The sequence below is a fragment of the Streptomyces sp. NPDC001450 genome (assembly GCF_053597295.1).
On record NZ_JBSFHY010000027.1, the window covers coordinates 1 to 112,170 of the forward strand.

104 protein-coding genes, 1 tRNA gene and 1 pseudogene (1 of these 106 only partly in view) are annotated in these 112,170 nt (G+C 71.7%); 69 read left to right on the forward strand and 37 right to left on the reverse strand.

The genetic code is table 11. From position 1 onward, the window contains the following. Positions 1-227, reverse strand: a 227-nt coding sequence (locus tag ACWC5O_RS27075) for an acetyl-coenzyme A synthetase N-terminal domain-containing protein (protein WP_450781091.1), incomplete at its 3' end; no start/stop codon positions are given. Positions 228-300: 73 nt separating this feature from the next. Then, complete coding sequence (locus ACWC5O_RS27080; protein ID WP_450589672.1) at positions 301-2,616, reverse strand: bifunctional SulP family inorganic anion transporter/carbonic anhydrase; 2,316 nt, start codon at positions 2,614-2,616, stop codon at positions 301-303. A 335-nt stretch (positions 2,617-2,951) separates the two neighbouring features. Between ACWC5O_RS27080 and ACWC5O_RS27085 the strand changes: the two genes are divergently transcribed. Continuing rightward, entirely contained in the window at positions 2,952-4,214 is a 1,263-nt protein-coding gene (locus ACWC5O_RS27085; protein WP_450589673.1) for a hypothetical protein, read from the forward strand. A 3-nt stretch (positions 4,215-4,217) separates the two neighbouring features. On the opposite strand, the gene ACWC5O_RS27090 is transcribed toward ACWC5O_RS27085, so the two are convergent. Beyond that, positions 4,218-5,198, reverse strand: coding sequence for an ATP-binding protein (locus tag ACWC5O_RS27090; protein WP_450589674.1), 981 nt, complete (start codon positions 5,196-5,198; stop codon positions 4,218-4,220). 100 nt (positions 5,199-5,298) lie between these two features. Between ACWC5O_RS27090 and ACWC5O_RS27095 the strand changes: the two genes are divergently transcribed. Further along, complete coding sequence (locus ACWC5O_RS27095) at positions 5,299-6,123, forward strand: oxidoreductase (protein ID WP_450589675.1); 825 nt, start codon at positions 5,299-5,301, stop codon at positions 6,121-6,123. A gap of 331 nt (positions 6,124-6,454) precedes the next feature. Here the strand turns inward: ACWC5O_RS27095 and ACWC5O_RS27100 are convergent, their stop codons facing one another. Then, on the reverse strand, positions 6,455-7,288 hold the full coding sequence (locus tag ACWC5O_RS27100) for an HAD family hydrolase (protein ID WP_450589676.1): 834 nt from the start codon (positions 7,286-7,288) through the stop codon (positions 6,455-6,457). Between the two features lie 581 nt (positions 7,289-7,869). Here ACWC5O_RS27100 and ssd point away from each other — a divergent pair. The 7 genes from ssd to ACWC5O_RS27135 all read left to right on the forward strand — a co-directional run bounded on the left by ssd (position 7,870) and on the right by ACWC5O_RS27135 (position 12,983). After that, positions 7,870-8,973: a septum site-determining protein Ssd gene (gene ssd / locus ACWC5O_RS27105; protein ID WP_450589677.1), complete on the forward strand. Its 1,104-nt coding sequence runs from the start codon at positions 7,870-7,872 to the stop codon at positions 8,971-8,973. Continuing rightward, positions 8,970-10,175: a TadA family conjugal transfer-associated ATPase gene (locus ACWC5O_RS27110; RefSeq protein ID WP_450589678.1), complete on the forward strand. Its 1,206-nt coding sequence runs from the start codon at positions 8,970-8,972 to the stop codon at positions 10,173-10,175. Before ssd ends, ACWC5O_RS27110 begins: the two co-directional genes overlap by 4 nt. A 7-nt stretch (positions 10,176-10,182) precedes the next feature. Beyond that, positions 10,183-11,028, forward strand: a complete 846-nt coding sequence (locus ACWC5O_RS27115; RefSeq protein WP_450589778.1) for a type II secretion system F family protein — start codon at positions 10,183-10,185, stop codon at positions 11,026-11,028. Then, positions 11,025-11,810: a type II secretion system F family protein gene (locus ACWC5O_RS27120; RefSeq protein ID WP_450589679.1), complete on the forward strand. Its 786-nt coding sequence runs from the start codon at positions 11,025-11,027 to the stop codon at positions 11,808-11,810. Before ACWC5O_RS27115 ends, ACWC5O_RS27120 begins: the two co-directional genes overlap by 4 nt. A gap of 69 nt (positions 11,811-11,879) precedes the next feature. Further along, entirely contained in the window at positions 11,880-12,092 is a 213-nt protein-coding gene (locus ACWC5O_RS27125; RefSeq protein ID WP_450589779.1) for a DUF4244 domain-containing protein, read from the forward strand. Beyond that, positions 12,079-12,477, forward strand: coding sequence for a TadE family type IV pilus minor pilin (locus ACWC5O_RS27130; protein ID WP_450589680.1), 399 nt, complete (start codon positions 12,079-12,081; stop codon positions 12,475-12,477). Before ACWC5O_RS27125 ends, ACWC5O_RS27130 begins: the two co-directional genes overlap by 14 nt. A gap of 122 nt (positions 12,478-12,599) precedes the next feature. Then, positions 12,600-12,983: an Rv3654c family TadE-like protein gene (locus tag ACWC5O_RS27135; protein WP_450589780.1), complete on the forward strand. Its 384-nt coding sequence runs from the start codon at positions 12,600-12,602 to the stop codon at positions 12,981-12,983. Here the strand turns inward: ACWC5O_RS27135 and ACWC5O_RS27140 are convergent. Beyond that, positions 12,934-15,321 (reverse strand): DEAD/DEAH box helicase, encoded by a 2,388-nt coding sequence (locus ACWC5O_RS27140; RefSeq protein WP_450589681.1) that lies wholly within the window; start codon positions 15,319-15,321, stop codon positions 12,934-12,936. The two genes, ACWC5O_RS27135 and ACWC5O_RS27140, sit on opposite strands and share 50 nt — an antisense overlap. A 161-nt stretch (positions 15,322-15,482) precedes the next feature. Here ACWC5O_RS27140 and bldG point away from each other — a divergent pair, with 161 nt between their 5' ends. The 13 genes from bldG to ACWC5O_RS27205 all read left to right on the forward strand — a co-directional run bounded on the left by bldG (position 15,483) and on the right by ACWC5O_RS27205 (position 35,788). After that, entirely contained in the window at positions 15,483-15,824 is a 342-nt protein-coding gene (gene bldG, locus ACWC5O_RS27145) for an anti-sigma factor antagonist BldG (protein ID WP_010986038.1), read from the forward strand. Positions 15,825-15,980: 156 nt separating this feature from the next. Further along, positions 15,981-16,418 carry an ATP-binding protein gene (locus ACWC5O_RS27150; protein WP_450589682.1) on the forward strand — a complete coding sequence of 146 codons (438 nt, stop codon included), beginning with the start codon at positions 15,981-15,983 and terminating at the stop codon, positions 16,416-16,418. A 308-nt stretch (positions 16,419-16,726) separates the two neighbouring features. Further along, positions 16,727-19,132, forward strand: coding sequence for a sodium-translocating pyrophosphatase (locus ACWC5O_RS27155; protein ID WP_450589683.1), 2,406 nt, complete (start codon positions 16,727-16,729; stop codon positions 19,130-19,132). A gap of 211 nt (positions 19,133-19,343) precedes the next feature. Beyond that, positions 19,344-19,949: a small secreted protein gene (locus ACWC5O_RS27160; RefSeq protein WP_450589684.1), complete on the forward strand. Its 606-nt coding sequence runs from the start codon at positions 19,344-19,346 to the stop codon at positions 19,947-19,949. Between the two features lie 53 nt (positions 19,950-20,002). After that, entirely contained in the window at positions 20,003-21,544 is a 1,542-nt protein-coding gene (locus ACWC5O_RS27165; protein WP_450589685.1) for a DUF7059 domain-containing protein, read from the forward strand. Between the two features lie 281 nt (positions 21,545-21,825). After that, positions 21,826-22,023, forward strand: coding sequence for a hypothetical protein (locus tag ACWC5O_RS27170; protein WP_450589686.1), 198 nt, complete (start codon positions 21,826-21,828; stop codon positions 22,021-22,023). Positions 22,024-22,279: 256 nt separating this feature from the next. Next, a complete protein-coding gene (topA, locus tag ACWC5O_RS27175) occupies positions 22,280-25,141 on the forward strand; it encodes a type I DNA topoisomerase (protein WP_450589687.1) in 2,862 nt (953 codons plus the stop codon). Positions 25,142-25,248: 107 nt separating this feature from the next. Next, complete coding sequence (tmk, locus tag ACWC5O_RS27180) at positions 25,249-28,575, forward strand: dTMP kinase (RefSeq protein WP_450589688.1); 3,327 nt, start codon at positions 25,249-25,251, stop codon at positions 28,573-28,575. Between the two features lie 125 nt (positions 28,576-28,700). After that, a complete protein-coding gene (locus tag ACWC5O_RS27185; protein WP_450589689.1) occupies positions 28,701-29,906 on the forward strand; it encodes a DNA polymerase III subunit delta' in 1,206 nt (401 codons plus the stop codon). Between the two features lie 96 nt (positions 29,907-30,002). Beyond that, positions 30,003-31,622, forward strand: a complete 1,620-nt coding sequence (locus ACWC5O_RS27190; RefSeq protein ID WP_450589690.1) for an alpha/beta hydrolase — start codon at positions 30,003-30,005, stop codon at positions 31,620-31,622. 109 nt (positions 31,623-31,731) lie between these two features. Next, positions 31,732-31,808, forward strand: a tRNA-Thr gene (locus tag ACWC5O_RS27195). 272 nt (positions 31,809-32,080) lie between these two features. Next, positions 32,081-32,509: a VOC family protein gene (locus tag ACWC5O_RS27200; RefSeq protein ID WP_450589691.1), complete on the forward strand. Its 429-nt coding sequence runs from the start codon at positions 32,081-32,083 to the stop codon at positions 32,507-32,509. Positions 32,510-32,641: 132 nt separating this feature from the next. Further along, on the forward strand, positions 32,642-35,788 hold the full coding sequence (locus ACWC5O_RS27205) for an ATP-binding protein (protein ID WP_450589692.1): 3,147 nt from the start codon (positions 32,642-32,644) through the stop codon (positions 35,786-35,788). Here ACWC5O_RS27205 and ACWC5O_RS27210 read toward each other — a convergent pair. Together ACWC5O_RS27210 and ACWC5O_RS27215 are read right to left on the reverse strand one after the other, a co-directional pair. Next, the gene (locus tag ACWC5O_RS27210) at positions 35,766-36,560 is read right to left on the reverse strand and encodes an ABC transporter permease (protein WP_450589693.1); all 795 of its coding nucleotides are present in this window, start codon (positions 36,558-36,560) and stop codon (positions 35,766-35,768) included. The genes ACWC5O_RS27205 and ACWC5O_RS27210 overlap by 23 nt on opposite strands. After that, positions 36,557-37,534 (reverse strand): ATP-binding cassette domain-containing protein, encoded by a 978-nt coding sequence (locus ACWC5O_RS27215; protein WP_450589694.1) that lies wholly within the window; start codon positions 37,532-37,534, stop codon positions 36,557-36,559. The genes ACWC5O_RS27210 and ACWC5O_RS27215 overlap by 4 nt, the downstream gene beginning before the upstream one ends. A gap of 383 nt (positions 37,535-37,917) precedes the next feature. Here ACWC5O_RS27215 and ACWC5O_RS27220 point away from each other — a divergent pair, with 383 nt between their 5' ends. The 3 genes from ACWC5O_RS27220 to ACWC5O_RS27230 all read left to right on the forward strand — a co-directional run bounded on the left by ACWC5O_RS27220 (position 37,918) and on the right by ACWC5O_RS27230 (position 43,838). Beyond that, the gene (locus tag ACWC5O_RS27220; RefSeq protein ID WP_450589695.1) at positions 37,918-39,135 is read left to right on the forward strand and encodes a cation:proton antiporter; all 1,218 of its coding nucleotides are present in this window, start codon (positions 37,918-37,920) and stop codon (positions 39,133-39,135) included. Between the two features lie 195 nt (positions 39,136-39,330). After that, positions 39,331-40,224, forward strand: coding sequence for a glycosyltransferase family 2 protein (locus ACWC5O_RS27225; RefSeq protein ID WP_450589696.1), 894 nt, complete (start codon positions 39,331-39,333; stop codon positions 40,222-40,224). A gap of 437 nt (positions 40,225-40,661) precedes the next feature. Next, positions 40,662-43,838, forward strand: coding sequence for a BTAD domain-containing putative transcriptional regulator (locus ACWC5O_RS27230; RefSeq protein ID WP_450589697.1), 3,177 nt, complete (start codon positions 40,662-40,664; stop codon positions 43,836-43,838). Positions 43,839-43,845: 7 nt separating this feature from the next. Here ACWC5O_RS27230 and ACWC5O_RS27235 read toward each other — a convergent pair whose 3' ends face one another. Both ACWC5O_RS27235 and ACWC5O_RS27240 read right to left on the reverse strand, forming a co-directional pair. Next, positions 43,846-45,531, reverse strand: coding sequence for a bifunctional 3'-5' exonuclease/DNA polymerase (locus ACWC5O_RS27235; protein WP_450589698.1), 1,686 nt, complete (start codon positions 45,529-45,531; stop codon positions 43,846-43,848). A 95-nt stretch (positions 45,532-45,626) separates the two neighbouring features. Then, on the reverse strand, positions 45,627-46,397 hold the full coding sequence (locus ACWC5O_RS27240; protein WP_450589699.1) for a Clp protease N-terminal domain-containing protein: 771 nt from the start codon (positions 46,395-46,397) through the stop codon (positions 45,627-45,629). Between the two features lie 157 nt (positions 46,398-46,554). Here ACWC5O_RS27240 and ACWC5O_RS27245 point away from each other — a divergent pair, with 157 nt between their 5' ends. Then, complete coding sequence (locus tag ACWC5O_RS27245; RefSeq protein WP_450589700.1) at positions 46,555-47,661, forward strand: DUF2786 domain-containing protein; 1,107 nt, start codon at positions 46,555-46,557, stop codon at positions 47,659-47,661. A 3-nt stretch (positions 47,662-47,664) separates the two neighbouring features. Here ACWC5O_RS27245 and ACWC5O_RS27250 read toward each other — a convergent pair whose 3' ends face one another. The 4 genes from ACWC5O_RS27250 to rpmB form a co-directional block, all read right to left on the reverse strand. After that, complete coding sequence (locus ACWC5O_RS27250; protein ID WP_450589701.1) at positions 47,665-48,180, reverse strand: DUF4232 domain-containing protein; 516 nt, start codon at positions 48,178-48,180, stop codon at positions 47,665-47,667. A gap of 102 nt (positions 48,181-48,282) precedes the next feature. Next, positions 48,283-48,762: a hypothetical protein gene (locus ACWC5O_RS27255; protein WP_450589702.1), complete on the reverse strand. Its 480-nt coding sequence runs from the start codon at positions 48,760-48,762 to the stop codon at positions 48,283-48,285. A 104-nt stretch (positions 48,763-48,866) separates the two neighbouring features. Continuing rightward, positions 48,867-49,169, reverse strand: a complete 303-nt coding sequence (rpsN, locus tag ACWC5O_RS27260; RefSeq protein WP_450589703.1) for a 30S ribosomal protein S14 — start codon at positions 49,167-49,169, stop codon at positions 48,867-48,869. Further along, on the reverse strand, positions 49,169-49,405 hold the full coding sequence (gene rpmB, locus ACWC5O_RS27265; protein WP_450589704.1) for a 50S ribosomal protein L28: 237 nt from the start codon (positions 49,403-49,405) through the stop codon (positions 49,169-49,171). Before rpmB ends, rpsN begins: the two co-directional genes overlap by 1 nt. A 61-nt stretch (positions 49,406-49,466) precedes the next feature. On the opposite strand from rpmB, the gene rpmG reads away from it, so the two are divergent. The 7 genes and pseudogenes from rpmG to ACWC5O_RS27300 all read left to right on the forward strand — a co-directional run bounded on the left by rpmG (position 49,467) and on the right by ACWC5O_RS27300 (position 52,790). Then, positions 49,467-49,631, forward strand: coding sequence for a 50S ribosomal protein L33 (gene rpmG, locus ACWC5O_RS27270; RefSeq protein ID WP_450589705.1), 165 nt, complete (start codon positions 49,467-49,469; stop codon positions 49,629-49,631). Positions 49,632-49,640: 9 nt separating this feature from the next. Beyond that, entirely contained in the window at positions 49,641-49,895 is a 255-nt protein-coding gene (locus ACWC5O_RS27275) for a type B 50S ribosomal protein L31 (RefSeq protein ID WP_450589706.1), read from the forward strand. Next, positions 49,892-51,067 (forward strand): annotated as a pseudogene (locus ACWC5O_RS27280) (CobW family GTP-binding protein). The gene ACWC5O_RS27275 and the pseudogene ACWC5O_RS27280 overlap by 4 nt, the downstream one beginning before the upstream one ends. A gap of 88 nt (positions 51,068-51,155) precedes the next feature. Then, positions 51,156-51,527 (forward strand): VOC family protein, encoded by a 372-nt coding sequence (locus ACWC5O_RS27285; protein ID WP_450589707.1) that lies wholly within the window; start codon positions 51,156-51,158, stop codon positions 51,525-51,527. Between the two features lie 11 nt (positions 51,528-51,538). Further along, positions 51,539-51,892: an ArsR/SmtB family transcription factor gene (locus ACWC5O_RS27290; RefSeq protein WP_450589708.1), complete on the forward strand. Its 354-nt coding sequence runs from the start codon at positions 51,539-51,541 to the stop codon at positions 51,890-51,892. Next, positions 51,889-52,359 (forward strand): SRPBCC family protein, encoded by a 471-nt coding sequence (locus ACWC5O_RS27295; RefSeq protein ID WP_450589709.1) that lies wholly within the window; start codon positions 51,889-51,891, stop codon positions 52,357-52,359. Before ACWC5O_RS27290 ends, ACWC5O_RS27295 begins: the two co-directional genes overlap by 4 nt. A 146-nt stretch (positions 52,360-52,505) precedes the next feature. Beyond that, positions 52,506-52,790 (forward strand): DUF397 domain-containing protein, encoded by a 285-nt coding sequence (locus tag ACWC5O_RS27300; RefSeq protein ID WP_450589710.1) that lies wholly within the window; start codon positions 52,506-52,508, stop codon positions 52,788-52,790. Positions 52,791-52,900: 110 nt separating this feature from the next. On the opposite strand, the gene ACWC5O_RS27305 is transcribed toward ACWC5O_RS27300, so the two are convergent. Further along, a complete protein-coding gene (locus ACWC5O_RS27305) occupies positions 52,901-53,374 on the reverse strand; it encodes an ATP-binding protein (RefSeq protein WP_450589711.1) in 474 nt (157 codons plus the stop codon). A 354-nt stretch (positions 53,375-53,728) separates the two neighbouring features. Between ACWC5O_RS27305 and ACWC5O_RS27310 the strand changes: the two genes are divergently transcribed. The 6 genes from ACWC5O_RS27310 (at position 53,729) to ACWC5O_RS27335 (ending at position 59,260) form a co-directional block, all read left to right on the forward strand. Then, positions 53,729-54,553 (forward strand): helix-turn-helix domain-containing protein, encoded by an 825-nt coding sequence (locus ACWC5O_RS27310; protein ID WP_386579630.1) that lies wholly within the window; start codon positions 53,729-53,731, stop codon positions 54,551-54,553. Positions 54,554-54,645: 92 nt separating this feature from the next. After that, complete coding sequence (locus ACWC5O_RS27315) at positions 54,646-56,106, forward strand: aldehyde dehydrogenase family protein (RefSeq protein WP_450589712.1); 1,461 nt, start codon at positions 54,646-54,648, stop codon at positions 56,104-56,106. A gap of 134 nt (positions 56,107-56,240) precedes the next feature. Next, positions 56,241-56,780: a DinB family protein gene (locus tag ACWC5O_RS27320; protein WP_450589713.1), complete on the forward strand. Its 540-nt coding sequence runs from the start codon at positions 56,241-56,243 to the stop codon at positions 56,778-56,780. A gap of 24 nt (positions 56,781-56,804) precedes the next feature. Beyond that, positions 56,805-57,446 (forward strand): PadR family transcriptional regulator, encoded by a 642-nt coding sequence (locus ACWC5O_RS27325; protein WP_450589714.1) that lies wholly within the window; start codon positions 56,805-56,807, stop codon positions 57,444-57,446. A gap of 72 nt (positions 57,447-57,518) precedes the next feature. Continuing rightward, the gene (locus ACWC5O_RS27330) at positions 57,519-58,484 is read left to right on the forward strand and encodes an ATP-binding cassette domain-containing protein (protein ID WP_450589715.1); all 966 of its coding nucleotides are present in this window, start codon (positions 57,519-57,521) and stop codon (positions 58,482-58,484) included. After that, the gene (locus ACWC5O_RS27335; RefSeq protein WP_450589716.1) at positions 58,484-59,260 is read left to right on the forward strand and encodes an ABC transporter permease; all 777 of its coding nucleotides are present in this window, start codon (positions 58,484-58,486) and stop codon (positions 59,258-59,260) included. Before ACWC5O_RS27330 ends, ACWC5O_RS27335 begins: the two co-directional genes overlap by 1 nt. Here the strand turns inward: ACWC5O_RS27335 and ACWC5O_RS27340 are convergent. Continuing rightward, entirely contained in the window at positions 59,257-60,663 is a 1,407-nt protein-coding gene (locus ACWC5O_RS27340; protein WP_450589717.1) for a glutamate decarboxylase, read from the reverse strand. The two genes, ACWC5O_RS27335 and ACWC5O_RS27340, sit on opposite strands and share 4 nt — an antisense overlap. Positions 60,664-60,692: 29 nt before the next feature. Beyond that, on the reverse strand, positions 60,693-61,979 hold the full coding sequence (locus ACWC5O_RS27345) for an ion channel protein (protein WP_450589718.1): 1,287 nt from the start codon (positions 61,977-61,979) through the stop codon (positions 60,693-60,695). 114 nt (positions 61,980-62,093) lie between these two features. Between ACWC5O_RS27345 and ACWC5O_RS27350 the strand changes: the two genes are divergently transcribed. Beyond that, entirely contained in the window at positions 62,094-62,855 is a 762-nt protein-coding gene (locus tag ACWC5O_RS27350; RefSeq protein WP_450589719.1) for a MerR family transcriptional regulator, read from the forward strand. 17 nt (positions 62,856-62,872) lie between these two features. On the opposite strand, the gene ACWC5O_RS27355 is transcribed toward ACWC5O_RS27350, so the two are convergent. Continuing rightward, entirely contained in the window at positions 62,873-63,238 is a 366-nt protein-coding gene (locus ACWC5O_RS27355) for a YbjQ family protein (protein ID WP_404061080.1), read from the reverse strand. A gap of 150 nt (positions 63,239-63,388) precedes the next feature. Between ACWC5O_RS27355 and ACWC5O_RS27360 the strand changes: the two genes are divergently transcribed. Continuing rightward, positions 63,389-64,309: a DedA family protein gene (locus ACWC5O_RS27360; RefSeq protein ID WP_450589720.1), complete on the forward strand. Its 921-nt coding sequence runs from the start codon at positions 63,389-63,391 to the stop codon at positions 64,307-64,309. Positions 64,310-64,314: 5 nt separating this feature from the next. Here ACWC5O_RS27360 and ACWC5O_RS27365 read toward each other — a convergent pair whose 3' ends face one another. Beyond that, positions 64,315-65,970: a threonine/serine ThrE exporter family protein gene (locus ACWC5O_RS27365; protein WP_450589721.1), complete on the reverse strand. Its 1,656-nt coding sequence runs from the start codon at positions 65,968-65,970 to the stop codon at positions 64,315-64,317. 188 nt (positions 65,971-66,158) lie between these two features. After that, complete coding sequence (locus ACWC5O_RS27370) at positions 66,159-66,650, reverse strand: inorganic diphosphatase (protein ID WP_100830653.1); 492 nt, start codon at positions 66,648-66,650, stop codon at positions 66,159-66,161. Between the two features lie 124 nt (positions 66,651-66,774). Here ACWC5O_RS27370 and dacB point away from each other — a divergent pair, with 124 nt between their 5' ends. The 6 genes from dacB to folE all read left to right on the forward strand — a co-directional run bounded on the left by dacB (position 66,775) and on the right by folE (position 74,437). Beyond that, positions 66,775-68,331 (forward strand): D-alanyl-D-alanine carboxypeptidase/D-alanyl-D-alanine endopeptidase, encoded by a 1,557-nt coding sequence (gene dacB, locus ACWC5O_RS27375; protein WP_450589781.1) that lies wholly within the window; start codon positions 66,775-66,777, stop codon positions 68,329-68,331. Positions 68,332-68,425: 94 nt separating this feature from the next. After that, a complete protein-coding gene (locus tag ACWC5O_RS27380; protein WP_450589722.1) occupies positions 68,426-69,559 on the forward strand; it encodes a zinc-dependent metalloprotease in 1,134 nt (377 codons plus the stop codon). 193 nt (positions 69,560-69,752) lie between these two features. Further along, positions 69,753-70,823 (forward strand): tRNA lysidine(34) synthetase TilS, encoded by a 1,071-nt coding sequence (tilS, locus tag ACWC5O_RS27385; protein WP_450589723.1) that lies wholly within the window; start codon positions 69,753-69,755, stop codon positions 70,821-70,823. Positions 70,824-70,906: 83 nt separating this feature from the next. Further along, positions 70,907-71,467, forward strand: a complete 561-nt coding sequence (hpt, locus tag ACWC5O_RS27390; RefSeq protein WP_003999117.1) for a hypoxanthine phosphoribosyltransferase — start codon at positions 70,907-70,909, stop codon at positions 71,465-71,467. A 195-nt stretch (positions 71,468-71,662) separates the two neighbouring features. Further along, a complete protein-coding gene (gene ftsH / locus ACWC5O_RS27395; protein ID WP_450589782.1) occupies positions 71,663-73,702 on the forward strand; it encodes an ATP-dependent zinc metalloprotease FtsH in 2,040 nt (679 codons plus the stop codon). A gap of 129 nt (positions 73,703-73,831) precedes the next feature. Continuing rightward, positions 73,832-74,437, forward strand: coding sequence for a GTP cyclohydrolase I FolE (folE, locus tag ACWC5O_RS27400; protein ID WP_094218329.1), 606 nt, complete (start codon positions 73,832-73,834; stop codon positions 74,435-74,437). A gap of 66 nt (positions 74,438-74,503) precedes the next feature. Here the strand turns inward: folE and ACWC5O_RS27405 are convergent, their stop codons facing one another. From ACWC5O_RS27405 to ACWC5O_RS27430, 6 genes are all read right to left on the reverse strand, one after another. Further along, positions 74,504-74,992 (reverse strand): DUF3180 domain-containing protein, encoded by a 489-nt coding sequence (locus tag ACWC5O_RS27405; RefSeq protein WP_450589724.1) that lies wholly within the window; start codon positions 74,990-74,992, stop codon positions 74,504-74,506. A gap of 58 nt (positions 74,993-75,050) precedes the next feature. Beyond that, a complete protein-coding gene (gene folK, locus ACWC5O_RS27410) occupies positions 75,051-75,662 on the reverse strand; it encodes a 2-amino-4-hydroxy-6-hydroxymethyldihydropteridine diphosphokinase (RefSeq protein WP_450589725.1) in 612 nt (203 codons plus the stop codon). Then, positions 75,659-76,018, reverse strand: coding sequence for a dihydroneopterin aldolase (gene folB, locus ACWC5O_RS27415; protein WP_094218326.1), 360 nt, complete (start codon positions 76,016-76,018; stop codon positions 75,659-75,661). The genes folK and folB overlap by 4 nt, the downstream gene beginning before the upstream one ends. Before the next feature lie 249 nt (positions 76,019-76,267). Next, positions 76,268-76,807: a nuclear transport factor 2 family protein gene (locus tag ACWC5O_RS27420; RefSeq protein WP_450589726.1), complete on the reverse strand. Its 540-nt coding sequence runs from the start codon at positions 76,805-76,807 to the stop codon at positions 76,268-76,270. Then, entirely contained in the window at positions 76,804-77,664 is an 861-nt protein-coding gene (gene folP, locus ACWC5O_RS27425; RefSeq protein ID WP_450589727.1) for a dihydropteroate synthase, read from the reverse strand. Before folP ends, ACWC5O_RS27420 begins: the two co-directional genes overlap by 4 nt. Positions 77,665-77,797: 133 nt before the next feature. Then, on the reverse strand, positions 77,798-79,612 hold the full coding sequence (locus ACWC5O_RS27430) for a phosphatidylglycerol lysyltransferase domain-containing protein (RefSeq protein WP_450589728.1): 1,815 nt from the start codon (positions 79,610-79,612) through the stop codon (positions 77,798-77,800). A 226-nt stretch (positions 79,613-79,838) separates the two neighbouring features. Between ACWC5O_RS27430 and ACWC5O_RS27435 the strand changes: the two genes are divergently transcribed. Next, the gene (locus tag ACWC5O_RS27435; protein ID WP_450589729.1) at positions 79,839-80,966 is read left to right on the forward strand and encodes an alpha/beta hydrolase; all 1,128 of its coding nucleotides are present in this window, start codon (positions 79,839-79,841) and stop codon (positions 80,964-80,966) included. Positions 80,967-81,063: 97 nt separating this feature from the next. Further along, positions 81,064-82,422: a hypothetical protein gene (locus ACWC5O_RS27440; RefSeq protein WP_450589730.1), complete on the forward strand. Its 1,359-nt coding sequence runs from the start codon at positions 81,064-81,066 to the stop codon at positions 82,420-82,422. Between the two features lie 60 nt (positions 82,423-82,482). On the opposite strand, the gene ACWC5O_RS27445 is transcribed toward ACWC5O_RS27440, so the two are convergent. Together ACWC5O_RS27445 and ACWC5O_RS27450 are read right to left on the reverse strand one after the other, a co-directional pair. Beyond that, on the reverse strand, positions 82,483-83,808 hold the full coding sequence (locus ACWC5O_RS27445) for a PH domain-containing protein (RefSeq protein ID WP_450589731.1): 1,326 nt from the start codon (positions 83,806-83,808) through the stop codon (positions 82,483-82,485). Beyond that, the gene (locus ACWC5O_RS27450) at positions 83,805-84,308 is read right to left on the reverse strand and encodes a PH domain-containing protein (protein ID WP_450589732.1); all 504 of its coding nucleotides are present in this window, start codon (positions 84,306-84,308) and stop codon (positions 83,805-83,807) included. The genes ACWC5O_RS27445 and ACWC5O_RS27450 overlap by 4 nt, the downstream gene beginning before the upstream one ends. A gap of 31 nt (positions 84,309-84,339) precedes the next feature. On the opposite strand from ACWC5O_RS27450, the gene ACWC5O_RS27455 reads away from it, so the two are divergent. Further along, positions 84,340-85,488: an NADH-quinone oxidoreductase subunit D gene (locus tag ACWC5O_RS27455; protein WP_450589733.1), complete on the forward strand. Its 1,149-nt coding sequence runs from the start codon at positions 84,340-84,342 to the stop codon at positions 85,486-85,488. Between the two features lie 10 nt (positions 85,489-85,498). On the opposite strand, the gene ACWC5O_RS27460 is transcribed toward ACWC5O_RS27455, so the two are convergent. Further along, the gene (locus ACWC5O_RS27460) at positions 85,499-86,566 is read right to left on the reverse strand and encodes an SAM-dependent methyltransferase (protein WP_450589734.1); all 1,068 of its coding nucleotides are present in this window, start codon (positions 86,564-86,566) and stop codon (positions 85,499-85,501) included. A 118-nt stretch (positions 86,567-86,684) separates the two neighbouring features. Here ACWC5O_RS27460 and ACWC5O_RS27465 point away from each other — a divergent pair, with 118 nt between their 5' ends. Together ACWC5O_RS27465 and ACWC5O_RS27470 are read left to right on the forward strand one after the other, a co-directional pair. After that, the gene (locus ACWC5O_RS27465; RefSeq protein WP_450589735.1) at positions 86,685-87,890 is read left to right on the forward strand and encodes a sensor histidine kinase; all 1,206 of its coding nucleotides are present in this window, start codon (positions 86,685-86,687) and stop codon (positions 87,888-87,890) included. 83 nt (positions 87,891-87,973) lie between these two features. Beyond that, positions 87,974-88,645 (forward strand): response regulator, encoded by a 672-nt coding sequence (locus ACWC5O_RS27470; protein WP_450589736.1) that lies wholly within the window; start codon positions 87,974-87,976, stop codon positions 88,643-88,645. 27 nt (positions 88,646-88,672) lie between these two features. Here ACWC5O_RS27470 and ACWC5O_RS27475 read toward each other — a convergent pair whose 3' ends face one another. Next, positions 88,673-89,815 (reverse strand): DUF5937 family protein, encoded by a 1,143-nt coding sequence (locus ACWC5O_RS27475; RefSeq protein WP_450589737.1) that lies wholly within the window; start codon positions 89,813-89,815, stop codon positions 88,673-88,675. A gap of 160 nt (positions 89,816-89,975) precedes the next feature. On the opposite strand from ACWC5O_RS27475, the gene ACWC5O_RS27480 reads away from it, so the two are divergent. Further along, positions 89,976-90,182 (forward strand): hypothetical protein, encoded by a 207-nt coding sequence (locus ACWC5O_RS27480; protein WP_450589738.1) that lies wholly within the window; start codon positions 89,976-89,978, stop codon positions 90,180-90,182. On the opposite strand, the gene ACWC5O_RS27485 is transcribed toward ACWC5O_RS27480, so the two are convergent. Further along, positions 90,183-91,355 carry a threonine aldolase family protein gene (locus tag ACWC5O_RS27485; RefSeq protein WP_450589739.1) on the reverse strand — a complete coding sequence of 391 codons (1,173 nt, stop codon included), beginning with the start codon at positions 91,353-91,355 and terminating at the stop codon, positions 90,183-90,185. It abuts the gene before it with no gap. A gap of 172 nt (positions 91,356-91,527) precedes the next feature. On the opposite strand from ACWC5O_RS27485, the gene ACWC5O_RS27490 reads away from it, so the two are divergent. From ACWC5O_RS27490 to ACWC5O_RS27535, 10 genes are all read left to right on the forward strand, one after another. Next, positions 91,528-92,472 carry a Rossmann-like and DUF2520 domain-containing protein gene (locus tag ACWC5O_RS27490; protein WP_450589740.1) on the forward strand — a complete coding sequence of 315 codons (945 nt, stop codon included), beginning with the start codon at positions 91,528-91,530 and terminating at the stop codon, positions 92,470-92,472. Continuing rightward, on the forward strand, positions 92,472-93,473 hold the full coding sequence (gene panC / locus ACWC5O_RS27495; RefSeq protein WP_450589741.1) for a pantoate--beta-alanine ligase: 1,002 nt from the start codon (positions 92,472-92,474) through the stop codon (positions 93,471-93,473). The genes ACWC5O_RS27490 and panC overlap by 1 nt, the downstream gene beginning before the upstream one ends. Then, positions 93,470-95,197: an L-aspartate oxidase gene (locus tag ACWC5O_RS27500; protein WP_450589742.1), complete on the forward strand. Its 1,728-nt coding sequence runs from the start codon at positions 93,470-93,472 to the stop codon at positions 95,195-95,197. Before panC ends, ACWC5O_RS27500 begins: the two co-directional genes overlap by 4 nt. Then, the gene (nadC, locus tag ACWC5O_RS27505) at positions 95,194-96,171 is read left to right on the forward strand and encodes a carboxylating nicotinate-nucleotide diphosphorylase (protein WP_450589743.1); all 978 of its coding nucleotides are present in this window, start codon (positions 95,194-95,196) and stop codon (positions 96,169-96,171) included. Before ACWC5O_RS27500 ends, nadC begins: the two co-directional genes overlap by 4 nt. A gap of 5 nt (positions 96,172-96,176) precedes the next feature. Beyond that, positions 96,177-96,974: a type III pantothenate kinase gene (locus ACWC5O_RS27510; protein ID WP_450589744.1), complete on the forward strand. Its 798-nt coding sequence runs from the start codon at positions 96,177-96,179 to the stop codon at positions 96,972-96,974. Positions 96,975-97,168: 194 nt separating this feature from the next. Continuing rightward, on the forward strand, positions 97,169-97,840 hold the full coding sequence (locus ACWC5O_RS27515) for a hypothetical protein (RefSeq protein ID WP_450589783.1): 672 nt from the start codon (positions 97,169-97,171) through the stop codon (positions 97,838-97,840). A gap of 59 nt (positions 97,841-97,899) precedes the next feature. Continuing rightward, the gene (locus tag ACWC5O_RS27520; RefSeq protein ID WP_450589745.1) at positions 97,900-98,079 is read left to right on the forward strand and encodes a hypothetical protein; all 180 of its coding nucleotides are present in this window, start codon (positions 97,900-97,902) and stop codon (positions 98,077-98,079) included. A 145-nt stretch (positions 98,080-98,224) separates the two neighbouring features. Beyond that, positions 98,225-98,644, forward strand: coding sequence for a BlaI/MecI/CopY family transcriptional regulator (locus tag ACWC5O_RS27525; RefSeq protein ID WP_450589746.1), 420 nt, complete (start codon positions 98,225-98,227; stop codon positions 98,642-98,644). A gap of 9 nt (positions 98,645-98,653) precedes the next feature. Then, complete coding sequence (locus ACWC5O_RS27530) at positions 98,654-99,187, forward strand: amino-acid N-acetyltransferase (RefSeq protein ID WP_450589747.1); 534 nt, start codon at positions 98,654-98,656, stop codon at positions 99,185-99,187. A gap of 202 nt (positions 99,188-99,389) precedes the next feature. Then, positions 99,390-99,725 (forward strand): histone-like nucleoid-structuring protein Lsr2, encoded by a 336-nt coding sequence (locus ACWC5O_RS27535; protein WP_145885753.1) that lies wholly within the window; start codon positions 99,390-99,392, stop codon positions 99,723-99,725. Here the strand turns inward: ACWC5O_RS27535 and ACWC5O_RS27540 are convergent. Further along, the gene (locus ACWC5O_RS27540) at positions 99,704-100,354 is read right to left on the reverse strand and encodes an SCO3374 family protein (RefSeq protein ID WP_450589748.1); all 651 of its coding nucleotides are present in this window, start codon (positions 100,352-100,354) and stop codon (positions 99,704-99,706) included. The two genes, ACWC5O_RS27535 and ACWC5O_RS27540, sit on opposite strands and share 22 nt — an antisense overlap. Positions 100,355-100,802: 448 nt before the next feature. Here ACWC5O_RS27540 and ACWC5O_RS27545 point away from each other — a divergent pair, with 448 nt between their 5' ends. Next, positions 100,803-103,328, forward strand: coding sequence for an ATP-dependent Clp protease ATP-binding subunit (locus ACWC5O_RS27545; RefSeq protein ID WP_450589749.1), 2,526 nt, complete (start codon positions 100,803-100,805; stop codon positions 103,326-103,328). Positions 103,329-103,391: 63 nt separating this feature from the next. Here ACWC5O_RS27545 and ACWC5O_RS27550 read toward each other — a convergent pair whose 3' ends face one another. Further along, on the reverse strand, positions 103,392-104,015 hold the full coding sequence (locus ACWC5O_RS27550) for an HAD family acid phosphatase (protein WP_450589750.1): 624 nt from the start codon (positions 104,013-104,015) through the stop codon (positions 103,392-103,394). Positions 104,016-104,470: 455 nt separating this feature from the next. Here ACWC5O_RS27550 and ACWC5O_RS27555 point away from each other — a divergent pair, with 455 nt between their 5' ends. Then, positions 104,471-105,022, forward strand: a complete 552-nt coding sequence (locus tag ACWC5O_RS27555) for a M23 family metallopeptidase (protein WP_450589751.1) — start codon at positions 104,471-104,473, stop codon at positions 105,020-105,022. Between the two features lie 22 nt (positions 105,023-105,044). On the opposite strand, the gene ACWC5O_RS27560 is transcribed toward ACWC5O_RS27555, so the two are convergent. Further along, on the reverse strand, positions 105,045-105,644 hold the full coding sequence (locus tag ACWC5O_RS27560) for a TetR/AcrR family transcriptional regulator (RefSeq protein ID WP_450589752.1): 600 nt from the start codon (positions 105,642-105,644) through the stop codon (positions 105,045-105,047). Positions 105,645-105,767: 123 nt separating this feature from the next. On the opposite strand from ACWC5O_RS27560, the gene ACWC5O_RS27565 reads away from it, so the two are divergent. From ACWC5O_RS27565 to ACWC5O_RS27580, 4 genes are all read left to right on the forward strand, one after another. Continuing rightward, complete coding sequence (locus tag ACWC5O_RS27565) at positions 105,768-107,327, forward strand: MDR family MFS transporter (protein ID WP_450589753.1); 1,560 nt, start codon at positions 105,768-105,770, stop codon at positions 107,325-107,327. Between the two features lie 139 nt (positions 107,328-107,466). After that, positions 107,467-107,934, forward strand: coding sequence for a helix-turn-helix transcriptional regulator (locus tag ACWC5O_RS27570; RefSeq protein ID WP_450589784.1), 468 nt, complete (start codon positions 107,467-107,469; stop codon positions 107,932-107,934). Then, the gene (locus ACWC5O_RS27575) at positions 107,931-108,365 is read left to right on the forward strand and encodes a VOC family protein (protein WP_450589754.1); all 435 of its coding nucleotides are present in this window, start codon (positions 107,931-107,933) and stop codon (positions 108,363-108,365) included. The genes ACWC5O_RS27570 and ACWC5O_RS27575 overlap by 4 nt, the downstream gene beginning before the upstream one ends. A gap of 23 nt (positions 108,366-108,388) precedes the next feature. Next, the gene (locus tag ACWC5O_RS27580) at positions 108,389-109,237 is read left to right on the forward strand and encodes a class I SAM-dependent methyltransferase (protein WP_450589755.1); all 849 of its coding nucleotides are present in this window, start codon (positions 108,389-108,391) and stop codon (positions 109,235-109,237) included. Positions 109,238-109,322: 85 nt separating this feature from the next. On the opposite strand, the gene cseC is transcribed toward ACWC5O_RS27580, so the two are convergent. The 4 genes in view from cseC to ACWC5O_RS27600 are tightly spaced (at most 41 nt apart) and all read right to left on the reverse strand, a layout consistent with a single transcriptional unit that may run on beyond the window. After that, entirely contained in the window at positions 109,323-110,681 is a 1,359-nt protein-coding gene (gene cseC, locus ACWC5O_RS27585; RefSeq protein ID WP_450589756.1) for a two-component system sensor histidine kinase CseC, read from the reverse strand. An 11-nt stretch (positions 110,682-110,692) separates the two neighbouring features. Then, positions 110,693-111,394 (reverse strand): two-component system response regulator CseB, encoded by a 702-nt coding sequence (gene cseB, locus ACWC5O_RS27590; RefSeq protein ID WP_450589757.1) that lies wholly within the window; start codon positions 111,392-111,394, stop codon positions 110,693-110,695. Positions 111,395-111,434: 40 nt separating this feature from the next. Beyond that, entirely contained in the window at positions 111,435-112,031 is a 597-nt protein-coding gene (locus ACWC5O_RS27595; protein ID WP_450589758.1) for a hypothetical protein, read from the reverse strand. A 41-nt stretch (positions 112,032-112,072) separates the two neighbouring features. Then, positions 112,073-112,170, reverse strand: partial view of a SigE family RNA polymerase sigma factor gene (locus ACWC5O_RS27600; protein ID WP_450589759.1) — the final stretch only. The gene runs 442 nt beyond the window's last position; 98 of the gene's 540 nt are visible here — the last part of the coding sequence; its start codon lies off the right edge, out of view; the stop codon is at positions 112,073-112,075.

The window sequence follows — 112,170 nt, forward strand, 5'->3', positions numbered from 1 at the left end:
TCCAGCGTCTCGGTCGGCTCCTTGGCCCAGGTCAGCCGACGGGCCTGCTCGGCCCAGAAGCCGAGCCTGTCAGCCTTGGCCTGCTCGTACGCCTCTGCCGTGACGTTGGCGTGCGCGGCCAGGTCAGCCGGCGGCGCGAAGCGTCGCTCCTCCTTCAAGAGGTTGGCCAGGCTTTCGTTGCTCACGACATCTCCCTTTCCCAGGGTGTCCGTTGTGTCCCAGGCCACAGCTCATCAGACGCGGGGGGCCGATGACAAGGGTCGACGGCAAAATTGGTTTAGACCTGTTGAGGGTGACCGGTCACACCGGACTGCGCAGCTCCTCCACTGCGCTCCCGTCGTCTCTCACGTCCTCGAACACCTTCCCGGTCCGGCCGAGCAGATACGCCTGCGCCTCGCCCACGTGGAAGTACATCCCGTGCAGCTCCAGCGCACCGGCCGCCAGGGCTCGCGCGACCGAGTCGTGCGCCCGCAGATGCTCCAACTGCTGAACAACGTTGGTCAGGCACAGCTGCTCCACCGCGTCGGCGGTCGCCCGCCCGGCCAGCCGGGGCCGGGCGCGGCGGTCGCAGGCCATCCGCGCCAGGCTCGGCAGCCCGTGCCTGAGCCACCGCTTCAGCGGGGTCTGCGGCTCCCCGGGCTCGGCGCTCAGCAGCGCCTGCATCGCCCCGCACCCGGAGTGCCCGCACACCGTGATGGACCGCACCCCGAGCACCTCCACCGCGTACTCGATCGCGGCCGCCACCGAGTCGTCCCCGTGCTCCTCGCCCGGCGGCGGCACCAGGTTGCCCACGTTGCGGACGACGAACAGGTCGCCGGGACCACTGGAGGTGATCATCGACGTGACGAGCCGGGAGTCGGCACAGGTGAGGAAGAGCTGCGCGGGCCGCTGCCCCTCCCGCGCCAGCCGCGCCAGCTCCGCCCGCACCAGCGGGGCGGTGTTGCGCTGGAACGAGCTGATGCCACGGGCCAGTTCCTGGGCCGCCGGGGCGGCGGAGGCCGAGGGGGTCCCGGCGAAGCAGGTCTGGTGGTTGCGCCAGGGCGTCCAGGGCCGGCACCGGCACACCGCGGACGGGGCCGGGTCGGCGGTCCGGACTCCGCTGCGCCGGCCCGCCAGCTCGGCGGAACCGCCCCGCGCGGTGTGGGCGCTCTGCCAGTCCTGCAGTGACTCGTACGCCGCGTGGTCCATGAACGACCCGTCCAACTCCACGACGGCGTGGGCGCCTTGGGGTACGAGATGCAGGGCTCTGCTGAGCCGGGGCACCGCGAGGAACGTCAGCTGGCCTCGTACATGTACGTGATGGACTCCTTCCTTCTCCTCATGCGTGATACGGGTGCGGGCGAGGCGGTGCAGGGCGAGGGCGACCGCCACGGCGACCCCGAGGGCCACGCCCTCCAGGACCCCGAGGAACACCACGCCGAGTGTGGTGGCGGCGTACACCAGCACTTCGCGGTGGCGGGTCACCGTGCGGATGTGGTGCAGGGACACCATCTGGATGCCGACGGCCATCACCAGGGCGGCGAGCGAGGCGAGCGGGATCTGCTCCAGGAACGGGACCATCAGCAGCGCGGCGACTACTACGAAAACGCCGTGCAGCATCGTGGAGTTCCGGCTCACGGCACCAGATTTCACATTCGCCGAACTCCGCACGGCCACCCCCGCGACGGGCAGTCCGCCGAGCGCCCCGGAGACGATGTTGGCGGTGCCCTGGCCGAGCAGCTCGCGGTCGAGGTCCGAGCGCCCGACGTGGGCCTGGGGTCCGGGCCGGGCGGCGACCAGCTTGTCCACGGCGACCGCGCCGAGCAGTGACTGCACGCTGCACACCAGGGTGGTGGTGAGCACGGCCGCGGCGATGCCGAGCACCGGGCCCTCGGGCAGCCCGGCCAGGGCGTGGCTGCTCCAGGACGGCAGGCCGACCCGGGGCAGGGTCAGCCCGGTCAGCGCGGCGGTGGCGGTGGCCCCGGCCACGGCGACCAGGGCGGCCGGGACCCTGCGCAGCAAGCGGCCGGCGCGGCCGGGGACGCGCGGCCAGGTCAGCAGCAGGGTCAGGGTCAGCGCGCTCATCGAGACGGCGGCCGGGTGCAGGTCGGCCAACTGGGCGGGCAGGGCCCGCAGGTTGGCGAGGACGGAACTGTCGGGGCTGCCGCCGAGGACGATGTGCAGCTGGGCCACGGCGATGGTGACGCCGATGCCGGCGAGCATGCCGTGCACCACGGCGGGACTGACGGCGAGTGCGCCGCGGGCCACACGCAGACAGCCGAGGCCCAGTTGGGCGAGCCCGGCGAGGACGGTGATACCGCAGGTGGCCTGCCAGCCGTAGCGGTGGATCAGGTCGGCGGTGACCACCGTGAGGCCGGCAGCGGGGCCGCTGACCTGCAGCGGGCTGCCGCCGAGCCGGCCGGCGACGAGTCCGCCGACGGCGGCGGCGACCAGGCCGGCCTGGAGCGGGGCACCGGTGGCGAGGGCGATGCCGAGGGACAGGGGCAGGGCGATCAGGAAGACCGCGACGGACGCGGACAGATCGGCGCCCTCGACGAGGAAGCGGCGGCGCGGGGTGGGTGGGGGGCTGTGCGGCGGGTGGGGGTGGTGGGTGCGAGGGGGCGCGCAGGCTGACATGGTCCCGTCTCCTCCGGGTGGCGCGGTCGCGGACTGGGGGGTGCCCCGCGGGGCGGGGGCTCGGTCGCGGCCATGGGGTCACGGCGTGCAGCGGCGGGATGAAATCAACGCTTAGTAAATGAATCGTAATGCTGAGTAAAGGGCGCGCATAGCTTTTCGGGGCAAATGGCGCATTAGGTCACTCCAGCGAGTGAAGCGAGCATTTCATCGGCTTGTCGTACTAATTCCTTCTCGGCCTCGTGCGACCTTGGCGGCGCTGTCGGCACAACCCGGCACATCACCGCAAAACGCGCTCGCCAGCGTTTGTCCGAGAGAAGGAAGAAGGTGGGCGGAACATGGCCGCCAACCAGAGGATCGCCGCCGGCGCCATGGTCGCCGCGGCGTGTGCCGCCTCGCTCGCGGGTTGCGCGAGTTCCAGCGGCTCGAAGGAAGGCTCGTCCGGCCCGCAGAAGGGAGCGCCGGCGCCCAACAGTGTGCTCCGTCTGATCGGCGACGGGTCCACCGCGTTCACCGGTGCGCAACCGCACCTGCCCAGCCCCGAGCGGCTGAAGCCCGGTCAAAAGCCCCCGCAGTTCGTGGTGTTCTCGTGGGACGGCGCGGGTGAGGACAGCCAGAAGCTGTTCTCCCACTTCCGCAAGGTCGCCAAGGAGAACCACGCGACGATGACGTACTTCCTCAGCGGCGTGTACATGCTGCCGGAGGAGAAGCGCGACCTCTACCGGCCTCCGCAGCACTCGCCGGGCAGCTCGGAGATCGGCTTCAACGACGAGCAGGGCATCGCCGACACCCTCAAGCAGGTGCGGCTCGCCTGGCTGGAGGGCAACGAGATCGGCACCCACTTCAACGGCCACTTCTGCGGCCCCGACGGCGGGGTCGGGGAGTGGTCGGTGAAGGAGTGGAAGAGCGAGATCGCCCAGGCCAAGGAGTTCGTGAAGACCTGGAAGACCAACACCGCCATGAAGAATGTGGCCCCGCTGCCCTTCGACTACGACAAGGAGCTGATCGGCGCCCGCACCCCCTGTCTGGAAGGGCAGAAGAACTTCATGAAGGCGGCCCGCCAGTTGGGCTTCCGCTACGACTCCAGCGGAGTCGACGACCAGGTCTGGCCCAAGAAGAAGGAGGGCCTGTGGGACGTGTCGATGCAGCTCGTCCCCTTCCCCGGGCACACCTATGAGCAACTGACCATGGACTACAACTTCATGGTCAACCAGTCCGGCACGCAGACCCAGGGCGACCCCGACATGTACGACTACTGGGGCGACCAGATGCGTGACGGCCTGCTCAAGGGCTTCTACCGGGCCTACGACGGCAACCGCGCGCCCCTGATCATCGGCAACCACTTCGAGTCCTGGAACGGCGGCACCTACATGCGGGCCGTCGACGAGGTGGTGAAGGAGGTGTGCAACAAGGCCGAGGTGCGCTGTGTCTCCTTCCGTCAGCTCGTCGACTGGCTGGACGCCCAGGATCCGCAGACGCTGGCGAAGCTGCGCACCCTGGAGGTGGGTCAGGCGCCCCGGCAGGGCTGGGCGTCCTTCCTCTCCGGGCATCCGGCCCCGGCGCCGAAGGGCGTCCCCGGGGCGCCGGCGGTCAAGCAGTAGGCGTCAGGCGGGAGTTGCCACGCTCTCGCCGAGCACGAACCCGGGGTCGACCTGCGCCGCCAGGTCGACCCCGGTCCGCTCGTTGCCCCACGCCTCGGCGTTCCTCAGGTGGAAGTGCACCATCTGGCGCGTGTAGCGCTCCCAGTCGCGCCGCTCGTACGTGGCGTCGGCGGCGGCCCGGAGGGCCTGCAGGGCGCGGGAGTTGGCCTCCTCCAGGAGGTCGAACCGGGGCGGACGGCCCTTCTCCATGGCGCGCACCCAGTCGGAGTGCCCGACCGTGACGAGCAGGTCGTCGCCGACCTCCGCGCGCAGGAAGTCGATGTCGTCCGGTGCCTGGACCTTGTTGCCCACGACCTTCAACGCGACGCCGAAGTCACGGGCGTACTCCTTGTACTGGCGGTAGACGGAGACCCCCTTCCGGGTCGGCTCGGCGACGAGGAACGTCATGTCGAAGCGGGTGAACATGCCCGAGGCGAAGGAGTCCGAACCCGCCGTCATGTCGACCACGACGTACTCGTCGGGGCCGTCGACGAGGTGGTTCAGGAAGAGCTCCACCGCTCCCGTCTTGGAGTGGTAGCAGGCGACCCCCAGGTCGGCGTCCGTGAAGGGGCCGGTGACCATCAAACGGGCGGCGCCGCCGTCGAGTTCCACCGGGCGCGCGCAGGCGTCGTACACCGGGTTGGGCTCCCGCACCCGGACCAGCCGTGAGCCCTCGCCGGGCGGGGTCGTCTTGATCATCGTCGCGGTGGAGGCGATGCGCGGGTTGGAGCCGCGCAGGTGGTCCTTGATCAGCGGCAGCCGTTCGCCCATGGCGGGCAGCGCGGCCGCCTCCGCCTCCTCGAGGCCGAGCGCGGGGCCGAGGTGCTGGTTGATGTCCGCGTCGATGGCGACCACCGGGGCGCCGGCGGCCACGAGGTGGCGGATGAAGAGGGAGGAGAGCGTGGTCTTGCCGCTGCCGCCCTTCCCGACGAAAGCAATTTTCATGTTCACCAAGAGTAGTCAGGCGATAGCTGTATGTGTCAGTCGGAGTGAAGAAGACCACTCCTTCGTGGGGCGGGGGGCCGGGGTGCGTAGTGTCGTACTCATGAGTACGACAGGCGCGACCGCCGATCCGCTCGCGGCCCTGGGCTCGCTGCCCGGTGTGGCCGAGTCCGTGGAGTCCGTGCGCAAAGCCGTGGACCGGGTCTACGGGCACCGGGTCATGCGGCGCCGCAGCAACGAGATCACCTCCGAGGCCGCGCTGCGCGGCGCCCGCGGATCGGCGGCGCTGTCCGGCGCCGACTGGGCCCTGGAGGAGGTGCGGCGGCGCACCGACTTCAGTGCCGACGCCGAGGCGCGCGTCGTGGGCGCGGCGCTGCGGCTGACGGCCGAGGCGGGCCAGCTGCTGTCCATCTGGCGGCAGTCGCCCCTCAGGGTGCTGGCCCGGCTGCATCTGGTGGCTGCCGCGGACAAGGGTGACGAGGTCGGACGGCCGCGCCAGGCGGGCGAGCCGGTCGACGAGCCGCTGATGGAGCTGCCGCTGCCGGACGCCCAGGAGGTGTCCGGGCGGCTGGAGGGCCTGGCGGACCTGATCATCGCGGGGACCTCCGCGCCCGCGCTGGTGACGGCCGCCGTGGTGCACGGCGAACTGCTCGCGCTGCGGCCTTTCACCTCGCACAACGGCCTGGTCGCGCGCGCGGCCGAGCGGATCGTCCTGATCGGCAGCGGTCTCGACCCGAAGGCGGTCTGTCCGGCCGAGGTGGGCCACGCCGAACTGGGCCGCGCCTCCTACCTCGCCGCGCTGGACGGGTACGTCTCCGGCACCCCCGAGGGCATGGCGGCCTGGGTCGCCCACTGCGGCCGGGCGGTCGAGCTGGGCGTACGCGAGTCCACCGCGGTGTGCGAGGCGCTGCAGCGCGGGGCGGCCTGAGAAAACCTCCCGGACACGGGTTGCGGCGGTACGAGTTCTCGTACCGCCGCTGGCATGTTCACCGGGTTACCAAGCGTCCTCGATATGTCGCCCATCAGGTCGGGAACTTTGCCCGTCACCTGGTGCGGCTGGCCCGTAATCGACGGGTCGACGTCGCGTGGGTGCCCAATGTTCATACGCGGTCCGTGGGGCCAAGTGCGTAGCGGTAGGTGATCCTCTCGGATGTCCTTTGGTCACGCGGGCCGTTGAGTCCTTTGTACTGCGCCCCCGGAGCAAGCGGAACCCCCGCCCGCACTTCTTTACTTTAGGGTTCAAACGGGGTGGGGATCGGTCAGGATGCGACGCCGCGGCGCCGGCTGGCGTACCAGACGAGGCCGGCGGTGGCGGCCGCCGCTCCTATGGCCGCCGCCGCGACCAGGGCCGGGCGCGGCGGTACGGAGAACGTGGGCAGCCGCTGCTTGAGCCGGACCGGCCGGCGGAACTCCAGGACCGGCCATCCACGCGCGACGGCCTCGCGGCGCAGCGCACGGTCCGGGTTCACGGCGTGCGCGTGCCCGACCGCCCGGAGCATCGGCAGATCGGTCACGGAGTCGCTGTAGGCGTAGCAGCGGTCGAGGTCGTACCCCTCGGACGCGGCCAGCTCCCTGATCGCCTCGGCCTTGGTCGGGCCGTAGGCGTAGTACTCCACCTCGCCGGTGAAGCAGCCGTCCTCGCCGACGACCATGCGCGTGGCCACCACCCGGTCGGCGCCGAGCAACTCGCCGATCGGCTCGACCACCTCGGCGCCCGAGGTGGACACGATGACGACATCGCGGCCGGCCGTGTGGTGCTCCTCGATGAGGGAGGCGGCCTCGTCATAGATGATCGGGTCGATCAGGTCGTGCAGGGTCTCGGCGACGATCTCCTTCACCTGCTGGACGTTCCAGCCGCGGCACAGTGCGGACAGATGCTCGCGCATGCGCTCCATCTGGTCGTGGTCGAGGCCGCCGACCAGGAAGACGAACTGGGCGTACGCGGTACGCAGTGCGGCCCTGCGGTTGATCAGACCGCCCTGGTAGAACGACTTGCTGAAGGTGAGCACGCTCGACTTCGCAATGACCGTCTTGTCCAGGTCAAAGAAGGCTGCTGCGCGGGGCAAGGAGTGGTTTTCCACGTCCCTGAGCATAGGCGCCCACCATTCGGCGTAAGGTGGGGCGCGTGGGTTTGCCTGAGAGGGCTCTCGGGTACACCATGGAAGTCACGGATCGTTCGCGACCGTGCTAACCCGGTCCGACTCCTCCCCCCCCGAGTCGGCCGTGGGGACGACCCCCGCTCTCCCCCCCGGCGGGGGTCGTCGCATGTCCGGGCGGGTTTTCTTTTTCCTTCAACGGTCGCGAGGCCGGTAGTGGGCGGCGCGGGCCGCCCCTTTGTCATACCCGCGTTCCGTTACTCACGGTAATCGCATTGCTGCTCTGTGGAAGTCGTACGGGGGCCAGTACAGGGGTCACCGGTGTGGGTGACGGCGATATTCACAACCGCTGAGTTGTCCACGGTTTTCGACCAAGATCCACACGATTTCCCGGTTCGTTGCACCGTGATTCCCACGCGCTCCGACGGCGGCGAGTTCATGGCCGGTTCTGATTGCCGGGGCGCGTATGGCCGGTTCCTATCGGCCGTTCATATGGAGGCCGGTTGCCGGTTCTTCACATCTTTGGGAATCGCGGGGCGCAGAGGCTGCGCGCAAGACACAGCGAAGGGGGACCACACGTGACCGGAACCGTCACCCACGACCCGCCCGCCACCGGAGGCCGGCCGGGACGGCCGCTCATCGTCACCGAGGACGCCGAACTGCTCGACGATCTGCTGCGCCTGTGCGCGGCCGCGGGCGCCACACCGGAGGTCCACCCGGGCGTGCCGGACCACGGCGGTGGCTGGGAAGCGGCACCGCTCGTCCTGGTCGGCGACGACGCCGCCCGCCGGGTGAGCGGGGCCGCCCGCCGGCGCGGCGTGGTGCTGGTCGGCCGCGACCAGGACGACTCCGGGGTGTGGAGAAGGGCCGTCCAGATCGGCGCCGACCACGTCCTGATGCTGCCCGACGGCGAGCAGTGGCTGGTCGACCGGATCGCCGACGTGGCCGAGGGCGTCGGCCGCCCGGCCCTCACCGTCGGGGTCATCGGCGGCCGGGGCGGGGCAGGCGCCTCCACGCTCGCCTGCGCGCTCGCCGTCACCTCCGCGCGCGAGGGACTGCGCACCCTCCTCGTGGACGCCGATCCGCTGGGTGGAGGACTCGACGTACTCCTCGGCGGCGAGAGCGCCGAGGGACTGCGCTGGCCCGCCTTCGCCGCCTCGCGCGGCCGGGTCGGTGGCGGCGCCCTGGAGGAGTCGCTGCCCGAACTGCACTCCCTGAGGGTGCTCAGCTGGGACCGCGGCGACTGCGTCGCGATCCCGCCCCAGGCCGTGCGTGCGGTGCTCGCCGCCGCCCGGCGGCGCGGCGGCACGGTCGTGGTCGACCTCCCGCGCCGCCTGGACGACGGGGTCGCCGAGGCCCTCGCCCAGCTCGACCTGGCCCTGCTCGTCGTCCCGGCCGAACTGCGCGCGGTCGCGGCCGCGGGCCAGGTGTCCTCCGCGGTCGGCATGGTCGTACGGGACCTGCGCCTGGCGGTCCGCGGGCCGTACGCGCCAGGCCTGGACGACCGCGAGGTGGCCCGGCTGCTCGGCCTGCCCCTGGCCGGCGAGGTACCCGTCGAACCGGCACTGCTGCGCCCCCAGGGCACCGCGAAACCACCCGGCGCGACCGGACGTGGCCCCCTGGCCCGCTTCTGCACCACCTTCTGGGAGCAGGCGCTGGTCGAGGCGGGAGGAGCGCGATGACGCTCCCCGGGCTGGACCGGGCCGACGGCGCGGCCCTGCTCGACGGAGTCCGCCGCCGGCTGGCCGAGAGCGGCGCCGAACCCACCCCCGCGCGCGTGGCCCAGGCGCTGCGCGAACAGGGCCGGGTGCTGGGCGACGCCGAAGTCCTCGGCGCGGCCGCGCAGTTACGGTCCGAACTCGTCGGCACCGGCCCATTGGAGCCGCTGCTCGCCGACCCGAGCGTCACCGACGTCCTGGTGTCCGCCCCGGACCGGGTGTGGGTGGACCGCGGCGGCGGCCTGGAGCGGGCCCCGGTGACCTTCCCCGACGCGGCGGCCGTACGACGCCTCGCGCAGCGGCTGGCCGCCGTGGCCGGACGCCGGCTGGACGACGCGCGGCCCTGGGCGGACGCCCGGCTGCCCGACGGGACCCGGCTCCACGCGGTGCTGCCCCCGGTGGCCGTCGGCTGCACGTGCCTGTCCCTGCGGGTGGTACGACCCCGGGCCTTCACCCTCGAGGAACTGGTCGAGGCGGGCACCGTGCCGCCCGGCGGGGACCGGATCCTGCGGGCGCTGCTGGCGGCCCGGCTGTCCTTCCTCGTCAGTGGGGGCACCGGCAGTGGCAAGACGACCCTGCTGAGCGCCCTGCTCGGCCTCGTCGGGCCTGGTGAACGGATCGTGCTCGCCGAGGACTCGGCCGAGCTGAGACCGGACCACCCGCACGTCGTAAGGCTGGAGACCCGGCCGGCGAACCAGGAGGGCGCCGGCCTGGTCACCCTGGAAGACCTCGTCCGGCAGGCGCTGCGGATGCGGCCCGACCGACTGGTCGTGGGCGAGGTGCGCGGCCCCGAGGTGGTCCACCTGCTGGCCGCGCTCAACACCGGCCACGAGGGCGGCTGCGGCACCGTGCACGCCAACACGGCCGCCGACGTACCGGCCCGCCTGGAGGCGCTCGGGACGGCGGCCGGGCTCGACCGGGCCGCGCTGCACAGCCAGTTGGCGGCCGCGCTGTCGGTGGTGCTCCACCTCGTACGGGACCGGTCCGGGCGGCGCCGGATCGCCGAGGTGCATGTGCTGGAGCGGGACGCCTCGGGACTGGTGCGGACGGTGCCGGCACTGCGGTGGGGCGCGCGGGCCTTCGCCCGGGAGTGCGGCTGGGAGCGGCTGAGGGAGCTGCTGCGCGGTGAGTTCGGGAGCGAGAGGAGCGACGGAAGTGAGCACTGAGACGGCCATGAGCGCGGCGGCGGCCTGCGTCGGGGCGGTGGCCTGGCTGTTGGGCGGGTGGCACTACGGGGTGCGGCGGGCGCGGCTGCTGCTGGCCGGCGGCGGAGTGGTGGCGACCGGGCCGCCCGCCTGGGAGCAAGCGGTGGCCGAACTGCGGCGGTTGCACGGGAGGCTGGGTGCCGAGTGGTGGTCGCTCGTGGCCGGTCTGCTGCTCGCGCTGCTGGGTTCCTCGGTGATTCCGGCCGTCGCGGGGGCGGCCGGGGTGCCGGTGCTGCGCCGGACGCGGCTGGCCCGGCAGGCCGGGCGGGCCCGGGAGGGCCGCGCGGCCGCGGTGATCGGCCTGTGCGGGGCGCTCGCCGGGGAGGTGCGTGCGGGACGGCAACCCGCTGAGGCACTGCTGCGGGCCGCGCGAGACTCCGGCGGGCTGGGGGACGCGCAGGCGGCCGTGGTCGCGGCGGCGCGGTTCGGCGGGGACGTGCCGGGCGCACTGGCCGTCGCGGCCCGCCGGCCGGGCGCCGAGGGGCTGCTGGGGCTCGCCGCCTGCTGGCGGGTGGCCGTGGACCAGGGCGCAGGACTCGCCGCCGGCCTCGACCGGCTGGACGCGGCCCTGCGCGCCGAACGGGACCAGCGGGCCGACCTGCGCGCCCAGTTGGCGGGCGCCCGGGCGACGGCACTGCTGCTCGCCGCTCTGCCCGCCCTCGGGCTGCTGCTCGGCTCGGCCATGGGCGCCGACCCGCTGCGGGTGCTGCTGCACACCGGGGCCGGGCTGGGCTGCCTGGTGGCCGGGGCGGTGTTCGAGGGGGCCGGGATCTGGTGGGCGGCGCGGATCGTACGGGGAGCTGAGGCGGTATGAGCGGGGAAGTCGTCCACAGGCTGGGGACGGCCACGGCCGCCCTGCTGGCCCTCGGCTGGGTGGTCCGGCGGCTGGGCATGACCCGGCGCCGGCGCCGGGCGCGGCGCCGGGTGGCCGAACTGCTGGCCCTGGAGACGGCCGAGTCCGGGCCGTCCTTCGAGGTCGGCGCGGTGGTTCGGCGGTGGCTGCCCGTGGCCGGAGCGGTGTGCGGTGCGTGGGTGCTGGTCGGCGGGGTCGCCGGTGCGGTCATGGGGCTCGGTGCCGCCGGGGCACTGTGGCGATGGCGGCGCCGGCAGACGCAGACGGGCCCGGCGGAGGAGATCGACACAGGCCTGGCCGCTCGCCAACTCCCCCTCGCCGCCGATCTGCTGGCGGCCTGCATCGCGGCCTGCGCCGGTCCGGTGATCGCCGCGCAGGCGGTGGGGGAGGCCCTCGGTGGACCCGTCGGGGACGCGCTGGCGCGCGGCGCGGCGGAGGTGCGGCTCGGTGGCGAACCGGCCGACGCCTGGCGGCGGTTGGCCGTGCTGCCGGGCGCCGGGGCTCTGGCCCGGCTGCTGGAGCGGGCCGACGAGTCGGGACTGCCCGCGGCGGCACCCGTCGCCCGCCTCGCCTCGGACGCGCGCGGGGAGTGGGCCCGCGACGCCACGGCCCGGGCGCGCCGGGCGGCCGTCATGGTCTCCGCGCCCGTGGGGCTGTGCTTCCTGCCCGCGTTCATCGCGATCGGCGTGCTGCCCGTGGTGATCGGACTGGCGGGCGGAGTGGTGGGAGGAGGTGGGGGCTGACGGGGCGGCACAGGGCGCAGGTGAGTCGGACATCGGACAACAGAGCTGGAACGAGGGGAGTTTGAGGTGCTGAACGTCAAGGTGCGGGACAAGGCCGTGCAGCTGTGGGCGCGCCTGCGGGAGCGGTGCCGTGGGGATGCGGGAATGGTGACCTCCGAGTACGCGATGGGGATCGTCGCCGCGGTCGGGTTCGCGTTGCTGCTCTACGAGGTCGTCACCAGCGGTCAGGTCAAGGCGGAGTTGCAGGCGATCGTGAAGCGAGCCCTCAGTGCGCGGATGTGAGCGAGGGGCGGACCGGGGGTTCGTGACCGCGGAGTCGGCCATGGTGCTGTCCGTGCTGGTGGCGTTCACCATGGCGCTGGTCTGGGCGTTGCTCGTGGTTGCGGCGCAGATCCAGTGCGTGGACGCCGCCCGCACGGGCGCCCGGGCCGCCGCCCGGCAGGACCCGGCCGACGCGGTCGTGGAGGTGACCCAGGAGGCGGCCCCGCGCGGGGCACGGGTGACCGTCGGCCGGGAGGGCGACCAGATCCACGTGACGGTGGTGGCCGAGCCACCGCTGCTGACCGGGTTGCCGTTCGAGGTACGGGAGGAGGCCGTGGCGGCGGCGGAGGACGCGGTCGGAGCGGGCCCGGGTACGGCTTCGGGGACCGGGGAGGTGCGGCCGTGAAGGGCCGGCCCGGACATGGGGACCTCGCAGGCGGGGGCGTGCAGCGCCGTCCGCGGGGCCTCCGGGGCTCGGACCGGGGGTCCGCCACCATCTGGAGCCTCGGGGCGACTGCCGTGCTCTGCGTGGTCTTCGGTGCCGTGCTGGCCCTCGGACAGGCCGTTGTCGTGCGGCATCGGGCGGCCGGCGGTGCGGATCTGGCGGCGCTCGCAGCGGCGGACCACTGGGCCGAGGGCGGTGCGCAGGCCTGTGCCCGGGCGGAGCGGGTGGCGGCCGAGCAGGGGGTCCGGTTGGTGCGGTGCGCGATCGTGGGCGAGACCTCGGACGTGACGGCGGCGTCGGGACGGGGGCCGTTCGCGGCGGAGGTCAGGGCCAGAGCGGGGCCTGCGAGGCCGGTACCGCAGGGGCCGGTGCCGTCCGCCGTGCCGGGTGAGGCAGCTGCCCCGGACGCAGCACCCCTCAGCCCTCGTCCGGCTTCTCCTCCGGCGCCCCCCGCAACAGCACCGTGAGGAGCCGTACGGCCCCCCTCTTGTGCAGCGGATCGTTGCCGTTGCCGCACTTGGGGGACTGGATGCAGGACGGGCAGCCGGAGTCGCACTCGCACGAGGCGATGGCTTCCCGGGTGGCGGTGAGCCAGGCGCGGGCGGTGTGGAAGGCGCGCTCGGCGAAGCCCGCTCCGCCGGGGTGGCCGTCGTAGACGAAGACCGTGGGCAGGAGCGTGTCGGGGTGGAGCGGCACCGACACGCCGCCGATGTCCCAGCGGTCGCAGGTCGCGAAGAGGGGCAGCAGGCCGATCGAGGCGTGCTCGGCGGCGTGCAGGGAGCCGCCGAGGATCTCCGGGCCGATCCGGGCCTCGTCCAGCTGGTCCTCGGTGACCGTCCACCACACCGCGCGCGTGCGCAGCGTACGAGGAGGGAGGTCGAGTTTCGTCTCGCCCAGCACTTCGCCCGTGATGAGTCGTCTGCGGAGGAAGGAGACCACCTGGTTGGTGACTTCGACGGAGCCGTAGCAGAGGCGGCCGGCGCCCCAGGGCACCTCGATGTCCGTCTCCAGGACGGAGATGGACGTGGTGTCGCGGGCGACCGTCGAGTAAGGCGGATCGGCCTGCTCGACCAGGGCGACCGAGTCTTCCAGGTCGAGGGAGCGGACGAGGTAGGTGCGGCCCTGGTGCAGGTGCACGGCGCCCTCGTGGACCGTGGAGTGGGCGGCGCCCGCGTCCACCGTGCCGAGCAGGCGTCCCGTGCCCTCCTCGACGACCTGCACGGGGCGTCCGCCCGCGCCCCTGATGTCGGTCAGGTCGGCGGCCCGCTCGCGGCGCGTCCAGTGCCAGGCCTTCGTCCGGCGGCGCAGCAGCTTCGCGGCCTCCAGCTGCGGCAGCAGTTCTTCGCACGCGGGGCCGAAGAGGTCCAGGTCCTCCTCGGTCAGCGGGATCTCCGCGGCGGCGGCGCACAGGTGCGGGGCGAGGACGTAGGGGTTGTCGGGGTCGAGGACGGTCGATTCCACCGGCTGGTCGAACAGGGCCTCCGGATGGTGGACGAGGAAGGTGTCCAGCGGGTCGTCGCGGGCCACCAGCACCGCCAGGGCGCCCTGCCCGGAGCGGCCCGCGCGGCCCGCCTGCTGCCACAGGGAGGCGCGCGTGCCCGGGTACCCGGCGATCACCACCGCGTCCAGGCCCGAGACGTCCACGCCCAGCTCCAGGGCCGTCGTGGCGGCGAGGCCGAGGAGTTCGCCGGAGTGCAGGGCGCGTTCCAGGGCGCGGCGCTCCTCGGGGAGGTAGCCGCCGCGGTAGGCCGCGACACGCCGGACCAGGGAGCGATCCACCTCGGCGAGCCGCTCCTGGGCGATCACCGAGATCAGCTCGGCGCCGCGCCGGGAGCGCACGAAGGCCACCGAGCGCACGCCCTGCACGGTGAGGTCGGTCAGCAGGTCGGCGGTCTCGGCGGTGGCGGTACGCCGGACGGGCGCACCCTTCTCACCGTGCAAGTCGGTGAGCGGGGGCTCCCAGAGGGCGAAGACGAGTTCCCCGCGCGGGGAGGCGTCGTCGGCGACCTCGACCACCGGCAGGCCGGTCAGCCGGCGGGCGGCGACGGCGGGCTCGGCGGCGGTCGCGGAGGCCAGCAGGAAGACGGGCGAGGCGCCGTAGCGGGCGCACAGGCGGCGCAGCCGGCGCAGCACCTGGGCGACGTGCGAGCCGAAGACGCCCCGATAGGTGTGGCACTCGTCGATGACGACGTACTCGAGCGACTTCAGGAAGGAGGACCAGCGGGGGTGGGACGGCAATATGCCCCGGTGCAGCATGTCGGGGTTGGTCAGGACGTAGTTGGCGTACTGGCGGACCCACTCGCGTTCCTCGAACGGCGTGTCGCCGTCGTACACGGCCGGGCGTACCGCCGTGCCCAGCGGTTGTGAAAGTTCCTTCACCGACCGGCACTGGTCCGCCGCGAGCGCCTTGGTGGGCGCGAGGTAGAGGGCGGTGGCACCACGGCCGTTGGGGGCCTCGGAGCCGTCCAGGAGGGCGGACAGGACGGGCATGAGGTAGGCGAGGGACTTGCCCGAGGCGGTGCCGGTGGCGACGACCACCGAGTCGCCGTCCAGGGCGTGCTCGGCGGCCAGCGCCTGGTGGGCCCAGGGGTGCTCGATGCCGCACGCCTGCACGGCCGCGATCACTTCCGGGCGAATTCGATCAGGCCAGACGGCATGCCGACCCGCGCGCGGGGGCAAGTGCTCCGTATGAGTGATGCGCGCGGAGCGGCTCGGCCCGGAGGCGAGCCGGTCCAGGACGGCGCCCGGAGACGGGCGGGACGCCGGGTTCGCCGGGGGTCGATCGGATCGGTGATTCTTGGCCATCGGCACCGAGTGTGTCACTGGCGTAGCGGACAATGGAGCCAAGGCGTCGTGCACGCCTGCGGTAAGTGATTGAATGCCATCGCGGCTGGCGATGCGTCCCGGGGGCCGCAAGCCGAGGTGCCCGAGGGGCGACCGCTCGATAGCAAGGTGCTGGAGGATCCGTGGACCTGTCCCTGTCGACCCGTACCGTCGGCGATCGTACGGTCGTCGAGGTCGGTGGCGAAATCGATGTATACACCGCGCCCAAGCTGCGCGAGCAGCTGGTCGAGCTGGTGAACGACGGGAATTTCCACCTCGTCGTCGACATGGAGGGCGTGGACTTCCTCGACTCCACCGGGCTCGGCGTGCTGGTCGGCGGCCTGAAGCGGGTGCGTGCCCATGAGGGCTCGCTGCGCCTGGTCTGCAACCAGGAGCGCATTTTGAAGATCTTCCGCATCACCGGCCTCACCAAGGTGTTCCCGATCCACACCTCGGTCGAGGAAGCGGTGGCGGCCACCGACTGACACCGGGCCGATCGCCGGGTCCGGACCGCTCATCGGTCCGGACGCCGGTCGGTCCCGCCCCGGGCCGGTGTGTCCGGGGCCCAGAAGTTCATCAGGGGGTGTGGGCTCTCGGCGCCCCGCCCCCGGATCGCACGCCCGTAGTCGCGAGGGGGATGCATGGCCACCGTCGAACTCCGCTTCAGCGCGCTGCCCGAGCACGTCCGTACGGCCCGGCTGGTGGCGGCCGCGGTGGCGCGCAGGGCCGGAGTGGACGAGGCCGTCCTCGACGAGGTCCGGCTCGCCGTTGGTGAGGCCTGCTCGCGTGCTGTCGGACTGCATCAGAGCAACGCCATCACGGCACCCGTGAAGGTCGCGCTGATCGAGGAGGAGAAAGCGTTCTCCATCGAGGTCGGCGACGAGGCCCCGCACGCCGCCCCCGCCGAGCGGGTGGCCGGCGGTGCCGCAGCCGACGCGGACGTGGAGGCGGAGGAGGACGAGATGGGCCTCGCCGTCATCAGCGGTCTCGTGGACGACGTGGAGGTCACCACGGGCGAGAACGGCGGGCTGATCCGCATGAGCTGGCCCACCGCCCCGCCGGCCGCGGCACTCGCCTGAACCCCCGCGCACAGCGCATCGAAGGGCCCTGCTGAGCAGGGCCTTTCGTGTTGCTTCCGGCGCCGTTTCCGGCGACCCTGGATTTCGTGAAGGAATTCACGATCGATAGGCCGATAATTCGATCAAGCATCAATGTGGCCGTCAATGCCTTTGAGGCATTACCACTTTCGGGTTCCCTGACGTGACCTCGATCATTTGCTGAAGAGCACGAGAAGGCCAATTCCGTTTACCGCGCCCTGTTTAGATCACGGTCGGGTACCTACAATCCGTCCACATCTTGAGCTCAGCCCAAGCGTCAAGGAGGACGAATGGCGGGGCTTTCTACCCCTCATCAGTTGGGTCGACCCACAACCTTCGCAGCAGCGGTCCTGACCGACGACAACCGGATCATCGTGGCGGTGATCGCGGCCGTCGCCCTGGCCGCGCTCGTGGTCGCGGGTGTCCTGGTGCGCCAGGTGCTGGCAGCGGGCGAGGGCACCGACAGCATGAAAAAGATCGCCGAGGCGGTCCAGGAGGGCGCCAAGGCGTATCTCGCCCGGCAGCTGCGCACGCTCGGCGTATTCGCCGTCGTCGTCTTCTTCCTGCTCATGCTGCTGCCCGCGGACGACTGGAATCAGCGCGCCGGCCGGTCGGTGTTCTTCCTGATCGGCGCGGCGTTCTCGGCGGCCACCGGCTATATCGGCATGTGGCTGGCCGTGCGCAGCAATGTGCGGGTCGCCGCGGCGGCCCGGGAAGCGACCCCGGGCCCGGGTGAACCGCAAAAGGATCTCACCACCGTTTCGCACACCGCGATGAAGATCGCATTTCGCACGGGCGGCGTCGTCGGCATGTTCACGGTGGGCCTCGGCCTGCTGGGCGCCTCCTGTGTGGTGCTGGTGTACGCGGCCGACGCGCCGAAGGTGCTCGAGGGCTTCGGCCTCGGCGCCGCCCTGATCGCCATGTTCATGCGTGTGGGCGGCGGCATCTTCACCAAGGCCGCCGACGTCGGCGCCGACCTGGTCGGCAAGGTCGAGCAGGGCATTCCGGAGGACGATCCGCGCAATGCCGCGACCATCGCCGACAACGTGGGCGACAACGTCGGCGACTGCGCCGGCATGGCGGCCGACCTGTTCGAGTCGTACGCCGTCACCCTGGTGGCCGCGCTGATCCTCGGCAAGGCCGCCTTCGGCGACTCCGGGCTCGCGTTCCCGCTGCTCGTGCCCGCCATCGGCGTGCTCACCGCCATGATCGGCATCTTCGCGGTCGCCCCGCGGCGCGCCGACCGCAGCGGTATGACGGCGATCAACCGCGGCTTCTTCATCTCCGCGGTGATCTCCCTCGCGCTGGTCGCGGTCGCGGTCTTCGTCTACCTGCCCGCGAAGTACTCCGACCTGAACGGCGTCACCGACGCGGCGATCAAGGGCAAGGAGGGCGACCCGCGCATCCTCGCGCTGGTCGCGGTCGCCATCGGTATCCTGCTCGCCGCCGTCATCCAGCAGCTGACCGGCTACTTCACCGAGACCAACCGCCGTCCGGTGCGGGACATCGGCAAGACCTCCCTCACGGGCCCGGCCACCGTCATCCTGGCCGGCATCTCGGTGGGCCTGGAATCGGCCGTCTACACCGCCCTGCTCATCGGGCTCGCCGTGTACGGCGCGTTCCTGCTCGGCGGCACGTCGATCATGCTGGCGCTGTTCGCGGTCGCGCTGGCCGGCACCGGTCTGCTCACCACGGTGGGCGTGATCGTCGCGATGGACACCTTCGGGCCGGTCTCCGACAACGCGCAGGGCATCGCCGAGATGTCCGGCGACGTCCAGGGCGCGGGCGCGCAGGTGCTCACCAACCTGGACGCGGTCGGCAACACCACCAAGGCCATCACCAAGGGCATCGCCATCGCCACCGCCGTCCTCGCGGCCTCGGCGCTCTTCGGGTCGTACCGGGACGCGATCACCACCAACGTGCAGGACGTCGGGGCGAAGCTCACCGGGCCGGGTGCGCCGCTGAGCCTGTCGCTGGACATCTCGCAGCCCAACAACCTGGTCGGCCTCATCGCGGGTGCCGCGGTCGTCTTCCTCTTCTCCGGACTCGCCATCAACGCCGTGTCACGCTCGGCGGGTTCGGTGGTGTTCGAGGTGCGGCGGCAGTTCCGCGAGCACCCCGGGATCATGGACTACACCGAGAAGCCCGAGTACGGGCGCGTCGTCGACATCTGCACCAAGGACGCCCTGCGGGAGCTGGCCACGCCGGGTCTGCTCGCCGTCATGGCGCCGATCTTCATCGGGTTCACCCTCGGCGTCGGCGCGCTCGGTTCGTACCTTGCGGGAGCGATCGGCGCGGGCACGTTGATGGCGGTGTTCCTCGCCAACTCCGGTGGCGCCTGGGACAACGCCAAGAAGCTGGTGGAGGACGGTCACCACGGCGGCAAGGGCAGTGAAGCCCACGCGGCCACGGTGATCGGCGACACGGTCGGCGACCCCTTCAAGGACACCGCGGGGCCGGCGATCAACCCGCTGCTGAAGGTCATGAACCTGGTCTCGCTGCTCATCGCGCCCGCGGTGATCAAGTTCTCCTACGGCAGCGACAAGAACATCGGTGTGCGCATCGCGATCGCGATCCTGGCGCTCGTGGTGATCGTCGTCTCGGTGTACGTCTCCAAGCGGCGCGGCATCGCCGTCGGCGACGACGACGGTGCCGAGCGGGTCTCCAACTCGGCTGATCCGGCTGTGGTTTCGTAGGCCGTCCGCATCAGGCCTGCACAACGGGCGGGCGGGTGGCGCGTGCTGACGCGCCGCCCGCCCGCTTCGTGTGTGGGCGCGCCCACGCCGTGAGCCTTCTCTCCCATGCGCAAAGAGTCACAAAAACTGACTAATAGGGCGTTCGGTGTGTGGATCACGTCGGTCCGCGTGTAGATTCCGGGGGCCGAGAGCCATGGAAGGGACCAATCCGGTGAACAAGAAGCTCGCGGCCGCACTGTCCGGCGGTGCGGTACTGGTAGTGGCGTTGTCGGGATGCAGCAGCAACAAGGACAGCGGACCCGACCCCAAGCTGGTGGCCTGGGCCAAGACGGTGTGCGACGCGGTACCCGCGCAGGACGCGAAGATCAGGGCGGCGAACGCGTCGATAGCCAAGATCGCCACGGACAGCAACCTGCCGCCGAAGACGGCCAAGGCGACGTACTCGCAGGCCTTCCAGGACATGGCCGACGGCTACAAGGCGCTCGCCGCCGCCATCAGCAGCGCCGGAGCGCCCCCCGGCATCGACGACGGCGCCAAGCGGCAGCAGGACGCCGCCAAGAACCTGAGCGGTCTCTCCTCCTCGTACGCCGGCCTGAAGAAGCAGGTCGACGACCTCGACACCAAGGACCAGGGCAAGTTCGCCCAGGGGCTGCACGACGTCGCCGACCAGACGAAGCGGATCGGCAAGCAGAGCAACAGCGGCACGGAGGCGCTGAAGCGGCTGGAGCAGGGCGACGTCCAGGCGGCCATCGCCAAGCAGCCCAGCTGCCAGGTCGCCGCGTCGGCGCCGGCGTCGACCTCGGCGACGACCGGCTGACATCGGCCCACGGCCCGCGCTGAGGCAGCCCCCGGCCGCCCCCGCGGGCCACAATGGGGGGCGTGACTGACTCCGGCCTCGCCCCCCTGCCCGCCACCGACCGGCCCGAGGTCGCCGCGCGTCTGCGCGACGCCCTGCTGGCCGCCTCCTTCACCGCCGACGGGCTGCTCGACCTGCTCGGTGCCCCCGCCTACGCGGCGCTGGCCCGCAGCGAGACCGTGCCCGCCCTGCGGGCCACCCGCGGCGACACGCCGCTGGAGACGCTCGTACGGCTCTTCCTGCTCCAGCAACCGGCGCCCCACGCGCGCGTGGCGGCCGTTCTGCCGGTCGAGGAGGCCCTGGAGAGCGGCTGGCTCACGCGCGTGGGCGGCGACGAGGTGGCCGCGACCGTGGACGTACGGCCCTACGGCGGGCCCGGCGGCGAGGACTGGTTCATCGTGTCCGACCTGGGCTGCGCGGTCGGCGGCGCGGGCGGCATCGTCCGGCGAGGCCGTGAGGCAGATGCAGCCGTCGTCCTCGGTGTCGGCGGCGCCTCCACGACCCTCGCCGGCATCACCGTCCGTACGCCCGTCGCCTCCGCGCTCGACCTCGGCACCGGCTCCGGCATCCAGGCGCTGCACGCCTCCCAGCACGCCACGCGCGTGACGGCCACCGACGTCAACCCGCGCGCGCTGCACATCACCGCGCTGACGCTGGCGCTCTCCGGGGCGCCCGCCGCCGACCTGCGCGAGGGCTCGCTGTTCGAGCCGGTCCGGGACGACGAGACCTTCGATCTGATCGTCTCCAACCCGCCGTTCGTGATCTCGCCGGGTGCCCGACTGACGTACCGCGACGGCGGGATGGGCGGGGACGATCTGTGCCGCTCGCTCGTTCAGCAGGCGGGGGAACGGCTGAACGAGGGCGGGTTCGCGCAGTTCCTCGCCAACTGGCAGCACGTCGCAGGGGAGGACTGGCAGGACAGACTCAAGTCATGGGTGCCGCGCGGGTGCGATGCCTGGATCGTGCAGCGCGAGGTGCAGGACATCACGCAGTACGCCGAGCTGTGGCTCAGGGACGCGGGCGACCACCGCGGTGACCCCGCGGAGTACCAGGCGCGGTACGACGCCTGGCTCGACGAGTTCGAGGCGCGCAAGGTCAAGGGGGTCGGCTTCGGCTGGATCACCCTGCGCAGGACCGGGGCCGCCGAGCCCTCGGTCACCGTGGAGGAGTGGCCGCACCCGGTCGAACAGCCGCTCGGGGAGGCGATCCGGGCGCACTTCGACCGCCTCGACTTCCTCCGGGAGTACGACGACGCGGCCTTGCTCGAAGGTCACTTCAGGCTGGCCGCCGAGGTGGTCCAGGAGCAGGTCGGACTGCCCGGCGCCGAGGACCCGGAGCACGTGGTGCTGCGCCAGCACCGCGGGATGCGCCGCGCCACGAAGGTGGACACGGTCGGCGCGGGCTTCGCGGGCGTGTGCGACGGCACGTTGAGCGCCGGCCGCATCCTGGACGCCATCGCCCAGCTCGTCGGCGAGGACCCGGTGCTGCTGCGCGACCGCACGCCGGCGCAGATCCGGCTGCTGGTGGAGCAGGGCTTCCTGGAACCGGTGGTGTGAGGCGGGGTACGGCGGCCGGGCCGGGTGCCGTAGTCCGGCTACCCGAGCCGTCGTACCCGCGTCCGGATCGGCGTCGTATGCCGGTGGCACGGGCGGGGACGCGCCGGTGCCGGTAAAACGGCCGGAAAATTACGGGTGCCCGGCCGGGGCTACCTCGTTCGGCTGTGTGTTCGAGGTCACGTCGACCTTCCGTTCACCCTGATGTCGCCCGCCCGTCTCCCGCGCGTGCCACCCTCCCCGCGCTGGGTAGGGGCGGACGGCACGGAAGGGGCGGGCGGGCCATGGAGAGCGGGCCGGCGATCTTCGCGGGAGTGGTGTTCGCCCTGTTCGGGGGCGCTCTGTTGGTGTGGACCGGGACTCGGGTGCGGCGTGGTGAACCCGTCGCCCAGGGTGTGAGCCAGGTCGCATCGGGAACCCTCGCAGGCGCCGCCGGAGTCATCGCGCTGGGCCTCGCCGCGTACTGCCTGACCCGCCTCTGACGTCGGCGGCCGTACTGCCGTACGAGTAATTGGAGCGTCACGCTCCGGACAGGGGGTGGCGGGTCGACGGACACTCCGGGCGGCAGGAATGCCGGTAGTCGGGTTACCGTTCGAGTGGCCGTTGTGGGCTTTTCCCGTTTGACACGGGGGCGGGATGTAGCGTCACACTCCGCAGCGTCACACGAGCCAGAAGCGCGCCGCGACCCCGGGACAAGGCCTGGGGAGGCCACAGCGTCGACCGGAGAGAAGAGCGAAGTTGTCCCCGACCAGCGAGACCGCACAGGGCGGCCGCCGACTCGTCATCGTCGAGTCGCCTGCCAAGGCGAAGACGATCAAGGGCTACCTGGGCCCCGGCTACGTAGTCGAAGCGAGCGTCGGGCACATCCGCGACCTTCCCAACGGTGCCGCGGAGGTGCCGGAGAAGTACACGGGCGAGGTCCGCCGCCTCGGCGTGGACGTCGAGCACGACTTCGAGCCGATCTATGTCGTCAACGCCGACAAGAAGGCCCAGGTCAAGAAGCTCAAGGACCTGCTGAAGGACTCCGACGAGCTCTTCCTCGCCACCGATGAGGACCGCGAGGGCGAGGCCATCGCGTGGCACCTCATGGAGGTCCTGAAGCCCAAGGTCCCGGTCAAGCGCATGGTGTTCCACGAGATCACCAAGGACGCGATCCGCGAGGCCGTCGCCAACCCGCGCGACCTCAACCAGCGCATGGTCGACGCCCAGGAGACCCGCCGCATCCTCGACCGCCTCTACGGCTACGAGGTCTCGCCGGTCCTGTGGAAGAAGGTCATGCCGCGCCTGTCGGCCGGCCGTGTCCAGTCGGTCGCGACCCGGCTCGTGGTGGAGCGGGAACGCGAGCGCATCGCGTTTCGTTCGGCTGAGTACTGGGACCTGACGGGCACCTTCGCGACCGGCCGCGCGGGGGATCCGTCGGACCCGTCGTCGCTGGTCGCCCGCCTGCAGACCGTCGACGGCAGGCGGGTCGCGCAGGGCCGCGACTTCGACTCCCTGGGACAGCTCAAGAGCGAGAACACCCTCCACCTCGACGAGGCGAACGCCCGCGCCCTCGCCGCCGCCCTGGAGAACACCCGCTTCTCCGTGCGCTCCGTCGAGTCCAAGCCGTACCGCCGCTCGCCGTACGCCCCGTTCCGTACGACGACGCTGCAGCAGGAGGCCAGCCGCAAGCTGGGCTTCGGCGCGAAGGCCACGATGCAGGTCGCGCAGAAGCTGTACGAGAACGGCTACATCACGTACATGCGTACGGACTCCACGACGCTGAGCGACACCGCGGTCGCGGCCGCCCGCGCCCAGGTCACGCAGCTGTACGGCGCCGACTACCTGCCCCCGCAGCCGCGCACCTACGCCGCCAAGGTCAAGAACGCCCAGGAGGCGCACGAGGCGATCCGCCCCTCGGGTGATCGTTTCCGCACCCCGGCGGAGACGGGCCTGACCGGCGACCAGTTCAAGCTCTACGAGCTGATCTGGAAGCGGACCGTCGCCTCCCAGATGAAGGACGCGACCGGGAACAGCGTGACCGTGAAGATCGGCGGCGTCGCCGCCGACGGCCGGACCGTCGAGTTCAGCGCCTCCGGCAAGACGATCACCTTCCACGGCTTCCTGAAGGCCTACGTCGAGGGCGCCGACGACCCGAACGCCGAGCTGGACGACCGCGAGCGCCGCCTGCCGCAGGTCGCCGAGGGCGACGGGCTGTCCGCCGAGGAGATCACGGTCGACGGCCACGCCACCAAGGCCCCGGCCCGCTACACCGAGGCCTCCCTGGTCAAGGAGCTGGAAGAGCGCGAGATCGGCCGCCCGTCGACGTACGCGTCGATCATCGGCACGATCCTCGACCGCGGCTACGTGTTCAAGAAGGGCACGGCCCTGGTGCCGTCCTTCCTGTCCTTCGCCGTGGTCAACCTCCTGGAGAAGCACTTCGGACGGCTCGTCGACTACGACTTCACCGCCAAGATGGAGGACGACCTCGACCGCATCGCCCGCGGCGAGGCCCAGGCCGTGCCGTGGCTGAAGCGCTTCTACTTCGGCGAGACCGCGTCCGACAGCGGCTTCGCCGCGGGGGGCGTCGGCGGTGCCGCCGACGCGGGCAACGGCGACGGGGACCACCTCGGCGGCCTCAAGGAGCTGGTGACCGACCTGGGCGCGATCGACGCGCGCGAGGTCTCCTCGTTCCCGGTGGGCAACGACATCGTGCTGCGCGTCGGCCGCTACGGCCCGTACATCGAGCGCGGCGAGAAGGACACCGAGCAGCACCAGCGCGCCGACATCCCGGACGACCTGGCGCCGGACGAGCTGACCGTCGAGCTGGCCGAGGAACTGCTGGCCAAGCCGAGCGGCGACTTCGAGCTGGGCGCCCACCCGGAGACCGGGAACATGATCGTCGCCAAGGACGGCCGCTACGGCCCGTACGTCACGGAGATCCTCCCCGAGGGCACCCCGAAGACCGGCAAGAACGCGGTCAAGCCGCGCACCGCCTCCCTCTTCAAGTCCATGTCGCTGGACACGGTGACCCTCGAGGACGCCCTGAACCTGATGTCGCTGCCGCGGGTCGTCGGCACCGACGCCGACGGCGTGGAGATCACCGCGCAGAACGGCCGCTACGGCCCGTACCTGAAGAAGGGCACGGACTCGCGCTCGTTGCAGTCCGAGGACCAGATCTTCGCGATCACGCTGGAGGAGGCGCAGGCGATCTACGCCCAGCCGAAGCAGCGGGGCCGCGCGGCCGCCAAGCCGCCGCTGAAGGAGCTGGGCGAGGACCCGGTCTCCGGCAAGCCGGTCGTGGTCAAGGACGGCCGCTTCGGTCCGTACGTCACCGACGGCGAGACCAACGCGACCCTGCGCTCCGGCGACAGTGTGGAAACGATCACTCCGGAGCGCGGCTTCGAGCTGCTCGCCGAGAAGCGGGCGAAGGGGCCCGCCAAGAAGACGGCGAAGAAGGCCACGGCCAAGAAGGCCGCTCCGGCGAAGAAGACCGCCACCGCCGCGAAGAAGACGGCCGCGAAGAAGACGACCGCGGCCGCGAAGAAGACCACGGCGAAGAAGACGACGGCCAAGAAGGCGACGGCTTCGAAGGCGACCGCCTCCGGCGCGGAGGACTGACGCTCCGGCTTCGCGAAACGAACGCCCCGGCATCACTTTGGTGTCGGGGCGCGCGCACGCTCGGACGGCCTGGGTGTGCTGTCGGTGGCTGCCGATAGGCTGAACGCATGACGCGAGCCGAGCAGCCAACGGCCCCCACCACCGAACCGGACGACGCCCTCGTCGCGGACTCCCGCGAGCGCGCCGTCCGCTCCCTGCTGCGCCGACCGGAGCTGCGGCGCCTGTGGAGCGCGCAGCTCGTGAGCGGTGTCGGCGACACCCTCGCACTGCTTGTGCTGGTCCTTCTCGTCCTCCAGGCGGCCATCGTCGAGGGCTCCTTCGGCGGCGGCTACCGAGGCGTGGCGTTCGCAGTGGCGACCGTCTTCGCGGCGCGCATCCTCGCCGCGCTGCTCTTCGGCGCGGTGCTGCTCGGCCCGCTGACCACGCTCACCTCGCAGGAGGGCCCGCTCGACCGCCGCTGGACCATGGCCGGCGCCGACGGCGTGCGGGCCGCGCTGCTGATCGTCGCGCCCTTGTGGATCGACTGGACCCCGGACAACGCACTCGCGGTCCTGCTGGTCACCGCCTTCGTGACCGGCGTCGCCGAGCGGCTGTGGACGGTGTGCCGGGAGAGCGCGGCCCCCGCCCTGCTGCCCGCCCCGCCCCCGGAGGGGGCGACGGTACGGCCGCTGCCGGACCACCTCGACGCCCTGCGCCGCCTCGCGCTGCGCACCAGCTTCCTGGCGGTCCCGCTGGCCGCCGCCGCCCTGGTCGTCGCCGCCCTGCTGAACAACCTGCTCGGCACCGTCGTGGCCTGGTTCGACCAGCACCAGGCGGCCCTCGGGTCGTACGTGGCGGCGGGACTGTTCGCCGCGTCCCTGTCCGTGGTCACCTTCCTGGAGCTGCCCGGCACGCGCACCCCCCGCCCGCGCTCCCCGCTGGAGGGCCTGCGCCGGCCGCGCACCGGCACGGGCGTCGACAAGGGCCGTACGGGCGCCATCCCGCTGCTCGTCCCGGCCTGTGCCGCGGTGGCCGGAGCCATCGCCGCCGCGGTCGCGGTGTGCGTGCTGCACGCCAAGGACATGGGCGGCGGCCCGGTCCTGTACGGCCTGCTGGTGCTGGGCCTGACCGGCGGTGTCGCCGTCGGCATCCGTACGGCGTCCTCGGTGCTGCCCTCGCTCTCGCGCCGTCGGCTCCTGGCCCTCGCGATCGCCTTCACCGGCATCGCCCTGCTGGCCGCCGGGCTCGTCCCGGACGTCACCACCGTGCTGCTGATCGTCACGCTGGCCGGCCTCGCCGCGGGCGTGGCCGCGAACACCGGGCACGCCCTGCTCGACCAGGAGACCGAGGAGTACCGCAGGGCCCGCACCACCGAGCACCTGCACGCGGTCGTACGGGTCTTCATAGCGCTCGGCGCCCTGATCGCCCCCCTGGTCGCGGCGCTGATCGGCCCGCACCGGCTGGAGAACGGCAGGTTCGTCTTCGCGCACGGCGGTGCCGCCTTCACGCTGATGCTGGTCGGCGCGCTGCTGCTGCCGGTGGCCGCGCTGGTGCTCGCCAAGGTCGACGACCGCTCCGGCGTCCCGCTGCGCCAGGACCTCAAGGACGCGCTGCTCGGCGGCGACGACCCCGTCCAGGCCCCGGCGGCGAACGGCTTCTTCATCGCCCTGGAGGGCGGCGACGGCGCCGGCAAGTCCACCCAGGCCGAGGCGCTCGCGGAGTGGATCCGCGCCAAGGGCCACGAGGTCGTCCTCACCCGCGAGCCGGGTGCCACCCCGGTGGGCAAGCGGCTGCGCTCGATCCTGCTGGACGTGTCCTCGGCGGGCCTGTCGCACCGCGCGGAAGCGCTGTTGTACGCCGCCGACCGGGCCGAGCACGTCGACACCGTCGTACGGCCCGCCCTGGAGCGCGGCGCCGTCGTCATCTCGGACCGGTACATCGACTCGTCCGTGGCCTACCAGGGCGCGGGCCGCGACCTGTCCCCGACCGAGATCGCCCGCATCAACCGCTGGGCGACCGACGGGCTCGTCCCGCACCTCACCGTTCTGCTGGACGTCTCGCCGGAGGCCGCCCGCGAGCGGTTCACCGAGGCGCCCGACCGGCTGGAGTCGGAGCCCGCCGAGTTCCACGCGCGCGTGCGGGCCGGTTTCCTCACGCTCGCCGCCTCCGACCCGGGCCGCTACCTGATCGTGGACGCCGCGCAGGAGCCCGAGGCCGTCACCACCGTGATCCGGCACCGGCTCGACACGGTGCTGCCGCTGTCCGAGGCCGAGATCAAGGCTCAGGAGGAGGCGCGGAAGAAGGCCGAGGAGGAGGCGCGCCGCAAGGCCGAGGAAGAGGCCGCGCGCAAGGCCGAGGAGGAGCGCCTGGAGCGCGAGCGCCAGGAGCAGCTCGCCAAGCTGCGCGCCGAAGAGGAGGAGCGCAAGCGCCGCGAGCTGGAGGAGGCGCAGCGCCGCGAGGCCGAACGGCAGGCGGAGGAGGCCCGGCAGCGGGCCGAGGAGGCGCGGCGCCGGGCGGAGGAGGAGCGACAGCGGCTCCTCGCCGAGGAGAAGGCCCGCGCCGAGGAGGAGGCCCGCCGCAGGGCCGAGGAGGAGCGGCGGCGCAAGCAGGCCGAGGAGGAGGCCCGGCTGCGCGCCGAGGAAGAGGCCCGGCAGGCCCGGCTGCGCGCCGAGGAGGAAGCGCGTCGCCTGGAGAAGCAGCGCAAGGCCGAGGAGGCCCTGCTGCGCGCCGAGGAGGCCCGTCGCCAGGCGGCCGAGGCCGCGGCTGCGGCCGACGCGGCGGCCCTCAAGCCCGCCACTCCGCAGTCGGCGGTGCCGGGCATGACCCCGGATGCGGCGACCGTGCCGACGCCGGTGATCTCGCCGGGCGCGGACGAGACGACGGTGCTGCGGCCGGTGCGCGAGAAGCGAGCCGGAGATGCCCGCAAGGGCGGGGCCGGCCCCGACTCCGAGGTGACGGCCGAGCTGCCGCAGCCGCCGGCTGCGTCTGCGGCCGCCGACGAGACGGCGGTGCTGCCGCCGGTGATTCCGGGTGCGGCGGACGAGACGGCCGTACTGCCGCCCGTGTCCGCGGACGAGAAGGCCGTACCGCCGTCCGCCTCCGCCGACGAGACCGCCGTACTGCCGCCGGTGACCACTGGCGCCGCGGACGAGACTGCCGTACTGCCGCCCGTGCGGGGCGACGCCCCGGCGGACCGGATGCCGCCCGGCTTCTTCCGGGACGAGCGGCCGGGCGCGGGCCCCGACGGCTCCGAGGGCCGTACGCGCGAGATGCCGCAGGTCGACGCCGACGGCACGCCGCGCCGCCGGCCCCGCCCGGACTGGGCCGAGGAGACCCCGCTGGACGACCTGCCGTCCCTGGCGGACGAACTGCTGGGGTCGTACGACGAGCAGGAGCACGGGGAGCCCGGCGCGGAGCAGGGCCGCCGGGGCCGGGGTCGCGGTCGCCGCGACTGAGCGAGGACAGCGGGCGGCGCCCGTCGGAGCATTCAGGTGCACCGACGGGCGCCGCCGTCGTTGTCAGTGCCCACCCGCACAATGGATGGCGGAACGCGAAGTGTGACGGAAGGGCGGCGTGACCCATGACCGTGTGGGACGACCTCGTCGGGCAGGAGAAGGTGAGCGCGGTGCTCGACGCCGCAGCCCGGGACGCCGACGCCCTGGTCACGGCCGCCGCGGCGGCCGAGCCGCCGCCGGAGGCGTCGAAGATGACCCACGCCTGGCTGTTCACGGGCCCGCCCGGAGCGGGCCGGAACCAGACGGCGCGGGCCTTCGCCGCGGCCCTGCAGTGCGTGAGCCCCGACCGCGCCCTCGGCGGATCACCCGGCTGCGGCTTCTGCGACGGCTGCCACACCGCGCTGCTCGGCACCCACGCGGACGTCACCACGGTCGCCGCCGTGGGCTCGGAGATCCTGGTGAAGGACATGCGGGACACGGTCCGCAAGTCGTTCACCGCCCCGGCCAACGGCCGCTGGCAGATCATTCTGGTCGAGGACGCCGAGCGGCTGAACGAGAAGTCGGCCAACGCCGTCCTCAAGGCCGTCGAGGAGCCCGCTCCGCGGACGGTCTGGCTGCTGTGCGCCCCCTCGATCGAGGACGTCCTGCCCACGATCCGCTCCCGCTGCCGCCACCTGAACCTGCGGACGCCCTCGGTCGACGCGGTCGCCGACATGCTCGTCCGCCGTGACGGCATCGAACCCGAGGTCGCCGTGGCCGCCGCCCGCGCCACCCAGGGTCACGTCGACCGGGCCCGCCGGCTGGCCACCGACCCGGCGGCCCGCGAGCACCGCGCCGCCGTGCTCAGGCTCCCGCTGCGCCTGGACGAGGTGGGCGCCTGCCTCAAAGCGGCCCAGGAGCTGGTCGACGCGGCCGCCGAGGACGCCAAGCAGCTCGCCGAGGAGATGGACGGCAAGGAGACCGAGGAGCTGAAGGCGGCGCTCGGCGCGGTCCAGGGCGGCCGGCTGCCGCGCGGCACGGCGGGCGTGATGAAGGACCTCGAGGACATGCAGAAGCGCCGCAGAACCCGCACGCAGCGCGACAGCCTGGACGTGGCCCTCGGCGACCTCACCGGCTTCTACCGCGACGTCCTCGCCCTCCAGCTCGGCTCACGGGTCGCCATCGCCAACGGCGACACCGAGGACGCCCTGGAGCGGCTGGCCCGCGGCAGCACCCCGGAGGCCACGCTGCGCCGCATCGAGGCGATCGCCGCCTGCCGCGAGGCCCTGGACCGCAACGTGGCTCCGCTGCTGGCGGTGGAGGCGATGACGATGGCACTGCGGGCGGGGTGAGCCGGGCGTACGGTGGTTGACGGACCGCGTCCCCCGTACGAGGCCACAGTCCGAACGCACCGCACCCATCTCGTTGCTCAGCGTTACGCTCGTCCGATGCACACCTGGCCCTCCCCCCGCCGGAAGCACGCCACCCGGACCCGAAACCGGACCCGCCGGGCGACCGCGTGCGTCTCGGGCAGCCTGCTCGCGGTCGCCGCGCTGCTCGTGTCCGCCTGTTCCTCCGGCAGCTCGACCACGTCGTCCGGCGGTGCGGCGGAGGCGGCGCTGGCCGCACTGCCGCGGTCCACCCCGGCGGCGCTGTCGTCGTACTACACCCAGCACCTGCATTGGCGCAGCTGCGGTGCCCCCGGCTTCCAGTGCGCCACGATGGTGGCCCCGCTCGACTACGCCAAGCCCGGCTCGGGTGACATCCGGCTCGCCGTCGCCCGCAAGAAGGCCACCGGCAAGGACCGGCCGCTCGGCTCGCTGCTGGTCAACCCGGGCGGCCCGGGCGGCTCCGCGATCGACTACCTCCAGCAGTACGCGGGCATCGGCTATCCCGCCGAGATCCGCGCCCGCTACGACATGGTCGCGATGGACCCACGGGGCGTCGCCCGCAGCGAGCCCGTCGAATGCCTCGACGGGCGCCGGATGGACACCTACACGCAGACGGACAACACGCCCAACGGCCAGCGGGAGACGAACGCGCTGGTCAGCGAGTACCGGACGTTCGCCGACAGCTGCGGGGCGCACTCGGCCAAGCTGCTGCGGCACGTGTCCACCGTCGAGGCGGCGCGGGACATGGACATTCTGCGGGCGGTGCTCGGAGACCCCAGGCTGAACTACGTGGGGGCGTCGTACGGCACCTTCCTCGGGGCGACGTACGCCGGACTGTTCCCGGACCGGGTGGGCCGCCTGGTGCTGGACGGGGCGATGGACCCCTCCCTGGACGCCCGGAAGCTCAACCTGGACCAGACGGCCGGCTTCGAGACGGCGTTCCAGGCGTTCGCGAAGGACTGTGTACGGCAGCCCGACTGCCCGCTCGGCGGCAGGGGCACGACACCCGCCCAGGTCGGCGACCACCTCACGGCCTTCTTCCGCAAGCTGGACGCCCACCCCATCCCGGCGGACGACGCGAATCACCGCATGCTCGGCGAGTCGCTGGCCACCACCGGGGTGATCGCGGCGATGTACGACGAGGGGACCTGGGAGCAGCTGCGTGAAGCGCTGACCTCGGCGATGCAGAAGAACGACGGCGCCAGCCTGCTCGCCCTCTCCGACAGCTATTACGAACGCGACGCGAACGGCCACTACAGCAACCTGATGATGGCCAACGCCGCCGTGAACTGCCTCGACCTGCCGCCCGCCTTCACCGGCCCCGGGCAGGTGGAGAAGGCTGTCCCGCAGTTCGAGAAGGCGTCCCCGGTCTTCGGTGAGAGCCTGGCCTGGGCCTCGCTGAACTGCGCGTACTGGCCGGTGAAGGCCGCGGGCGAGCCGCACCGCATCGAGGCGAAGGGCGCGGCACCCATCGTCGTGGTCGGCACCACCCGCGACCCGGCGACCCCCTACCCCTGGGCCCGGTCCCTCTCCCGTCAGCTCTCCTCGGGCCGCCTGCTGACCTACGTCGGCGACGGCCACACCGCCTACGGCCGCGGCAGCTCCTGCATCGACTCGGCGATCGACACCTACCTCCTCCGCGGCACCCCGCCGACCCCCGGAAAGCGCTGCTCATAGCCCCTCCAGCCCGCCCCGGAGGCCCGCGCTCCGGGGCGTGTACGAAGCACCCCGGGAAACTGTGTAGACTTACCGACGTTGCTGATCGCACCATAAGTGCGGACGGCGCGCCGCTTTAGCTCAGATGGCCAGAGCAACGCACTCGTAATGCGTAGGTCTCGGGTTCGAATCCCGAAAGCGGCTCCACTGGAATCCCAGGTCGGATCTTCTCTGACCTGGGGTTTTCTGTTGCTCGGGGCATGGCGCAGCACGCGGCCGGGGTGCCGTGGGACGGCTTGCGCGAGCGATGCGTGAGCGGAGGGGGCGCGGCCCTGCTTCTTGGGCTTCTTCGGCGACCAGCCGCCAGCAGACGTACATGAACTCGATTGGACCCAGCGGCTCGCAAGGACCATCCGTCCCTCAACATGCGGATTCCTACCGGGAGATGAGCAAGGGAGTCCCCTTGTTATGGTGCGCCTGTGTCATCGATCAAGCAGTTCCAGGTCACCTTCGACTGCGCAGAACCTGAGCGCGTCGCTCGCTTTTGGTGCGAAGTGTTGGGGTACGTCGTACCCCCGCCACCGGAGGGGTTCGCCACTTGGGACGATTTCGACCGCTCCCGGTCTCCTGAGGATCAGGGTTCATGGTTCGCCTGCAGTGATCCCTCAGGTGTGGGCCCGCGACTGTTCTTCCAGCGCGTTCCCGAAGGCAAGGTCGTCAAGAATCGGGTGCATCTTTGCGTGCGGGTCGGCACCGGACTCGTGGGTGAAGAGCGCCTGGCCGCGCTCGAAGCCGAGTGCGCACGACTGGTCCCGCTCGGCGCGGTACGCGTGCGCCTGCTGTATGACGGCAACGATTCGTGCATCGTGATGCAGGACATCGAGGGCAACGAGTTTTGTCTCGACTGAGCATCCTTCGAGCCGGCGAGGGGGGGAGCCGTCTTCCTCGGGCCTCTCTTCCTGCCGCCGGTGTGGCGGCTGCCGTCGTACAGGCGACGGTTTCGTGAGTGTGTTCGGCGGCCCGCTGGCTAATCTTCAGACGTGACGACCGAGTTGACCCTGCTGCCCCGAGTCGCCTGTCGCGGACAGGAGGTCACGGCACCTCGGCTGCGTGGGCTGTTGGCGTTGCTCGCCGAGGATCTGCGTACCGGGTGCAGTACGGGGCGGCTGGTGGAGGGGCTGTGGGCGGAGGAGCTGCCCGAGCGGCCGGGCAAGGCGGTGCAGGTCCTGGTGTCGCGGCTCCGGGCACAGCTCGGTGCCGGACTGATCGTGAGCACGCCGACGGGGTACCGGCTCGCGCTGGACGAGACGCAGGTCGACAGCTCGGCGTTGCTGTCGTACGAGGCCGCGAGCGCCGAGTGCGCGCGGGCGGGGGACCATGAGGGTGCCTTGGCGCGGGCCGAGCAGGGACTGGGACTGTGGGATGGCAGTCTGGGGGCCGGGGAGGGCGAGGAACGGCACGATCCGGTGACGGCGCTGCGTGCCGACCGGGTCCGGGCGTTCCGATCGCTGGTCCGGCACCGGGCGCTCGCGCTGGCCCGGCTGGGGCGCAAGGAGGAGGCCGCGGCGCCGCTGGCCGAGCTGGTCCGCGAACTGCCTCGCGACGAGGAGGTGTTGGCGGAGCTGTTGCGCTGCGAGGCGGCCACGGCGGGCCGGGCCGCGGCGCTGACCCGGTACGACACCTACCGACGCGGGCTGCGCGACGAGCTGGGCACGGATCCGGGGCCCCGGCTCAGGTCCGTGCACCAGGAGTTGCTGCGCGCGGACACACCACCCGTCCGCCACGGTGTGCCGCATGAGCCGAACCCCCTGCTGGGGCGGGACGCCGACATCGCCGCCCTCGCCCGGCTGCTGGGCGACGCGCGGGTGGTCACCGTCACAGGCCCCGGTGGGCTGGGCAAGACGCGGCTCTCGTACGCGGTGAGCCGGGCGGCCGCGCAGCCCTTGGTGCACTTCGTCACCCTGGCCGGTGTCACCGCCGACGAGGACGTGGCCGACGAAGTGGCCTCGGCGGTCGGCACCGGGGACGGCCGGCAGTTCACCGGCGGCGGGGACGTGGTGAGCCGCATCGTCGCCGCGCTGGGTCCTGGCCCCGCCCTGTTGGTGCTGGACAACTGCGAGCACGTACTCGCCGGTGCGGCCGGTCTCGTACAGGCGCTGGTCTCGCGGTCGAAGGAGCTGCGGGTGCTGGCGACCAGCCGGGCGCCACTGGGGCTGACCTCGGAGTCCGTGTACGCGCTGCCTGAGTTGTCCCCGGCGACCTCGGTGGAACTCTTCGTGCAGCGGGCGCGGGCGGCCCGGCCCGGCGTGGAGCTGCCCGCCGACCGCGTGGCCGAGGTCTGCCGTCACCTGGACGGGCTGCCGCTGGCCGTGGAACTCGCCGCGGCCCGGGTGCGGGTGCTCTCCGTCGCCGACATCGCGCGCCGCCTGCAGGACCGTTTCGCGCTGTTGCGCGGCGGCGCCCGGGACGCACCCGAGCGGCATCGCACGCTTCGGGCCGTGGTCGAGTGGAGCTGGAACCTGCTGGAGGACGACGGCCGGGCGGCGCTGCGCGCGCTGTCGGTCTTCCCCGGGGGCTTCACCGTGGACGCGGCGGAGTACGTGCTCGGCGAGACCGGGGGCGCGCTGGATCTGCTGGAGCAGCTGGCCGGTCAGTCCCTGATCAAGGTGGGTGACAGCCCCTCCGGGGTGCGTTTCCACATGCTGGAGACGCTGCGGGAGTTCAGCGCCGCCCGGCGGGAGGAGGCGGGCGAGGGCGAGGTGGTGACCGGCCGGTTCCTCCGCTGGGCCCGGGACTTCGGCCGGGCGCACCACGACGGGCTCTTCGGCGGCGACGCGTTGGCCTCCTTCGGCCGCGTCCGTGCCGAGCAGGACAACCTCGTGCTGGCGTTGCGGCACGCCCTGGCCCGCGCCGACGGGCCGGCCGTCGCCGCCGTCACCGCCGCACTGGCCTGCGTGTGGTCCGCCGGCAGCAGCTACGCCCGGCTCACCGCCCTCGCTGCCGAGACCGGCGGGCCGCTGTCCCATTTCCGCCCGGGGCCGGAGGACCCCGAGGACCTGGAGGCGGCCCGAAGCGCGGCGGTGGTGTGCACGGCCGGCCTTTTCATGGGCCACGGCCCGCACGCCGTGCGCCAGCTCGCCACCCTGCGCCGCCTGCCGCCCGCCCCGCCGGACACCGTGCTGCGGGCCCTGGCCGTCGTACTGTGTGCCGTCCCGGACATGCACCCGCCGCGGTACGCGCGGCTGCAGGAGCTGTGCGACGCCGACGAGCCCATGCTGGCGGGCATCGCGGCGGGCGTCGCCAGCTACCTGTGGGAATCCTCGTACGAGACGGAGCGCGCGCTCGACTGCGCCCGCCGGATGCTCGCCGCGGTGGAGCCGCTCGGCAATCCGTTCATGATGCTGCTCAGTCATGGGCGGATCAGCGAGCTGTGCCTCAAGACGGAGCGCGGCGCGGAGGCGTACGACCATCTGCGGGCCGCGGACGCGCTCGGCGAGGTCGGTGACTGGTCGGACGCGATCGGCGTCCGCTACGGGCTGGTGTCCGCCTGCCTGCAGCGCGGGGAGGTCGACGAGGCGGAGTACTGGCTGGACCTCGCCGCCCTGGACCGGCAGCCCGAGCCCGCCCAGGCCCTCACTCCCGAAGCGCTGCAGGCCCGGGCGGAGATAGCACTGGCCCGGGGGCTGACCGAGGTCGGCCTCGGCCTGTGGCGACAGGCGGCGGAGGGGCTACGGGAGAGCAGCCTGCTGGTGGCCGGTGATCCCTTCCTGGATTCGTGGGCGCTTCAGGTGCAGGCGGCCGCGCTCGCGGCGCACGCGCAGCACGGCCGGCTGGAGCCGGTGGCCCGCCTGGCCGAGCGCCTGCGGGAACGGCTGCTCGGGATGCTGTCCGGTTCCCCCGGCGCCGGGGATCTGCCGGAACTGCCGGTGTACGGCACGGTGCTGCTGGCGCTCGGCTTCGCCGGGCTGGCCCGTGGCGACACGGCGGCGGTGGGGCTGATGGCGCTGGCGGAGCGGATGCCGGTGATGCGGGACCTCCCCACCCTGTCCTCGGCGCGGTCCCGGCAGGCGGCCGAGAACGCCGGCAGGGCGGCGTACGCCGAGGCGAGGTCGGCGTACGCCACCCTGGGGCAGGAGGAGCTGCGGGCCGCGGCACTGCGCGAACTCACTGCCGCGGCTCGCGGTTGAACCGCGCCTTGGACCACAGGTAGCCCAGCACGGTCAGCGCCAGACACCAGCCGACCGCCAGCACCGCGTTCTTCGTGCCGATCTCGCTGTCCAGCAGCAGCCCGCGCAGGGTCTCGATGGCCGGCGAGAAGGGCTGGTACTCGGCGAACCAGCGGAACCCGCCCGGCATGGCGTCCACCGGCACGAACGCGCTGGACAGCAGCGGCAGCATCGCCAGCGGCATGCCGAGGTTGCTGGCCCCCTCGGCGTTCGGGCTCACCAGGCCGATGCCGACCGCGATCCAGGTCAGGGCGAGGCTGACCAGGGCCATCAGGCCGGCCGCCGCGATCCACTCCAGCGGCGTGGCGTCGGGCCGGAAGCCCATGGCCACCCCGATGCCCAGGATCAGGGCCAGGGCCAGCATCGTCTGGATCACGGTGCCGATCACGTGGCCGGTCAGCACGGAGGCGCGGGAGATCGCCATGGTGCGGAACCGGGCGATGATGCCCTCGGTCATGTCGGTGGCCACGGACGCGGCGGTGCCGAGCGAGGTCATGCCCACGGTCATGAGGAGGATGCCGGGGACGATGTAGGCGATGTACTCGGAGCGGTCCGCGTGGCCGCCGGCCATGCCCGCGCTCATCACGTCGCCGAAGACGTAGACGAAGAGCAGCAGCAACATGATCGGGGTGAGCAGCAGGTTCAGGGTGAGGGAGGGGTAGCGGCGGGCGTGCAGGAGGCTGCGCCGCAGCATCGTGAGGTTGTCGCGGAAGGCGTGGGCGGGGGCGTTCATCGGACGGTCTCCTTGTTGGGGGCGGGGGCGGGGGCGGGGGCGGAAGTGCCGGTCAGGGCGAAGAACACGTCATCCAGGTCCGGGGTGTGCACGGACAGTTCGTCCGCCTCGATGTCGGCGGTGTCGAGCCAGTCGAGGATGGCGCGCAGTTCGCGCTGGCTGCCGTCGCTGGGGATCTGCAGGGCGAGGGATTCGTCGTCCCGGGAGGCCTCGCGCAGCGCGGTCGCGGCCCGTTCGTACGCCGCCGGGCCGGAGAACCGCAGCCGGACGTGTCCGCCGGGGACGAGCCGCTTGAGCTCCTCGGCGCTGCCCTCGGCGACGATCCTGCCGCCGTTCAGCACTGCGATCCGGTCGGCGAGTTCGTCGGCCTCCTCCAGGTACTGGGTGGTGAGGAAGACGGTGGTCCCGCCGGAGACCAGCTCCCGGATGATCTGCCACATGGTGTGCCGCGAGCGCGGGTCCAGACCGGTGGTCGGCTCGTCCAGGAAGATGATCCGCGGGCTGCTGACCAGGGTCATCGCGATGTCGAGGCGCCGCTTCATACCACCCGAGTAGGTGGACGCGGGCTTCTTCGCGGCCTCGGTGAGATCGAAGCGCTCCAGCAGTTCGGCGGTCACCTGCCGTCCCGCACGCCTGGAGAGGTGGTGCAGGTCCGCCATCAGGAGCATGTTCTCCTCACCGGTGATCAGCCCGTCCACGGCGGAGAACTGCCCGGTGACCCCGATCGCGGCCCGTACCGCCTGGGCCTGCGCGGTGAGGTCGTGCCCGGCGATCCGGGCCTGACCGCCGTCCGCGGAGATCAGGGTGGAGAGGATCTTGACGGCGGTGGTCTTGCCCGCGCCGTTCGGGCCGAGGAGCGAGAAGACCGTGCCGGGCGGCACCTGGATGTCGATGCCGTCGAGGACGGTCTTGTCACCGTAGGACTTGCGCAACCCGGTGGCTGCGATGGCGAGTTCGTGGTCTGTCGTCGTCATGCCGCAGAGCTTGCGGCCGAGGCGGTTCAGCGTGGTTTCAGCGCGGTTTCAACCGCGCGGAGAGGCCCCTACCGGGCGGCCGGGCTCGTGCTCCGGCGCACGACGAGTTCCACGGGTACGACGGTGTCGACCGGCGACTCCTCCGCGCCGCCGACGCGGTTCACCAGTAGAGATGATCCGGAACGGCTCTCCGTGCGGCAGGAAACCGTCGGACGACGTCCACCGGTGACGTCGGCCTGATCGCGCCCATGCTGGACATCACCCCCCTGCCCCCCGGTACGACCGGACTGCCGGCGGTGTGGCGGCTGCGCCCAGAGCGGGACGCCAGGTGTCTGCAGGACACCTCATCCCTTTTGTCGTCGAATGCCTAGATACTGCGAGGCATGTCGCATCCCGGGACGCTCATCCTGATCATGGCCATCGCGGTGCTGGCGCCACTGCTCGCGTACGGCAGCAGCCGCTGGATCCCCGTCCCGCTGGTCATCTTCGAGATCCTGCTCGGCATCGTCATCGGCCCCGACGTCCTCGGCTGGGCCCACCACGACCAGGTGATCGACGTCCTGTCGAACCTCGGTCTCGCGATGCTGATCTTCCTCGCCGGGTACGAGATCGACTTCGCCGCCGTCCGTGGCACCGTCCTGAACCGCTCGATCGCAGCCTGGCTCATCTCCCTCGCGGCCGGCCTCGGCGTCGCCTTCGCGCTCACCGGCGGCGCGACCACGAAGAGCTTCGTCATCGGCACCGCGCTCACCAGCACCGCCCTGGGCACGGTCCTGCCGATACTGCGCGACTCGGGGGACCTGCGCGGCCGCTTCGGCACGGTCGTCCTCGCCTTCGGCGCGGTCGGCGAGTTCGGTCCCGTCATCGCCGTGGCCCTGCTGCTCAGCGGCCGCAGGCCGGGCGTGGCGACCGCGGTCCTGGTGGCGTTCGCGGCCGTGACCGCGGCGGGGGTGTGGTGGTCGCTGCGGCCCCACCCGCCCTGGTTCTCCCGGCTGATCGCCCAGACCCTGGACAGCAGCAGCCAGTTCGCCGTCCGGTACGTCATGCTGCTGCTCGCCTCGATGCTCGGCCTGGCCCGCGCGTTCGGCCTGGACACCCTGCTCGGCGCCTTCGCCGCGGGCGTCATCACCCGCCTGATCCTGCGCGCCGCCGCCCCTGAGCACAGCGCCGACGTGCTCAGCAGGATCGAGGCGATGGGGTTCGGTTTCCTGGTCCCGCTCTTCTTCATCGTCACCGGCATCGACTTCGACCTCGAAGCGCTCCTGCACGGCGGCCGATCCCTCGTCCTGCTGCCGGCCTTCCTGCTGCTCTTCCTCCTGGTCCGCGGCCTGCCGCTCTATCTGCTCGCTCCGCCCGACCTGCCCCGCCGGGACAGCGCCGCCCTGCTCCTGTACGGCTCCACCTGCCTGCCCCTCGTCGTCGCCATCACCACCATCGGCCTCACCGACCGGTCCATCGCCCCGGGCGAGGCCGCCGCCCTCGTCGGCGCCGCGATGCTCTCCGTGCTCGCCTTCCCCCTCCTCGCTCTCCGCGTCCGCTCGCGCCATGGAGAGAGGGGTGAACGGCCCTCGGGTGCCGTCGAGAGTGCGGAGACGTGGTGAACGGCGAGAGGGCGCCGCACTCACCGCTGAAGTTCCTGCGGCTCAAGGGAAAGGTGCACACAAAACCGGAGCAAAGGGGCCGCAAAGTGAATCGGCGTCAGGTGAACCCGCGCACCTGAGGCAACATCTTGGTGAACGGCGAGCGCTCCGCGGTCAGGACGCCGGTGCCGCCGTCGGCCGGATGGGGTGAGGGACGTGGTGGAGCCGAGGATCGCCGTCGCCGTGGTGACCATGGGCAACCGGCCCGCCGAAGTCGACGCCCTGCTGGAGTCCGTGGCCAAACAGGACGTCGCCCCCGCCCGCATCGTGATCGTCGGCAACGGCTGCCGGCTGCCCGAGTTCGCCGAGCGGCTGTCCCTGCCGGGCGAGGTCACCACCATCGACGTCGAGGAGAACCTCGGCTGCCCGGGCGGCCGCAACGTCGCCCTGGCCCGGCTGCGGGAGTACGGCGACGTCGACGCCGTCGTGGAACTGGACGACGACGGACTGCTCGTCGACCCCGACGTGCTGCGCCGGGTGCGCGAGCTGTACGCGGCCGACCCGCGCCTCGGCATCATCGGCTTCCGCATCGCCGACGAGCACGGCGAGACCCAGCAGCGGCACGTGCCCCGGGTGGGCAAGTCCGACCCCCTGCGCGGCGGTTACGTCACCGGCTTCCTCGGCGGCGGGCACGCCTTCCGCATGGCGATGCTGGCCGAGACCGGAGACTGGCCGGCCGAGTTCTTCTTCGCGCACGAGGAGACCGACCTCGCCTGGCGGGCCGCCGACGCCGGCTGGAAGATCCTCTACGCCCCCGAGCTGCTGCTGCAGCACCCCAAGACCTCGCCGGCCCGGCACGCCATCTACTACCGCGTCAACGCCCGCAACCGGGTCTGGCTCGTCCGGCGCAGGCTGCCCCTGCCGCTGATCCCGGTGCACCTGGGGGCGTGGCTGCTGCTCACCCTCGCCCGCACCCGCTCCCTGGCCGGGCTGCGGGCCTGGTTCGGCGGGTTCGCGGAGGGGCTGCGTCAGACGCCGGGCGAGCGGCGGCCGATGCGCTGGCGAACGGTGTGGCGGCTCACCCGGCTCGGGCGCCCGCCTGTCATCTGAGGGCAGGGCGGGGTACGCCGGCGAAGGTACGAAGCGCGAAAGCGCGCAGGGGACGGGACAGGGCCCCGGTCGTTCACCTCCGCCGACCGGGGGCCCTTGCGTCCCCGGACCAGGCCTGCGGCGACACTCCCCCGAGTTACGCGACTTGCCGCGCGCGCCGTCGGGCCGGATCCGATGAAAGGATCACATCAGGATCCACCAACGGATCGCTAACATGTGGCCAACGGTTCGTCTGCGGAGCGCGGTTCGGTTGGCCGGAAGTAGCCGGGCGGCAGGGCTAGTAGGCAGGAACCCTAACGGATTCCGGCCCCGGCCAACAGGTGGTGGCTGGCGGAAAATCGTTGTGAATGGGGCGGATTTCCGCCAGGGACCGGCGGGCAACACGCCCGCCGCGCAGCACGGTCGGACGGGACCGCGCGGGAAGGCAGTGGAGCGGGATGCGGCGGTGCGAGCTGCGGTTCGGACTGCTGGGACCCCCCGTCCTGTACGACCGACAGCCGTACGAGATTTCGTACGGCACCTCTGGCGGCATCTCTGGCGGCGCCCCCGGCGCCCTCGGCGCCCCCGGCACCCCTGACACCCCCGACAACCTCGTCCGCGCCATCGGCAGCCCCAAGGTCCGCGCCCTGCTCGCCGCGCTGCTGCTGGAGGCCGGCCGGGTCGTGTCGGTCGAGTCGCTGAAGGACGCCCTGTGGGGCGGGGCACCCCCCGTCTCCGCGCAGGCCTCGCTGCACAACCACGTCACCCGGCTGCGCCGCCTCCTGGACGACCCCGAGCGGCTCAGGGCTGTGGCGCCCGGCTATCTGCTGCGCGTGGACGAGGGCGAGTTGGACCTGCACGTCTTCGACGCCCGGGTCGCCGAGGCGCGCGCCGCGCACGCCCGGCGGGACTGGGCGGGTGTCGTACGCCTCTGCACGGCCGCGCTCGCTCTGTGGCGCGGCACCCCGCTGAGCGGACTCCCCGCCGACCTCGGCGGCTACGCCCTCGTGCAGCGCCTGGAGGAGGCGCGGCTGCTCCTGCTTGAATGGCGGTACGACGCCGAACTCGCACTCGGTGGAGCCCGGTTGGCCGGACTCGTTCCCGAGCTGGCGGCCCTGGTGGCCGAGCATCCACTGCGCGAGGCGTACCACCGCCAGCTGATGCTCGCCCTGCACCGCACCGGCCGCCAGGCCGAGGCCCTGGCCGTCCACCGCGACCTGCGTGCCCGCCTGGTGGAGGAACTCGGCATCGAACCGGGCCCATCGGTCCGCGAGGCCCATGTGGAGGTCCTGCGGGGCGCTCCGGACCGGGAGGCCGGGGAGGTCACTCCCAGGGTCCCCGCCCAGCGCGTCTACACCCCCGCGGCCGGCGACGGCGAGAAACCCTCACAGGGGCTACCCTCACCCGACGACGAAGGCGGTACGAGTGGCGCGGGCGGGAACCCGATCCCGGCCGAAGGCCGGCTCTCCGCCCGCGCACCCGCACCAGCCCAACTTCCGGCACCCCCAGCGAACTTCACGGGCCGAGCCCCCGAAACCAAGGCCCTGCACGACACCCTCGCCACCCGGCGGAGCCGACTCGCCGTGATCAGCGGCATGGCCGGCGTAGGCAAGAGCGCCCTCGCCCTGCACGTGTCCCACGAACTGAGGGAACGTTTCCCCGACGGTCAGCTGTACGTGAACCTGCACGGCGCGACACCCGGCATGGCCCCGCTCACCTCGTCCCAGGCGCTCACCGCCCTGCTGCGCGACCTCGGCGCCGAGCCCCGTAACATCCCCGAACACCCGGACGCCGCAGCCGCGTTGCTCCGCTCGCTGCTCGCTCCGGCCCGCATCCTGCTGGTGCTGGACGACGCGGCGAGCGCGGCCCAGGTACGGCCCCTACTGCCGGCCGGGCCCGGCTGCGCCGTGATCATCACCAGCCGCTCCCCGCTGACCGCCCTGGACGGCGCCCGGCGCTTCCCGCTCGGCCCGCTGACCGGCGAGGACAGCGCGGCGCTGCTCCGCGCGGTGAGCGGACGCGAGGGGCTCGACGCGAGCCACGCCCTGGTCGAGCTGACCGGCAGGCTGCCGCTCGCCCTACGAGTCGTCGCGGCCCGGCTGGCCGCCCGCCGGGCCCTCACCCCGGACGTGCTGGCCGGTCAACTGGCCGCCACGGAAGGCCGCCTGCACCACCTGGAGTACGACGACCTGAGCGTCCGCCGGTCCCTGGCCGTCGCCCATGACGCGCTCGCCGCCGCCGAACGCGAGGCCGACCGGGACGCGGCCCTCGCCCTGCGCCGCATCGGCGCGCTCGACCTGCCCACCTACGGAGCCCCGCTGGTCGCCCGCCTCACCGGCACCGACGCGCGCCGCGCCGAGGCCGCCCTGGACCGGCTGGTCGACGTGGCCCTGCTGGAGGAGACGGAGTACGGCCGCTACGCCCCGCACGACCTGGTCCGGGACTTCGCCCGTGAACTGGCCGGCCAGAGCCCGGAGCCGGCCACCGGCGCCGATCCGGACCTCACCGCCCTGCGCTGGTACGCGGCCGCCGCCGAGTGCGCCCTCGTCGCCATCGTGGAGCCCGGCCTCGACCAGGAGGACCGCCTGCGGCCCACCTCCGCCCAGCCGCCGGAGCACGGGGCGGACGTGGCGACCCTGGGCACCTTCGAGTCCGCCGAGCGGGCGTTCGCCTGGGGTGATGTGGAGCTGGAGAACATCGTGGCGCTGGTGGAGCGCAACGCCGGCTCGGGCGACGACCGCCGGGCCGCCCATCTCTCCACGCTCGTCCGGCTGTTCTTCCCCTATGTGCAGCGCAGCGGCCGGGTCGCCGAGATGGAGGTGCTGGGGCGGGCGGCGCTCGGCGCGGCGCGGCGGCTCGGGGACGCGGCGGCCGAGGCGTACGCCCTGGGCGACCTCGCGGGCCTGCACTTCCTGACCGGCCGGCAGAACGACGCCCTCGCCCTCACCGACCAGGCCCTCGTGATCTGGCGGCGGCTGGGCACGGTCTCCTGGATCCGGCGCTGTCTGAACAACCGCGGGCTGCTGCTGGAGGGTCTCGGCCGGTTCGAGGAGTCCGGTCAGGCGCTGCGGCAGAGCCTCGCCTACTCCCGGCAGCTGAACGACCCCTACGGCGAGGCCGTCACCCGCAGCCACCTCGGCAACCTCTACGAGCACACCGACCCGCGGGCCGCCATCGAGCAGCACCGGCGCTCGCTGGCGATCGGGGACGAGATCGGCGCGGTCATCGTGCAGCACTCCGCGCACTGCAACATCGGCTACGCCCACCTAACCCTCGGCGAACCGGCCGCTGCCGCCGGGCACTTCCAGGAGAGCCTGCGCATCCTCGGCGGGCACGGCGACTGGCACGGCGAGTCGCAGACCCGGCTCGGCCTGGTCCGCGCGCTGCGCCGGCTGGGCGAGGCCGAGCGGGCCGCGCAGGAGTGCACCGAGCTGCTGCGCCGGGCCGACGCCCGCGCCGACCGCTACATGGGCGGCCTCGCCCGCCACCAGCACGGGCTGCTGCTGAGCGAGCAGGGGCGGCGGCCGGAGGCGTACGACGCCTGGCGCGCGGCTCTCGTGGCCCTTGACGGCACCGACGAGCAGGCGGTGCTGGAGGAACTGCGCGAGCTGCTGGCCGAGGCCTCGGCTCAGTGAAGGGCCCTCACTTGGCGTCGGCGTAGCACTCCACCACCGCCGTGGTGAACGGGAAGCGCACCGGGGTCTCGCCGAAGGTCAGCCGTCCGGCGAGGCCGGCCGCGTCCCGGATGGCCCGGACGACGGTGTCGGCCTCCTCGGCGGGGCAGTGCACGATCACCTCGTCGTGCTGGAAGAACACCAGCTCGGCCGCCAGGTCCGCGCAGGACCGGCGCAGCGCGGCGAGCAGCAGCAGGGCCCAGTCGGCGGCGCTGCCCTGCACCACGAAGTTGCGCGCGAAGCGGCCCCGCGCGCGGGAGTTGGTGGAGGCGTAACCGGGGACCCACGGCTGCTCTTCGGGGGTGTCCTCGCCGATGGGGATGCCCGCCTCCTCCTCCGCGTCCTCGCCCGGCCGGGCGGCGGGCGGGCAGGTCCGGCCCAGCCAGGTGCGCACGAGCCGGCCCTCCTCGCCGGCCCGCGCGGCCTCGTCGACGTAGGCCACCGCCTTGGGGAAGCGGCGGCGCAGCGCGGCGAGGTTCTTCAGGCCGTCGCCCGAGGTCTGGCCGTAGACCGCGCCGAGCACGGCGAGCTTGGCCTGGTCCCGGTCGCCGGAGAAGGCGCGGTCGGAGACGGACTGGTAGAGGTCGCTCTCGCGGCCGGCCACCTCCATCAGGCCGGGGTCGCGGGAGATCGCCGCCAGCACGCGCGGCTCCATCTGGTCGGCGTCGGCCACGACCAGCCGCCAGCCGGGGTCGGCGACCACGGCCCGCCGGATCACCTTGGGGATCTGCAGCGCGCCCCCGCCGTTGGTCACCCAGCGCCCGGTGACCGTGCCGCCGGCGAGGAACTCGGGCCGGAACCGGCCGTCGCGGACCCAGTCCTGCAGCCAGGACCAGCCGTGCGCGACCCAGATGCGGTACAGCTTCTTGTACTCCAGCAGCGGTTTCACCGCCGGGTGTTCGAGTGATTCGAGCTCCCAGCGGCGGGTGGACTTCACCTTGATCCCGGCCTGGGCGAAGGCCTTGACGACGTCGGCGGGCAGGTCGGGCCGGACCCGGCGGCCGAAGGCCGCGGACACCTCGTCGGCCAGCTCGGCCAGGCGGCGCGGCTCGCCGCCGCCCGCGTATCGCTCGCCCAGCAGGTCGTGCAGCAGCTCGCGGTGGACCTCGGCGCTCCAGGGGAGGCCGGCGTGGTTCATCTCGGCGGCCACCAGCATCCCGGCCGACTCGGCGGCGGTCAGCAGCCGCATCCGGTCGGGGTGCGCGGTCTTCTCGTGCCGCCGCTGCTGGTCGGCGTAGACCGCGAGGAGGTCCGTCAGCGGCAGCCGGGTGCCGGACGGCTCGAACAGCGGGGACTGGGCGCCCGGTTCGGCCGGGCGCAGCGGCGGGTCGGGCGGTACGGGGCCGCCGCGGAGGCGGGCCAGGGCGGCGGCGGCCGAGCGCGGCTCGCCGTACCTGCCCTCGTGGCCCAGCAGAAGTGTCTCGGCGTCCTCGATGTCGTAGCACCGCTCCACTCGCACCCCCGTGGCGAGCAGACGCGGATAGACCTCGGGGGTCGACCGCCACACCCAGCGCGTCACCTCCGGGCGGCTCCGCACCGCCCCGGCGAGATCGCTCTCCCGCCGCACCGGACCGGCGGGCAGCCCGTCCGGGCCGAGGGGGGCGACGTCCACGCCACCGTCCTCGGCCGGTGCGAGAGCCCACCGGTCGGTCATGACTGCGAGTGTGGCAGACGGCACTGACAATGGGCCTGACCTGCGGATTCGCGTCTCGGGGCAGGGTGCTCCCCGACCGCTGTTCCAGCCCCTTCTCAGTCCGCCGATCCGTCGGTCGCGGCCTCCGCCGCGTCCGAGGCCGCCCTCTTCTGCTCCAGCAACAGCGCCAGCACCCTGCCGACGTACTCCTCGGTCGCCGCCTTGGTGATGCCGAGCCCGGTGAGGACGCCCTCGCCGTTCTCGTGCTCCAGCAGGGCCAGCAGGAGGTGCTCGGTGCCGATGTAGTTGTGGCCGAGCCGGAGGGCCTCGCGGAAGGTGAGCTCCAGGACCTTCTTGGCCTCCGGGCCGTAGGGGACGAGGTCGGGGACCTCCTCGGCGGCCGGCGGGAGCGCGGCGGTCGCGGCCTGGCGCACGGAGTCCAGCAGGACGCCCTGCGCGGTGACCGCCTTCGCGGCCAGGCCCTCCGGCTCGGCCAGCAGCCCGAGGACCAGGTGCTCGGGGCGGCCCTCGGCGTTGCGCGCGGCCACGGCCTCGTTGTGCGCGGCCATGACCACGTTCCGCGCGCGCGGGGTGTAGCGGCTGAAGCCCTGGCTGGGGTCGAGGTCGGCCGACTCCTTCGGCACGAACCGCTTCTGCGCCGCCTGCCGGGTCACGCCCATGCTCCTGCCGATGTCGGTCCAGGACGCCCCCGAGCGGCGGGCCTGGTCGACGAAGTGACCGATCAGATGGTCGGCCACGTCACCGAGGTGGTCGGCGGCGATCACCGCGTCCTGGAGCTGGTCGAGGGGTTCGGTGTGGACCTTCTTGATCGCCTCGATGAGGTCGTCGAGGCGCACGGATGCCGTGATGTTCGGATTGGTCGCCATGTGTCAACCGTAGGTTGCCTCCCTCAGACTGTCAACCGAAGGTTGACAGTCCGAGGGGGCGAGACGCCGCGCCCCTGGCGGCGCCCGCGCCGAAAACCGTCCACAGGGTGTGGACGGCCCCGGCCCGCTGTCCGTGGCCCATGGCACGATCGACACCGTGACCAGCACCTCCAGCACCGTCGAGCGGGCCTTCCGGGCCGCCCTGTACGACGACACCGACGCCGGGCTCGACACGGGCGCCTCCCTGCTCGCCGCCGACCCCGCGTCCGACGCCGAACTCGTGCGGCGGGGCGAGGAGTTCGTCGCCACGGCCTGGCAGCGCGGCTGGCAGCCCGCCGACGTCGTACGGCTCGTACGGCGCGAGCTGGAGGACGGCCATGTCCGCCTGGCCGCGGGTCTGATCAGGACGCAGGCCGGGCGGGACCGTCCGCGCGGGCGCCGCTGGGCCGCCCAGCTGGAGGCCCTGCCGCAGGACCCCGCGCGCGGCGGCGACCGTTTCTCGCACGCCACCGCCGTCCTCCAGCTGTACCGCCTGCTGCTGCGGCTGCCCGCCCTGGAGCCCCTCGAAGAGCCCCGCCGCGCGCACGGACCCGCCGCCTCCCGCACGCTCACCCGGATCCGCGCGCTGCTCGCCAAGGCCGAGGCGACCGGGTATCCGGAGGAGGCCGAGGCGCTGAGCGCCAAGGCGCAGGAGCTGATGGCCCGGCACAGCGTCGACGAGGCGCTGCTCGCCGCCGCTGCCCCCGCGCCCGACGCGCCCGGCGCCTGCCGCATCGGTGTCGAGCCGCCGTACGAGCAGGCCAAGGCGGTGCTGCTGGACGCGGTCGCCACCGCCAACCACTGCCGCGCGGTGTGGAACGAACCGCTGGCCTTCTCCACGGTCGTCGGCTTCGAGGCGGACCTGGAGGCAGTCGAACTGCTCTACACCTCGCTGCTGGTGCAGGCCACGCACGCGATGTCCAAGGCGGAGGCCGCTCAGAGGGCCGGTGGCCGCAAGCGCACCAAGACCTTCCGGCAGTCCTTCCTCGCGGCCTACGCCCACCGCGTCGGCGACCGCCTCACGGCCGTGGCCGAGACCCAGGTCACCCAGGACCTGCTGCCCGTCCTCGCCACCCGCGAGACAGCCGTCACCGGCCGGCTGGAGCGCATGTTCCCCGAGACCACCACGACCCGGCTGCGCGGCGTGACCGACGCGGCCGGCTGGACGGAGGGCGCGCGAGCGGCGGACGAGGCCCAGGTCAGGGCCCGCCCCAGATTGCCGTGAGGGTCAGTCCCCGACCTGCTGGAAGGCGCTGACGGCAGCGTCCGGGGCGCCCTGGGTGCCCTTGGAGGCGATGGGCCCGTACGACCACGGGAAGCTCCGGGTGGTGCTGGAGCCGGGCAGGGCGATGTTCACGGTCTTCGCCTCCACGCTGCTCTTGTCGCCCGCCTTGCCGCGCACATAGGTGATGGTGAAGCTCGCCGAGTCGCCCTTGGCGAGCTTCAGCTTCTGGGCCTTCGCCCCCTGCTGCACGGGCACGTCGACCTGGGCGTTGACCGTCTTCAGCAGGGCGCTCGGGAACTTGTCCAGGGTGCAGGGCGCGCTCTGGTTGGTGATGCTGACGGGCACCTCGCCCGTGTCACCGGCGGCCGGGGCCACGCTCGCCGACCCGATCTGCACGGAGACCCCGCCGATCTCGCAGGCGGAGCTGCTCTTCCCGTTCTTGCCGCCGCCGCCGTCATTGCAGGCGGTCAGCAGGAGGGCGGCGGCGAGGGCGGTGACGGTGAGCGGAATGGCGCGCATGAGCAGATCCCCATCGAGGTCGTGACGGTCTCCCCGCATCATGGCCCCTGCGCCCGGGACGCGATCACGCGCCCCGGGCGAATTCACCGCTTCAGGCGGCCGTCACTGCTTGACGGGTGCCGTCGGCAGCCCGGACGGCAGCTTGCCACCCTCGGCCTTGGTGTAGGTCTCCTGGCCGAGCTTGCCCGACCAGGTCACCTTCATCGCGTTCTTGCTCACCGAGTCGACCATGCCGGTGACCCGGTCCTTGCCGCCGCCGGTGCAGGCCAGATGGATCATCTGCATGCCCGCCTCGGTGCCCGCGGCACCGCTGCACACGGTCCCGCCGGTCACGAACAGCCCGGCTTGCTTCCCGGTGACCACCAGGGCCACGACGGCGCCCTTGCTGGTGGTGATCCAGCTGCCCTGGAGCTTGTCGGAGGAGCCCGTAACGGCGCCCGTACCCGTGGACGTCGGGGTCGCGCTCGGGGTGGGAGAGGAGTCGTCCTCGGAGCCGCCCCCGCTGCACGCGGTCAGCGCGAGCGCGCCCACCAGCCCCGCGGCCGCGGCCGCGGTCCGCACCCTTGCAGTCGCCGTAGTCACGTCAAGCTCCCCAAGCTGTAGCGGGCCGGCCGCCCCGGGGCCGTCGGCCCGTCGCGGTCGACACCCCCCGGACCGGAGGGACCGCAGCAAGTTACCAGCCGTTATCAGGAGGACTTCCGGACGCCGGGCAGGAATCCGTTGTGAGCCCGCTCGCGCAGGTTCACCCGGGACAGGCCGAAGGTGCGCAGGTAGCCACGGGGGCGGCCGTCCACCTGGTCGCGGTTGCGGACCCGGGTGGCGCTCGCGTCCCGCGGCTGCCTGCGCAACTCCCGCTGGGCGGCGCGCCGTTCGGGTTCCGTGGGGGAGGGCCGCCGGACGATGTCCTTCAGCTCGGCGCGGCGCTCGGCGTACCGGGCGACGATCTCCCGGCGCTTCTCGTTCTTCGCGATCTTGCTCTGCTTCGCCATCAGACCTTCACCCCACGGGCACGGATCCGGGCCACGGCCGCCTCGACGCCGAGCGTGTCCACGGTCCTGGTCGCCTTCGCGCTCAACCGCAGCCGGACGTACCGGCCCTCGGCGGGCAGCCAGTAGCGCTTGGTCCGGATGTTGGGGTCGAAGCGGCGGGAGGCGCGCCGGTGGGAGTGGGAGATGCGGTTGCCGAAGCCCGGCCGGGTCCCGGTGAGCATGCAGTGGGCGGACATGGTGACGTACCTCTCGCGCTCAGTAATTGGGAATGGGATTCATTTTCAGTAACATAGCAGCATGGCACGCAACGAACTCCGCCCGGTCATCAGGCTCCGGTCCACCGCCGGGACCGGCCACACCTACGTGACCCGCAAGAACCGCCGCAACGACCCGGACCGCATGACGCTGCGCAAGTACGACCCGGTCATCGGCCGGCACGTCGAGTTCCGAGAGGAGCGCTGAGGCAACACCATGCGCGAGGGAATCCACCCCGGCTACGGGCCCGTCGTGTTCCGTGACCGGGCCGCGAACCACGCCTTCCTCACCTGCTCGACCAGGACGAGCGAGAAGACGATCGAGTGGGAGGGCGGCACCACCCACCCGGTCGTGGACGTCGAGATCTCGAACGTCAGCCACCCCTTCCACACCGGCACCGCGCGCGCCCTGGACACGGCCGGCCGGGTGGAGCGCTTCGAGCGCCGGTACGGGAAGCGGGGCGGGGCGTGAGCCTGCCGGTGGCCGTCGTGGGCGGGCTGCACGCCGCGGCCCGCAGGGCGGCCGTGGCGCGGTTGCTCGCCGACGTCCCCGGCAGTGTCGTACTCCACACCACGACCTGTCGGGCGCCGTCGGTGGCACGGTCGTCCGCACCCTCCGCGACCTCTCCGGCCTCCGTTCCGCCGGAGAGGCCCCCCGTCAACGACTGCGCCTGCTGCGCCCTGCGGGACGACCTGGTGCCGGAGCTGCGCCGCCTCGCCGAGGGCGGCACGACCCGGCTCGCGATCGTCGAGTTGTGGGACTCGGTCGAGCCCAGGGCGATGACCGAGGTGGTCGCGGCCGGCGGTCTCACCGTCACCGGCGTGATCACCGCCGTCGACCCGGCGCTGGTGCTGCCGTACCTCGGCAACGGTGACGACCTCGCCGAAGTCGGCCTCGCCGCGGCCGCCACCGACCGGCGCACGGTCGCCGACACCTTCGCCCGGCAGCTCGAGTACGCCCCCGTCCTCGCCCTGGCGGACTCCCCGGAAGCCGGCGACGAGGACCGCGAGCTGCTCGCGCAGCTCCATCCGGCGGCCCGCCAGATTCCGATCGGCCACGGTGGCTTAACGGGCGCATCCGCGTCTGCACGTGCATCCGCAGCAGCCTCCCCGCTGGCCGAAGCCGCCCTCGGCGGCTTCGACGTGGAGGCCGCGGCGGCCGCCCAGCACCCCGCCTGTGCCCTGCTGCCCGCCGAGGCCGACAGCCACGGCGTCTCCACGCTGGTCTGGAACCGCCGCCGCCCCTTCCACCCCGTGCGGCTGTACGCCGCGCTGGAGGACCTGACCTCGGCCGCGGCCCGCAGCCGGGGCCGGTTCCGGCTCGCCGGCAGGCCCGACGTGCTGCTGCACTGGGACGCGGCCGGCGGCACGCTGTGCGTCGAGAGCGCCGGGCCGTGGCCGGCCGCGCTGCCCGACGCGGCCTGGGAGACGGTCCCGCCCGTCCGCCGGGCCGCCGCCGCACTGGACTGGCACCCGGAGCACGGCGACTTCGGCAACCATCTCGTGTTCACCTCACCCGGCCTCGACCGGGACGGACTCGCACACCTGCTGGAGTCCTGCCTGCTCACCGACGCCGAGTACGCCGCCGGGCGCGAGGCCTGGAAGCGGCTGCCGCCCGCCTTCGATGCCCTGCTGGAGGTCTGATGCGTTCGGACTCCAGCAGGTGAGGAGCTATAGGTAGGCAATCTCCTACGGTTGACGCGTAGGGGATTTCCTACCTATTCTTCCGGGCATGACCGTCACGCACGCCTCATTCGTCACGCTTCCCGTCACCGACCAGGACCGCGCCCTGCGCTTCTACCGGGACGTCCTCGGCTTCGAGGTCACCGCCGACCTCCAGGTGCCGCCGGGGCGCTGGCTCCAGGTCGCGCCGAAGGGCGCGCAGACCGTCTTCACGCTCTCCGGACCCGGCATGGGGGATTTCGAGCCCGGTTCGGCCCGGGGGATCATGTTGGTGACGACCGATGTCGACGCCGACTGTGCCCGGCTCGCCGAGGCGGGCACGGAGGTGCAGGGCCCCGACGAGTACCCCTGGGGGCGGATGGCCTCCTTCCGGGACCCGGACGGCAACGGTCTGATGCTGCTCACGGAGGTACACCAGTAGGAAGGTCGGCAATGACCGCAGCCGGAACCCGGGAGGCCGCCGAGGACCGCGTCTTCGCCGCGCTCGCCAACGCCACCCGCAGGGAAGTGCTCCGGCTGCTGCGCGAGCGCGGGCCGCAGCCCGTGCAGGACCTGGCCGACCACTTCGACATGCGCCGCCCGAGCCTCTCGGAACACCTCAGGGTGCTCCGGGAGGCCGGCCTCGTCTCCGAGCAGCGCTCCGGCCGGCAGCGCATCTACCGCCTGGAGGCGGCCCCGCTCGCCGAGGTGCAGGACTGGCTCCACCCGTACGAGCGGTTCTGGCGGGACCAGTTGAAGGGCCTCGGCGCTCTGCTCGACCGCATGCCGGACGATGACCGCCCATGAACACCGCACCCGGCGACGCCGACGACCTCACCACGATCCGCGTCGACCAGTTCTTCCCCCATCCTCCCGCCAAGGTCTGGCGCGCCCTGACCGAGCCCGACCTGCTGGCCCGCTGGCAGATGCCCGGCGCCGAGGAATTCCGGCTCGAGGTCGGTCACCGGTACCGGATGACTTCGGTCCCGCGTCCCAACTCCCGGTTTTCCGGGGTCGTGGAAGTGCGGGTGCTGGCCTACGACACCGAGCGGATGCTGTCCCTCCGGTGGGCGGACGCCGATCCGGCCAATCCCGCGGACTGGACCATCACCTGGACACTGGAACAGGAAGGGCGCGGAACGCGTCTCTTCCTAGTGCACGAGGGATTCGATCCGGACGACCCGGCGCAGATGATGGCTCGGGAGATCATGGACGGGGGCTGGCGGGGGCGTGTTCTGCCGTCTCTGGGGCAGACGCTGGAACGACTTCGGTAAAGCGGACGTCAAAGCTGTAATCGCGGGAACACCCCCCGTGCACGTGCATCTGCTCATGCCTCTGCACGTGAACGGGGTTATGATCCGGATCGGTTGACTACAGCATCCATGGCCACACCAGCCAGTGCACCACCGGGGAGCGACCTGTGGACCGCGACGTTGACGGCGTGTACGGGGGGTACGACGTGTACAACGACGACGTGTACAACGGCATGGCTGCCACGCAGCTGGCGGGAGTGGCCTGGCAGAAGAGCCGGCACAGCAACTCGCAGGGTTCCTGCGTGGAGTTCGCCCGGCTGCCCGGCGGCGAGGTGGCCGTACGCAACTCGCGCTTCCCGGACGGGCCCGCACTCGTCTACACGCGCGCCGAGATCGAGGCCATGCTCCTCGGCGTCAAGGACGGCGAGTTCGACCATCTGATCGTCGGCTGAAACGACTCACCGGCCCCGAAGCGACTCTCTGGTGCGGCGATTGGGTGCCGCGCGGGCGAAGTCCGGGTGTACGCGCGTAGAAACGCGGCGTCGGTCGACGCCGCGTCGCGTCAGTCGGCCGTCCGGAGCCGGAACAGCGCCCAGACGACCTTGCCGTCGAGGCTGCCCGCGAGCGGGTGCCAGCCCCAGCTGTCGGCGAAGGAGTCGACCAGGAACAGTCCGCGGCCCGACTCGGCCGAGAAGTCGTCCGAGTCGCGCGGGACGGGCGTCTCGTGGCTGGGGTCGCGCACCGCGCACACCAGCCGCTCGGTCCAGCGCATCAGGTGCAGCCGTACCGAGGCCGCGTGCTCGGAGCACGCCGCGTCGGCGGGCAGCGCATGCCGCAACGCGTTGGTGACGAGTTCGGAGACGACGAGACATATGTCGTCGAAGCGGTCGCCCACGTCCCACTGGTCCAGAGTGCCGCGGGTGAAGCGGCGGGCCTCGCGCACCGCTTCGTAGCGGGCGGGCAGGGCGCAGGAGGCGGCATCGGACACGGCCGCGGGATCCAGCGGCGGAAGGCCCTGCCGTAACGGCTTGAGCATGGTCGATCCATTCGTTCCCATGCGAGGCACTCCCGGGAATTCGCGGTCGTTGCGATGCAGCGGTGGCGCTGCACCATGGTTTCGGATGGGAAGGGCAGATGCAAGGGCAGATGCACGTGCACGCGACCGAATTGAACCTGCCCGTACCGCTTCTTGGCCATTTTTTCCGCCAACTTGTGTCGCTCTTCTGTCAGAGGTCCGGACCTCTCCCTACGGAAAACGGCTGACCTCTTTCCGTTTCCGTAACCGGACGAGTACTGCTCGAAGTGTTTTAGTGGCAGACTTCGGCCCCAAAGACGGTTGGGGAGGCTGGCGAACGTGAGCGCGGGAGAGCCCGGATCGGTGGTGCGGCGCATGCTGCTCGGCTCGCAACTCAGGCGACTGCGTGAAGCACGGGGGATCACGCGCGAGGCGGCGGGGTACTCGATCCGTGCGTCCGAGTCGAAGATCAGCCGGATGGAGCTGGGCCGGGTGAGCTTCAAGACCAGGGACGTGGAAGACCTGTTGACGCTGTACGGCATCACCGACGAGGCGGAGCGCGAGTCGCTGCTCTCCCTCGCCCGGGAGGCCAACGTCGCGGGCTGGTGGCACAGTTACACCGACGTGCTGCCCAGCTGGTTCCCCACCTATGTGGGTCTGGAAGGCGCCGCCTCCCTGGTCCGGGTGTACGAGGTGCAGTTCGTGCACGGCCTGCTGCAGACCGAGGAGTACGCCCGCGCGGTGGTCCGGCGCGGAATGAAGGGTGCGAGCGCGGCCGACGTGGAGCGGCGGGTGGCGCTGCGCCTGGAGCGGCAGAAGCACCTGCTCGACGACAACGCCCCCGAGTTCCACATCGTCCTGGACGAGGCCGCCCTGCGCCGTCCCTACGGCGACCGCGACGTGATGCGCGGCCAGCTCCAGCACCTGATCGAGATCTCCCAGCGGCCCAACGTGCGGCTGCAGATCATGCCGTTCGGCTTCGGCGGGCACTCCGGCGAGAGCGGCGCCTTCACCATCCTCAGCTTCCCCGAGTCGGACCTGTCCGACGTGGTGTACGTGGAGCAGCTGACCAGCGCCCTCTATCTGGACAAGCGGGAGGACGTCGCCCAGTACGAGCAGGCGCTGAAGGAGCTTCAGCAGGACAGCCCGGGTCCGGACGAGAGCCGGGACCTGTTGCGAGGACTGCTTCAGCTGTCTTGAGAGGCCACCTTCAACTCTCTTGAATCGCAAGTACGATGACGGGTGATCAGACCGTGACCAGGATCTGGCATCGCTAGTGATTGAGGGATCACATGTCGTCCTACTTCAGCGAGCTGGCCCAGCAGTACATCGACGGTGAATGGCGCCCGGGCACCGGTTCCTGGGACGTCATCGACTTCAACCCCTACGACGACGAGAAGCTGGCCTCGATCACGGTGGCGACCGTCGACGAGGTCGACCAGGCCTACCAGGCCGCGGCCCGCGCCCAGAAGCAGTGGGCCGCGACCAACCCGTACACCCGCCGCGCGGTCTTCGAGCGGGCCCTGAGACTGATTGAGGACCGCGAGCAGGAGATAGCCGACCTGATCATCGCGGAGCTCGGCGGCACGCGCGTGAAGGCGGGCTTCGAGCTGCACCTCGCCAAGGAGTTCCTGCGCGAGTCGGTGCACCTGGCGCTGCGCCCCGAGGGGAAGATCCTGCCCTCCCCCGCCGACGGCAAGGAGAACCGTGTCTACCGGGTGCCGGTCGGCGTGGTGGGCGTGATCAGCCCGTTCAACTTCCCGTTCCTGCTGTCGATCAAGTCGGTGGCCCCGGCCCTCGCCCTCGGCAACGGCGTGGTGCTCAAGCCGCACCAGAACACCCCGATCGCCGGCGGCACCCTGGTCGCGAAGATCTTCGAGGAGGCCGGGCTGCCCGGCGGCCTGCTCAACGTCGTCGTCACCGACATCGCCGAGATCGGCGACGCCTTCATCGAGCACCCGATCCCCAAGGTCATCTCCTTCACCGGCTCCGACAAGGTCGGCCGGCACGTCGCCACCGTCTGCGCCTCGCACTTCAAGCGCTCGGTGCTCGAACTGGGCGGCAACAGCGCGCTGGTGGTCCTGGACGACGCCGACATCGACTACGCGGTCGACGCGGCGGTCTTCAGCCGGTACGTCCACCAGGGCCAGGTCTGCATGGCCGCGAACCGGGTGCTCGTGGACCGCTCGATCGCCGACGAGTTCACCGAGAAGTTCGTCGCCAAGGTCAGGACGCTCAAGGTGGGCGACCCGCGCGACCCGCAGACGGTCATCGGCCCGGTGATCAACTCCGCGCAGGCCAACGCCGTTTCGGGCGTCGTCGAGCAGGCGCTGGCCGAGGGCGCCACCGCCCTGGTGCACGGCACCACCACCGGCAACCTGGTCGAGCCCAGCGTGCTCACCGACGTCCCCGCCGACTCCGCCCTGCTCCAGCAGGAGGTGTTCGGGCCGGTCGTCTTCCTCGTCCCCTTCGACGGTGAGGAGGAGGCGGTCCGGATCGTCAACGACACTCCGTACGGCCTCAGCGGCGCCGTCCACACGGGCGACATCGAGCGCGGTGTGGCGTTCGCCAAGCAGATCGACACGGGCATGTTCCACGTGAACGACGGCACCGTGCACGACGAGCCGCTCGTGCCCTTCGGCGGCGAGAAGCACTCCGGCCTCGGCCGTCTGAACGGCGAGACGACCCTGGAGGCCTTCACCACGATCAAGTGGATCTCGGTGCAGCACGGCCGCAGCGGCTTCCCGTTCTAGGCCTCCTTCCGGATCCCTTCTGGGCTCCTTCCAGATCTCCTTCGAATCGCGGGCCCTTGCGGACAGAACCTGACCGCAAGGGCCCGTAGCTTCGTCGGTGTCAGGGAAACGGACCCGGAGAAGGGCGGTCGGTCATGGTCACTCACGTGGCGGCGGAGACGCAGGGCGACGAGCGCGGGGCGCTGCTGGCATTCATCGAGGAACAGCGCGGCGGGATCCGCCGGGCGCTGCTCGGGCTGACCGAGGAGCAGGCCCGCTCCCGCCCCAGCGCCAGCGAGCTGTCCCTGGGCGGACTGCTCAAGCATGTCGCCGAGGTCGAGCAGGGCTGGGTGGCCCGCGCCAAGCAGGAGCCGCCGGCGATCCGGCGCGACGAGTCGAACTGGCACGAGACCTTCCGGCTCGTCGGCGACGAGACGGTCGCCTCGCAGCTCGCGTACTGGGAGGAGATCGCCGCCGAGACCGAGAAGTTCATCCGCTCCGCGCCCAGCCTGGACGACACCTTCCCGCTGCCGCCCGACCCGTGGTTCCCCCCGGAGGGCCGCGTCTCCCTGCGCTGGCTGTGCCTGCACCTGATCCGTGAGACGGCCCGGCACGCCGGCCACGCCGACATCATCCGCGAGTCCCTGGACGGGAGGACCGCGTTCGAGCTGGTGGCCCTGGAGCAGGAGGGCTAGCTCCCCGGCAATAACCTGGACCGCATGTCAGCGATCCGTCTTCTCGTGCTGGGCGCGGTGCGCCAGCACGGGCGGGCCCATGGCTACCAGGTGCGCAACGACCTGGAGTACTGGGGCGCGCACGAGTGGTCCAACGCCAAGCCGGGCTCGATCTACCACGCCCTGAAGCAGATGGAGAAGCAGGGGCTGCTGCACGCGCACGAGATCGCGCCGTCCACGGCCGGGGGGCCGCCGCGCACCGAGTACGAGATCACGGACCGGGGCGAGGAGGAGTTCTTCCGGCTGCTGCGCGAGTCCCTGGTCTCCTACGACCAGAAGATGGACATCCAGTCGGCGGCCATCGGCTTCCTGGTCGAGCTGGCGCGGGCGGAGGCGCTGGACCTGCTCAGGGAGCGGATCCGGCGGATCGAGGAGTGGCGGGCCGCGGTCACCGAGCACTACATCCCCGAGGACGGTCCCGAACGGCTCGGCCACATCGGCGAGATCATGAACCTCTGGGTCCACACGGCCGACTCCGACGCGGCCTGGACCCGGGGGCTGATCGCCCGTCTGGAGGCAGGCGCCTACACGTTCGCAGGCGAGGGTGAGCGCTTCGTGGGCGTGCTCACGGAGGGCCAGGAGAACCCGTACGCGACGGGGGAGCGGCATCCGGAGGACCACCGCTAATCAAGTTTGACCAATTGGCCCGCCCGCGCTACTTTCGAAAGTAGTCAAGTTTGACTAGCGAGGGAGTGGCACGTGGCCGACACGGCGATCACCGTCGAGGACGCACGCAAGACCTACGGCACCGAACACGCCCTGGACGGGCTCGACCTGCACGTCACCCGCGGCACCGTGCACGCGGTGCTCGGCCCCAACGGGGCGGGCAAGACCACCCTGGTCCGGATCCTGTCCACCCTGCTCAGGCCGGACGGCGGCCGCATCGAGGTCGCCGGGCACGACGTGCTCACCGAGGCCCGCGCGGTACGGCGGCGCATCGGCCTGCTGGGCCAGTACGCGGCCTTGGACGAGCAGTTGGACGGCCGGCAGAACCTGGAGATGTTCGCCCGTCTGCACCACCTCGGCGCCCGCCACGCGCGCGTGCGCGCCGCCGAACTCCTGGAGCGCTTCGACCTCACCGACACCGGCCGCACCCCGGTGGCCCGCTACAGCGGCGGCATGCGCCGCCGCCTCGACCTCGCCGCCTCTCTCATCGGCAACAAGCACAGCACCGGCCCCGAGGTGCTGTTCCTGGACGAGCCGACGACCGGCCTCGACCCGCGCGGCCGCGCCGAGGTCTGGGCGGCCGTACGCTCCCTGGTCGGTGACGGCACGACGGTCCTGCTCACCACCCAGTACCTGGAGGAGGCCGACCAGCTCGCCCACCGCATCGCCTTCGTGGACCACGGCCGGGTCGTCGCCGACGGCACGCCCGACGAGCTGAAGACCCTCACCGGCGGCGACCGCATCGACGTCGTCCTGCGCGACGCGGGCCACCTCGGCGCGGCCGTCGCCCTGCTGCCCGTCACCGGCGTCTCGGTGGACACCGACCGCCGACTGCTCAGCGCCCCGGTCACCGACCGCATGAGCGCGCTCTCCGGGGTCGTACGCGCCCTGGAGGCGGCCGGCATCGAGGCGGCGGACGTCGCCCTGCGCCGGCCCACGCTGGACGAGGTGTTCCTGCACCTCACCGGCGACGAGAACCGAGTGAAGGAGGCCGCGTGATGGCGGTGGCCTCGTCCGTCCAGTATGTCCTGACCGACTCCTGGACCATGACCCGGCGCGAACTCGCCCACTGGGCACGGCAGCCCGGGCAGGTGCTGGTCGCCCTGGTCTTCCCGGTGATGCTGCTGCTGATGTTCGGCTACCTGGTCGGCGGCGGCCGGGGCGTCGCCGGCGACTACGTCGACTACCTGGTGCCCGGCATGCTCGCGCTCACCATGGCCTTCGGGCTGGAGGGCACGATGCTCAACGTCACCCAGGACCTCAACAAGGGCGTCATCGACCGCTTCCGCTCCCTGCCCATGGCCAACGGGGCGGTCCTGGTGGGCCGTTCGGCGGCCGACATGCTCCAGTCGGCGGTGGCGCTCGCCCTGATGACGGCGATGGCGTACGCGCTCGGCTGGCGGGCGCACGGCGGCCCCGGCGCCTTCCTGGGCGCCGTGGGCCTGCTCCTGCTGTTCCGCTTCGCGATGCTGTGGGTCGGCATCCACCTCGCCCTGATCGCCGGCCGGCCCGAGATGGTCCAGGCGGTGCAGATCCTCGTCTGGCCGGTCGGCTTCCTCTCCAACGCCCTCGCCACACCGGACGCCATGCCCGACTGGCTGGGCACGGCCGTCGGGTGGAACCCCCTGTCCCAGACGGCGACGGCGGTACGGGACCTGCTCGGCAGCCAGGGCGGCGATCCGGGCCACGTGGGGGCGGCGGTGGCCTGGCCGCTCGGCCTGCTGGCGGTGTTCTTCCCGCTGGCCGTTCGGAAGTTCGCGCGCCTGGGCCGCTAGTGGTGGAAGCCGGTGGCCGCCTCCTTGTCCCGGGTCAGGGGATGCGGCTGCCGGCGCAGCTCCGGCACCAGGCGGTTCAGGTCCTCCACGAACAGGTCGGCGAGGTCGTGGGAGAAGCCGTTGCGGCACACGATCCGGATCACGGAGAGGTCCTCCCGGTTGGGCGGGAAGGTGTACGCGGGCACCAGCCAGCCGCCCTCGCGCAGCCGCCGGGCGACGTCGAAGACGTCGTACGACGTCACGTCCGGAGCGGTGGTGAAGGCGAACACCGGCAGTTCGTCGCCTTGGGTGAGCAGCCGGAAGTCGTCCAGCGCCTCGATCCGGCCGGCGACGTAGCGCGCCACGTCCCGTGTCGACTGCTGCACCGCCCGGTAGCCCTCCCGGCCCAGCCGCAGGAACGTGTAGTACTGCGCGACCACCTGGGCGCCGGGCCGGGAGAAGTTGAGCGCGAACGTCGGCATGTCGCCGCCGAGGTAGTTCACCCGGAAGACCAGTTCCTCGGGCAGCGCCTCCTCGTCCCGCCACAGGGCCCAGCCGACGCCCGGGTAGACCAGGCCGTACTTGTGGCCCGAGGTGTTGATCGAGGCCACGCGCGGGAGGCGGAAGTCCCACACCAGTTCCTCGTCCAGGAAGGGCGCCACCATGGCCCCGGACGCACCGTCCACGTGCACCGGGATGTCGAGACCGGTGCGCTCCTGGAGGTCGTCCAGGGCCGCGCACAGGTCCGCGATCGGCTCGTAGGACCCGTCGAAGGTGGAGCCGAGGATGCCGACGACCCCGATCGTGTTCTCGTCGCACAGCCCGGCCGCCGCCTGCGGATCCAGGTGGTACCGCTCGCCCTCCATCGGGACCAGCCGGGGCTCCACCTCCCAGAAGTTGCAGAACTTGTCCCAGCAGACCTGGACGTTGACGCCCATGACCAGGTTCGGGCGCGCCGCCGGGTAGCGGTCGGCGTTGCGCTTCGCCCAGCGCCGCTTCAGCGCCATCCCGGCGAGCATGCACGCCTCGCTGGAGCCCGTGGTCGAACAGCCCACGGCGGCCGACGGGTCCGGCGCGTTCCAGAGGTCCGCGAGCATCGCCACACAGCGCCGCTCCAGCTCGGCGGTGCGCGGGTACTCGTCCTTGTCAATCATGTTCTTGTCCCGGCACTCCGCCATCAGCGCCCCGGCCTGCGGCTCCATCCAGGTGGTGACGAACGTGGCCAGGTTCAGCCGGGAGTTGCCGTCCAGCATCAGCTCGTCGTGTACCAGCTGGTGCGCCGTCGACGGGGGCAGCGGTGTGTCCGGGAGCCGGTGGGTGGGCGGGGCCTCGGTCATGCCGGCGACCGGATTGGCCTCCCCGAAGAACGGGTTGACCGACATCGGCCGCTCTTCGTGCTTCTCGGGGCCTTTGTGCAGAGCCATGGACGTGCCTCCAGAGGTAGGGACGAGGGTCAGCGGACCGGCCTGCCGTCCTTGCGCAGCTGCATCTGCGGGCGCCCCGTCACCAGCAGCCAGGCCGGCAGCGAGGCGAGACACAGCAGAGCGAGGATGACCGGCGACAGGACGAGGATGGCGGCGGTGAACAGGCTCACCCAGCCTTGACGGGTGATGGCGAGGAGGATGCCCAGCACAGCCGCCGCAACGCCCAGCGCGGGTTCCACGGCCGGAACGAGCGCATGGGCACACAGGCCCACGGCGGTGCCGGCGAAGACGGCGGGGAAGATACGGCCGCCCCGGAACCCGCAGGACGTGGCGACGGCCAGCGCGGCCAGCTTCACCACGGCCATCGTGGCGAACTGCCCCGCCGACCAGCCCTCGGGGTCGCGCGCCAGCTCCCCCATCTCCGTCAGTCCCTTGAAGAGCGTCAAGGGGCCTCCCAGGGCCGCCAGGCCCCCCAGGACGACCCCACCCGCCGGGAGCATCAGCATCGGGTGACGCAACCGCTGGAAGGCCGCGTGGGCGAACGGGAGGACGTAGACGGCGCACATGCCGAGCAGTGCGGCGGCAGACGCGATCACGAGCGCCGCCAGCACGTCCTTCCAGTTGGAGTGGTGCAGGGGCGGCAGGCCCAGGTCGAAGCTCGGGTGGTAGACCAGGCTGGTGGTCATGGCGCCGGTCGCGGCGGCGGTCAGCGGCGCGAACAGGTTGTCCCACAGCAGCCCGCGGATCGGCCGCCCGGCCAGCGCCTCGGAGATCACCAGAGCCGCCGCCACCGGCGTGCCGAAGAGCGCGCCGATCGTCGCCGCCTCGGCCAGTACCGGCCAGAGGGCGTCGGACGCCCGGGGGACGAAGCGCCCGCCCAGCCAGGCCGCGAGGCCGACGTTCACGGCGATGATCGGATTCTCCGGGCCGAGGCTCGGCCCGCCCGCCAGCATCAGCCCGACCGCCAGCACCAGGCCCGGCAGCACGACCGGCGGCAGGACGGGGGCGTCCAGACCGGTGGTGGCCGGGTCGGGCCCGGCATGCCCCGGGACCTTCCAGACCACCAGCCCGACGGCGACACCGGTCGCCACGAGCACGACGAACATCCACGGCACGGAGTAGCGGCCCACGCCCAGCGCGTCCGGCAAGGGCCCCCACAGCACGTGCTGGAGCTGCTCCGCCGCCGTGCTCACCCCGACGAACAGCAGGCTCGCGGCCACTCCCACGACGCAGGCGGGCAGGACCAACGGCAGCAGGGCCCGGGCCGGGGTCGCCGGGCGGGTCGTGGGAGCCTGCTGCTCGGAGTCCTGGGCCACGGAATCACCATAAGCGGACAAAAGATGTTGAACCTCCCGAAGTGAAACCGGCTTGCACCTCACGTGACGTGAGGCCTCAGCGTGGAGGACGTACCGACGACAAGGAGCGGAAAAGTGAGCTACTCCGTGGGACAGGTCGCGGGGTTCGCCGGGGTCACGGTGCGCACCCTGCACCACTACGACGAGATCGGTCTGCTCGTGCCCAGCGAGCGCACCCACGCCGGCCACCGGCGCTACGCCGATGCCGACCTCGACCGGCTCCAGCAGATCCTGTTCTACCGGGAGCTCGGCTTCCCGCTCGACGAGGTCGCGGCCCTGCTCGACGACCCTGACGCGGATCCGCGCGCGCACCTGCGCCGCCAGCACGAACTGCTGACCGCCCGGATCGAGAAGCTGCAGAAGATGGCCGCGGCCGTGGAGCACGCCATGGAGGCACGCACGATGGGCATCAACCTCACGCCCGAGGAGCGGTTCGAGGTCTTCGGGGACAAGGACCCCGAGCAGTACGCCGAGGAGGCGGAGCAGCGCTGGGGCGGCACCGAGGCGTACGCGGAGTCACAGCGCCGCGCCGCCCGCTACACCAAGGAGGACTGGAAGCGCCTGCAGGCCGAGGTCGACGACTGGACCGAGCGCTACGTCGCCCTGATGACCGCCGGTGAGCAGCCGTCCGGCGAGGCGGCCATGGCTCTGGCCGAGGAACATCGCCGGCACATCAGCAGATGGTTCTACGAGTGCCCGCACGCCATGCACCGCTGCCTGGGCGCGATGTACGTCGCCGACGAGCGCTTCAAGTCGTTCTACGACGCCATGCGGCCCGGGCTCGCCGATCACCTGAGCGAGGCGATCACCGCGAACGCCGACCGGCACACCGCGTGACCCCTGGCCCGGGAGGCCTACTCCCGGGCCAGGACCACCGCGGTCCCGTACGCGCACACCTCCGTGCCCACGTCCGCGGCCTCCGTCACGTCGAAGCGGAACGCCAGCACTCCGTTGGCGCCACGCGCGCGTGCCTGCTCCACCAGCCGCTCCATGGCCTGGTTGCGGGTCTGCACGAGCGTCTTGGTGAGGCCCTTCAGCTCGCCGCCGATCATCGACTTCAGTCCGGCGCCGATCTGACTGCCCAGGTGCCGCGAGCGCACGGTGAGCCCGAAGACCTCACCGATCACCTGCTGCACCCGGTATCCGGGCACGTCGTTGGTCGTGACGACCAGCACGTCCGGCTGGGGTCCCTGTCCGCCGCCGTAGTCATCGAGTCCCATGGCTCACAGCTTTGCCCCAGGTGCCCCACAGTGCATCCTGGAGTCACCGGTGGAACCTGGGGCGGTCACATCACGTTGATAGCTTTGTGCGGCGGCCCGTCGACGTTCAGCCGCCGTAGCCGCCCTCATCCCCCTCAGGAGCCCGGACCCGTGATGACACTCGCCCTCGGCCCGAGCTGGCTCGATCCCAACTACCTGCTCGACACGTACAGCATCTGGGGTCTGCTGCTCATCGTCTTCGCCGAGTCCGGTCTGCTCATCGGGTTCTTCCTGCCGGGTGACTCGCTGCTGTTCACCTGCGGTCTGCTGATCACGTCCAACAAGCTGGACTTCCCGCTGTGGGGCGCGATCGCCCTGATCTGCCTCGCCGCGGTCCTCGGAGACCAGGCCGGCTACGTGTTCGGCAAGAAGGTCGGCCCGTCCCTCTTCAACCGCCCGGACTCCCGCCTCTTCAAGCAGGAGAACGTCACCAAGGCGCACGAGTTCTTCGAGAAGTACGGCCCGAAGTCCCTGGTCCTGGCCCGCTTCGTGCCCATCGTGCGCACGTTCACGCCGATCATCGCCGGCGTCAGCGGCATGAAGTACCGCTCGTTCCTGATCTTCAACGTCATCGGCGGCGTCCTGTGGGGCGCGGGCGTCACGCTGCTCGGCTCCTGGCTCGGCAACATCGACTTCGTCAAGAAGAACGTCGAGGCGATCCTCATCCTGGTCGTCCTCATCTCGGTGATCCCGATCGCGATCGAGTTCCTCCGTGCGCGCGGCAAGGCCAAGAACGCTCCGGAGGAGACGCCGCAGCCTCCCCAGCAGCCCCAGTACCAGCACCCCCCGGTCATGGACGCCGCCACCACCCAGCTGCGCCGCATCGAGCCGGAGGAGCCCTACCAGCCGCAGTACCAGCAGCAGCCGTACCAGCCGCAGCAGGACCAGCAGTACTGGAACCAGGGCTACGACGACCAGGGCCAGCAGGGTTATGACAACCAGGGCCACCAGGGGTACGACCACCAGTACTACGACCAGCAGCAGTACCCGCAGCAGCAGTACGACCAGAACGGGTATCCCCGGAACTACTAGGCGGCTCAGAACCCCCTGGTCCGCTTGGCGGCTCTCCGCTTGCCCGCGGAGCCGACCCGCAGGGTCAGCCTGGAGATCTCCGATCCCAGGTTGACCCCGATGGCGATCGCCATGGCCAGCGAGGCGGCCTTCGCCAGGGACACCAGTCCCTTGTCCACCTCGTTCTGCGCCATGGACAGCAGCCCGAAGTACGTGGCCGAACCGGGCAGCAGCGGCCCGATCGCCGCCGTCGTGTAGGGCAGCGCGGACGCGAACCGGTACCGCGACAGCAGCTGCCCGAACAGCCCCACCAGCCCCGCCGCCACCGCCGTGGAGGCGACGGGGGAGATGCCGCCCGCGTAGTGCATGGCGCCGTACACCGACCACGCCACACCGCCGTTGAGTGTCACCGCCAGCACGGTGGATCGTTCCTGCTGCAGCAGGACGGCGAACGTCAGCGACAGCACCATGGACGCGGCGATCTGGATCAGCGGCCGTTCGGAGATGTTCATCGCCGCGTCCGGGTTGAGCTCGCCGCCCACCTTCACGCCGAAGTACAGGACGGTCAGCACACCGATGACGATGCCGACGAAGAAGTACATGACCTCCAGCAGGCGGGCGGCCGCGGTGATGTAGAAGCCCGTCAGCCCGTCCTGGACGCCCGCCACCAGCGCCCGCCCGGGCAGCAGCGCGAACAGCCCACCGGTGACGACCGCGGACGCCGCCACGTCGATGTGCGCCAGCGCGAACGCCACACCGATCGCCGCCGGGGGCATCGCGGCGATCGTGAACTGGTAGAACTCCGGCAGCCCCCGCCCCGCGCACAGCCACGCCAGCCGGTCGCCGAGCATCGCGCCCAACGCCGCCGCGAAGAAGACGATCAGGTCACCGCCGACCAGCACGGAGGCCGCACCCGCGAGCAGCCCGCTCGCCAGGGTCAGGGCCCAGCCGGGGTAGGGGTGCCGGTTGCGGCGGATCTCCGCCAGGCGCCGGTAGGCCTCCTCCAGGGAGACATGGGTCTCCGGGTCGGTCAGGTCGTCCACCAGCCGGAACACGGCCGCGAGCCGCGTGTAGTCCGTGCCCCGCCGGCGTACCGTCCGCGACGCGGTGACCGGGTCCTCCACCAGGGACGGCTGGTGGGAGATCGACAGCAGAGTGAAGGTGACGGTCGGCTCGCAGCGGTCCAGGCCGTAGGACCGGCACACCGCGAACATCGCGGCCTCCACGTCCTCCGCGCCCTCACCGCCCGCCAGCAGCAGCTCCCCGATACGCAAGGTCAGGTCGAGCACGCGCGGGACGGCGGGCCCGCCCTCCTCGGCCTTCTGCACCGGCTCCGGCGCCGGCCGCTCGGTCACCGGCATGCGCAGCATCGTGCGCATCCGGTCCTGCCAGGGCGCGTCCTTGATCAGGCTGACCGCCGGCATCCCGGTCGCCGGGGTGAACGCGGGCGGGGCGTCCTCGGCGCTGTAGGTGCTCGGCAGGCTGAACGCCGACCCCTCCGGCTCGGCACTCGGCGGCTGCGGCGCCGCCAGCCCCTCCGGCACGGTGAACTCGGAGGTGGTCTCCGGCTCAGCGACGCCCTCGGGTACCTCGATGCCCTGGGGGATGGCGAACTCGGACGTGATCTCCGGGTCGTACCGCGCCTCGTCGGACCGGGACTTGCGGTCCTCCGCCTCCGTCACCTCGCACCGCTCCCTGAACGACACCTTCCGTCAGCCACAGTATGCGCACAGACACGCGAACGGCCGCCCGGTCTCCAGGAGACCGAACGGCCGATCGCATATCGGCGCACGCACCGCAACCGTCAATTGCGCAACGGTGAGCAACCACGTCCGCGAGAGCGGCGCCGGTTCAGGCGCAAAGGGGTGCGTCAGTGACCGCCGTGCTCCTCGAAGCGCTTGTACGACCGCTCGATCTCCGCCTCGGCGTCCGTGCGGCCCACCCAGTTGGCACCCTCGACCGACTTGCCGGGCTCCAGGTCCTTGTACACCTCGAAGAAGTGCTGGATCTCCAGGCGGTCGAACTCCGACACGTGGTGGATGTCGCGCAGGTGCTCCACGCGCGGGTCGGTGGCCGGAACGCACAGCAGCTTGTCGTCGCCGCCCGCCTCGTCCGTCATCCGGAACATGCCGATCGCACGGCACTTGATCAGACAGCCCGGGAAGGTCGGCTCGTCCAGGATGACCAGCGCGTCCAGCGGGTCGCCGTCCTCGCCGAGGGTGTTCTCGACGAAGCCGTAGTCGGTCGGGTAGGCGGTCGAGGTGAAGAGGCGACGGTCCAGGCGGATCCGACCGGTCTCGTGGTCCACCTCGTACTTGTTCCGCGAACCCTTCGGGATCTCGATCGTGACGTCGAACTCCACCGGTGGCTCCTCCATGATCAGCACATAGTTCTGGTGGTTAAGTGTCCCTCACGCAGGTGTGTGATCGCGAAAGGGGCTGGTGGTCGTGCCAGAGCTGAGGCCTTGGCGAGCCGCGAGACCGCAGGTGGTGCGGATCGCGAACGCCGTACGACCGCGGCTGGCGCGCGCCGTGACGGCCGCGAAACCAGGGGTCGCGCGGCTGACGAAGGCAGTGCGCCCGGGGCTTGCACACCTCCCTCGGCCGCGAGCCGTCAGGACCTGGCAGTACACCGCGGGCGCCGCCACCGCCGGGCTGGCGCTGGCCGCCGGTGTGGTGGCCGTCGCCGGTCCCTGGGACGCCAACGGTCAGCGTACGGCCGAGCGGGACCGGGCCGCCGCCCTGGAGCGGTCAGGTGGCGCAGATCACGGCGACTCCGGCACGAGCGCGCGGGAGCCCCGGCCCGCACCGAGCGCCCCAGCCGTCCTGGCGGCCCTGGGCGGCGCCACGGGCACCGTCGGCACCAAGAAGGCCCCGCCGGGCCAGAAGGCCCTCGCGGACGTCCTGGGGCCGCTCCTGGACGCCCCAGCGCTGGGCGGCGGTCACGCGGCGGCCGTCGTCGACGTCAGCACCGGCAAGCAGCTGTACGGCACCGCCGCCGGCCAGGCCTTCACCCCCGCCTCCACCACCAAGATCGCCACCGCCGTCGCCGCCCTGTCCGCCCTCGGCCCCGACCACCGCCTCACCACCCGCGCCGCACTCGAACCCGACACCAGGGAACTGGTCCTGGTCGGCGGCGGCGACCCCACCCTCACCGCCCACCCCGAGGCCGACGGCTGGGCGAGCCTGCGCACGCTCGCCGCCGACGCCGCAGCCGCCCTCAAGAAGCGCGGCATCGACAAGATCACGCTCTCCTACGACACCACGCTCTTCTCCGGCCCCGCGCTGCACCCCATCGGCGTCAACGACAACCTCGCCCCGGTCAGCGCCCTGACCGCCGACGAGGGCCGCACCGACGACTCCACGAGCGGCCCGGCGGCCCGCGTGAGCGACCCGGCGGCCGACGCTGCCGGCAAGTTCGCGGACTGCCTCAAGAAGGCCGGCATCAAGGTCACGCCTCCCGGCCCCTCCAAGGCCACCAACCGTGCCGAGACCCTCGCCACCGTCTCCTCACCCCCGCTGTCCACCCTGGTCGAGCGCATGCTGACCAACAGCGACAACGACATCGCCGAGGCCCTGGCCCGCCAGACCGCCCTGGTCAGTGGCCGGGCGGCGAGCTTCGACGGCGGCGCGAAGGCCATCGCCACCCGGCTGACCAAGCTCGGCCTGCCCATGTCCGGCGCCGCCTTCCACGACGGCAGCGGCCTCAACCGCGACGACCGGCTCACGGCGAACCTCCTCACCGCCCTGCTGGTCAAAGCCGCCGACCCGGCCCGCCCCGGCCTCCGCCCGGTCCTCACCGGCCTCCCCGTGGCCGGTTTCACCGGCACCCTGGCCGACCGCTACACCGACGGCGCGGCAGGAGTCGTACGCGCGAAGACAGGCACCCTGACCGGCGTGAACACCCTGGCGGGCACGGTCGTGGACCAGGACGGCCACCTCCTGACCTTCGCCTTCCTGGCCTCCGACACGACCGACCCCATGGACGCCCAGTCGGCCCTGGACAAGACGGCCACGGCCTTGGCGGGCTGCGGCTGCCGGTAGGACACCAACACCCGTCCGTCACCGCACGAGAAACCGCACCTCACCCAATGCCCACGGCCTGCCCCGAGCGGGAGCGCTCACGTACCGTTGACGCATGACGAGCTTCGGTGGCACCGCATCTCCCGGGATGGTCGATTGGAACCTCGCGGTGGCAACCGCGACACGGCTCGTACGACCGGGCCCCGAAGTAACCCGCGACGAGGCCAGGGCCGTCGTGGCGGAGCTGCGCCGGCACGCGAAGGCCTCGGAGGAACACGTCCGGGGCTTCACCCGCATGGGCACCGAGGAGACCCACGACACCCCCGTCCTCGTCGTCGACCGCCCCGGCTGGGTCCGGGCCAACGTCGCCGGATTCCGGGAGATCCTCAAACCCCTCCTGGAGAAGATGCAGGAACGCCGCGGCAGCAGCCCCGGCAACGCCGTCCTCGGTGCCGTCGGCGGCAAGGTCACCGGCGTCGAACTCGGCATGCTCCTCTCCTTCCTCTCCTCCCGCGTCCTCGGCCAGTACGAGACCTTCGCCCCCGCCTCCCGCGACCTGCCGGCGGGCGAGAACGGGGGCGGCCGGCTCCTTCTCGTCGCCCCCAACATCGTCCACGTGGAGCGCGAACTCGACGTCGAGCCGCACGACTTCAGGCTCTGGGTGTGCCTGCACGAGGAGACCCACCGCACGCAGTTCACCGCCGTGCCCTGGCTCCGCGACCACCTCGAGGGTGAAATCCAGTCGTTCTTGGCGGAGACCGACGTCGACCCGATGACCGTCCTGGAGCGCATCCGGGAAGCCGCCCAGTCCCTCGCCGGCGGCCGCCCCGAGGGCGAGGAGGAGGACGGCGGACGCTCCTTCGTGGAGCTGGTGCAGACCCCGGTCCAGCGCGAGATCCTCGGTCGCCTCACCGCGGTCATGTCCCTGCTGGAGGGCCACGCGGACTTCGTCATGGACGGGGTGGGCCCGAGCGTCGTACCGACCGTCTCCGAGATCCGCGAGAAGTTCCAGCAGCGCCGTGCCAAGGGCGCCTCCCGCCTCGACCTCGCCCTGCGCAAGCTGCTCGGTCTGGACGCCAAACTCAGGCAGTACCGGGACGGCGAGCGCTTCGTCCGCGCCGTCGTCGACCAGGTCGGCATGGACGGCTTCAACCGCGTGTGGACATCCCCCAACACCCTGCCCACCAAGGCGGAGATCGCCAAACCGGCGGACTGGGTCGCACGGGTGCACCGCAAGGCCGAGTCGTGAACCGCATGAGGAAGTCGTGAACAGAATCCGGCCTACGGCAGGAGAACGCCCCTCCAATCACCCGTCCGAGGGACCGTGAGCCATGGGTAGGCGTGCAATGCTCGGGGAAGGGCCTGGTTCTGTCACCATCTACACACTCTGAGTGACCGAACCTCGGGCTCACCCCCCGAAAACTTCATGAAGGGAACCGGACATGGGTCCCCATCCTGCGGTCGCGGCGATACGCCTGGCGGTCCGCCGCGTCCTCCACGACCTCCTCACCGACCACAGCCGCACCACCGAAGCAGCGACGACAGCCGCCACGGCTGTCACCGAAGAAGCCCGCGAACCGAGCCGTAACGAGCGCACCTCCTCCCCGCTCGTGCTGGTCGCGTGCTCCGGCGGCGCCGACTCCATGGCGCTCGCCTCCGCCCTCGCCTTCGAGGCCCCCAAGCTCGGCATCCGCGCCGGCGGCATCACCGTGGACCACGGCCTCCAGCCCGGCTCCGACCTCCGGGCCGAGGAGGTCGTCCTCAGGCTGCGCGAACTCGGCCTCGACCCCGCCGAGTCCATCGCCGTGACCGTCGGCCGCGAGGGCGGCCCAGAGGCCGCCGCCCGCGACGCCCGCTACGCCGCCCTCGACGCCGCGGCCGCACGGCACGGCGCCGCCGCGGTCCTGCTCGGCCACACCCGTGACGACCAGGCCGAAACCGTCCTGCTCGGCCTCGCCCGCGGCTCCGGCATCCGCTCCCTGTCCGGAATGGCAGCGGTCTCGGGGGCCGACGGCCGTTACCGGCGCCCCTTTCTGCACATCGACCGGCAGACCGCCCGCAAGGCCTGCATGGTCCAGGCCCTGCCCGTCTGGGACGACCCGCACAACGCCGACCCCGCCTACACCCGCTCCCGGCTCCGGCACGAAGGTCTGCCCGCCCTGGAGAAGGCCCTCGGCAAAGGCGTCGTGGAAGCCCTCGCCCGCACCGCCCAGCTCTCCCGCGACGACGCCGACGCCCTCGACGCCTGGGCCTCCCAGGCCGAGGCCTCCGTACGCGACGCCACGGGCCTCCTGGAGTGCGCCAAGCTCTACGCCCTCCCGCCCGCCGTACGCCGCCGCATCCTGCGCCGTGCCGCCATCGAGGCCGGCGCTCCGGCCGGCTCCCTCTTCGCCCGCCACATCGAGGAAGTCGACCGGCTGATCACCGGCTGGCGCGGTCAGGGAGCCATCAATCTCCCCGGCAAAGTCGTCGCCCAGCGCCAGGGTGGCAGACTGGTGATTCGGCAAGGCTGAATCCCGACCCCGGAGCGACCCTCCGACGGGCCGGACAGCCGGTGGCCGTAAGAGCGGCCGTAAGTGCGGGACGACCGAAAGTGATGCGGGTGGACGCGAAAGACATGGGTGCCGACCTCAAGCAGGTACTCATCACCAAGGAAGAGATCGACGCGAAGCTGGCCGAGCTGGCCGCGAAGATCGACGCGGAGTACGCGGGCAAGGACCTGCTCATCGTCGGCGTGCTCAAGGGCGCCGTCATGGTCATGGCGGACCTGGCCCGGGCGCTGTCCACCCCCGTCACCATGGACTGGATGGCCGTGTCCTCCTACGGCGCGGGCACCCAGTCCTCCGGTGTCGTGCGGATCCTCAAGGACCTGGACACCGACATCAAGGGCAAGCACGTCCTGATCGTCGAGGACATCATCGACTCCGGCCTGACCCTGTCCTGGCTGATCAACAACCTCGGCAGCCGCGAGCCCGCCTCCCTCAAGGTGTGCACGCTGCTGCGCAAGCCGGACGCCGCCAAGGTCGCCATCGACGTGGAATGGGTCGGCTTCGACATCCCGAACGAGTTCGTCGTCGGCTACGGCCTCGACTACGCCGAGAAGTACCGCAACCTGCCGTTCGTCGGTACGCTCGCGCCTCACGTCTACGGCGGCTGAGCCAACCGGGCCAGTCCCTGTAAGACGATCGGGAACCCCAGCGGGTTTCGCGCCGTTGGAGCAAGCAGAGACGGGAATGCCAGCCGTCCGTGCCACTCCGTGCGGCTTCGGACAACAATGCTGGGGTACCGTCAGAAGAACTGTCTTATCAAACTCACTATGGCAGGAGGGACGGGGCGGCACCGCTCCGTATGGATGGACGTGAAGCGATACTTCCGTGGGCCGGTCATGTGGATCGTGCTGGCCGTCCTTGCCGTGGTCGTGTTGATGCAGGTCGTCGGCTCGTCCGGCGGCTACAAGACGGTGGACACCGGCCAGGTCGTGGCGGCGATCAACGCGAACAAGGTCGAGTCGGCCAAGCTCACCACCGGTGACGAGCAGACCATCAAGGTCACCCTCAAGGACGGCCAGAAGGTCGAGGGCAGCTCCAAGATCCAGGCGAGCTACATCGGCGACCAGGGCGTGACCATCGCCGCCACACTGCAGACCAAGTACCAGGACAAGCAGATTCCGGACGGCTACACGGTCTCGCCGTCCAAGCAGAACCCGTTCGTCGGCGTCCTGCTCTCCCTGCTGCCCTTCGTCCTGATCGTGGTCGTCTTCCTGTTCCTGATGAACCAGATGCAGGGCGGCGGCTCCCGGGTCATGAACTTCGGCAAGTCCAAGGCCAAGCTCATCACCAAGGACACCCCGAAGACGACCTTCGCCGACGTCGCGGGCTGCGACGAGGCCGTCGAGGAACTCCACGAGATCAAGGAGTTCCTCCAGGAGCCGGCCAAGTTCCAGGCCGTCGGCGCCAAGATCCCCAAGGGTGTGCTCCTCTACGGCCGCCCCGGTACCGGCAAGACGCTCCTCGCGCGCGCCGTGGCCGGCGAGGCCGGAGTGCCCTTCTACTCGATCTCCGGTTCCGACTTCGTCGAGATGTTCGTCGGTGTCGGTGCCTCCCGAGTCCGTGACCTCTTCGAGCAGGCCAAGGCGAACGCCCCGGCGATCGTCTTCGTCGACGAGATCGACGCGGTCGGCCGCCACCGCGGCGCCGGCCTCGGCGGCGGTCACGACGAGCGCGAGCAGACCCTGAACCAGCTGCTCGTCGAGATGGACGGCTTCGACGTCAAGGGCGGCGTGATCCTCATCGCCGCGACGAACCGGCCCGACATCCTCGACCCGGCTCTGCTCCGCCCCGGCCGCTTCGACCGTCAGATCGCGGTCGACCCGCCGGACCTGCAGGGCCGCATGGAGATCCTCAAGGTCCACCAGAAGGGCAAGCCGGTCACGCCCGACGTCGACCTGGCCGCCGTCGCCCGCCGCACCCCCGGCATGACCGGTGCCGACCTCGCCAACGTGCTCAACGAGGCCGCGCTGCTCACCGCCCGCAGTGACCAGAAGCTGATCGACAACAAGGCTCTGGACGAGGCGATCGACCGCGTGGTCGCGGGCCCGCAGAAGCGGACCCGGATCATGTCGGACAAGGAGAAGAAGATCACCGCGTACCACGAGGGCGGTCACGCCCTGGTCGCGGCGGCCTCGCCGAACTCCGACCCGGTCCACAAGATCACGATCCTCTCCCGCGGCCGCGCCCTCGGATACACGATGGTGCTCCCGGACGAGGACAAGTACTCGACCACCCGCAACGAGATGCTCGACCAGCTGGCGTACATGCTGGGCGGCCGCGCGGCCGAGGAACTGGTCTTCCACGACCCGACCACCGGCGCCGCCAACGACATCGAGAAGGCCACCAACCTGGCCCGCGCGATGGTCACGCAGTACGGCATGACCGAGCGGCTCGGCGCGATCAAGTTCGGCGGCGACAACAGCGAGCCCTTCCTCGGACGTGAGATGGCTCACCAGCGCGACTACTCGGAAGAGGTCGCCGCGCTGGTCGACGAAGAGGTCAAGAAGCTCATCGAGACCGCTCACAACGAGGCCTGGGAGATCCTGGTCGAGAACCGTGACGTGCTCGACCAGCTCGTCCTGCACCTGCTGGAGAAGGAGACCCTGGGCAAGGAGGAGATCGCCGAGATCTTCGCCCCGATCCACAAGCGCCCGCCGCGGCCCGCGTGGACCGGCTCCTCCCGCCGTACCCCCTCCACCCGCCCGCCGGTGCTCTCCCCGAGGGAGCTGGCACTGACCAACGGCGCGAACGGAGCGACTGCGGCGATCAGCACGGCCAAGTCCACGGTGTCGGAGTCCGCCCCGGTGACGGACACGACTCCGGAAGACCGCCCCGAGAGCTGAACACTTCCAGCCACCAGGCCGGAATGAATGCCGCGGCCCCCAGGTTCTAGCCTGGGGGACGCGGCATTTCGCATGTCCGCAGACAGAGCGCGTGGACGCACGCGTGACAGCACAGGAACGAGGAACCAGATGACCGACCCCGTGACCCTGGACGGTGAGGGCACCATCGGCGAGTTCGACGAGAAGCGCGCCGAGAACGCCGTACGGGAACTGCTGATCGCGGTCGGCGAGGATCCGGATCGTGAGGGCCTCAGGGAGACGCCGGCGCGGGTGGCGCGGGCGTACAAGGAGATCTTCGCGGGCCTGTGGCAGAAGCCCGAGGACGTCCTGACGACGACGTTCGACCTGGGGCACGACGAGATGGTGCTCGTGAAGGACATCGAGGTCTACAGCACCTGTGAGCATCACCTGGTGCCGTTCCGGGGCGTCGCCCACGTCGGCTACATCCCGTCCGTGACCGGGAAGATCACCGGCCTGTCCAAGCTGGCCCGGCTCGTGGACGTCTATGCCCGGCGCCCGCAGGTGCAGGAACGACTCACCACGCAGATAGCGGACTCCCTCATGGAGATCCTGGAGCCGCGGGGCGTGATCGTGGTCGTCGAGTGCGAGCACATGTGCATGTCGATGCGGGGCATCCGCAAGCCGGGCGCGAAGACGATCACCTCGGCGGTGCGCGGTCAGCTGCGGGACGCGGCGACGCGGAACGAGGCGATGAGCCTCATCATGGCGCGCTGACCGACCTTCGCTGAACGACTCCTCGGCGAGCGACTTCCAGGCGAACGGCTTCTTCGGAGCCGGTGGTCAGGCCGCCGGCTCCGCGCCCGCTCGGTTGCGGTCCTCGTCCTCGGGGAGCTTGCAGACTCGCTCCAGGAACATGGCCGCCGCTATCACGCCGATGCCGGCCAGGACCGAGAGGCCGGCGTAGAGGGCCTGGTCGCGGCGGGCGGGGATGTCGAGGAGTTCCAGGAGGAAGACGCCCGTACCGCCGTACATGCCGGCGACCAGGGCGGCCACCAGGGCGCTGGCCTGGCCGAAGACGACCGCTCGGGCGGCCATCAGGGGGTCGACGCCCTTGGCGCCGGGGCGACGCTCGCGCTGGGCCTTGAGGCGGGCGCGCAGCGAGAGCGCCGTGGCGAACAGGACCACCGCGATCAGCGCGAGGACGACGGGGGCGGCCAGGGGGACGCTGGGGAGTGTCCCGATCGAGTTCCAGAGGCGGGCGCCCGCCCAGGACAGGATGCCGGCTACGACGAACACGCCGGCCAGCACCCTGATGCGCAGCTCTCTCACGGTGTCCCTTCAGCTCCCCCGGACAGGTCCCGGACTGTGGTCGTCTTGACCTTAACGACTACTCGGGCAGTCGGAGTTCCAGGTCCTTGCGGGCCTCGATGCCGTCGCGGGTGACGGCCGACAGGAGTTCGGCCACCGTGCCCCGGCCGGGCAGCAGTGCCTGCGGGTCGATGTCGTGCCAGGGTGCGAGCACGAAGGCGCGTTCGTGGGCGCGCGGGTGGGGGAGGGTGAGCTGCGGGTCGTCGGAGGTGACGTCCGCGTAGGCGACGATGTCGACGTCCAGGGTCCGCGGTCCCCAGCGCTCGTCGCGGACCCGGTTGAAGGCCTCCTCGACGGCGTGGGCCCGCTCCAGCAGGGACGACGGGGGCAGGGTGGTCTTCAGGACGACGATGGCGTTGAAGTAGGAGGGCTGGCTGCCGGGGTCGACGCCCCAGGGCTCCGTCTCGTAGACCGGCGACACGGCCTTCACGCGGACGCCGGGGGTGTCCTCCAGGGCGTCGACGGCTCCCTGGAGGGTCTCCAGGCGGTTGCCGAGGTTGGAGCCGATGGAGATCACGGCCCATTTCGGATTGCTCAGTGTCGTGTCGGCGGCGTCCACCTGCTCGACGACCGAGGCAGGCACCGGCTGGACGGTCGGGTCGCTGTGACCCTGGGCGAAAGGTCGGGTCATACTCGGCTCCGGGTGATGGTGACGGTCACGTCGTCGAAGGGGACGGTGATCGGGGCGTCCGGCTTGTGGACGCGGACCTCGACCTCCTGGACCCCTTCGTGCTTCAGGCAGGTCTGGGCGATCCGCTCGGCGAGGGTCTCGATGAGGTTCACCGGTTCGCCCTCGACCACGGCCACGACCTCTTCGGCCACGATGCCGTAGTGGACGGTCTTCGCCAGGTCGTCGTCGGCCGCGGCCGGCCGGGTGTCCAGGCCAAGGACGAGGTCCACGATGAAGGTCTGGCCCTCCTCGCGCTCCTTGGGGAACACACCGTGGTGCCCGCGGGCCTTCAGGCCGCGCAGCGCGACACGATCCACGCGAATCACTCCTGCAATCGTCGGGAACGGCCGGGCGGTGCCGCGTGCGGGCGGCACACCGGCCTCTGACGAATCTACCTGCGGGCGCTGACACATCCGGGTGACGGGGGCGCGTGCCTGGGCGGGGACCCGGAGGCTTCACCGTGTGTTTCCCCTGGGGAACCCGGCCGCGTCATGGGCTGGTAGCCGCACATACCCCCGGGTAGGTGATTCCAACCACTTCTTGGTCCTTGTGGGGCTCGTACCCGGTTACGCGAGGGGGTTGTCGCCCGGATTCTCACCGTTCGCTCCGGTCTGGCCGTTTTCATCTTCCTCGTTGCTTTCGGCCAGTACGGGCGAGGCGTGGTGCGACCAGAGTTTCCACCCGGTGGGGGTGCGCCGGAACACGTTCGTGGCGACCACGAGCTGGCCGACCAGGGGGCCGAGTTCCGTGCCGTCCTCGGGGGCGGGGCCGCCGCTGAGGATGTTCTCGGTGCAGGTCACGAGGGCGGTGTCGCCGGTGACGGAGACGTGCACGTCGGTGAGGAAGAACTGGATGTAGTCGGTGTTCGCCATGATCAGCGCGTACGACCTGAGGACCTCGGAGCGGCCGGTGAGCACCGGCCAGCCGGGGTGGACGCAGGAGATCACGCCGGTGTCCGCCGGGTCGTGGTACTCCTCGTCGACGCCCAGGTCGGAGGGCGTGAGCCAGAGCGAGGACAGTTCCTCGAAGTCACCGCGCTCCATCGCCTCGTAGAAGGCGGTGTTGGCGGCCTCCACCTGTTCGACGTCGGTGTGGGGGGCGCTCACCGGGCTCCTTCAACGGCGCGCGCGACCCGCACCGCGTCCGCGGTGGCGCGTACCTCGTGCACGCGCACCGCCCACGCGCCGGCGTGCGCCGCGAGCGCGGAGACGGCGGCTGTGGCGGCGTCGCGCTCGCGGGCCGGCGGGGGCGCGCCCTTGGGGCCGGCGAGGACACGGCCGAGGAACCGCTTGCGGGAGGCGGCGACGAGCAGGGGGTGGCCGAGGGCGTGCAGGCGGTCCAGGTGGGCGAGGAGGGCAAGGTCGTGCTCGGCCTCCTTGGAGAAGCCGAGGCCGGGGTCGACGACGATGCGGTCGGGGGCGATGCCGCCCTCGAGAACGGCCTGCACGCGCGCGTGCAGTTCGTCCACGACTTCGGCGACGACGTCCTCGTACCTGCCCTGGACGTTGCCGCCCTGGAGGAAGCCGCGCCAGTGCATGACGACGAAGGGGGCGCCTGTGGCGGCGACCACGGGGATCATCGCGGGGTCGGCGAGGCCGCCGCTGACGTCGTTGACGAGGGCGGCGCCGGCGGCGAGGGCTTGCTCGGCGACGGAGGCGCGCATGGTGTCGACGGAGACGGCCACACCTTCGGAGGCGAGGCCGCGGACGACGGGGATGACGCGCCTGAGTTCCTCGGCCTCGTCGACGCGGGTGGCGCCCGGACGGGTGGACTCGCCGCCGACGTCGACCAGGTCCGCACCCTCGGCCACCAGGTCCAGGCCGTGCTTGACGGCGACGGTCGTGTCGAACCAGCGGCCGCCGTCGGAGAAGGAATCGGGGGTCACGTTCACGACCCCCATGACCGCGCACCGGTCCCATGCCGGAAGGCCCGCCACTCGGCCGCGCCCGCTGAGGTTGTTCATACGTTCAGCGTAGGCCCAGGGGGGCGCCGCCCACGCGCCGCGGCCCGGGCGGAAGCTCCCGTGCTGGAGGGGGTGGGGCTTCCGCCCGGGCCAGTCAGGGGCCGGGCAGTGCTCTGCGCGCGGCAGGGCGGGGTCAGGCGGCCCGGACGTCGCGTTCCGGCACGGAGTGCGCGCAGGGGCGCTCGGCGGCCGCCCGGCGCCGGCGCAGGAAGCGCGGGAGCGGCAGGGCGAGGTTGACGAAGCCCTCCGCCTGCATGGCGGCGAAGCCGATGCGGGGCAGGTCGGCGGAGGCGCGGTAGACGACGAAGCGCGGCTCCCAGCGCGGCTGGAACTTGGCGTTGAACTTGTACAGCGACTCGATCTGGAACCAGCGGGAGAGGAACACCAGCAGTCCGCGCCAGGCGCGCAGCACCGGGCCCGCACCGATCTTCTCCCCGCGCGCGAGGGCGGAGCGGAACATCGCGAAGTTCAGCGAGACCCGCGTGATGCCGAACTTGGGGGCGGCCTGCAGTGCGGCGACGATCAGCAGTTCGTTCATGCCGGGGTCGGCGGTGCGGTCGCGGCGCATGAGGTCCAGGGAGGCGCCGTCGGTGCCCCAGGGCACGAAGTGCAGGATCGCCTTCAGGTCGCCGTACTCGCCGGGCTCGTCGTCGGCCTTGTGGGCCGTGGCGATCAGACAGTCGCCGTCGGCGGTGTCGCCGATGCGGCCGAGCGCCATGGAGAAGCCGCGCTCGGTGTCGGTGCCGCGCCAGTCCTCGGCCGCCCGGCGGATGCGCTCCAGCTCGGCCTCGCCGAGGTCACGGATGCGCCGTACTCGGGTTTCGTAGCCGGCCCGCTCGATGCGCTTGACCATCTGGCGCACGTTGCGCATCGCGCGTCCGGCGAGTGAGAAATCCGCCACGTCGACCACCGCCTCGTCGCCCAGCTCCAGGGCGTCCAGGCCGGTCTCGCGGGTCCACACCTCGCCGCCCGTCTCCGAGCAGCCCATGACGGCCGGGGTCCAGGAGTGTGCCTTGGCCTCGTCCATGAAGCGTTCGATGGCGCCGGGCCAGGCCTCGACGTCGCCGATCGGGTCGCCGCTGGCGAGCATCACGCCGGAGACGACGCGGTAGGTGACCGCCGCCTTGCCGCTGGGCGAGAAGACGACCGCCTTGTCGCGGCGCAGCGCGAAGTGGCCGAGGGAGTCGCGGCCGCCGTGCTTGTCCAGCAGGGCGCGCAGCCGGGCCTCGTCCTCCTCGGTGAGGCGGGCGGCCGGGTGTTCGGGGCGGAAGGCCAGGTAGATGGTGGTGACCGCGGTCAGCCAGCCGAGGGCGCCGAGGGAGAAGGCCACCGTCCAGGAGGTGTTGCCGTCGTAGTCCAGGGGGCCCTCGAAGCCGAACAGGCCGTAGACGACGTGCGTCAGCCGGTCGGCCAGGCTCGGGTCGCCGACCATGCGGTTCGGATGGACGCTCACGATGACCAGGCCGAGAGCGAGTGAACCGGCGGCCATCAGGACGAAGTTGGCGAGTGCGCGCCAGCGGCTGCGCGGGTCGGGCAGGGCCGCGAACTCGTCGCGGTGGCGCAGCAGCGGTATCAGGAGCGCCATCGAGATGAGCATGCCGATGAGCGAGTGCCGGTACACGAACTCGGCGGCCGCACCGGCGGGCAGGAGAGCGACCGCCGCGCGCCACGCCCGGCGCTTGCGCCGCTTGAGCCCGTGTGCGAGCAGGAGCAGCAGCACGCCCGCGCTGAGCGAGAGCGCCGCCGCGAAGGGCCCGAAGGAGCCGGGCAGCACCTCGGCCAGGGCGTGCATACGGCTGTGACGGAAGCGCGGGAACACGCCCGCGGCAATGTCCACCACGCCCACGAGGGCGCACGCCCTGGCGACCAGAGCGGGGACGGCCTCGGGGCGCGGGCCGCGCAGTATGCGCCGCGCCCGGCTTGATCGGCCCGGAACCCCGCCCGACATTTCCCCATCTATCCTGACAGACATCGCATCCCGTAGTTCTGCGAGAGACCTTGAACCCGGTGCCGATCGGGGCATCCGGCGACATTGCGCCCTCTAGGACGGTGTCTTGGGGAGAGAGGTTCACTCCCCTCCGGAAAGTCGGGTCAAAGGCCAAGGAAAGCCCCGGGCAAGCCCTTGCAACGAAGCTGGGTGGGCCACGGGCGGAAAGCGCAGGCAGGAAGAGCCCATGGGTCTCACGAGCAACAAGGTGCTGGCGCTTGCGGTCATGTTCGCCGCGGTGCTGTTCATCGCCACGGTGTGGTTGTGGCCGCGGCTCGCCCGGCAGAACTGGCGGGCCGTCAGCGGGCGCGTCGGTCTGCTCCTTGCCACCCAGCTGGCCCTCTTCGGCTCCCTCGGGGTCGCCGCCAACCAGGCCTTCGGGTTCTACGCCACTTGGGCGGACCTGTTCGGCCAGGAGACCGAGCAGGGCATAGTCGTCGACCACTCGGCCAACGCCGGTACGGGCGGCCCGCTGCAGGTGGTCTCCACTTCCCTGGTCAAGGGCGTGAACGGCTCGCGGCCGCAGACGACCGGGCAGATCCAGAAGGTGGACATCGTGGGCCGCAAGACCCACATCGCCACACCGGCGTACGTCTATCTCCCGCCCGAGTACTTCCAGCCGCAGTACCGCACGCGTACGTTCCCGGCGGCCGTCGTGCTGACCGGCTACCCCGGTACGGCCCAGGCGCTGGTGGACAAACTGCACTACCCGCGTACGGCGCAGGAGCTGGCCAAGGACGGGCGGATGCAGCCGATGATCCTGGTGATGCTGCGCCCGACCGTGGCGCCGCCGCGCGACACCGAGTGCGTGGACGTCCCGGGCGGCCCGCAGAGCGAGACCTTCTTCGCCAAGGACCTGCCCGAGGCCGTACTCGCGCACTACAGGGTGGGCAAGCGGCCCGGCAGCTGGGGCGTCGTCGGTGACTCCACCGGCGGCTACTGCGCGCTGAAGCTCGCCATGCACCACCCGAGCGTCTACGCGGCCGCCGCCGGTCTCTCGCCCTACTACAAGGCGCCGATCGACCCCACGACCGGTGACCTCTTCCGCGGTGACACGAACCTGCAGAATCGTGCCGACCTGTGGTGGCTCCTCAAGCACGAGCCCGCGCCCGACACCTCGCTGCTCGTCACCAGCAGCAGGATCGGCGAACACAACTACAAGGACACCCTCAAGTTCATAGGGGATGTGCAGGCCACGAACCTGACCCGGATCTCGTCGATCATCCTGGACAGCGGCGGGCACAACTTCAACACCTGGCGCCGGGAGATCCCGCCGACGCTGCAGTGGCTCAGCGGGCGGCTGAGCGACCGGTGAGCCGCCGGGTGCCCGATGCCCGGGGAAGCTTTTGGTGTGACGGTGTTTTTACGGGGCGGGGGTCCGCGATTCGCCTACGCGCGGTAAGTTTCTGGCCATGCCACGTGGACGCCACCGCCATTCACCGCCTCTGCACCGGCTGTTGCCGCCGTCGGCGATCGCCGGCGTGTCCGTCGTCTGCGCGCTGGGTCCCTGGGTGTTCTCCGAGGTCACGGTGTTGCGCACGCTGGCCGCGGCCGCCGCGGCGACCGCTGTCGCGGGCGCCGTCGTGATGCGCCGCTGGGACTCCCAGGCGGGCAAGCAGGTCGCCGACCTCACGCGCGCGCGTGTCAGCGACGAGTGGCGCTACGACGAACGGGTCGCCGAACTGGAGACCGATCTGGAGGAGTCGCGCGAGCTGCGCACCAAGCTCGAGCAGCGGCTGCGCGCCAAGCGCGCGGAGCTGGCCGGGCTGCGCAACGAGCACGCGGCTCTGCTGCGCCGCTACGCCACCGCGGAGACCGAGCGCGCGAGCGCCCTGGAAGGACGGCGGCTGCTGGAGATCGAGGCGGCCGAGCCGTCCGGCCCGCCCGCGCTGCCGCCCGCGCGCAGCGCCGAGCCCGAGGCCGCCGAGCCCGAGGCCGTCGAGACGACCGCTGAGACCGCCGAGGCTGCCGAGGAGACGCCGAAGGCTGGTCCGGTCTTCTCCGCCGAGGGCGCTCAGCTGTTCCTGAAGGCCGCGGTGGCGCTGTCCCAGCTCGACCGTGACGGGGCGTCAGCCAAGGCTGAGGCCGAGGAGTCCGCGGAGGCCGAGGAGTCCGCGGAGGCCGAGGAGTCCGCGGAGGCCGGGTCCGGGGAGGCCGGGTCCGGGGAGGCCGAGTCCGCCAAGGTTGCGGCTGCCAGCGCCGAGTCCGTCGCGCCCGAGTCCGTCGCGCCCGAGTCGGTCAGGCCCGAGCCCGTCGCGCCCGAGTCGAAGAAGGCCGAGTCGAAGACGGCCGGGTCCGTCGAGGCCTCGGGTGACGGTGCGCGGAAGCAGTCCGCGCAGGAGGCCCTCACGGAGGACGAGGCGCAGGGGAAGCCCGAGGCGGCCGGCGGACACGAGCCCGCGGCCGCCACCTCGACCACACCGGACCAGCCCGCCAAGCCCGCCGGGCAGCAGCCCGCCGGTCACTTCACGGTGCCGACCGCGGTGGCCGTCGTACCGGCCGCGCCCGTGCGGCGCCCGGCGATCGAGGGCGGGTTCGACTTCTTCGGCACCCAGAAGCAGTCGGCGTCCGCCGCGCTGGAGTCCGTGCAGAACGAGGATCTCGCCGACGTCGTCGGGCAGGAGGCCCTCGCGCTGCACAAGGCCGAGGCGGAGGCCGAGTTCAAGCCCGCCGACGCGGAGTCGCGCGGCGTCGGCCAGGTGATCGACCTGACCGCGCACGACGAGACGGAGCAGATCGACCTCCAGGGGCTGCGCACCGCCGCTTCCTGAGACTCCGCCAGGCACCCACGAGGCACCGAGCCCGGTCCACCCGCGAGGAGTGGGCCGGGCTCACGCCATCCAGCGGTCGGGGCGGGCGTCCCTGCGGCCGGTGCGGGACCGCTCCGCCTGGGCGCGCAGCAGCCGCGCGGCCTCCTCGGCGTCCCGCAGACGGGCCGTGACGGTCTTGTCGGCCCCGGTGTCCACGTGGACGTCGGCGAGCCGCCACAGCCGCTCCCAGGGCCCCTGGGTGAGCCGTACGCTCTGCACCTTGGCGTGCGGGACCAGCGACAGGCGGCGGCGCAGCAGGCCGTGCCGGGCGGCGAACACCGCTTCGGTGACCGCGAGGCCGTGCCCGCGCCACCACACCGGCACGCGCCACCCGGCCCGCCGGGGCGGGCGGGACAGCGACTCCGGTACGGTCACGCCGGGCAGTATGCGCGCTATGACCGACTCGGCCACCGCGCGCGGGGCGACCGGCACCAGCACGGAGTTGTCGGAGCCGGCCACGTCCAGCTCCACCCGCACCCAGCCCCGCCGTCGCCACAGGAGCGGTTCCACGATCCGCACGGTCTGCACCCGCCCCGGCGGCACCGTCTCGTGCGCGCGGTCGAGCAGCCCGTGGTCGATGCGCAGCCCGTCCGGGGACTCGCCCACCGTCCAGTCGTACTCGGCGACGAACCGTCCCGCGCTGCTCGCGCCCGCCGTACCGAGCAGCGGCAGGGCGGCGGCGAGGACCGTCCACACGCTGTGCGTGGCGAGCCACAGCACGGGCGGTACGACGAGGGCGGCGGCCAGGGAGCCCCAGGCGGCGCCCGTCAGCACGAGGGAGAGCGCCAGCTCGCGCGGGGGCACCCGCAGCAGCTCGTGCACCGGCGCCTCGCCGACTTCCTGCGCCGTCTCGGGCGCGAAACCCGCGGCGCGCGCGAGCAGCTCCGCACGCAGGGCGCGCGCCTCCTGCTCGCCCAGGAAGGCGAGTTCGTCCTTCTTGTCGGCCCCGACGACGTCGATGCGCAGCTTCGCGACACCCGCCACGCGCGCGAGGAGCGGCCGCGTGACGTCGACCGCCTGGATGCGCTCCAGCCGGATGTGCGCGGTGCGCCGGAACAGCAGGCCGGTGCGTATGCGCAGTTCGCTGTCGGTGACCGCGAAGTGCGTGAACCACCAGGACAGGAAGCCGTAGAGGCCGGCCGCCGGGACCAGCACGGCGAGCCCGACGAGCAGCATCGTGGAGGTCAGCCGCTGCAGCTGCGCCTGCGCGCCGCTCGGGTCGTGACCGGCCCAGCCGGCGAGTACGGCGACCGGCGCCCAGGCCCGCCGGAAGGGCGTGACGGGGTGCAGCCGCCGCTCGGCCAGGGGCGGGCGCGCCGCCACGTCGTCGAGGTCCGGCGCGGTCACAGGCCCGCCGATCGGGCCTCGCCCAGCTCGGTGAGCCGGTCGCGCAGCCTCTCCGCCTCGGCCGGGTCCAGCCCCGGGATGGTCGCGTCGGTCGCCGCGGCGGCGGTGTGCAGCTGCACGCTGGCCAGCCCGAAGCAGCGCTCCAGGGGCCCCGAGGTGACCTCCACCAGCTGCATCCGCCCGTACGGCACCACGGTCTCCTCGCGCCACAGGACACCGCGGCTGATCAGCAGGTCGTCGGCGCGCTCGGCGTACCGCCAGGAGCGCCAGTTGCGGCCCAGCAGCCGCCAGCCCCACGCGCCCAGGGCCGGCGGGAGCAGCGCGAAGGCGGCCCACGTCCAGCCGGCGAGCAGGCCGGGCAGCAGTCCCGCCGCGAGGGCGAGCACGCCCGTCCACACCGACAGCAGCAGGCGGCGCATGCGCAGCAGGCCGGGCGGCAGTCCCCGCCACACCGGCTCTTCCCCCGCCACCCCGGTCCCCTCGGGGATCCCCGTTTCCATGGAGCCAGCGTACGTAGGGGAAACTGGGTCCATGACTGCGACGGAGACCACGGTCGGCATCGGCGGCGCCGCCGAGAGCACCGACATGGTGCTCAACATCGGCCCCCAGCATCCGTCCACGCACGGCGTGCTGCGGCTCAAGCTGGTGCTGGACGGAGAGCGCATCCTGCATGTGGAGCCGGTGATCGGCTACATGCACCGGGGTGCGGAGAAGCTCTTCGAGGCGCGCGACTACCGGCAGATCATCATGCTCGCCAACCGCCACGACTGGCTGTCGGCGTTCTCGAACGAGCTGGGCGTGGTCCTCGCCGTGGAGCGGATGCTCGGCATGGAGGTCCCCGAGCGCGCGGTGTGGACGCGCACGCTGCTCGCCGAGCTGAACCGGGTGCTCAACCACCTGATGTTCCTCGGGTCGTACCCGCTGGAGCTGGGCGGGATCACGCCGGTCTTCTACGCGTTCCGGGAGCGCGAGGTGCTCCAGAACGTCATGGAGGAGGTCTCCGGCGGGCGCATGCACTACATGTTCAACCGCGTCGGCGGCCTCAAGGAGGACCTGCCGGCCGGGTGGACGGGACGCGCGCGTGCCGTCGTCGCCGCCGTGCGCTCCCGCATGGACGTCTTCGACGACCTGGTGCTCGGCAACGAGATCTTCCGGGGGCGCACGAGGGGCGTGGGGGCACTCGCGCCGGAGACCGTGCACGCCTACGGCGTGAGCGGGCCCATCGCGCGCGCCTCGGGCGTCGACTTCGACCTGCGCCGCGACGAGCCGTACCTTGCCTACGGCGGCCTCCAGGACACCCTGAAGGTCGTCACCCGGAGCGAGGGCGACTGTCTCGCCCGTTTCGAGGTGCTCCTGGAGCAGACCCACAACGCGCTCGACCTCGCCGACGCCTGCCTGGACCGGCTCGCCGAGCTGCCGCCCGGGCCGATCAACCAGCGGCTGCCCAAGGTGCTCAAGGCACCCGAGGGCCACACGTACGCGTGGACCGAGAACCCGCTCGGCATCAACGGCTACTACCTGGTCAGCAAGGGCGAGAAGACCCCGTACCGGCTGAAGCTGCGCTCCGCGTCCTACAACAACATCCAGGCCCTGACCGAGCTGCTGCCGGGGACGCTGGTGGCGGACATGGTGGCGATCCTGGGGTCGATGTTCTTCGTGGTCGGGGACATCGACAAGTGAGCCGCCGGCCCTAGGCGAGTGGGTCCGGGATTCCAACCGGCTGGAGCAGCCAGCCGAAGTCGCCGAGGCCGCCCGGGGCGGTGAGTTCGGCGGCCTCGCCGGCGCTCGCGAGGGCGCGCACGTAGGCAACGGGGTCCGTGGAGGCCAGCGCGAGCGGGGGGCGTGCGCCGGTGAGGCCCAGGGCGCGCAGGGCAGCGCATTGCGTGAGCAGGCGGGCGGTGGGGAGTGTGCGCGCCGTGTCGGAGGGTGCGTGCGCCGTGTGAGCTGTCGCGCGGGCCGACGTGCAGGCGGCTGCGCACGCGTCCAGCGCGACGTGCGCCGTGATGTCGCACGACCCGTCCGGCACGGGCGCCGTCTCGCGCCCCTCCCGGAAGCCGGTGAGCGTCCCGAACGGGGGGCGCGCGTCCGCGGTGTGCGCGTAGTCCACGGCCACCGCGAGTCCCCGCACCACCCGGTCCACCGCGGCCGCCCACGCCAGGTCCCGGGGCAGCCCGATCTCCGCGCGCAGCCCCTCCTCGCCCGGCAGTGGCCACCACCGCGCCAGCCAGTCCGCGTCCGCGCCCGACACCGGCTCCCCGAGCCGCTCGGTGCCGTCCGCCGCGACCAGCACCAGCCGGGGCAGGCCCGCCGGGTCCACCTCGGCGACGTCCACGGGCACGTTGTCCAGCCATTCGTTGGCGAACAGCAGCCCGGTGATCGCGTCCGGGGGCTCGCTCAGCCAGGTGATCCGGTCGTCCAGGCCCGCCGGACGGTCCGCGATCTCGACGGCGTGCCCGCGCGCGCGGGCGGCCACGTCGGCCGGCAGGGCGGCCAGCACGCCGGTCACCAGCTCCCCCCGCCCGGCGCCCATGTCGACGAAGTCCAGCGCCCGCGGCCGTCCGAGCGCCTCGTCGACCCGGCACAGCAGCCGGGCCACGGCGCCCGCGAACAGCGCGGAGGCGTGCACGGACGTTCGGAAGTGACCGGCCGGGCCCTCGGGTCGCCGGTAGAAGCCGTCCGGCCCGTAGAGCGCCTCCTGGGTCGCCTCCCGCCAGCCGCGTCCCTCGCGGATGCTCTCCGCCGTCGCCTCATCCGTCACCGGGACAGACTAGGCGCACAGGTGATCACGGCATCCACCTTGCGGAGTACGCATCGCTCTTGCGGATCGGCCCTCCGGTTGACCCCTGCACGCATCTGGCTTCCCTACTCTGGGTTACGTGCAGCGCCTCTATGACTTCCTCCGCAGGCACCCGACATGGGTCGACAGCTTCTGGGCCGTTGTCCTGTTCGGGCTTTCCGGCGTGAGCGTGGTGAGTCAGAACGGCGTGCCGGACCACCACATGCCGATCGGCGGTGGGCTGGCGGTGTCCGCCGTCCTGTGCGTCGTCGTGGCGCTGCGCCGTCGTTTCCCGGAGGCGATGCTGCTGCTGGCCCTCGCGACCGGGCTGGCCCAGCTGGTCCTGGACATCGAGATGACCGTCGCCGACTTCGCCATGCTGGTGATCACCTACACGGTCGCGGCGGTCGGTGCGCGCTGGGCCTCCCGGCTCGCGCTCTTCGTCAGCCTGTCCGCGGCCGCCCTGGCGCAGATCCGCTGGCCGGACGAGCACTCCAGCGGACTGGGCCGGCTGGCGATCGCGGTGTTCCAGACGGTGCCGTTCGCCCTGGCCTGGGTGCTCGGCGACTCCATGCGCACCCGCCGGGCCTACTTCGCCCAGCTGGAGGAGCGTGCCGCCCGGCTGGAGAAGGAGCGCGAGGCGCAGGCGAAGGTGGCGGTCGCCGCCGAGCGTGCCCGGATCGCGCGCGAGCTGCACGACGTCGTCGCGCACAACGTGTCCGTGATGGTGGTCCAGGCCGACGGCGCCGCCTACGTCCTCGACGCCGCGCCCGACCAGGCGAAGAAGGCCCTGGAGACCATCTCCTCCACCGGCCGTCAGGCCCTCGCCGAGATGCGCCGCCTGCTCGGCGTGCTGCGCACCGGCGAGCACCAGGAGAGCGGGGAGTACGTCCCGCAGCCGGACGTCGAGCAGATCGACGACCTCATCGAGAAGTGCCGCAGTTCCGGTCTGCCCGTCGACTTCAAGGTCGAGGGCACCCCGCGCCCGCTGCCCAGCGGCGTGGAGCTGACCGCGTACCGCATCGTGCAGGAGGCGCTCACCAACACCCGCAAGCACGGCGGGCCCAACGCGGGCGCGAGCGTGCGGCTGGTCTACTTCGACGACGGGCTCGGCCTGCTCGTCGAGGACGACGGCAAGGGCGCTCCGCACGAGCTGTACGAGGAGGGCGGCGCCGACGGCCGGGGGCACGGCCTGATCGGCATGCGTGAGCGGGTCGGCATGGTCGGCGGCACCCTGGACGCCGGCCCGCGCCCGGGCGGAGGATTCCGCATCAGCGCGCTGCTCCCGCTCAAACCGGCGCACTGACGCCGCCGCACGCCCCCTGTTGACACCTGTCACGCCCCCAATGCGCTCCAGAGCAACCCCCAGAGCAAACGGAAGAGGACCCGATGACGATCCGCGTGATGCTCGTCGACGACCAGGTGCTGCTGCGCACCGGGTTCCGGATGGTGCTCGCCGCCCAGCCGGACATGGAAGTCGTCGCGGAGGCGGGTGACGGAGTCGAGGCCCTTCAGGTGGTGCGTTCCACCGCCGTCGACGTCGTCCTGATGGACGTCCGCATGCCGAAACTGGACGGCGTCGAGGCCACGCGCCGCATCTGCCAGGAGTCGAACCCGCCGAAGGTGCTCATACTGACCACCTTCGACCTGGACGAGTACGCCTTCTCCGGGCTGAAGGCGGGCGCCTCCGGCTTCATGCTCAAGGACGTGCCGCCCGGCGACCTGCTGGCGGCCATCCGCTCCGTGCACAGCGGCGACGCGGTCGTGGCCCCGTCCACCACCCGGCGCCTGCTGGACCGGTTCGCGCCGATGCTGCCCTCCGCCGGCCGCGAGCCCCAGCACAAGGGGCTGGAGCGGCTCACCGACCGGGAGCGCGAGGTCATGGTGCTGGTCGCGCAGGGCCTGTCGAACGGCGAGATCGCGGCCCGGCTGGTGCTGTCCGAGGCGACGGTGAAGACCCACGTGGGCCGCATCCTGACGAAGCTCGGCCTGCGCGACCGGGTGCAGGTGGTCGTGCTGGCGTACGAGACCGGGCTGGTGCGGGCCGGCGGCCACGGCTGACACCGGACCGCTGAGGTCCCGGGCGCCTCAGCGCAGGACGCCCTCGATGAAGTCGCTGCCCAGGCGGGCCACCGCGGACAGGTCCAGCTGGTGCTGGACGTACCGGCCGCGGCGGCCGCTCGTGATCAGGCCCGCCTTCTTCAGCACCGCCAGGTGCCGGGATATCTCGGGGGCGGACATGCCGTGCGCGTCCGCCAGTTCGCTCGTGGTGTGCTGGGCGCGGGCCAGATGGCGGCACAGCCGCATCCGCACCGGGTGGGCCAGCGCCTCCAGGCGGCGTGTGAGCTGCTCGACGGACGGCGCCTGCAGGTGGGAGCCGCTGACGGGATAGGCGATCGTGGGCTGCCAGCCGTGCCGGTGCAGGACCATCACATGCGGCCAGCCGAGGCTGGTCGGCACCAGGACCAGATTGCCGTCGCCCGTGGCCGTGTGCCCCACCAGGAACTTGTCGACGGTGATGAGCCCGGCCTCCTCGTCCAGTGCGATGGCACCGGAGAGCGAGGCGAGGGCCTCGCCGAGGCCCTTGCGGCGCAGCAGTTCGGTCCGGTGCCGGGCGTCCGCCGCGAGCTGGGGCTGGATCCGGGCCCAGGTGTCGGCGAAGAAGGCCTCGTCGCAGTCGAGCACGAGCTGCCGGAACCAGGCGCGGGCGGCGGGCGGGTCCTCCAGCAGCCGGAGGGTGACCCGCTCCTGGACGGCGCCGCGCGCGGCGGCCAGCTCCAGGGAGCGCCGGCGCAGCTCGGGATCGTCGAGCGGGCCGGGCTCGGCGACGTCGTAGCGCAGCTGGCAGGTGAACTCCAGGGACGCGTGGACGAACTGTTCGTCCGTCAGCATGTCCAGCTGGTCCAGTTCCTCGGTGAGCGTGGCGCCCGGTTGCGCGCGCCCGCCGGGTATCCCGGCGAACGGGGCGAAGACGTCGGAGAACGTCGTGCGCCACAGGAAGTCCGCCTCGCACAGCCGGTCGGCCAGACCCGGGTCCAGCCGGGTCGACACGGCGGTCACCCAGCCCTGCAACTGCGGGTGGTGGCCGGGCTCGCTGAGCGCGTGCAGCGCCATCCCCAGCTCCGCCAGCGGGGAGGGCACGACGGAGACCCTCCCCCACCTATCGGCTGCGCTCGAGCCGGGGGCACCCCCATCGGTGGCGAGTCCGGCGATGTCGATGGTCACGCTCATGTCCCCATGGTGCACCCGGCCACCGACAGTGCCCCGTGGATTGACGGCTGCCGTCAATCCACGGGACATCCGCTCTGAGCAGGAGCAACCTGAGGACACCGGGGCAGCCGCGGAGCCCGATCAGTCATCGATGAGCCACGTCCTGAGAAGGCGATCCGCCATGAGCATCACGCAGCAGTACCTCCTCGACACCTACCGCGCCCGCCTGCACGGCGAGCCCGCACCTCCCGCGCCGGGCCGCCACGACCGCGCCCTGATGCGTGAGCTGCGCGACCACCGGCGGTTTTGCGCGGTCCTCGCCGAGCGCCCGGTACACGGGCGGCTCCGCCAGGCCCTGACCCGCTGGCTGCGCCCCCGCGCGCTGTAGCTACGCCCTCTCCGGCAAGCGCGCCGTGAAGTCCGCGACCGCCGCTCGCACGTCGTCCGCGGTCCACTCCAGGCCGGCGGCGGTCACGGTCACCTCGACCGAGGACAGCCCCGGCCCCTTGGCGTCCCAGGGCCCGACGAAGAGGTAGGTCCCGGTCTCCTCGGCCTGCCGTACGGCCGCCTCCGCCAGTACGTCGGTGTCGTACGGCAGCCAGACCTGGAACTGGTGGGTGTGCGGCTCCTCGGGGTGCACGCGCGCCCACGGCAGCCCGGCCTCGGCGAACCCCTCGCGCAGCGCGGCGGCGACCACGCGCGCGTGGCGCACGTAATCGGGCAGCCGGGGCAGCTCCCGCTCCAGGCCGACGAGCGCCGACAGAGCGGTCGGGAACTGCTGGAAGACCGCGCCGCCGTAGCGGTGCCGCCAGGTCTTCGCCTCCTCGACCAGGGCCTTCGGGCCGGCCAGCGCGGCGCCGCCGAAGCCGTCGAGTGACTTGTAGAACGACACGTAGACGCTGTCCGCCAAGTCCGCGATCTCGTGCAGGGGCCGCCCGAAGTGGACAGTGGTCTCCCACAGGCGCGCGCCGTCGAAGTGCACCACCGCGTCGCGCTCCCGCGCCGCTTGCACGACGTCCGTGAGCTCCTCCCAGGAGGGCAGCACGAAACCGGCGTCCCTGAGGGGCAGTTCCAGCATCAACGCCCCGAAGGGCTCCTCGAAGCCCCGTATCTCCTCGGCCGTGGGGAGCCGGGGCTCCTCGGTGACGCGTACCGTGCGCAGGCCGCTGACCTCCCGGAACGCGTTGCGTTCATGCACCTCGGGGTGGGCGAGCGGGTGCAGGGCGACCGTGGGGTTGCCGGTACGGGCCGCCCAGCAGCGCAGGGCCACCTGCTGGGCCATCGTGCCGGTCGGGAAGAACGCGGCGGCCTGCGTGCCCAGCAGGGCGGCGACCCGTTCCTCCAGGGCCGCGACGATCCGGTTGCCGTACATGTCCGCCGATTCGTCCAGGTCGTACACCTCGTGCGCCGTCTCCTGGAGCAGCGCGAGCCGTTCGCGGACCGAGGCGCGCAGGCCCATGCGCGCGAGGACGCGCGTCGCCTTCCGGTAGCCGGCCGCGCGCCGCTCCTGCAGCTGCTCCTCCGCGGACCGCTCGTCACCCTGCTCAGCCGTATCAGTCATGCCGTGGATCATGCCCCGCGGGCTTCCGCGCGGCAGCGGAATTTCCGTACGGCGAAGGCGTGGCGAAACCCACAGCCTGTGGACAACCGGCCGTGATCCGACCCGATAGCGTTAACATGACGAGAAATCGTCCGGTACCCAGAGCGGACTGGAACGGGAAGGCCGCCGTCGCGTGAGTACAGTCCACCAGCCAGACCTCAAGGACCGCCCCGCGCGGCTCACCGTCGGCGTCGTCGGCGCCGGACGCGTGGGCCCCGCCCTGGCCGCGTCCCTCCAGCTCGCCGGGCACCGCCCGGTGGCCGTCTCCGGAGTCTCCGACGCCTCCCGCAGGCGCGCCGAGACGATGCTCCCCGGTGTGCCCCTGGTACCGCCCGCCGAGGTTCTCCAGCGCGCCGACCTCGTCCTGCTCACCGTCCCCGACGACGCCCTGCCCGGCCTGGTCGCCGGCCTCGCCGAGACCGGCGCCGTGCGGCCGGGACAGCTGCTCGTGCACACCTCCGGGCGGTACGGCGCGAAGGTCCTCGACCCGGCCCTGCGCGCGGGCGCGCTGCCCCTGGCGCTGCACCCGGCGATGACCTTCACCGGCACCCCGGTGGACGTCCAGCGTCTGGCGGGCTGCTCCTTCGGCGTCACCGCGCCCGAGGAGCTGCGCCTGGCCGCCGAGGCCCTGGTCATCGAGATGGGCGGCGAGCCCGAGTGGATCAGCGAGGAGAACCGCCCGCTCTACCACGCGGCCCTCGCCCTCGGCGCCAACCACCTGGTGACCCTGGTCGCCCAGTCCATGGAGCTGCTGCGCACGGCGGGCGTCGAGGCCCCCGACCGGATGCTCGGCCCGCTCCTCGGCGCCGCCCTGGACAACGCGCTGCGCTCCGGGGACGCGGCGCTCACCGGACCGGTCGCGCGCGGGGACGCCGGTACGGTCGCCGCGCACGTCACCGAGCTGCGCCGACACGCCCCGCAGACCGTCGCGGGGTACCTGGCGATGGCCCGCGCGACCGCCGACCGGGCCCTCGCCCACGGCCTGCTGAAGCCGGAACTCGCCGAGGACCTGCTCGGCGTGCTGGCCGACGGCACGAGCGGCATCAACGGCACGAACAGCACCGAGGGGAACCCCTGATGACCGCCGCCCTGCTGAGCACCGCCGAAGAGCTGCACGCGCGCGTGCGCCACGGCCGCCGGGCCGTCGTGATGACCATGGGCGCCCTGCACGAGGGCCACGCCACGCTGATCCGCACCGCGCGTGAGATCGCCGGCCCGGGCGGCGAGGTCGTCGTCACGGTCTTCGTCAACCCGCTGCAGTTCGGCGCCGGCGAGGACCTGGACCGCTACCCGCGCACCCTCGAAGCCGACCTGAAGCTCGCCGAGCAGGCGGGCGCCGACGCCGTGTTCGCGCCCTCCGTGGACGAGGTGTACCCGGGCGGCGAACCCCAGGTGCGCGTCTCCGCGGGCCCGATGGGCGAACGCCTGGAGGGCGCCTCGCGGCCCGGGCACTTCGACGGCGTGCTCACCGTCGTCGCCAAGCTGCTGCACCTCACCCGCCCCGACGTGGCCCTGTTCGGGCAGAAGGACGCCCAGCAGCTGGCCCTGATCCGGCGCATGGTGCGGGACCTGAACTTCGGCATCGAGATCGTCGGCGTACCGACCGTGCGCGAGGAGGACGGGCTCGCCCTGTCCAGCCGCAACCGCTACCTCTCGCCCGACGAGCGCCGTACCGCCCTCGCCCTGTCCCGCGCGCTGTTCGCCGGTGGCGACCGGCACGCCGCGCAGGAGGCGCTGCGCGCGCGGGCCCGCGAAGTGCCCACCACGCACGCGCGTGCCGAGGCGCTGAGCGCCATAGGGGAGTCCCGGGCGGCGGCCGACGCGCACGCCGTGGCCACGGCCGCGCCCGGCGGCCCGGCGGCCGTCCGCGCGGCCGCCCGCCAGGTCCTGGACGAGGCCGTCCGCCTCGACCCGCCGCTCCAGCTGGACTACCTCGCCCTCGTGGACCCGTCCGACTTCACCGAGATCGGTGACGACTTCACCGGCGAGGCCGTCCTCGCGGTGGCCGCCCGGGTCGGCACCACCCGGCTGATCGACAACCTCCCTCTCACCTTCGGATCCCTCGGAGCCGCCTCGTGACCAGCACAGGCATACGACTGCACGCACCCGCCCCCGGGTGGTCCATCTCCGCGGACGTGATCGTCGTCGGCTCCGGAGTGGCCGGCCTGACCGCCGCCCTGCGCTGCGAGGCCGCGGGCCTGACGACGGTCGTCGTCACCAAGGCCCGGCTGGACGACGGCTCCACGCGCTGGGCACAGGGGGGCATCGCCGCCGCCCTGGGCGAGGGCGACACCCCGGAGCAGCACCTCGAGGACACCCTGGTGGCGGGCGCGGGCCTGTGCGACGAGGAGGCCGTACGGATCCTCGTCACCGAGGGCCCCGACGCGGTACGGCGGCTGATCTCCACCGGCGCCCACTTCGACACCGACGACGAGGGCGACATCCAGCTCACCCGCGAGGGCGGCCACCACCGGCGCCGTATCGCGCACGCGGGCGGGGACGCTACCGGCGCGGAGATCTCCCGCGCGCTGGTGGAGGCCGCACGCGCGCGCGGGGTGCGCATGATCGAGAACGCGCTGGTCCTGGACCTGCTCACGGATGCCGACGGCCGCACCGCGGGCGTCTCCCTGCACGTGATGGGCGAGGGCCAGCACGACGGCGTGGGCGCCGTGCACGCCCCCGCGGTCGTCCTCGCCACCGGCGGCATGGGCCAGGTGTTCTCCGCGACCACCAACCCGTCCGTGTCCACCGGCGACGGCGTGGCGCTGGCGCTGCGTGCGGGCGCTGAGATCAGCGACCTCGAGTTCGTCCAGTTCCACCCGACCGTGCTCTTCCTCGGCCCGGACGCCGAGGGCCAGCAGCCCCTCGTCTCCGAGGCGGTGCGCGGCGAGGGCGCCCACCTGGTCGACGCGAACGGGGTGCGTTTCATGGTCGGGCAGCACGAGCTGGCCGAGCTGGCGCCCCGGGACATCGTCGCCAAGGGCATCATGCGGCGGATGCAGGAGCAGGATGCCGAGCACATGTTCCTCGACGCCCGGCACTTCGGCGCCGACATGTGGGAGCACCGCTTCCCGACCATCCTGGCCGCCTGCCGCGCCAACGGCATCGACCCGGTCACCGAGCCCATCCCGATCGCCCCGGCCGCCCACTACGCCTCCGGAGGCGTCCGCGCCGACGCGCAGGGGCGGACGACCGTCCCCGGCCTGTACGCGTGCGGCGAGGTCGCCTGCACCGGCGTGCACGGCGCCAACCGGCTCGCCTCCAACTCCCTCCTCGAAGGCCTCGTCTACGCCGAGCGGATCGCCGCCGACATCGCGGCGGCCCACGCCGCGGACGGCCTCCACGCGCGCGTGCCCGAACCGGTCCCGGACCCGCAGAGGCCCGCGCACCCGCTGCTCGCCCCCGAGGCCCGGTTCGCCATCCAGCGGATCATGACCGAGGGCGCCGGCGTGCTCCGCTCGGCGGAGTCGCTGGAGAAGGCCGCGGACCAGCTCCAGCGGCTGCACAGCGAGGCCCGCGACGCCCTGGAGGAGAACGGCAAGACCGCCGAGCCGGGCGTCGACACCTGGGAGGCGACCAACCTCCTGTGCGTGGCCCGCGTCCTGGTCGCCGCCGCGCTGCTGCGCGAGGAGACCCGCGGCTGCCACTGGCGCGAGGACCGCGCCGAGCGCGACGACACGAACTGGCGGCGCCACATCGTCGTACGGCTCAATCCCGACCGGTCGCTGGCCGTACGCACCACGGACACCGCAGACTTCCCCCCGACCCGGCAACACCAGCGCCCTCAGGAGCAGAACAAGTGAGCACCGACGACCTTCCCCTCGCCTCGACCGGCGGCTGCGGTGACGGCTGCGCCTGCGGCGCGGAGGGGGACGAGGAGTACCTGGAGTGCGGGCTCGACCCCGCGCTCGTCGAGCTGCTGGCCGCTGCCGGACTCGACCCCGTCGAGGTCGAGGACATCGCCAACGTCGCCATCCAGGAGGACCTGGCGGGCGGCGTGGACGTGACGACCGTCGCGACCATCCCCGAGGACGCCGTCGCCACCGGCGACTTCACCGCGCGTGAGGCCGGCGTGGCGGCGGGCCTGAGGGTCGCCGAGGCCGTGCTCTCGGTGGTCTGCACCGACGAGTTCGAGGTCGAGCGGCACGTCGAGGACGGCGACCGCGTCGAGGCCGGGCAGAAGCTGCTGTCGGTCACCACGCGCGCGCGTGACCTGCTCACCGCCGAGCGCAGCGCCCTCAACCTCATGTGCCGCCTGTCCGGCATCGCGACCGCCACGCGCGCGTGGGCGGACGTGCTGGAGGGCACGAAGGCACGGGTGCGGGACACCCGCAAGACCACGCCGGGTCTGCGCTCGCTGGAGAAGTTCGCGGTGCGCTGCGGCGGCGGCGTCAACCACCGCATGTCGCTCTCCGACGCGGCCCTGGTGAAGGACAACCACGTGGTGGCCGCCGGTGGTGTCGCACAGGCCTTCAAGGCCGTACGGGAGGCCTTCCCGGAGGTGCCGATCGAGGTCGAGGTCGACACCCTGCACCAGCTGCGCGACGTCGTCGAGGCGGGCGCCGACCTGATCCTGCTGGACAACTTCACGCCCGACGAGTGCGCGGAGGCCGTCGGGATCGTCCGCGGGCGGGCCCTGCTGGAGGCCTCCGGCCGGCTCACCCTCGACACCGCGCGCATGTACGCCGACACCGGCGTGGACTTCCTGGCCGTCGGCGCCCTCACCCACTCCTCGCCGATCCTCGACATCGGCCTGGACCTGCGCGAGGCGGAGTAACGGCCATGCTGCTCACGATCGACGTCGGTAACACGCACACCGTGCTCGGCCTGTTCGACGGCGAGGACATCGTCGAGCACTGGCGCATCTCCACGGACGCGCGCCGCACGGCGGACGAGCTGGCGGTGCTGCTCCAGGGCCTGATGGGCATGCACCCGCTGCTCGGCGAGGAGCTGGGCGACGGCATCGACGGCATCGCGATCTGCGCGACCGTGCCGTCGGTGCTGCACGAGTTGCGCGAGGTCACCCGCCGCTACTACGGCGACGTGCCCGCGGTGCTGGTCGAGCCGGGCGTGAAGACGGGCGTGCCGATCCAGTTCGACAACCCGAAGGAGGTCGGCGCCGACCGCATCATCAACGCGGTCGCGGCGAACGAGCTGTACGGCGGCCCGGCGATCGTCGTCGACTTCGGTACGGCGACCACCTTCGACGCGATCTCCGCGCGCGGGGAGTACGTCGGCGGGGTCATCGCCCCCGGCATCGAGATCTCGGTGGAGGCACTCGGCATCAGGGCCGCGCAGCTGCGGAAGATCGAGGTGGCCCGGCCGCGGAACGTGATCGGCAAGAACACCGTCGAGGCCATGCAGTCGGGCGTCGTGTACGGCTTCGCCGGGCAGGTCGACGGCGTGGTGAGCCGGATGGCCCGGGAACTGGCCGAGGACCCCGACGACGTCACGGTGATCGCCACGGGCGGTCTCGCGCCGGTGGTGCTGGGCGAGTCCTCGGTGATCGACGAGCACCAGCCCTGGCTGACCCTGATCGGCCTGCGCCTGGTGTACGAGCGGAACGTGTCGCGGATGTGAGGCACCGGCGCCCGTGGAGGGCGCCGGTCTTCGCGGTCCCCGCGCGCCCGGCTTGCGCGCAGCACGCGCGCGGGTGACCCCGGTCGGGGGAAACCCGGCAGCGACACGCGACGACACAGCATCCCGATTCGTCACTTTTGTCCGATTAGCGATAGCGTCGCCGCATGCCCACGCCATACGGATCCCGCGGCGGCATGGCGTTCGGTGCGGAGGAGCTGCGTGTGCTCCGCCGCGCTCTCGCCCTCGCCCTTCACCCCGGCCGAGCGTCCGCCGAGGACGTCAAGGACTGCTTCCGCCTCGCCGAGTCCCTCGACGAGGCGATGCGCGAGGGGGCCAGGCTGCGCGCCTTCCTGGTGGCCGACCTGGGCCGCTACCGCGCCGCCCTGCCGGGCACCGCCGCCGGCTACCTCACCCTGCTCGAGGAGGCGCTGGGCGCCGGGCACCGGCCGACGCCGGACGATCTCGCCGCGCTCCGGGCGCTGCGCGGGAACCCCGTGGCGGCCGTCCTGCTGGACCGCTGCCAGGCGCTCGCCGAGCAGGACGTACGGGCACGCTTCGCGCAGGGCGCCCGCAAGGTCCCGGCCCCCGCCGTACCGCCCTCCAGGACGCGCCTGCTGGCCCTTCCCGGCGGTGCGGGCGAGGCCCTGGCCGCCGAGGCCGACGACCAGGAGAAGCCCGCTCAGAAGCCCGCCCCGAAGCCCGGCAAGACCCCGCCCGCGCGCCCCGCCGAGCGCCCGGACACCGAACCGGCGGCCCCGAAGCGCCCCATCCCCACGCCGGGCGAGGTCTTCCCCCGCCGCAAGCCGCCGACGCCGCCCGCCGAGTCGGCCGACTCGGCCGAGTCACGGCAGCTCGCCGCCGGCTGAGCGACCGGTACGCCCACCCCGCCCCTTTCGCCCCGGCCACCCTGGCTACCCTGGAGCCCATGGACTACGTCTCCGCGCTCGTGCCCCCGGTCGTCATGGCCGTGTTCTTCATCGGTGTGGTCAGGGTGATCGTGAAGACCCAGGGCGGGGCCGCCAAGGCCAAGGAGGACGCGGCCGTGGACGCCGCCCTCGCGCGCACGGAAAGCGCACGTCAGGCCTCCGCCGCCGGCGACGCCTGAACCGTACGACTCTGGGCGCACGACTCCTCGCACCCCGGTGCTTTCCGAGTCGTGCGCCCTTTTTGTTCGCGTTTGTAACCTAAGTGCACGTCCGGCACGCCATTGACGGGATCTCCCACTATTGTTCTGAGCTGTGCCTCGCCCATTGGGAGAACTCGAAGACGCGGTCATGACGCGGGTGTGGAAGTGGAACCGCCCGGTGACCGTTCGAGAAGTCCTGGAAGACCTGCAGCAGGAACGGTCCATCGCGTACACCACCGTGATGACCGTTTTGGACAATCTCCATCAGAAGGGCTGGGTGCGCCGTGAGGCCGAAGGGCGCGCCTATCGATATGAGGCCGTCTCCACCCGAGCCGCCTACGCCGCCGCTCTGATGAACGACGCCTGGTCGCAGAGCGACAACCCCGCGGCGGCTCTCGTCGCCTTCTTCGGGATGATGAGCGAGGAACAGCGCCAGGCTCTCAGGGACGCCGTACGCATCGTCCAGGGTCCGGAAACCCAGGACGCCCCCCAAGCCCCGCGAGAGGAGAACCCCGGCGCGGCGGGGGAGACCGCCGGGCGATAGCGTCCGCTCATGTCAGCAGAGCGTCCCGAAGTCACCGCAAAAGCCATCACCGTCCGGCGGGCCCGGACCAGCGATGTCCCGGCCGTGCGCCGCCTCCTCGACGCCTACGCCCGCGACCGCATCCTGCTCGACAAAGCCACGGTGACGCTTTACGAGGACATCCAGGAGTTCTGGGTCGCGGAACGCGACGACAACGCCGAGGTGGTCGGCTGCGGGGCGCTGCACGTCATGTGGGAAGACCTCGCGGAAGTCCGCACTCTCGCGGTGAAGCCCGGCCTCAAGGGCGCCGGCGTCGGTCATCAGTTGCTGGAGAAGTTGCTGGAGACAGCGCGCTGGCTCGGCGTTCGGCGCGTTTTCTGCCTCACCTTCGAAGTGGACTTCTTCGGGAAGCACGGCTTCGTGGAGATCGGGGAGACACCGGTCGACACCGATGTGTACGCGGAGCTGTTGCGTTCCTATGACGAGGGCGTCGCCGAGTTCCTCGGTCTCGAACGAGTGAAACCGAACACCTTGGGCAACAGCCGGATGCTTCTGCATCTGTGATCGTCTTTGCCCCGGTGCCCTATGTCCGAAACGCGCATGTTTCCGGGCCGGGGTGGGCCCCTGGGCCTCTCCCAGGGGTTTGTGTTTTTCCGGCAAAAGCGGTTTGCTTTCCGACGTACTGCAGTACTGCATATAACAGGGGCGGCGAAACGGCGGGCGCCGCACACCCCTGGCCCTCACGTTATCGATGAAAGGAAATCCGGTGGCACAGAAGGTTCAGGTCCTTCTTGTCGACGACCTCGACGGCGGCGAGGCGGACGAGACCGTGACGTTCGCGCTGGACGGCAAGACGTACGAGATCGATCTCACGACTGCCAATGCGGACAAGCTGCGTGGCCTTCTCGACCCCTATGTGAAGGGTGGTCGGCGTACCGGTGGCCGTGCCTCGGGCGGGCGTGGAAAGACGCGTGCCGCTTCCGGCGGCAGCCAGGACACCGCGCAGATCCGCGCCTGGGCGAAGGACAACGGCTTCGAGGTCAACGACCGCGGCCGTGTTCCCGCGTCCATTCGCGAGGCCTACGAGAAGGCCAACGGCTGATTTCGCCGGCAAGCGGGCGGCTGGGCGCTCGCGCGCCGCAGCCGGACCCGGTGGCACTGCGCTGCCACCGTGTCCACCAGTCGTACGAGATCGGGGGCGCCTCCCGGGCTCCCCATGGCCGGCAACGCCGGCAGCGAGGCCTCGACCTCGCCCCCCGGCCCGGGGGGCCGCAGCCATACAGCGGCCCCCTGCAGGGAAACAGCGGCGGAGAGCCCCTCAGGACGCGGCCGAGCCCCGCTACGGGCCCGCTCGGGCGGAACCGGCGCTTCCATCAGGCCGCCCACGCCCAGGACCCGCAGGTCCAGCGTCAGCGCCCTCCATTCCAGCCACTCCAGCAGCTCGGGTAGTTCCTCCGCACTGCCGACGGCCAGCAGCAGCCGCATCCGGTCGCCTCGCAGAGCCACCGGAGAGTCCGGCGCGAGATGCCTGAGCGCCGCGGCTCCCGCCTCGGCCGGCACGTCCAGGACGTCGAACCGCAGCCCCGTGACCAACCGCAGCGGCCGTCCGGGCACGGTCGGCCAGCCCAGATCGTTCTCGTACCAGTGCCGGGCCCGTAGTTCCGGGTTCTCCGGAAGATCGGGGAGCTTCCGGTCGAGCGGTCGGCGAGGAAGGGGGACAGTGGAGGTCATGGAGACCGAGCCAGCCATGCCAAGTGCAACAGCCGAACCGGGCCACAAGTTACGCTGGGTGCTCTGACGATTGCGCAATGTGCCCAAAAGGGGAGCGTGTGGGGGTCCGGGGAGGCGCAAGGTTGTTCGCCCATAGCGGAGGGAACCGGTGCGCGCGGCATGGAGTGTCAGTCCCTGCGGGTAAGACATGCCTAGTGGGAGGGGGCGACGCGCAGAACGGGCCGTCTCACGTTCGCCATCGGCGTAGTGGCGAGTGGGGTAACTGCCTGGCCTGCGGGAACATCGTCTCGCACCATCGGGTTGGAGCAGATGTCGGCGTTCGGGGTCAGGAGGCCAAGGACGGTGTCGGCAGTTGGAATGAGCGGTCCCCGCTTGCGGGACTAAGCTGCGGAAGGACAGGGAGGGGAAGTTCCCCCCACTGCCTGACCGCTCTGAGGAGCGATTAACGATGTTCGAGAGGTTCACCGACCGCGCGCGGCGGGTTGTCGTCCTGGCTCAGGAAGAAGCCCGGATGCTCAACCACAACTACATCGGCACCGAGCACATCCTCCTGGGTCTCATCCACGAGGGCGAAGGTGTCGCCGCTAAGGCCCTGGAGAGCCTCGGCATTTCGCTTGAGGCGGTCCGCCAGCAGGTTGAGGAGATCATCGGCCAGGGCCAGCAGGCCCCGTCCGGCCACATCCCCTTCACCCCCCGTGCCAAGAAGGTCCTGGAGCTGTCGCTCCGCGAGGCCCTTCAGCTGGGCCACAACTACATCGGCACGGAGCACATCCTGCTCGGCCTGATCCGTGAGGGCGAGGGCGTCGCCGCCCAGGTCCTGGTCAAGCTGGGCGCAGACCTCAACCGGGTGCGGCAGCAGGTCATCCAGCTGCTCTCCGGTTACCAGGGCAAGGAGACCGCCACCGCCGGCGGCCCGGCCGAGGGCACGCCCTCGACCTCCCTCGTCCTGGACCAGTTCGGCCGGAACCTCACCCAGGCCGCTCGTGAGTCCAAGCTCGACCCGGTCATCGGGCGCGAGAAGGAGATCGAGCGGGTCATGCAGGTGCTGTCCCGCCGTACGAAGAACAACCCGGTCCTGATCGGTGAGCCCGGTGTCGGCAAGACCGCCGTCGTCGAGGGCCTCGCCCAGGCCATCGTCAAGGGCGAGGTGCCCGAGACGCTCAAGGACAAGCACCTCTACACGCTGGACCTCGGCGCCCTGGTCGCCGGCTCCCGCTACCGCGGTGACTTCGAGGAGCGCCTGAAGAAGGTGCTCAAGGAGATCCGCACCCGCGGCGACATCATCCTGTTCATCGACGAGCTGCACACGCTGGTCGGTGCGGGTGCCGCCGAGGGCGCCATCGACGCCGCATCGATCCTGAAGCCGATGCTGGCCCGCGGTGAGCTGCAGACCATCGGTGCGACCACGCTGGACGAGTACCGCAAGCACCTGGAGAAGGACGCGGCCCTGGAGCGCCGCTTCCAGCCCATCCAGGTCGCCGAGCCGTCCCTGCCGCACACGATCGAGATCCTCAAGGGTCTGCGCGACCGGTACGAGGCCCACCACCGCGTCTCCATCACCGACGAGGCGCTGGTCCAGGCCGCCACCCTGGCCGACCGGTACATCTCGGACCGCTTCCTGCCGGACAAGGCGATCGACCTGATCGACGAGGCCGGTTCCCGCATGCGCATCCGCCGGATGACCGCGCCGCCGGACCTGCGCGAGTTCGACGAGAAGATCGCCGCCGTCCGCCGGGACAAGGAGTCCGCGATCGACTCGCAGGACTTCGAGAAGGCCGCCTCCCTGCGCGACAAGGAGAAGCAGCTCCTGGCCGCCAAGGCCAAGCGGGAGAAGGAGTGGAAGGCCGGCGACATGGACGTCGTCGCGGAGGTCGACGGCGAGCTGATCGCCGAGGTCCTCGCCACGGCCACCGGCATCCCGGTCTTCAAGCTGACCGAGGAGGAGTCCAGCCGCCTGCTCCGCATGGAGGAGGAGCTGCACAAGCGGGTCATCGGCCAGAACGACGCCGTCAAGGCGCTGTCGAAGGCGATCCGCCGTACGCGTGCGGGCCTGAAGGACCCGAAGCGTCCGGGTGGTTCGTTCATCTTCGCCGGCCCGTCCGGTGTCGGTAAGACCGAACTGTCCAAGGCGCTCGCCGAATTCCTCTTCGGCGACGAGGACGCGCTGATCTCCCTCGACATGTCGGAGTTCAGCGAGAAGCACACGGTCTCGCGTCTCTTCGGTTCGCCCCCCGGCTACGTGGGCTACGAAGAGGGCGGCCAGCTGACCGAGAAGGTCCGCCGCAAGCCGTTCTCCGTCGTCCTCTTCGACGAGGTCGAGAAGGCCCACCCGGACATCTTCAACTCGCTGCTGCAGATCCTGGAGGACGGTCGCCTGACCGACTCCCAGGGCCGGGTCGTGGACTTCAAGAACACGGTCATCATCATGACGACCAACCTCGGCACCCGGGACATCTCCAAGGGCTTCAACCTGGGCTTCGCGGCCACGGGTGACACGAAGTCGAACTACGAGCGCATGAAGAACAAGGTCTCGGACGAGCTCAAGCAGCACTTCCGCCCCGAGTTCCTCAACCGCGTCGACGACGTGGTCGTCTTCCCGCAGCTGACGCAGGAGGACATCCTGCGGATCGTCGACCTGATGATCGGCAAGGTGGACGAGCGCCTGAAGGACCGGGACATGGGCATCGAGCTCTCCCAGTCCGCCAAGGAGCTGCTGTCCAAGAAGGGTTACGACCCGGTGCTGGGCGCGCGTCCGCTGCGCCGCACGATCCAGCGCGAGATCGAGGACAGCCTGTCGGAGAAGATCCTCTTCGGCGAGCTGCGTCCCGGTCACATCGTGGTCGTGGACACCGAGGGCGAGGGCGACGCCGCCGCCTTCACCTTCCGGGGTGAGGAGAAGTCGGCACTGCCCGACGTCCCGCCGGTCGAGCAGGCGGCCGGCGGTGCCGGACCGAACCTTAGCAAGGACGCGTAAGCGTCACGATCGACGAGAAGGGGCCGGTGCTTTCGAGCACCGGCCCCTTCTCGTATGCACGCTCTACGACAACTGCCCGTTGTAGTCCGGCAGTTTGAACGTCTTCTCGGCGTGGCCGCCCGACAGGTCGGTGGCGCTGTTGCCGATGTTCGCGATGATCGTGTAGCCCTGGTTCTCGATGTCGACGCGCTGGGCGGTCTTGTAGGCCGCGACGTCCTTGAAGAGGTCGAACAGGCCGCGGACGTAGAGACCGGAGACGTCGTAGCCGTCGTGCTCGAGGTTGTACTCGGTGGGCCAGTAGATGATGCCCGGCCGGGCCGTGACGAAGAACAGCGAGACGCCGTGCTCCTGGGCGTACTCGGCGACGTTCAGCACCGGCTTGTTGGCCGGCTGCGGGTAGCTGAAGCCGAAGTCGGTCTCCAGCGTGGTGTTGTCGATGTCGAAGACGATCGCCTGCTTCTCACCGGGCTTGGCGTCGGCGATGCGGGACTTCAGGTACGGCAGGGCCTGGTCCATGACCGACTGGCAGTCCTTCTGCCAGGTGGCGTAGTCGACCTTGGCGGCGGTGGCGGAGGCGCTGCTGGTCGTGCTCGTGTCCGCTGCCTCGGCCGGGGCGGCCAGCGCGGTGAGCGCGGCCACGGAGACGGCGGTGGCGGATATCCGGAGCGCCCAGGGGCGTCTGGTCATCGGTGGGGGTCCTCTCACGTCCGTACGCTGCACGGCCTGAACGGTGAACTGTCAGGAGCATGATCTGTGGCGAGGGTGGCGCGAGGGGAACCGTAGGGTTACCGGAGAGTAGGTGGCTAGAGGTGTGCGTCACATTTCTCGAATCGGCGCTTTGAGGATCCGGTGATATGGCGCACAGGTGAAATGTCCGTTACTAACCCACATAGTCGGACTCTCTATTCGGGCAAAAGGGACCTTTCATCCCGGAATCCTGCGTGAAGTGCCGCAGTGGTCAGGGCTGGTGGCCAGGGTGGGCGCTATGTCAAGGAGTGGGCGTTTTTAACCCCATCTACTATCTTGCGCCGTAGATATGGGCTCTTGGGCTGAGATGGGGTGACGGGTTACCAATGACTGGCCCGTCCGGCGAACGTCTGTGCGCCGGGTGGCGGATCTGTCCCCGAGCCCACGAGGTCTTCATGTTCCAGCGCTTCACGTCCCGTTCTTCCCGTACGTCCTCGCTTCGCAGCCGCGTGACCGTCCTGGCCGCCGGAGTGGGCGCCACGGCCGTGCTGGGGACCGGGATCGCGAGCGCCGCAGCTCCGTCCGCGGCCTCCTGGGTCGACCCGGTGAAGAAGTACACGCTCTCCGCCGGCTTCGACCAGGCCGGCAGCCACTGGGTCGCCAAGCACAGCGGCCAGGACTTCGCCGTCCCGACCGGCACCGAGGTCGTCGCCGCGCACGGCGGCACCGTCGTCAAGGCCGGCCCCAACGGCGCCGGTGACGGCCCCGCGTACGGCAACGCCGTCGTCATCAAGCACGGCAACGGCACCTACTCGCAGTACGCGCACCTCTCCCGCGTCGACGTCAAGATCGGTCAGATCGTCAAGACCGGCCAGCACATCGCCCTGTCGGGCAGCACCGGCAACTCCACCGGCCCGCACCTGCACTTCGAGATCCGTACGACCCCGAACTACGGCTCGGCGGTCAACCCGGTCGCCTTCCTGCGCGCCAAGGGTGTGACCGTCTGAGCCGGTCCTCCGGGCGGCTGGACTAGATCTGCTTGTGGGTGCCCTGGTGCGCCTGCGTGACGAGGTCCATGGCGACTTCGAGAACGGCCTCGTGCTTCTTCTCGGAGTCGCCTTCCACGTCCTGCATCACGAACATCCCCGCGTGCAGCGTGAACATCGCGCTGATGCAGCGGACCTGCTCCACGAGCGGCGCCTCGGGGTCGATGAAGATCTCCCTGAGGTCGCGCATCCGGTCCTTGAAGGTGTCGCCGATGCGCAGTTCCCGTACCGTCGCCTGGTTCTCCTGCATGAACCGGAAGAGCGGTTCCGCGCCGACCAGGGCCTGGCTGTAGCGCCGCAGGATCTCGTGCTTGGTCTCCAGGGTGTGCGGCTGGTTGCGGCCCCACTCGATCAGGTCCTGGATCGGTTGTGTCAGGTCCTCGAAGAGGCTGACGATGATCTCTTCCTTCGTCTTGAAGTGGTAGTACAGGGCCGCCTTCGTGACGTCGAGATGCTCGGCGATCTCGCGCAGCGAGGTCTTCTCGTAGCCCTGCTCGGCGAAGAGTTCGAGCGCGACGTCCTGGATGCGCTGGCGGGTGTTGCCGCGGCGCTGCTGCTTGGTGCCGTCCATGGTGACGCCCATCCTCGTACTCCTCGCCCCCCGGCGGAAACTTACTTGACGCCCGGCTAGTGACAGGTCTACCTTCCCCCAGTGTAGTGAACTAGCCGGGCGGCAAGTAAGTAGTCGTCAGGGGGAGTAGGAGAGATGGCGGACACACAGGCGGCCGTGGCGGCCCAGGGGACACCCGATCGACAGGAGAAACAGCCCAAGAGCGTGCGCGTGGTCCTGCTCGCGCTCATGATCGCGATGATGCTCGCGATGCTCGACAACATGATCGTGGGTACGGCGATGCCGACGATCGTCGGCGAGCTGGGCGGGCTGCAACACCTCTCGTGGGTCGTGACCGGCTACACCCTCGCGACCGCGGCGGCCACCCCGATCTGGGGCAAGCTCGGCGACATGTACGGCCGCAAGGCCACCTTCCTGACCTCGATCGTGATCTTCCTGATCGGCTCCGCGCTCAGCGGCATGGCCCAGAACATGGGGCAGCTCATCGGCTTCCGCGCGATCCAGGGCCTCGGCGCCGGCGGCCTGATGGTCGGCGTGATGGCGATCATCGGCGACCTGATCCCGCCGCGGGAGCGCGGCAAGTACCAGGGCATGATGGCCGGTGTCATGGCGCTCGCGATGATCGGTGGCCCGCTGGTCGGCGGCACCATCACCGACAACTGGGGCTGGCGCTGGTCCTTCTACATCAACCTGCCCCTCGGCGTGGTCGCGCTGGCGCTGGTCAGCGCCGTCCTGCACCTGCCGAAGAAGCGGGCCAAGGCCGGCATCGACTACCTCGGCGTCGTCCTGCTGACCGTCGGAATCACCTCCATCGTGCTGGTCACCACCTGGGGCGGCACCGAGTACGCCTGGACCTCCGCGCGGATCATGGAGCTGATCGGCATCGGCGTCGCCGCACTGATCGGGTTCGTGTTCTGGCAGACCAAGGCCGCCGAGCCGGTCGTGCCGCTGCACATATTCCGCAGCCGCAACTTCACCCTGATGTCCCTCATCGGCTTCATCACCGGCTTCGTGATGTTCGGCGCCACGCTCTTCCTGCCGCTGTACCAGCAGTCGGTGCAGGGCGCCTCCGCGACCAACTCGGGGCTGCTGCTCCTGCCGATGCTCGGCGCGATGCTGGTGACCTCGATGGTCGCCGGGCGGGTCACCACCGGCAGCGGCCGCTACAAGATCTTCCCGATCGTCGGCGGTGCGCTGATGATCGTCGGCCTGTACCTGCTGTCGCTGATGGACACGGACACGACCCGGCTGACCTCCGGCCTCTACATGGCCGTGCTCGGTCTCGGCATGGGCTGCCTGATGCAGGTCACCATGCTGGTCGCGCAGAACAGCGTGGAGATGAAGGACATGGGCGTGGCGTCCTCGTCCACCACCCTGTTCCGTACGCTCGGCTCCTCCTTCGGCGTCGCCATCATGGGCGCCCTGTTCAACCACCGGGTCCAGGACGTCATGGCCGAGCGGGCCGGCGCGCTGGGCTCGAAGATCACCGAGCAGTCGGCCCAGCTGGACGCGGCGAGCCTCGCGAAGCTGCCGGCGGCGGCGCGGGAGGCCTACCAGCACGCGGTGTCCGCCGGTACGCACTCGGCGTTCCTGCTGGGCGCGGTGATCGCCGTGATCGTGCTGATCGCCTCGCTGTTCGTGACGGAGGTGCCGCTCCGGGGCGGCCCGCAGAAGCCCTCGACGGACAGCGCTTAGGCGGATGCCGCTCCGGCTCCGGTGATCGAGGCAGTCTGAGTTTCCGAGCCGAAGGCCCCCGGTCGGTGTCCGCCCCGGGGGCCTTCGCCATGCCCGGCCTCTGTCAGTGCCCCATGTCACCATCGGCCTCATGGACAAGATGCGCCGGTTGCGCCTGGCCAAGGACGCCATGGACCGTGACTGGGCCGACCCAGCCCTGGACCTGGACGCGGTGGCCGCGCATGCCGGGTACTCGCGCTATCACTTCCTGCGCGCCTTCAAGGACGCGTACGGCGAGACGCCCGGGCAGTATCTGACCCACCGCCGGATCGAGCGGGCCGAGGAGATGCTGCGCGGGGCCAACCTCACCGTGACCGAGATCTGCACCCTGGTCGGCTTCAGCAGCCTCGGCACCTTCTCCGCCCGCTTCAAGGCCCGCACCGGGCTCACCCCGAGCGAGTACCGCACGAAGCATGTCGGCCGCGGCGCCTCCCTCATACCCGGCTGCTACGCCATGCTCTGGGCCGGCGGTTTCAACACCGCAACTTCGAAGAAGCGCGCCGAGCCCGCCCCTGCCTACGGTGACGAGCAGGAACAGCAGCCTGCCGACAGGAGAGCGGAGCCGTGATCAAGGGCCTGGGCATCACCACCGTATGGACCTTCGACCAGCAGCGCACGAAGGCCTTCTTCACCGAGAAGCTGGACTTCGAGGTGCGTGGCGACCTCGCCGTGGGGGACATGCGCTGGGTCACCGTCGGCGCCAAGGACCAGCCCGGTGTGGAGCTGGCCCTGATGAGCCTGGACGGTCCCGGCCTCGACCCCGAGTCCGCCGAGGCGTTGAAGAAGCTGGTGGCCAAGGGGGTGCTGGGAGCAGGGGCGTTCCGCACGGACGACTGCCGCGGGGACTACGAGCGGTTCAAGGAGCGGGGCGTGGAGTTCATCCAGGAACCGCAGGAACGGCCGTACGGCATCGAGGCGATCTTCCGGGACGACAACGGCAACTGGTACTCGCTGACCGAGCGCAGCGAGGAACTCGACTTCTCGAAGGACTTCGGCTGACCGGCGGACGGGGAGGGAACGGCATGCACGAGCAGACGGTCGAGGCGGACCACACGGCCGTGCGGGTCGCCCTGTGGCGGGCCCTGCACGTCCAGGCCGATCCGCCGCCGCATGTGATCGACGACGAGATCGGGCTGCGGCTGGCGGCCCCGGGCGAGGACTGGCGCGGCCGCCCGGACATGGACGTCGAGGCCACGCGGCGCACCCGCGCGTCCATCGCGGCCCGCGCCCGCTTCGTGGAGGATCTCGTCGTGGACCAGGCCGCGCGGGGCGTCGACCAGTACGTCCTCCTGGGGGCCGGACTGGACACCTTCGCCCAGCGGCGGCCGGACATCGCCGCCACGCTCCGGGTGTTCGAGGTGGACCGGCCCGGGCCGCAGTCCTGGAAGCGACAGCGGCTGGCCGAGCTGGGGTACGGCGTCCCCGAGTGGCTGCGGCTGGTGCCGGTCGACTTCGAGGGGGACTGGTGGGGGCAGCTGGTCACGGCCGGCCTGGATCCCGGCCGGCCGGCGGTGGTGGCCGCCACCGGCGTCACGATGTATCTCACCGGGGACGCGGTCGAGGCCATGTTCCGCCTCGTCGCCTCGCTCGCCGCGGGCTCCACACTGGCCACGACCTTCCTGCGGCCGCCGGCGGACGTCGAGCCGGAGCAACGTCCGCAGCTCCAGGCCGCCGTGAACGGCGCCCGTGCCGCCGGGACCCCCTTCCTCAGCTTCTTCACACCGCCGCGGATCCTGGCCCTGGCCCGCGAGACCGGGTTCCGTGAGGTCCGCCATGTCACGGCCGAGGAACTCGGCGAGCGCTACTTCGCCGACCGGACGGATGGCCTGCGGCCGTCACGAGGAGAGGAACTGCTCGTCGCGACGACGTGAGGCGGTCACGTGAGGCGACCACGTCAGGCGGCCACGTCGGGCGGCCACGCGAAGGCGTTGCCTCCGGAACGAGGCCGCTCCCTGCTCAGCCGGCGCCCCCGGACAGCGGCAGCATCGGATAGCTGCCCGTGTTCGTGGGCGCGTGTTCCGGGAGCCAGAGGACGGCCACCGCGCCCTCGGCCGGGAGGTGGTCGGGGGTGCCGACGGGGCGTACGTTGCGGAAGGTCAGGCGGGCGCCCAGCACCCGGGCCTGGCCGGCCGCGATGGTCAGGCCCAGGCCGTGCCCCTGGCCCGCGCGGTCCGCGCTGCCGGTGCGGAAGCGGCTCGGGCCGTCGGCCAGCAGCGCCTCGGGGAAGCCGGGGCCGTGGTCGCGGACCCGGATGACCCGGCCCTCGACGGTGACCTCGATCGGCGGCTTGCCGTGCCGGGCGGCGTTGGCGAGGAGGTTGAACAACACCCGCTCCAGGCGGCGCGGGTCGGTGGTGACCTCCGACTCGTGCACCACCCGTACGGCGATGTCCGGGTCCTTGGCCGCCACGCGCCGGGTCACGAACTCGCCCAGCATGATGTCCTGCAGCTCGGCCCGCTCGGAGGCGCTGTCGAGGCGGGCCACCTCCAGGACGTCCTCGACGAGCGTGCGCATCGCCTTCGCCCGGTCCAGGACCAGCTCGGTGGGGCGGCCGGGCGGCAGGAGTTCGGCGGCGGTGAGCAGGCCGGTCACCGGGGTGCGCAGCTCGTGCGCGATGTCGGCGGTCACCCGCCGCTCGGCCTCCAGGCGCTGCCGCAGCGCGTCGGCCATCGCGTCCACCGCGCGCGCGAGATCGTCGGTCTCGTCCCGTACGACCCCGCCGATGGCCGCCCGCACCCGTACGTCGGTCTCGCCGTTGGCGACCCGGCCCGCCGCGGTCGCCGCCTTGCGCAGCCGCCGCGACAGCTGCCCGCCGATCAGCACGCCGAGCGCGCTGCCGCCGAGCACGACCGCGATGGACCCGATGACCAGGGCCTGGTCGAGGTCCTTCATCACGTCGGTGGAGCGGTCCGGGACGTGGCTGTGCAGGGACAGCACATGCCCGTCCTTGGCGGGTACGGCCGCCCAGATGTCCGGTGGCCCTCCGTCGTGGTCCGAGACGTCGCTGACCCGGCGGCCCTGCTCGACCTTCTCGCGCAGCGCGGGAGGCAGCCCTGGGTCGTCGATCTTGATGTTGGGGAAGTTCGGCCGCCCGTACCGCTCGTAGTTGCCCTGGGCGATCTGGACGCGCTCGTTGGCCAGGTCGCGCGCGTTGTCCAGCATCGAGACCCGGGCGGCGTTGTGCACGACCAGGCTCAGCACGATCGCCACCAGCCCGGCGACCAGCGCGATCGCCGCGCTGAGCTTCCATCTGAGCCCTGTCTTGAGGCCCGCGCGCTCCGCCCACCCCGCTGGGCGCCGAATGATCCCCCGCATGACCGCCCCGCTCAGGCCTTCAACTTGTAGCCGAAGCCGCGGACCGTCTCGATCCGGTCCTGGCCGATCTTCTGCCGCAGCCGCTGCACGTGGACGTCGACGACCCGGGTGTCCCCGCCCCAGCCGTAGTCCCACACCCGCTCCAGCAGCTTGTCGCGGGAGAGTACGGTGCCGGGCGCGGTGGAGAACTCCAGCAGCAGCCGCATCTCGGTAGGGGTGAGCGCCACCGGCTGCCCGGCCCGGCGCACCTCCATGCCCTCGGTGTCGATCTCCACGTCACCGAAGGTCAGCGGGCCGCCGTTCACCTGCGCCGGGTTCTCCTCGACGTGCGCGGCACCGGCGTGGCCGAAGCGGCGCAGCACCGCGCGGATCCGGGCGACCAGGACGGCACCGTCGAACGGCTTGGTCACATAGTCGTCGGCGCCCGCCTCCAGACCGAGGACGACGTCGATGGAGTCGGCACGCGCCGAGAGCATGATCACCGGCACGGTCGACTCGTCCCGGATGCGACGGCACAGGCTGACCCCGTCCAGGCCGGGGACCATGACGTCCAGCAGGGCGATGTCCGGCCGGTCCGCCCGGAACGCTTCCAGGCCCGAAAGCCCGTCGGGCATGGCCGTGACCGCGAAGCCGTCCCGCTCCAGGGCGAGCTGCGTGGCCTCGCGGATGACGTCGTCGTCCTCGACGAACAGGACGTGGGTCTGGTCTGCCATCCCGGTGCTCTCAGTCCTTGTGGTGTGCGTGCTTGGAGGGTCAGTTGTCCGACGCGGACGCGTCGCCGCCGGATTTGCTGTAGTAGGTGTCGTGCCTGTACCGCTCGGTGAACCGGCCCGCCTTCCACTTGTAGGTGATCACGGTCTCCTTGGACGGGTTGGACATCTGATCGTCCGTGTCGTACACCTGCTTGGTCACGGTCAGGCTGGTGCCGTCGATCTCCGCGACGACCGGCGACTCCTCCGCCTTGAACACGTTCGTGTACGTGCCCCCGACGTCCCGGTACACGTACGTGCCGATGCCCACCCAGTCACTGCAGGACGACACGTTGATCAGGACGTCGTCCACGGAACCGCCGGTCAGGTTGCCGTAGGTGGCCTGGACCGGATCATCATCGCCGTCGTCGCACGGTTTCAGGTCGCGTTTGACGGATGCCGAGACCGCGGGGTCATGCAGGAGCAGGGCCACGGCGTCCACGCGCCGGTAGGACTCGGACGGGCTGGGCGTCGGCGAGGCGACGGCGCCCGCCTTGGCGGACGCGTGCGCTGGGCCCTCGTCCCGGGCTCCCTCGCCGCCACTGCCGCACGCGGCGATGAAAAGGGCGAGGGCGGTGATCGAGGCCACAGCCGCGATCACCGCCAAAGAACTCTCTCGGGCCCCGCTGGGCCCGGCCCCGGTCAGGCAGCGCAACGCTCCCGCTCCTCACGCTCCAGCGCGCGTGCGTCCAGATCGCGGGCCTCCAGCTCCTCGCGGAGCCGGGCGAGCGCCCGGTGCA

What these genes read in the sequence shown, in the direction of transcription:
- ACWC5O_RS27080 (WP_450589672.1), bottom strand. Translation starts at nt 2,616, where the DNA reads ATGTCAGCCTGCGCGCCCCCTCGCACCCACCACCCCCACCCGCCGCAC.
- ACWC5O_RS27085 (WP_450589673.1), top strand. Translation starts at nt 2,952, where the DNA reads ATGGCCGCCAACCAGAGGATCGCCGCCGGCGCCATGGTCGCCGCGGCG.
- ACWC5O_RS27090 (WP_450589674.1), bottom strand. Translation starts at nt 5,198, where the DNA reads ATGAAAATTGCTTTCGTCGGGAAGGGCGGCAGCGGCAAGACCACGCTC.
- ACWC5O_RS27095 (WP_450589675.1), top strand. Translation starts at nt 5,299, where the DNA reads ATGAGTACGACAGGCGCGACCGCCGATCCGCTCGCGGCCCTGGGCTCG.
- ACWC5O_RS27100 (WP_450589676.1), bottom strand. Translation starts at nt 7,288, where the DNA reads ATGCTCAGGGACGTGGAAAACCACTCCTTGCCCCGCGCAGCAGCCTTC.
- ACWC5O_RS27110 (WP_450589678.1), top strand. Translation starts at nt 8,970, where the DNA reads ATGACGCTCCCCGGGCTGGACCGGGCCGACGGCGCGGCCCTGCTCGAC.
- ACWC5O_RS27115 (WP_450589778.1), top strand. Translation starts at nt 10,183, where the DNA reads ATGAGCGCGGCGGCGGCCTGCGTCGGGGCGGTGGCCTGGCTGTTGGGC.
- ACWC5O_RS27120 (WP_450589679.1), top strand. Translation starts at nt 11,025, where the DNA reads ATGAGCGGGGAAGTCGTCCACAGGCTGGGGACGGCCACGGCCGCCCTG.
- ACWC5O_RS27140 (WP_450589681.1), bottom strand. Translation starts at nt 15,321, where the DNA reads ATGGCCAAGAATCACCGATCCGATCGACCCCCGGCGAACCCGGCGTCC.
- ACWC5O_RS27150 (WP_450589682.1), top strand. Translation starts at nt 15,981, where the DNA reads ATGGCCACCGTCGAACTCCGCTTCAGCGCGCTGCCCGAGCACGTCCGT.
- ACWC5O_RS27155 (WP_450589683.1), top strand. Translation starts at nt 16,727, where the DNA reads ATGGCGGGGCTTTCTACCCCTCATCAGTTGGGTCGACCCACAACCTTC.
- ACWC5O_RS27165 (WP_450589685.1), top strand. Translation starts at nt 20,003, where the DNA reads ATGGGGGGCGTGACTGACTCCGGCCTCGCCCCCCTGCCCGCCACCGAC.
- ACWC5O_RS27170 (WP_450589686.1), top strand. Translation starts at nt 21,826, where the DNA reads ATGGAGAGCGGGCCGGCGATCTTCGCGGGAGTGGTGTTCGCCCTGTTC.
- tmk (WP_450589688.1), top strand. Translation starts at nt 25,249, where the DNA reads ATGACGCGAGCCGAGCAGCCAACGGCCCCCACCACCGAACCGGACGAC.
- ACWC5O_RS27185 (WP_450589689.1), top strand. Translation starts at nt 28,701, where the DNA reads ATGACCGTGTGGGACGACCTCGTCGGGCAGGAGAAGGTGAGCGCGGTG.
- ACWC5O_RS27190 (WP_450589690.1), top strand. Translation starts at nt 30,003, where the DNA reads ATGCACACCTGGCCCTCCCCCCGCCGGAAGCACGCCACCCGGACCCGA.
- ACWC5O_RS27210 (WP_450589693.1), bottom strand. Translation starts at nt 36,560, where the DNA reads ATGAACGCCCCCGCCCACGCCTTCCGCGACAACCTCACGATGCTGCGG.
- ACWC5O_RS27215 (WP_450589694.1), bottom strand. Translation starts at nt 37,534, where the DNA reads ATGACGACGACAGACCACGAACTCGCCATCGCAGCCACCGGGTTGCGC.
- ACWC5O_RS27220 (WP_450589695.1), top strand. Translation starts at nt 37,918, where the DNA reads ATGTCGCATCCCGGGACGCTCATCCTGATCATGGCCATCGCGGTGCTG.
- ACWC5O_RS27230 (WP_450589697.1), top strand. Translation starts at nt 40,662, where the DNA reads ATGCGGCGGTGCGAGCTGCGGTTCGGACTGCTGGGACCCCCCGTCCTG.
- ACWC5O_RS27235 (WP_450589698.1), bottom strand. Translation starts at nt 45,531, where the DNA reads ATGACCGACCGGTGGGCTCTCGCACCGGCCGAGGACGGTGGCGTGGAC.
- ACWC5O_RS27240 (WP_450589699.1), bottom strand. Translation starts at nt 46,397, where the DNA reads ATGGCGACCAATCCGAACATCACGGCATCCGTGCGCCTCGACGACCTC.
- ACWC5O_RS27250 (WP_450589701.1), bottom strand. Translation starts at nt 48,180, where the DNA reads ATGCGCGCCATTCCGCTCACCGTCACCGCCCTCGCCGCCGCCCTCCTG.
- rpsN (WP_450589703.1), bottom strand. Translation starts at nt 49,169, where the DNA reads ATGGCGAAGCAGAGCAAGATCGCGAAGAACGAGAAGCGCCGGGAGATC.
- rpmB (WP_450589704.1), bottom strand. Translation starts at nt 49,405, where the DNA reads ATGTCCGCCCACTGCATGCTCACCGGGACCCGGCCGGGCTTCGGCAAC.
- rpmG (WP_450589705.1), top strand. Translation starts at nt 49,467, where the DNA reads ATGGCACGCAACGAACTCCGCCCGGTCATCAGGCTCCGGTCCACCGCC.
- ACWC5O_RS27275 (WP_450589706.1), top strand. Translation starts at nt 49,641, where the DNA reads ATGCGCGAGGGAATCCACCCCGGCTACGGGCCCGTCGTGTTCCGTGAC.
- ACWC5O_RS27285 (WP_450589707.1), top strand. Translation starts at nt 51,156, where the DNA reads ATGACCGTCACGCACGCCTCATTCGTCACGCTTCCCGTCACCGACCAG.
- ACWC5O_RS27290 (WP_450589708.1), top strand. Translation starts at nt 51,539, where the DNA reads ATGACCGCAGCCGGAACCCGGGAGGCCGCCGAGGACCGCGTCTTCGCC.
- ACWC5O_RS27295 (WP_450589709.1), top strand. Translation starts at nt 51,889, where the DNA reads ATGAACACCGCACCCGGCGACGCCGACGACCTCACCACGATCCGCGTC.
- ACWC5O_RS27305 (WP_450589711.1), bottom strand. Translation starts at nt 53,374, where the DNA reads ATGCTCAAGCCGTTACGGCAGGGCCTTCCGCCGCTGGATCCCGCGGCC.
- ACWC5O_RS27310 (WP_386579630.1), top strand. Translation starts at nt 53,729, where the DNA reads ATGCTGCTCGGCTCGCAACTCAGGCGACTGCGTGAAGCACGGGGGATC.
- ACWC5O_RS27315 (WP_450589712.1), top strand. Translation starts at nt 54,646, where the DNA reads ATGTCGTCCTACTTCAGCGAGCTGGCCCAGCAGTACATCGACGGTGAA.
- ACWC5O_RS27320 (WP_450589713.1), top strand. Translation starts at nt 56,241, where the DNA reads ATGGTCACTCACGTGGCGGCGGAGACGCAGGGCGACGAGCGCGGGGCG.
- ACWC5O_RS27325 (WP_450589714.1), top strand. Translation starts at nt 56,805, where the DNA reads ATGTCAGCGATCCGTCTTCTCGTGCTGGGCGCGGTGCGCCAGCACGGG.
- ACWC5O_RS27335 (WP_450589716.1), top strand. Translation starts at nt 58,484, where the DNA reads ATGGCGGTGGCCTCGTCCGTCCAGTATGTCCTGACCGACTCCTGGACC.
- ACWC5O_RS27340 (WP_450589717.1), bottom strand. Translation starts at nt 60,663, where the DNA reads ATGGCTCTGCACAAAGGCCCCGAGAAGCACGAAGAGCGGCCGATGTCG.
- ACWC5O_RS27355 (WP_404061080.1), bottom strand. Translation starts at nt 63,238, where the DNA reads ATGGGACTCGATGACTACGGCGGCGGACAGGGACCCCAGCCGGACGTG.
- ACWC5O_RS27380 (WP_450589722.1), top strand. Translation starts at nt 68,426, where the DNA reads ATGACGAGCTTCGGTGGCACCGCATCTCCCGGGATGGTCGATTGGAAC.
- tilS (WP_450589723.1), top strand. Translation starts at nt 69,753, where the DNA reads ATGGGTCCCCATCCTGCGGTCGCGGCGATACGCCTGGCGGTCCGCCGC.
- hpt (WP_003999117.1), top strand. Translation starts at nt 70,907, where the DNA reads ATGCGGGTGGACGCGAAAGACATGGGTGCCGACCTCAAGCAGGTACTC.
- ftsH (WP_450589782.1), top strand. Translation starts at nt 71,663, where the DNA reads ATGGACGTGAAGCGATACTTCCGTGGGCCGGTCATGTGGATCGTGCTG.
- folE (WP_094218329.1), top strand. Translation starts at nt 73,832, where the DNA reads ATGACCGACCCCGTGACCCTGGACGGTGAGGGCACCATCGGCGAGTTC.
- folK (WP_450589725.1), bottom strand. Translation starts at nt 75,662, where the DNA reads ATGACCCGACCTTTCGCCCAGGGTCACAGCGACCCGACCGTCCAGCCG.
- folP (WP_450589727.1), bottom strand. Translation starts at nt 77,664, where the DNA reads ATGAACAACCTCAGCGGGCGCGGCCGAGTGGCGGGCCTTCCGGCATGG.
- ACWC5O_RS27430 (WP_450589728.1), bottom strand. Translation starts at nt 79,612, where the DNA reads ATGTCGGGCGGGGTTCCGGGCCGATCAAGCCGGGCGCGGCGCATACTG.
- ACWC5O_RS27435 (WP_450589729.1), top strand. Translation starts at nt 79,839, where the DNA reads ATGGGTCTCACGAGCAACAAGGTGCTGGCGCTTGCGGTCATGTTCGCC.
- ACWC5O_RS27440 (WP_450589730.1), top strand. Translation starts at nt 81,064, where the DNA reads ATGCCACGTGGACGCCACCGCCATTCACCGCCTCTGCACCGGCTGTTG.
- ACWC5O_RS27450 (WP_450589732.1), bottom strand. Translation starts at nt 84,308, where the DNA reads ATGGAAACGGGGATCCCCGAGGGGACCGGGGTGGCGGGGGAAGAGCCG.
- ACWC5O_RS27455 (WP_450589733.1), top strand. Translation starts at nt 84,340, where the DNA reads ATGACTGCGACGGAGACCACGGTCGGCATCGGCGGCGCCGCCGAGAGC.
- ACWC5O_RS27470 (WP_450589736.1), top strand. Translation starts at nt 87,974, where the DNA reads ATGACGATCCGCGTGATGCTCGTCGACGACCAGGTGCTGCTGCGCACC.
- ACWC5O_RS27475 (WP_450589737.1), bottom strand. Translation starts at nt 89,815, where the DNA reads ATGAGCGTGACCATCGACATCGCCGGACTCGCCACCGATGGGGGTGCC.
- ACWC5O_RS27480 (WP_450589738.1), top strand. Translation starts at nt 89,976, where the DNA reads ATGAGCATCACGCAGCAGTACCTCCTCGACACCTACCGCGCCCGCCTG.
- ACWC5O_RS27485 (WP_450589739.1), bottom strand. Translation starts at nt 91,355, where the DNA reads ATGACTGATACGGCTGAGCAGGGTGACGAGCGGTCCGCGGAGGAGCAG.
- panC (WP_450589741.1), top strand. Translation starts at nt 92,472, where the DNA reads ATGACCGCCGCCCTGCTGAGCACCGCCGAAGAGCTGCACGCGCGCGTG.
- ACWC5O_RS27510 (WP_450589744.1), top strand. Translation starts at nt 96,177, where the DNA reads ATGCTGCTCACGATCGACGTCGGTAACACGCACACCGTGCTCGGCCTG.
- ACWC5O_RS27515 (WP_450589783.1), top strand. Translation starts at nt 97,169, where the DNA reads ATGGCGTTCGGTGCGGAGGAGCTGCGTGTGCTCCGCCGCGCTCTCGCC.
- ACWC5O_RS27520 (WP_450589745.1), top strand. Translation starts at nt 97,900, where the DNA reads ATGGACTACGTCTCCGCGCTCGTGCCCCCGGTCGTCATGGCCGTGTTC.
- ACWC5O_RS27530 (WP_450589747.1), top strand. Translation starts at nt 98,654, where the DNA reads ATGTCAGCAGAGCGTCCCGAAGTCACCGCAAAAGCCATCACCGTCCGG.
- ACWC5O_RS27540 (WP_450589748.1), bottom strand. Translation starts at nt 100,354, where the DNA reads ATGACCTCCACTGTCCCCCTTCCTCGCCGACCGCTCGACCGGAAGCTC.
- ACWC5O_RS27545 (WP_450589749.1), top strand. Translation starts at nt 100,803, where the DNA reads ATGTTCGAGAGGTTCACCGACCGCGCGCGGCGGGTTGTCGTCCTGGCT.
- ACWC5O_RS27550 (WP_450589750.1), bottom strand. Translation starts at nt 104,015, where the DNA reads ATGACCAGACGCCCCTGGGCGCTCCGGATATCCGCCACCGCCGTCTCC.
- ACWC5O_RS27555 (WP_450589751.1), top strand. Translation starts at nt 104,471, where the DNA reads ATGTTCCAGCGCTTCACGTCCCGTTCTTCCCGTACGTCCTCGCTTCGC.
- ACWC5O_RS27560 (WP_450589752.1), bottom strand. Translation starts at nt 105,644, where the DNA reads ATGGGCGTCACCATGGACGGCACCAAGCAGCAGCGCCGCGGCAACACC.
- ACWC5O_RS27565 (WP_450589753.1), top strand. Translation starts at nt 105,768, where the DNA reads ATGGCGGACACACAGGCGGCCGTGGCGGCCCAGGGGACACCCGATCGA.
- ACWC5O_RS27570 (WP_450589784.1), top strand. Translation starts at nt 107,467, where the DNA reads ATGCGCCGGTTGCGCCTGGCCAAGGACGCCATGGACCGTGACTGGGCC.
- ACWC5O_RS27580 (WP_450589755.1), top strand. Translation starts at nt 108,389, where the DNA reads ATGCACGAGCAGACGGTCGAGGCGGACCACACGGCCGTGCGGGTCGCC.
- cseC (WP_450589756.1), bottom strand. Translation starts at nt 110,681, where the DNA reads ATGCGGGGGATCATTCGGCGCCCAGCGGGGTGGGCGGAGCGCGCGGGC.
- cseB (WP_450589757.1), bottom strand. Translation starts at nt 111,394, where the DNA reads ATGGCAGACCAGACCCACGTCCTGTTCGTCGAGGACGACGACGTCATC.